At 66.0% G+C, this 111,071-nt stretch carries 107 protein-coding genes, 8 tRNA genes and 1 pseudogene (2 of these 116 cut by a window edge); 68 read left to right on the top strand and 48 right to left on the bottom strand.

Features of this window, described 5'->3' with window-relative positions:
- From pstC to AC1DKR_RS12700, 8 genes are all read right to left on the bottom strand, one after another.
- A protein-coding gene (pstC, locus tag AC1DKR_RS12735; RefSeq protein ID WP_025875378.1) for a phosphate ABC transporter permease subunit PstC crosses the window boundary here: on the bottom strand, window positions 1–126 show its 5' end (the start). The gene continues 843 nt to the left of window position 1, outside the view; the window shows 126 of its 969 coding nt (coding positions 1–126); the start codon lies at window positions 124–126; its stop codon lies beyond the left edge, outside the window.
- An 82-nt stretch (window positions 127–208) separates the two neighbouring features.
- Window positions 209–1,297, bottom strand: a complete 1,089-nt coding sequence (gene pstS / locus AC1DKR_RS12730) for a phosphate ABC transporter substrate-binding protein PstS (RefSeq protein ID WP_180164220.1) — start codon at window positions 1,295–1,297, stop codon at window positions 209–211.
- A 399-nt stretch (window positions 1,298–1,696) separates the two neighbouring features.
- Window positions 1,697–2,716, bottom strand: coding sequence for a phosphate ABC transporter substrate-binding protein PstS (gene pstS / locus AC1DKR_RS12725; protein ID WP_312109970.1), 1,020 nt, complete (start codon window positions 2,714–2,716; stop codon window positions 1,697–1,699).
- Window positions 2,717–2,852: 136 nt separating this feature from the next.
- Window positions 2,853–3,632 carry a PA3715 family protein gene (locus tag AC1DKR_RS12720; protein WP_478033144.1) on the bottom strand — a complete coding sequence of 260 codons (780 nt, stop codon included), beginning with the start codon at window positions 3,630–3,632 and terminating at the stop codon, window positions 2,853–2,855.
- Window positions 3,633–3,742: 110 nt separating this feature from the next.
- The gene (locus AC1DKR_RS12715; protein WP_093817784.1) at window positions 3,743–4,954 is read right to left on the bottom strand and encodes an OprO/OprP family phosphate-selective porin; all 1,212 of its coding nucleotides are present in this window, start codon (window positions 4,952–4,954) and stop codon (window positions 3,743–3,745) included.
- A 229-nt stretch (window positions 4,955–5,183) separates the two neighbouring features.
- Window positions 5,184–5,873, bottom strand: coding sequence for an endonuclease III (nth, locus tag AC1DKR_RS12710; RefSeq protein WP_312788073.1), 690 nt, complete (start codon window positions 5,871–5,873; stop codon window positions 5,184–5,186).
- Window positions 5,873–6,226: a hypothetical protein gene (locus AC1DKR_RS12705; protein WP_353100395.1), complete on the bottom strand. Its 354-nt coding sequence runs from the start codon at window positions 6,224–6,226 to the stop codon at window positions 5,873–5,875. Before AC1DKR_RS12705 ends, nth begins: the two co-directional genes overlap by 1 nt.
- A gap of 4 nt (window positions 6,227–6,230) precedes the next feature.
- Window positions 6,231–7,025, bottom strand: coding sequence for an enoyl-CoA hydratase/isomerase family protein (locus AC1DKR_RS12700; RefSeq protein WP_312400545.1), 795 nt, complete (start codon window positions 7,023–7,025; stop codon window positions 6,231–6,233).
- Between the two features lie 166 nt (window positions 7,026–7,191).
- Between AC1DKR_RS12700 and AC1DKR_RS12695 the strand changes: the two genes are divergently transcribed.
- The 3 genes from AC1DKR_RS12695 (at window position 7,192) to AC1DKR_RS12685 (ending at window position 9,722) form a co-directional block, all read left to right on the top strand.
- Entirely contained in the window at window positions 7,192–7,893 is a 702-nt protein-coding gene (locus AC1DKR_RS12695; protein WP_025875366.1) for an FKBP-type peptidyl-prolyl cis-trans isomerase N-terminal domain-containing protein, read from the top strand.
- A gap of 129 nt (window positions 7,894–8,022) precedes the next feature.
- The gene (locus AC1DKR_RS12690) at window positions 8,023–8,826 is read left to right on the top strand and encodes a CoA pyrophosphatase (protein ID WP_447944864.1); all 804 of its coding nucleotides are present in this window, start codon (window positions 8,023–8,025) and stop codon (window positions 8,824–8,826) included.
- A complete protein-coding gene (locus AC1DKR_RS12685; protein WP_428704118.1) occupies window positions 8,823–9,722 on the top strand; it encodes a sulfurtransferase in 900 nt (299 codons plus the stop codon). Before AC1DKR_RS12690 ends, AC1DKR_RS12685 begins: the two co-directional genes overlap by 4 nt.
- Window positions 9,723–10,031: 309 nt before the next feature.
- Here AC1DKR_RS12685 and AC1DKR_RS12680 read toward each other — a convergent pair whose 3' ends face one another.
- Complete coding sequence (locus tag AC1DKR_RS12680; protein WP_093817788.1) at window positions 10,032–10,598, bottom strand: N-acetylmuramoyl-L-alanine amidase; 567 nt, start codon at window positions 10,596–10,598, stop codon at window positions 10,032–10,034.
- 72 nt (window positions 10,599–10,670) lie between these two features.
- Between AC1DKR_RS12680 and AC1DKR_RS12675 the strand changes: the two genes are divergently transcribed.
- Complete coding sequence (locus tag AC1DKR_RS12675) at window positions 10,671–11,198, top strand: alpha/beta hydrolase (protein WP_025875362.1); 528 nt, start codon at window positions 10,671–10,673, stop codon at window positions 11,196–11,198.
- A 144-nt stretch (window positions 11,199–11,342) separates the two neighbouring features.
- Window positions 11,343–13,481, top strand: coding sequence for a bifunctional 23S rRNA (guanine(2069)-N(7))-methyltransferase RlmK/23S rRNA (guanine(2445)-N(2))-methyltransferase RlmL (gene rlmKL, locus AC1DKR_RS12670; RefSeq protein ID WP_478033131.1), 2,139 nt, complete (start codon window positions 11,343–11,345; stop codon window positions 13,479–13,481).
- Window positions 13,482–13,557: 76 nt separating this feature from the next.
- Here rlmKL and AC1DKR_RS12665 read toward each other — a convergent pair whose 3' ends face one another.
- The 7 genes from AC1DKR_RS12665 to aptA form a co-directional block, all read right to left on the bottom strand.
- A complete protein-coding gene (locus AC1DKR_RS12665) occupies window positions 13,558–13,887 on the bottom strand; it encodes a DUF3325 domain-containing protein (protein ID WP_312786056.1) in 330 nt (109 codons plus the stop codon).
- Entirely contained in the window at window positions 13,884–15,512 is a 1,629-nt protein-coding gene (locus tag AC1DKR_RS12660; protein WP_312786057.1) for a PepSY-associated TM helix domain-containing protein, read from the bottom strand. The genes AC1DKR_RS12665 and AC1DKR_RS12660 overlap by 4 nt, the downstream gene beginning before the upstream one ends.
- Complete coding sequence (locus AC1DKR_RS12655; RefSeq protein WP_312786058.1) at window positions 15,509–15,829, bottom strand: DUF3649 domain-containing protein; 321 nt, start codon at window positions 15,827–15,829, stop codon at window positions 15,509–15,511. Before AC1DKR_RS12655 ends, AC1DKR_RS12660 begins: the two co-directional genes overlap by 4 nt.
- A 106-nt stretch (window positions 15,830–15,935) precedes the next feature.
- Window positions 15,936–18,164, bottom strand: coding sequence for a TonB-dependent siderophore receptor (locus AC1DKR_RS12650; protein ID WP_312786059.1), 2,229 nt, complete (start codon window positions 18,162–18,164; stop codon window positions 15,936–15,938).
- A gap of 487 nt (window positions 18,165–18,651) precedes the next feature.
- Window positions 18,652–19,938, bottom strand: a complete 1,287-nt coding sequence (locus AC1DKR_RS12645; protein WP_312786060.1) for a DUF445 domain-containing protein — start codon at window positions 19,936–19,938, stop codon at window positions 18,652–18,654.
- Window positions 19,939–20,057: 119 nt separating this feature from the next.
- Window positions 20,058–20,942, bottom strand: coding sequence for a ParB N-terminal domain-containing protein (locus AC1DKR_RS12640; RefSeq protein ID WP_312786061.1), 885 nt, complete (start codon window positions 20,940–20,942; stop codon window positions 20,058–20,060).
- A 63-nt stretch (window positions 20,943–21,005) separates the two neighbouring features.
- Entirely contained in the window at window positions 21,006–22,358 is a 1,353-nt protein-coding gene (gene aptA / locus AC1DKR_RS12635; RefSeq protein WP_478033120.1) for an omega-aminotransferase AptA, read from the bottom strand.
- A 202-nt stretch (window positions 22,359–22,560) separates the two neighbouring features.
- Here aptA and AC1DKR_RS12630 point away from each other — a divergent pair, with 202 nt between their 5' ends.
- On the top strand, window positions 22,561–24,057 hold the full coding sequence (locus AC1DKR_RS12630) for an aldehyde dehydrogenase (RefSeq protein WP_478033118.1): 1,497 nt from the start codon (window positions 22,561–22,563) through the stop codon (window positions 24,055–24,057).
- Between the two features lie 6 nt (window positions 24,058–24,063).
- Here the strand turns inward: AC1DKR_RS12630 and AC1DKR_RS12625 are convergent, their stop codons facing one another.
- Window positions 24,064–24,717 carry a hypothetical protein gene (locus tag AC1DKR_RS12625; RefSeq protein WP_447944870.1) on the bottom strand — a complete coding sequence of 218 codons (654 nt, stop codon included), beginning with the start codon at window positions 24,715–24,717 and terminating at the stop codon, window positions 24,064–24,066.
- Window positions 24,718–24,864: 147 nt separating this feature from the next.
- Here AC1DKR_RS12625 and AC1DKR_RS12620 point away from each other — a divergent pair, with 147 nt between their 5' ends.
- On the top strand, window positions 24,865–26,145 hold the full coding sequence (locus AC1DKR_RS12620; protein ID WP_478033115.1) for an MFS transporter: 1,281 nt from the start codon (window positions 24,865–24,867) through the stop codon (window positions 26,143–26,145).
- Here AC1DKR_RS12620 and AC1DKR_RS12615 read toward each other — a convergent pair whose 3' ends face one another.
- Both AC1DKR_RS12615 and AC1DKR_RS12610 read right to left on the bottom strand, forming a co-directional pair.
- Window positions 26,146–26,607: a bacteriohemerythrin gene (locus tag AC1DKR_RS12615; protein WP_025875341.1), complete on the bottom strand. Its 462-nt coding sequence runs from the start codon at window positions 26,605–26,607 to the stop codon at window positions 26,146–26,148.
- Between the two features lie 85 nt (window positions 26,608–26,692).
- On the bottom strand, window positions 26,693–28,036 hold the full coding sequence (locus tag AC1DKR_RS12610) for a diguanylate cyclase (protein WP_223497215.1): 1,344 nt from the start codon (window positions 28,034–28,036) through the stop codon (window positions 26,693–26,695).
- 458 nt (window positions 28,037–28,494) lie between these two features.
- Here AC1DKR_RS12610 and AC1DKR_RS12605 point away from each other — a divergent pair, with 458 nt between their 5' ends.
- On the top strand, window positions 28,495–28,836 hold the full coding sequence (locus AC1DKR_RS12605) for a hypothetical protein (protein WP_223494686.1): 342 nt from the start codon (window positions 28,495–28,497) through the stop codon (window positions 28,834–28,836).
- A gap of 76 nt (window positions 28,837–28,912) precedes the next feature.
- On the opposite strand, the gene AC1DKR_RS12600 is transcribed toward AC1DKR_RS12605, so the two are convergent.
- The 3 genes from AC1DKR_RS12600 to AC1DKR_RS12590 all read right to left on the bottom strand — a co-directional run bounded on the left by AC1DKR_RS12600 (window position 28,913) and on the right by AC1DKR_RS12590 (window position 33,675).
- A complete protein-coding gene (locus AC1DKR_RS12600) occupies window positions 28,913–30,502 on the bottom strand; it encodes an MASE1 domain-containing protein (protein ID WP_223494688.1) in 1,590 nt (529 codons plus the stop codon).
- 192 nt (window positions 30,503–30,694) lie between these two features.
- Window positions 30,695–32,314, bottom strand: a complete 1,620-nt coding sequence (locus tag AC1DKR_RS12595) for an MASE1 domain-containing protein (RefSeq protein WP_088100396.1) — start codon at window positions 32,312–32,314, stop codon at window positions 30,695–30,697.
- Window positions 32,315–32,397: 83 nt separating this feature from the next.
- Window positions 32,398–33,675 (bottom strand): NAD(P)/FAD-dependent oxidoreductase, encoded by a 1,278-nt coding sequence (locus AC1DKR_RS12590; RefSeq protein WP_478033112.1) that lies wholly within the window; start codon window positions 33,673–33,675, stop codon window positions 32,398–32,400.
- A 161-nt stretch (window positions 33,676–33,836) separates the two neighbouring features.
- On the opposite strand from AC1DKR_RS12590, the gene AC1DKR_RS12585 reads away from it, so the two are divergent.
- From AC1DKR_RS12585 to AC1DKR_RS12575, 3 genes are all read left to right on the top strand, one after another.
- Window positions 33,837–34,598: a gamma-glutamyl-gamma-aminobutyrate hydrolase family protein gene (locus AC1DKR_RS12585; RefSeq protein WP_478033110.1), complete on the top strand. Its 762-nt coding sequence runs from the start codon at window positions 33,837–33,839 to the stop codon at window positions 34,596–34,598.
- Window positions 34,595–35,989: a glutamine synthetase family protein gene (locus tag AC1DKR_RS12580; protein WP_025875326.1), complete on the top strand. Its 1,395-nt coding sequence runs from the start codon at window positions 34,595–34,597 to the stop codon at window positions 35,987–35,989. Before AC1DKR_RS12585 ends, AC1DKR_RS12580 begins: the two co-directional genes overlap by 4 nt.
- Before the next feature lie 91 nt (window positions 35,990–36,080).
- Entirely contained in the window at window positions 36,081–37,190 is a 1,110-nt protein-coding gene (locus AC1DKR_RS12575; protein WP_033830748.1) for a polyamine ABC transporter substrate-binding protein, read from the top strand.
- Here AC1DKR_RS12575 and AC1DKR_RS12570 read toward each other — a convergent pair.
- Entirely contained in the window at window positions 37,187–38,839 is a 1,653-nt protein-coding gene (locus tag AC1DKR_RS12570; RefSeq protein ID WP_478033107.1) for a flavin-containing monooxygenase, read from the bottom strand. The two genes, AC1DKR_RS12575 and AC1DKR_RS12570, sit on opposite strands and share 4 nt — an antisense overlap.
- A 64-nt stretch (window positions 38,840–38,903) precedes the next feature.
- On the opposite strand from AC1DKR_RS12570, the gene AC1DKR_RS12565 reads away from it, so the two are divergent.
- The 4 genes and pseudogenes from AC1DKR_RS12565 to AC1DKR_RS12550 form a co-directional block, all read left to right on the top strand.
- On the top strand, window positions 38,904–40,040 hold the full coding sequence (locus AC1DKR_RS12565) for an ABC transporter ATP-binding protein (RefSeq protein ID WP_033830749.1): 1,137 nt from the start codon (window positions 38,904–38,906) through the stop codon (window positions 40,038–40,040).
- Window positions 40,037–40,969, top strand: coding sequence for an ABC transporter permease subunit (locus AC1DKR_RS12560; protein WP_478033105.1), 933 nt, complete (start codon window positions 40,037–40,039; stop codon window positions 40,967–40,969). The genes AC1DKR_RS12565 and AC1DKR_RS12560 overlap by 4 nt, the downstream gene beginning before the upstream one ends.
- Entirely contained in the window at window positions 40,966–41,808 is an 843-nt protein-coding gene (locus AC1DKR_RS12555; RefSeq protein WP_478033103.1) for an ABC transporter permease subunit, read from the top strand. The genes AC1DKR_RS12560 and AC1DKR_RS12555 overlap by 4 nt, the downstream gene beginning before the upstream one ends.
- A gap of 63 nt (window positions 41,809–41,871) precedes the next feature.
- Window positions 41,872–43,227 (top strand): annotated as a pseudogene (locus AC1DKR_RS12550) (NAD-dependent succinate-semialdehyde dehydrogenase); the annotation flags it as partial.
- A gap of 54 nt (window positions 43,228–43,281) precedes the next feature.
- On the opposite strand, the gene AC1DKR_RS12545 reads toward AC1DKR_RS12550, so the two are convergent.
- The 6 genes from AC1DKR_RS12545 to AC1DKR_RS12520 all read right to left on the bottom strand — a co-directional run bounded on the left by AC1DKR_RS12545 (window position 43,282) and on the right by AC1DKR_RS12520 (window position 48,644).
- Entirely contained in the window at window positions 43,282–44,310 is a 1,029-nt protein-coding gene (locus AC1DKR_RS12545; protein WP_051562385.1) for a magnesium and cobalt transport protein CorA, read from the bottom strand.
- 15 nt (window positions 44,311–44,325) lie between these two features.
- Complete coding sequence (locus AC1DKR_RS12540) at window positions 44,326–45,567, bottom strand: lipoprotein N-acyltransferase Lnb domain-containing protein (RefSeq protein ID WP_312109026.1); 1,242 nt, start codon at window positions 45,565–45,567, stop codon at window positions 44,326–44,328.
- Window positions 45,564–46,445 (bottom strand): HlyC/CorC family transporter, encoded by an 882-nt coding sequence (locus AC1DKR_RS12535; protein ID WP_032975685.1) that lies wholly within the window; start codon window positions 46,443–46,445, stop codon window positions 45,564–45,566. Before AC1DKR_RS12535 ends, AC1DKR_RS12540 begins: the two co-directional genes overlap by 4 nt.
- 64 nt (window positions 46,446–46,509) lie before the next feature.
- Window positions 46,510–47,058, bottom strand: coding sequence for a hypothetical protein (locus AC1DKR_RS12530; RefSeq protein ID WP_442243725.1), 549 nt, complete (start codon window positions 47,056–47,058; stop codon window positions 46,510–46,512).
- Window positions 47,059–47,175: 117 nt separating this feature from the next.
- Window positions 47,176–47,661, bottom strand: a complete 486-nt coding sequence (gene ybeY, locus AC1DKR_RS12525; protein WP_100464485.1) for an rRNA maturation RNase YbeY — start codon at window positions 47,659–47,661, stop codon at window positions 47,176–47,178.
- Window positions 47,658–48,644 (bottom strand): PhoH family protein, encoded by a 987-nt coding sequence (locus AC1DKR_RS12520; protein ID WP_025875300.1) that lies wholly within the window; start codon window positions 48,642–48,644, stop codon window positions 47,658–47,660. The genes ybeY and AC1DKR_RS12520 overlap by 4 nt, the downstream gene beginning before the upstream one ends.
- Before the next feature lie 364 nt (window positions 48,645–49,008).
- On the opposite strand from AC1DKR_RS12520, the gene AC1DKR_RS12515 reads away from it, so the two are divergent.
- The 3 genes from AC1DKR_RS12515 to AC1DKR_RS12505 are packed head-to-tail and all read left to right on the top strand — an operon-like array spanning window position 49,009 to window position 52,018.
- Window positions 49,009–49,965 carry an HlyD family secretion protein gene (locus AC1DKR_RS12515; RefSeq protein WP_394195737.1) on the top strand — a complete coding sequence of 319 codons (957 nt, stop codon included), beginning with the start codon at window positions 49,009–49,011 and terminating at the stop codon, window positions 49,963–49,965.
- Between the two features lie 20 nt (window positions 49,966–49,985).
- The gene (locus AC1DKR_RS12510) at window positions 49,986–50,909 is read left to right on the top strand and encodes an ABC transporter ATP-binding protein (protein WP_442243723.1); all 924 of its coding nucleotides are present in this window, start codon (window positions 49,986–49,988) and stop codon (window positions 50,907–50,909) included.
- Window positions 50,906–52,018: an ABC transporter permease gene (locus tag AC1DKR_RS12505; protein ID WP_080149299.1), complete on the top strand. Its 1,113-nt coding sequence runs from the start codon at window positions 50,906–50,908 to the stop codon at window positions 52,016–52,018. The genes AC1DKR_RS12510 and AC1DKR_RS12505 overlap by 4 nt, the downstream gene beginning before the upstream one ends.
- Before the next feature lie 99 nt (window positions 52,019–52,117).
- On the opposite strand, the gene miaB is transcribed toward AC1DKR_RS12505, so the two are convergent.
- Window positions 52,118–53,536 carry a tRNA (N6-isopentenyl adenosine(37)-C2)-methylthiotransferase MiaB gene (gene miaB / locus AC1DKR_RS12500; protein WP_223494703.1) on the bottom strand — a complete coding sequence of 473 codons (1,419 nt, stop codon included), beginning with the start codon at window positions 53,534–53,536 and terminating at the stop codon, window positions 52,118–52,120.
- 146 nt (window positions 53,537–53,682) lie between these two features.
- A complete protein-coding gene (locus AC1DKR_RS12495; protein WP_105163793.1) occupies window positions 53,683–54,303 on the bottom strand; it encodes a glutathione S-transferase family protein in 621 nt (206 codons plus the stop codon).
- A 79-nt stretch (window positions 54,304–54,382) separates the two neighbouring features.
- Between AC1DKR_RS12495 and AC1DKR_RS12490 the strand changes: the two genes are divergently transcribed.
- The 7 genes from AC1DKR_RS12490 to AC1DKR_RS12460 all read left to right on the top strand — a co-directional run bounded on the left by AC1DKR_RS12490 (window position 54,383) and on the right by AC1DKR_RS12460 (window position 60,498).
- Window positions 54,383–55,351, top strand: a complete 969-nt coding sequence (locus AC1DKR_RS12490) for a helix-turn-helix transcriptional regulator (protein WP_442243721.1) — start codon at window positions 54,383–54,385, stop codon at window positions 55,349–55,351.
- Window positions 55,352–55,397: 46 nt separating this feature from the next.
- Entirely contained in the window at window positions 55,398–56,336 is a 939-nt protein-coding gene (locus tag AC1DKR_RS12485) for a lytic transglycosylase domain-containing protein (RefSeq protein ID WP_442243720.1), read from the top strand.
- A gap of 230 nt (window positions 56,337–56,566) precedes the next feature.
- Window positions 56,567–57,187 (top strand): ubiquinol-cytochrome c reductase iron-sulfur subunit, encoded by a 621-nt coding sequence (gene petA / locus AC1DKR_RS12480; RefSeq protein ID WP_025875286.1) that lies wholly within the window; start codon window positions 56,567–56,569, stop codon window positions 57,185–57,187.
- Window positions 57,187–58,446 (top strand): cytochrome b, encoded by a 1,260-nt coding sequence (locus AC1DKR_RS12475; protein ID WP_025875284.1) that lies wholly within the window; start codon window positions 57,187–57,189, stop codon window positions 58,444–58,446. Before petA ends, AC1DKR_RS12475 begins: the two co-directional genes overlap by 1 nt.
- Window positions 58,439–59,188, top strand: a complete 750-nt coding sequence (locus AC1DKR_RS12470) for a cytochrome c1 (protein ID WP_442243719.1) — start codon at window positions 58,439–58,441, stop codon at window positions 59,186–59,188. The genes AC1DKR_RS12475 and AC1DKR_RS12470 overlap by 8 nt, the downstream gene beginning before the upstream one ends.
- Before the next feature lie 134 nt (window positions 59,189–59,322).
- On the top strand, window positions 59,323–59,958 hold the full coding sequence (locus AC1DKR_RS12465; RefSeq protein WP_089240017.1) for a glutathione S-transferase N-terminal domain-containing protein: 636 nt from the start codon (window positions 59,323–59,325) through the stop codon (window positions 59,956–59,958).
- Window positions 59,959–60,042: 84 nt separating this feature from the next.
- A complete protein-coding gene (locus AC1DKR_RS12460) occupies window positions 60,043–60,498 on the top strand; it encodes a ClpXP protease specificity-enhancing factor (protein WP_025875278.1) in 456 nt (151 codons plus the stop codon).
- A 38-nt stretch (window positions 60,499–60,536) separates the two neighbouring features.
- Here AC1DKR_RS12460 and AC1DKR_RS12455 read toward each other — a convergent pair whose 3' ends face one another.
- The 4 genes from AC1DKR_RS12455 to AC1DKR_RS12440 all read right to left on the bottom strand — a co-directional run bounded on the left by AC1DKR_RS12455 (window position 60,537) and on the right by AC1DKR_RS12440 (window position 63,167).
- Window positions 60,537–60,887, bottom strand: coding sequence for a DUF3301 domain-containing protein (locus AC1DKR_RS12455; RefSeq protein WP_025875275.1), 351 nt, complete (start codon window positions 60,885–60,887; stop codon window positions 60,537–60,539).
- Window positions 60,888–60,956: 69 nt separating this feature from the next.
- Window positions 60,957–61,937: a DUF2272 domain-containing protein gene (locus AC1DKR_RS12450; protein WP_312107884.1), complete on the bottom strand. Its 981-nt coding sequence runs from the start codon at window positions 61,935–61,937 to the stop codon at window positions 60,957–60,959.
- Window positions 61,938–62,049: 112 nt separating this feature from the next.
- On the bottom strand, window positions 62,050–62,901 hold the full coding sequence (nadC, locus tag AC1DKR_RS12445; protein ID WP_025875271.1) for a carboxylating nicotinate-nucleotide diphosphorylase: 852 nt from the start codon (window positions 62,899–62,901) through the stop codon (window positions 62,050–62,052).
- A complete protein-coding gene (locus AC1DKR_RS12440) occupies window positions 62,898–63,167 on the bottom strand; it encodes a Trm112 family protein (RefSeq protein ID WP_089240025.1) in 270 nt (89 codons plus the stop codon). The genes nadC and AC1DKR_RS12440 overlap by 4 nt, the downstream gene beginning before the upstream one ends.
- Before the next feature lie 58 nt (window positions 63,168–63,225).
- Here AC1DKR_RS12440 and purE point away from each other — a divergent pair, with 58 nt between their 5' ends.
- Together purE and AC1DKR_RS12430 are read left to right on the top strand one after the other, a co-directional pair.
- Entirely contained in the window at window positions 63,226–63,729 is a 504-nt protein-coding gene (gene purE, locus AC1DKR_RS12435) for a 5-(carboxyamino)imidazole ribonucleotide mutase (protein WP_005412808.1), read from the top strand.
- Window positions 63,726–64,874: a 5-(carboxyamino)imidazole ribonucleotide synthase gene (locus tag AC1DKR_RS12430; RefSeq protein ID WP_478033085.1), complete on the top strand. Its 1,149-nt coding sequence runs from the start codon at window positions 63,726–63,728 to the stop codon at window positions 64,872–64,874. Before purE ends, AC1DKR_RS12430 begins: the two co-directional genes overlap by 4 nt.
- Before the next feature lie 177 nt (window positions 64,875–65,051).
- On the opposite strand, the gene AC1DKR_RS12425 is transcribed toward AC1DKR_RS12430, so the two are convergent.
- Window positions 65,052–65,630 carry a superoxide dismutase gene (locus AC1DKR_RS12425; RefSeq protein WP_478033083.1) on the bottom strand — a complete coding sequence of 193 codons (579 nt, stop codon included), beginning with the start codon at window positions 65,628–65,630 and terminating at the stop codon, window positions 65,052–65,054.
- 119 nt (window positions 65,631–65,749) lie between these two features.
- Here AC1DKR_RS12425 and grxD point away from each other — a divergent pair, with 119 nt between their 5' ends.
- From grxD to AC1DKR_RS12370, 11 genes are all read left to right on the top strand, one after another.
- Entirely contained in the window at window positions 65,750–66,070 is a 321-nt protein-coding gene (gene grxD / locus AC1DKR_RS12420; protein ID WP_025875264.1) for a Grx4 family monothiol glutaredoxin, read from the top strand.
- Complete coding sequence (locus AC1DKR_RS12415; protein ID WP_478033081.1) at window positions 66,067–66,864, top strand: SDR family NAD(P)-dependent oxidoreductase; 798 nt, start codon at window positions 66,067–66,069, stop codon at window positions 66,862–66,864. Before grxD ends, AC1DKR_RS12415 begins: the two co-directional genes overlap by 4 nt.
- A gap of 208 nt (window positions 66,865–67,072) precedes the next feature.
- Window positions 67,073–70,285 carry a TonB-dependent receptor gene (locus AC1DKR_RS12410; protein WP_478033079.1) on the top strand — a complete coding sequence of 1,071 codons (3,213 nt, stop codon included), beginning with the start codon at window positions 67,073–67,075 and terminating at the stop codon, window positions 70,283–70,285.
- A gap of 251 nt (window positions 70,286–70,536) precedes the next feature.
- The gene (gene ppnN, locus AC1DKR_RS12405; RefSeq protein WP_223494715.1) at window positions 70,537–71,925 is read left to right on the top strand and encodes a nucleotide 5'-monophosphate nucleosidase PpnN; all 1,389 of its coding nucleotides are present in this window, start codon (window positions 70,537–70,539) and stop codon (window positions 71,923–71,925) included.
- Window positions 71,926–72,098: 173 nt separating this feature from the next.
- The gene (locus tag AC1DKR_RS12400; protein WP_312786243.1) at window positions 72,099–72,617 is read left to right on the top strand and encodes a GspH/FimT family pseudopilin; all 519 of its coding nucleotides are present in this window, start codon (window positions 72,099–72,101) and stop codon (window positions 72,615–72,617) included.
- Window positions 72,614–73,084, top strand: a complete 471-nt coding sequence (gene pilV / locus AC1DKR_RS12395) for a type IV pilus modification protein PilV (RefSeq protein WP_223494716.1) — start codon at window positions 72,614–72,616, stop codon at window positions 73,082–73,084. Before AC1DKR_RS12400 ends, pilV begins: the two co-directional genes overlap by 4 nt.
- Window positions 73,081–74,274: a PilW family protein gene (locus AC1DKR_RS12390; RefSeq protein ID WP_312786242.1), complete on the top strand. Its 1,194-nt coding sequence runs from the start codon at window positions 73,081–73,083 to the stop codon at window positions 74,272–74,274. The genes pilV and AC1DKR_RS12390 overlap by 4 nt, the downstream gene beginning before the upstream one ends.
- 7 nt (window positions 74,275–74,281) lie before the next feature.
- Window positions 74,282–74,773, top strand: a complete 492-nt coding sequence (locus AC1DKR_RS12385) for a pilus assembly PilX family protein (RefSeq protein ID WP_312786241.1) — start codon at window positions 74,282–74,284, stop codon at window positions 74,771–74,773.
- The gene (locus tag AC1DKR_RS12380; protein WP_478033075.1) at window positions 74,770–79,437 is read left to right on the top strand and encodes a pilus assembly protein; all 4,668 of its coding nucleotides are present in this window, start codon (window positions 74,770–74,772) and stop codon (window positions 79,435–79,437) included. The genes AC1DKR_RS12385 and AC1DKR_RS12380 overlap by 4 nt, the downstream gene beginning before the upstream one ends.
- 22 nt (window positions 79,438–79,459) lie before the next feature.
- Window positions 79,460–79,873: a type IV pilin protein gene (locus AC1DKR_RS12375; RefSeq protein WP_394195724.1), complete on the top strand. Its 414-nt coding sequence runs from the start codon at window positions 79,460–79,462 to the stop codon at window positions 79,871–79,873.
- Between the two features lie 51 nt (window positions 79,874–79,924).
- Window positions 79,925–80,001, top strand: a tRNA-Asn gene (locus tag AC1DKR_RS12370).
- Between the two features lie 62 nt (window positions 80,002–80,063).
- Here AC1DKR_RS12370 and AC1DKR_RS12365 read toward each other — a convergent pair.
- Window positions 80,064–80,651 carry a GspH/FimT family pseudopilin gene (locus AC1DKR_RS12365; RefSeq protein WP_312786239.1) on the bottom strand — a complete coding sequence of 196 codons (588 nt, stop codon included), beginning with the start codon at window positions 80,649–80,651 and terminating at the stop codon, window positions 80,064–80,066.
- 77 nt (window positions 80,652–80,728) lie between these two features.
- Here AC1DKR_RS12365 and uvrB point away from each other — a divergent pair, with 77 nt between their 5' ends.
- From uvrB to AC1DKR_RS12345, 4 genes are all read left to right on the top strand, one after another.
- Window positions 80,729–82,753 (top strand): excinuclease ABC subunit UvrB, encoded by a 2,025-nt coding sequence (gene uvrB / locus AC1DKR_RS12360; RefSeq protein WP_223494722.1) that lies wholly within the window; start codon window positions 80,729–80,731, stop codon window positions 82,751–82,753.
- A gap of 107 nt (window positions 82,754–82,860) precedes the next feature.
- Window positions 82,861–82,935 (top strand) — tRNA-Val (locus AC1DKR_RS12355).
- A 97-nt stretch (window positions 82,936–83,032) separates the two neighbouring features.
- Window positions 83,033–83,107, top strand: a tRNA-Val gene (locus AC1DKR_RS12350).
- Between the two features lie 155 nt (window positions 83,108–83,262).
- The gene (locus AC1DKR_RS12345; RefSeq protein WP_312786237.1) at window positions 83,263–83,517 is read left to right on the top strand and encodes a hypothetical protein; all 255 of its coding nucleotides are present in this window, start codon (window positions 83,263–83,265) and stop codon (window positions 83,515–83,517) included.
- A 278-nt stretch (window positions 83,518–83,795) separates the two neighbouring features.
- Here AC1DKR_RS12345 and AC1DKR_RS12340 read toward each other — a convergent pair whose 3' ends face one another.
- The 4 genes from AC1DKR_RS12340 to AC1DKR_RS12325 all read right to left on the bottom strand — a co-directional run bounded on the left by AC1DKR_RS12340 (window position 83,796) and on the right by AC1DKR_RS12325 (window position 85,057).
- Entirely contained in the window at window positions 83,796–83,993 is a 198-nt protein-coding gene (locus AC1DKR_RS12340) for a hypothetical protein (protein ID WP_025875237.1), read from the bottom strand.
- Between the two features lie 31 nt (window positions 83,994–84,024).
- Window positions 84,025–84,216, bottom strand: coding sequence for a hypothetical protein (locus tag AC1DKR_RS12335; protein ID WP_088100374.1), 192 nt, complete (start codon window positions 84,214–84,216; stop codon window positions 84,025–84,027).
- A gap of 65 nt (window positions 84,217–84,281) precedes the next feature.
- Window positions 84,282–84,476 (bottom strand): hypothetical protein, encoded by a 195-nt coding sequence (locus AC1DKR_RS12330; protein WP_312107835.1) that lies wholly within the window; start codon window positions 84,474–84,476, stop codon window positions 84,282–84,284.
- An 11-nt stretch (window positions 84,477–84,487) separates the two neighbouring features.
- Window positions 84,488–85,057: a TlpA family protein disulfide reductase gene (locus AC1DKR_RS12325; protein ID WP_312107834.1), complete on the bottom strand. Its 570-nt coding sequence runs from the start codon at window positions 85,055–85,057 to the stop codon at window positions 84,488–84,490.
- A 107-nt stretch (window positions 85,058–85,164) separates the two neighbouring features.
- On the opposite strand from AC1DKR_RS12325, the gene AC1DKR_RS12320 reads away from it, so the two are divergent.
- Window positions 85,165–85,305, top strand: a complete 141-nt coding sequence (locus tag AC1DKR_RS12320; protein WP_312786235.1) for a hypothetical protein — start codon at window positions 85,165–85,167, stop codon at window positions 85,303–85,305.
- Between the two features lie 8 nt (window positions 85,306–85,313).
- On the opposite strand, the gene AC1DKR_RS12315 is transcribed toward AC1DKR_RS12320, so the two are convergent.
- Together AC1DKR_RS12315 and AC1DKR_RS12310 are read right to left on the bottom strand one after the other, a co-directional pair.
- A complete protein-coding gene (locus AC1DKR_RS12315) occupies window positions 85,314–85,601 on the bottom strand; it encodes a hypothetical protein (protein WP_025875229.1) in 288 nt (95 codons plus the stop codon).
- A 39-nt stretch (window positions 85,602–85,640) separates the two neighbouring features.
- Window positions 85,641–86,408: a MipA/OmpV family protein gene (locus AC1DKR_RS12310; protein ID WP_312786234.1), complete on the bottom strand. Its 768-nt coding sequence runs from the start codon at window positions 86,406–86,408 to the stop codon at window positions 85,641–85,643.
- Between the two features lie 144 nt (window positions 86,409–86,552).
- Here AC1DKR_RS12310 and AC1DKR_RS12305 point away from each other — a divergent pair, with 144 nt between their 5' ends.
- From AC1DKR_RS12305 to AC1DKR_RS12235, 15 genes are all read left to right on the top strand, one after another.
- Window positions 86,553–87,224 carry a response regulator transcription factor gene (locus AC1DKR_RS12305; RefSeq protein WP_025875225.1) on the top strand — a complete coding sequence of 224 codons (672 nt, stop codon included), beginning with the start codon at window positions 86,553–86,555 and terminating at the stop codon, window positions 87,222–87,224.
- 1 nt (window position 87,225) lies between these two features.
- Window positions 87,226–88,569: a sensor histidine kinase gene (locus tag AC1DKR_RS12300; protein ID WP_428704139.1), complete on the top strand. Its 1,344-nt coding sequence runs from the start codon at window positions 87,226–87,228 to the stop codon at window positions 88,567–88,569.
- 70 nt (window positions 88,570–88,639) lie between these two features.
- Window positions 88,640–91,048, top strand: a complete 2,409-nt coding sequence (locus AC1DKR_RS12295; protein ID WP_447944896.1) for a DNA internalization-related competence protein ComEC/Rec2 — start codon at window positions 88,640–88,642, stop codon at window positions 91,046–91,048.
- Window positions 91,049–91,051: 3 nt separating this feature from the next.
- Entirely contained in the window at window positions 91,052–91,714 is a 663-nt protein-coding gene (locus tag AC1DKR_RS12290; RefSeq protein WP_108265380.1) for a MotA/TolQ/ExbB proton channel family protein, read from the top strand.
- Window positions 91,715–91,717: 3 nt separating this feature from the next.
- Window positions 91,718–92,140 carry an ExbD/TolR family protein gene (locus AC1DKR_RS12285; protein WP_025875217.1) on the top strand — a complete coding sequence of 141 codons (423 nt, stop codon included), beginning with the start codon at window positions 91,718–91,720 and terminating at the stop codon, window positions 92,138–92,140.
- On the top strand, window positions 92,137–93,885 hold the full coding sequence (gene msbA, locus AC1DKR_RS12280; RefSeq protein WP_089240069.1) for a lipid A export permease/ATP-binding protein MsbA: 1,749 nt from the start codon (window positions 92,137–92,139) through the stop codon (window positions 93,883–93,885). Before AC1DKR_RS12285 ends, msbA begins: the two co-directional genes overlap by 4 nt.
- A complete protein-coding gene (gene lpxK / locus AC1DKR_RS12275) occupies window positions 93,885–94,904 on the top strand; it encodes a tetraacyldisaccharide 4'-kinase (RefSeq protein WP_478033062.1) in 1,020 nt (339 codons plus the stop codon). Before msbA ends, lpxK begins: the two co-directional genes overlap by 1 nt.
- Window positions 94,905–94,979: 75 nt before the next feature.
- Entirely contained in the window at window positions 94,980–95,753 is a 774-nt protein-coding gene (gene kdsB, locus AC1DKR_RS12270) for a 3-deoxy-manno-octulosonate cytidylyltransferase (protein WP_363731055.1), read from the top strand.
- Window positions 95,750–96,238 (top strand): low molecular weight protein-tyrosine-phosphatase, encoded by a 489-nt coding sequence (locus AC1DKR_RS12265; RefSeq protein ID WP_363731058.1) that lies wholly within the window; start codon window positions 95,750–95,752, stop codon window positions 96,236–96,238. The genes kdsB and AC1DKR_RS12265 overlap by 4 nt, the downstream gene beginning before the upstream one ends.
- Window positions 96,235–97,647 (top strand): hypothetical protein, encoded by a 1,413-nt coding sequence (locus AC1DKR_RS12260; RefSeq protein ID WP_312786529.1) that lies wholly within the window; start codon window positions 96,235–96,237, stop codon window positions 97,645–97,647. Before AC1DKR_RS12265 ends, AC1DKR_RS12260 begins: the two co-directional genes overlap by 4 nt.
- Complete coding sequence (gene uvrC / locus AC1DKR_RS12255) at window positions 97,644–99,488, top strand: excinuclease ABC subunit UvrC (protein WP_312786530.1); 1,845 nt, start codon at window positions 97,644–97,646, stop codon at window positions 99,486–99,488. The genes AC1DKR_RS12260 and uvrC overlap by 4 nt, the downstream gene beginning before the upstream one ends.
- A gap of 17 nt (window positions 99,489–99,505) precedes the next feature.
- Window positions 99,506–100,132: a CDP-diacylglycerol--glycerol-3-phosphate 3-phosphatidyltransferase gene (gene pgsA, locus AC1DKR_RS12250; protein WP_025875200.1), complete on the top strand. Its 627-nt coding sequence runs from the start codon at window positions 99,506–99,508 to the stop codon at window positions 100,130–100,132.
- Between the two features lie 252 nt (window positions 100,133–100,384).
- A tRNA-Gly gene (locus AC1DKR_RS12245) sits at window positions 100,385–100,460 on the top strand.
- Window positions 100,461–100,598: 138 nt separating this feature from the next.
- Window positions 100,599–101,705 (top strand): NAD(P)/FAD-dependent oxidoreductase, encoded by a 1,107-nt coding sequence (locus AC1DKR_RS12240; protein WP_478033058.1) that lies wholly within the window; start codon window positions 100,599–100,601, stop codon window positions 101,703–101,705.
- 105 nt (window positions 101,706–101,810) lie between these two features.
- A tRNA-Gly gene (locus AC1DKR_RS12235) sits at window positions 101,811–101,886 on the top strand.
- 67 nt (window positions 101,887–101,953) lie between these two features.
- Here AC1DKR_RS12235 and AC1DKR_RS12230 read toward each other — a convergent pair.
- Entirely contained in the window at window positions 101,954–102,301 is a 348-nt protein-coding gene (locus AC1DKR_RS12230) for a hypothetical protein (protein WP_478033056.1), read from the bottom strand.
- Between the two features lie 161 nt (window positions 102,302–102,462).
- Here AC1DKR_RS12230 and AC1DKR_RS12225 point away from each other — a divergent pair, with 161 nt between their 5' ends.
- The 4 genes from AC1DKR_RS12225 to AC1DKR_RS12210 are packed head-to-tail and all read left to right on the top strand — an operon-like array spanning window position 102,463 to window position 106,742.
- Window positions 102,463–103,959 carry a TolC family protein gene (locus tag AC1DKR_RS12225; RefSeq protein ID WP_442243706.1) on the top strand — a complete coding sequence of 499 codons (1,497 nt, stop codon included), beginning with the start codon at window positions 102,463–102,465 and terminating at the stop codon, window positions 103,957–103,959.
- Window positions 103,956–105,095 (top strand): ABC transporter permease, encoded by a 1,140-nt coding sequence (locus tag AC1DKR_RS12220; protein WP_442243705.1) that lies wholly within the window; start codon window positions 103,956–103,958, stop codon window positions 105,093–105,095. Before AC1DKR_RS12225 ends, AC1DKR_RS12220 begins: the two co-directional genes overlap by 4 nt.
- A 10-nt stretch (window positions 105,096–105,105) precedes the next feature.
- Window positions 105,106–105,834: an ABC transporter ATP-binding protein gene (locus tag AC1DKR_RS12215; protein ID WP_025875189.1), complete on the top strand. Its 729-nt coding sequence runs from the start codon at window positions 105,106–105,108 to the stop codon at window positions 105,832–105,834.
- Window positions 105,831–106,742, top strand: a complete 912-nt coding sequence (locus tag AC1DKR_RS12210) for an HlyD family secretion protein (RefSeq protein ID WP_442243704.1) — start codon at window positions 105,831–105,833, stop codon at window positions 106,740–106,742. The genes AC1DKR_RS12215 and AC1DKR_RS12210 overlap by 4 nt, the downstream gene beginning before the upstream one ends.
- 12 nt (window positions 106,743–106,754) lie before the next feature.
- On the opposite strand, the gene AC1DKR_RS12205 is transcribed toward AC1DKR_RS12210, so the two are convergent.
- Entirely contained in the window at window positions 106,755–107,207 is a 453-nt protein-coding gene (locus AC1DKR_RS12205; protein WP_442243703.1) for a hypothetical protein, read from the bottom strand.
- A 74-nt stretch (window positions 107,208–107,281) separates the two neighbouring features.
- Between AC1DKR_RS12205 and AC1DKR_RS12200 the strand changes: the two genes are divergently transcribed.
- The 4 genes from AC1DKR_RS12200 to AC1DKR_RS12185 all read left to right on the top strand — a co-directional run bounded on the left by AC1DKR_RS12200 (window position 107,282) and on the right by AC1DKR_RS12185 (window position 108,426).
- A tRNA-Gly gene (locus AC1DKR_RS12200) sits at window positions 107,282–107,357 on the top strand.
- Between the two features lie 154 nt (window positions 107,358–107,511).
- Window positions 107,512–107,587: transfer RNA gene (locus tag AC1DKR_RS12195), tRNA-Gly, on the top strand.
- 66 nt (window positions 107,588–107,653) lie between these two features.
- Window positions 107,654–107,727: transfer RNA gene (locus AC1DKR_RS12190), tRNA-Cys, on the top strand.
- Window positions 107,728–107,916: 189 nt separating this feature from the next.
- Entirely contained in the window at window positions 107,917–108,426 is a 510-nt protein-coding gene (locus AC1DKR_RS12185; protein ID WP_442243702.1) for a DUF998 domain-containing protein, read from the top strand.
- 46 nt (window positions 108,427–108,472) lie between these two features.
- Here the strand turns inward: AC1DKR_RS12185 and AC1DKR_RS12180 are convergent, their stop codons facing one another.
- Window positions 108,473–109,114, bottom strand: a complete 642-nt coding sequence (locus AC1DKR_RS12180) for a flavin reductase family protein (protein ID WP_442243818.1) — start codon at window positions 109,112–109,114, stop codon at window positions 108,473–108,475.
- A gap of 105 nt (window positions 109,115–109,219) precedes the next feature.
- Here AC1DKR_RS12180 and AC1DKR_RS12175 point away from each other — a divergent pair, with 105 nt between their 5' ends.
- The gene (locus tag AC1DKR_RS12175) at window positions 109,220–109,924 is read left to right on the top strand and encodes an ArsR/SmtB family transcription factor (RefSeq protein WP_478033051.1); all 705 of its coding nucleotides are present in this window, start codon (window positions 109,220–109,222) and stop codon (window positions 109,922–109,924) included.
- 133 nt (window positions 109,925–110,057) lie between these two features.
- Complete coding sequence (locus AC1DKR_RS12170) at window positions 110,058–110,327, top strand: hypothetical protein (protein WP_089240177.1); 270 nt, start codon at window positions 110,058–110,060, stop codon at window positions 110,325–110,327.
- Window positions 110,328–110,433: 106 nt separating this feature from the next.
- Here AC1DKR_RS12170 and AC1DKR_RS12165 read toward each other — a convergent pair whose 3' ends face one another.
- Both AC1DKR_RS12165 and AC1DKR_RS12160 read right to left on the bottom strand, forming a co-directional pair.
- On the bottom strand, window positions 110,434–110,634 hold the full coding sequence (locus AC1DKR_RS12165; protein ID WP_223494741.1) for a hypothetical protein: 201 nt from the start codon (window positions 110,632–110,634) through the stop codon (window positions 110,434–110,436).
- A gap of 89 nt (window positions 110,635–110,723) precedes the next feature.
- Window positions 110,724–111,071 carry the 3' end of an alpha/beta hydrolase gene (locus AC1DKR_RS12160; protein WP_478033247.1) on the bottom strand. Its footprint extends 735 nt past the window's final position, so only the last 348 of its 1,083 coding nucleotides appear in the window; its start codon lies beyond the right edge, outside the window; its stop codon occupies window positions 110,724–110,726.

The raw sequence follows: 111,071 nt of genomic DNA, 5'->3' as shown, positions 1-111,071 counted from the left end.
GCAGGCCAGCGCGATCAGGACGAAGATGACGGTGCCGACCAGCACCCATCGGAACAGTTTGTCGTTGCGGGCATCACGCGTATCACGCGTGGACGGGGCGGCTACAGGCTGGGCGATGGCATTCATGGGGACGGCAGGGCCAGGAAGGGGCGGGGCAGCACGATGTGCAGGAGACGGTGCCCGCACGTGGCGGGCACCGTCGGGTCCATCACTTCAGTTCGGTCGCCCAGTAGGCTTCGATCTGCTTGACCAGCTCGGCCGGCAGCGGTACGTAGTGCAGTTCGTTGGCCTGGGTCTGGCCGCTTTCGAAGGCCCACTTGAAGAAGGCCAGCGCATCCTGGTTGCGCTTGGCATCCTTCGGCTTCTTCTGCATCAGCATGAAGTTGGTGGCGGTGATCGGCCACGCCTGCTCGCCCGGTGCGTTGGTGATGACCAGGTTGAAGTCCTTGGCGCTGGCCCAGTCGGCGCTGGCGGCAGCGGCAGCGAAGGTTTCAGCGTTCGGCTGCACCCAGGTGCCGGCGGCGTTCTGCAGCGAGGCGTAGGGCATCGCGTTCTGCAGGGCGTAGGCCAGTTCGACGTAGCCGATGGAACCCTTGATCTGCTTCACGTAGGAAGCAACGCCTTCATTGCCCTTGCCACCCACGCCGTCCGGCCACTGCACCGAGGTGCCTTCGCCGACCTTGCTCTTCCACTCCGGGCTGACCTTGGACAGGTAGTTGGAGAAGTTGAAGGTGGTGCCCGAACCATCCGAACGGTGGACGATGGTGATCTTGCCGTCCGGCAGGGTCACGCCCGGGTTGGCGGCGACGATGGCCGGGTCGTTCCAGGTCTTGACCTTGCCCAGGAAGATGTCGGCGAGCAGGGCGCCACTGAGGCGCAGCTTGCCGGCTTCCAGGCCGTCGATGTTGACCACCGGCACCACGCCGCCGATGGCCGACGGGAACTGGGCCAGGCCGGCCTGGGCCAGCTCATCGCTGCTCAGCGGCTTGTCGGACGAACCGAAATCGACGGTGCCGGCCTTGATCTGGGCGATGCCACCACCGGAACCGATCGACTGATAGTTGATCTTGGCGCCGGTGGCGGTGTTGTAGTCAGCCGACCACTTGGACACCAGCGGGAAGATGAAGGAGGCGCCAGCACCGGAGACCTCAGCGGTCACCTTGTCGCCGGCAGCGGCCGGAGCAGCGGCGCCGTCAGCGGCCGGCTGCTGAGCGGCCTGCTTGTCGCCACCGCAGGCAGACAAGCCCAGGGCGATGGCCAGGGAAAGGGCGGCAAGGCTGGCCGAGTGCAGTTTCATGGTCACTCCATAGCGGGGTAGAGCCGACGGTGTCGGCGGATGCGGCTATGAAATGATGTTTTTGTTACAGCCGTATGACGTCCATGACAGAGGTGTCCTGGATCACGTTCTGGCAAGGGTTTCGCGGGATTCACGGTTGGCCGCCGGGTCGGCTGACGACACCAACTGCGCTTCTGCGCGGTCCCCGGCGCGGCGGAGGGCCGGGCAGCCGTTGCCCCCGCTCCTGCCTTCCATGACCCATCGCCGCAACAACTCACCAACGGAAGCGCAGCGCCTTTCACGACCAACCCTGCAAAAAAGAAGAGCGCCGGACCCAGAAGGATCCAGCGCCCGGTGGGGCCGGCGGGGGAGAGAGGACCCGCCGGCCCCGTTCCTGCGGGGGAACGCCTTGCAACGAACTCAGTACTTCAGGTTCTGCGTCCAGTAGGTCTCGATCTGGCGCACCAGCGCGTCCGGCAGCGGCACGTAGTCCAGCTGCTTGGCCTGCGCATCGCCATTCTTGTAGACCCAGCGGAAGAACTCCTGCGTGGCCTTGGCGCCCGCCACGTTCTTCGGCTGCTTGCGCACCAGGATGAAGTTGGTGGCGGTGATCGGCCATGCATCAGCGCCCGGGGCGTTGGTCATCACCAGGTAGAAGTCACGGGCGTTGGCCCAGTCGGCGCTTGCCGCGGCGGCCGAGAACGAGGTGTCCGAAGGCTGCACGATCTTGCCGGCCGCGTTCTTCATCGCCGCGTAGGACATCTTGTTCTGCAGCGCGTAGGACAGTTCGACGTAGCCGATGCCGCCCTTGATCTGCTTCACGTAGGCAGCAACGCCTTCGTTGCCCTTGCCGCCGATGCCGGCCGGCCACTGTACCGAAGTGCCTTCACCGACCTTGCTCTTCCACTCCGGGCTGACCTTGGACAGGTAGTTGACGAAGTTGAAGGTGGTGCCCGAGCCGTCCGAACGATGAACGATCGTGATCTTGCCGCTGGGCAGGGTCAGGCCACTGTTGAGGGCGGCGATGGCCGGGTCGTTCCAGGTGGTGATCTTGCCCAGGAAAATGTTGGCCAGGGTCGGGCCGTCCAGCTTCAGCGCGCCGGGGGCGACGCCAGCAACGTTGATCACCGGCACCACGCCACCGATCACCGACGGGAACTGGGCCAGGCCGGCGGCAGCCAGCTCTTCCGGCTTCAGCGGCGCGTCGGACGAACCGAAGTCCACGGTCGCTGCCTTGATCTGGGCGATACCACCGCCGGAACCGATCGACTGGTAGTTGACCTTCTTGCCGGTAGCGGTGCTGTAGTCGGCCGACCACTTGGACATCACCGGGTAGATGAACGAGGCGCCCGCGCCGGTGACATCGGCGGCGTTGGCGGCGAACACGGACGACGCGGCCAGAATGGCGACGGCGGCGCGCGACTTGAAGGCGTGGATCACGGGAGAGACTCCTGGGGTGGTCGAGGGGCGGCTGCCCGACGTTTCGGTGCACATTCCATAACGGTTCCATGACACGCCCGCGTCTGTCATATGACGCGAACGTGACAGCCGTCATGGCGGTGCCCAAGCCCGCCCTTCAAAGCCCGCGCAGCGCCTCCGGAACGGCATAGCGACCGTCGCGGGGCTGCAGTGTCCAGCGCTGTACGGGTGCCGTCGTGTCGGTGGCATGGCAGTCATCACCGGCGGCGACGCTGATCGTATCGGTGCGTTTTTCGCGCACCACGATCGGCGCCAGGCCAGCGGCATTGGCACTGCCCATCTCCAGCGTGCGCTCGAAGCGGCTGAACTCGCCGGCGCACCGCGTATCCCATTCGCCGCGACTGCCGCTGACGGCCAGCGGGGCAAGCACCCGGCGCAGCTGCCGGCCCTCGCGTACGAACAACTGCAGCTCGGTCTGCGCGAACGGGTTGGGGCCTGAGCTGCCGCTGTAGTCCATGCGCACGCCGAACGCGCGGGTGGCCGGGTCCAGCTGCCAGCGTGCCGTATCCAGGCGCAGGCCGGTAAAACGCAGCGCATCACTGCTGACCGCGTCGGCCACGCGGGTCCAGGCCAGTGGCCTGCCACTGGCGGTATCGATCAGCAACAGGTCCAGGTCGCCGCCGCGCGCCTCTTCCGAGGCGGGGGCGGTCCATTGGGCGACGGCCAGCAGGGTCGTGCCGGGTTGTGCGGGCCACGCGCGGCAGGCCGTGCTGTCCGCATCGGTGAAACGTGCCGTGACCGGCAGCGCGCCGGCCGGCAACTGCCGATACGCGGCCTCGCGCACGGCATCCGCATCGTCACAGGCGAACGCAGTGGCGGGCAGGGCAGCGAGCAGGACACCGCAAAGCAGGCGGCGCAGGCGGAGCGAAGAAGGCATCCCGAAGGTCCTTGTCGACAGGGCAGGGCATCATCGCGCGGCCACCGCCTGCCCACAACGACGAAGGCACGGCCTGGGCCGTGCCTTCGTTCGAACGCGTGCTTCCGGTATTACCAGAAGAACTGCGCGCGGGCTTCCAGGATGTTCGGATCGTCGTTGACGAAGCCGCGGGCGGTCGAGCTGTACTTCTTGCTGTCGACCATCACGTAGTTGAGCATCAGCTTGAAGTTCGAGCGCCAGTACCAGTTCGCGCCGACGGTCCAGATGTCCATCTTGCCGCCGAGCACGCCATCGACGATCGGCGGACGGCCGGCCACCGGGTTGGCGGCGAGGTTGCCGTCGTTCAGATCCATGTGGTCATAACGCACGCCCAGCTGCCACTGGCCGCCAGCCGGGTTGTTCGGCAGGCCGGTGCCCGGGGTGCCGCCCTTGTAGCTCCAGCTCTCGCCGGTGACATTCCACACGCCGCTGACGTAGTAGCCATCGCTGGTGTAGTTGTCGTTGGCCAGGCGCTTGGCCTTGCTGGTGTAGTACTCGGCCTGGGCCTTGAACGGGCCCTGGAAGTACATCGCTTCAGCACCGATGGTGCTGACGCGGTCGGTGTCGACCAGGTTGCCGCTGTCGACCAGGCGCGCGGTGGCCAGGTCGGCGTTCGGACGGGCACGCACGCGCAGGGTGTCCGCGTCGGTGTCGTAGTCGACGTAGCTCAGGCCGAAGTGCAGGACCTGGCCCTTCTCGTTGATCGGGGCCCAGGTGCCACGTGCGCCGTAGCCGCTGCCGTGGGCCAGGTTGCGGGTCAGTTCGCGGCCGAAGGCGCTGGCGGTGACCGACCAGTTGTCCTGGCCGTAGCTGTAGGCACCGCCCAGGCGACGGGCGACGGCGTAGGTGTTGGTGACCGCAGCCTTGGAGATGAAGTCGTTGTTCTTGGTGCTGGACAGTTCTTCCAGGCTGTTGGGCTGCTTGAACTGGCCGACCTGGATGAAGTGGTTGGCGTTGCCCAGCAGCTTGTACTTCACGTTGGTGTCGAGGAACTTGTCGGCCTTGGCGTCGTAGCCGACCACCCATTCCACGTTGCCCGGGCCCTTGCCCTTCAGCACCAGCTCGGCGCGGCGCAGTTCGAATTCGCTGTTCTTGCCGTTGCCGGCGTCACCGCCGTTGAGGTCCACGACGTCATTGTCGTACCAGTTGCCGTCGGCCTGGACCAGGCCTTCGAAGGTGATTTCCGAACCGCCGATCACATCGATGGCGACTTCGGCGTGGGCGGCCGGCACGTACAGCGCAGCAGCCACGGCGATCGTCAGGAGCTGGTGATGCAGTTTCATGGAGAGGAGCCTTGCAGGCAGGTGGGAAGATGCGCGCAGGCTAAAACGTGAAGATTGCGTAAATGTGACAGTTCGCGCACGGCCGCGATCCGCCGCAGGCCCCGTCACGGCTGGGCCTGCCATTGAAACCGGTTACGTATGACGCGCGGATTGCGCCCCGGTTGCAGTAGATCCACGCCATGCGTGGATGGATTTTCCAGCCGATCCACGCCATGCGTGGATGGCGCGGTCACTCCGCGGGTGTCTTGTCCTTGTACCGGCACAGGTCGGCAATCACGCACCCCGGGCAATCCGGTTTGCGTGCTTTGCACACGTACCGGCCGTGCAGGATCAGCCAGTGGTGCGCGTCGAGCAGGAACTCGGCGGGAATCGCTTTGACCAGTCGATCTTCAACCTCGCGCACGTTCTTTCCGGGGGCAAGTCCAGTGCGGTTGGCGACACGGAAGATGTGCGTGTCCACCGCCATCACCGGTTCGCCGAATGCGGTGTTGAGCACCACGTTGGCGGTCTTGCGGCCGACACCGGGCAGTGCCTCCAGTGCGTCGCGATCGCGTGGCACTTCGCCACCGTGCTTCTCCAGAAGCAGCGCGCAGGTGGCGATCACGTTTTTCGCCTTGGCGTTGAACAGACCGATGGTGGCGATGTATTTCTTCAGTCCCTCTTCGCCCAGGGCGAGGATTTTCGCCGGCGTGTTGGCAACCGGGAACAGGCGACGGGTCGCCTTGTTGACGCCGACGTCGGTGGCCTGCGCGGACAGCGCGACCGCCACCAGCAGTTCGAACGGCGAGCTGTATTCCAGCTCGGTCTTCGGATGCGGGTTGAGTTCGCGCAGGCGGGTGAACATTTCCACCACGTCGGCGCGCGGCATCGTACCGCCGCGGCGCGCAGGCGCGCGCGCGGTCTTCTTCACGGTCGCCATTACTGCTCCTTGCCGGCGGCGCGGGCCTTGGCCCGGGCGAGGATGGCGGCCGCTGCTGCGGGCAGGGCGGGTTTGGCGTCAGGTGCCGGCGCGGGCGTCCGGCGTGCATCACGCTCGGCCTCGCGGCGGGCCAGGCGCACGGCACGTGCGCGGAAGCGTTCGCGCGCCGCCCATGCGCGCTGCAGCTGCAACTGCATCTGGCACAGGCGGTCGGGCAGGTCCGGATGATCGGGCAGCAGCCGCTCATCGCCAGTACGCACAACGTAGTCCATCAGCCCAGCCTGCAGCGCACCATCGGGATCGTCTGCCTGGACCCGGGCGAACAACAGCACGGGGTTGGGTCGGGATGCCATGGCGTCAGCGGTTCTGGAAGGCGGGGGGACGGCGCTGCAGGAAGGCGCTGGTGCCTTCGCGCATGTCCTCGGTGGCAAACAGCAGGCCGAACTGCGCACTTTCGTATTCCAGGCCGGCTTCCAGGCTGCATTCGCCGCCCACGTGCACCGCATCGAGCAGGCCGCGCAGCGCCAGCGGCGCCGACTGTGCCAGCTGCCGGGCCAGGGCCTGCACGCGGGCGTCGAGCTCGGCGGCGGGTACCACCTCGTTGACGATGCCCAGGGCCAGTGCGCGTGCGGCGTCGATCGGGGTGCCCAGCAGGCACAGTTCCAGCGTGGCCGCGCGACCACACAGGCGCAGCAGTCGCTGGCTGCCACCGAAGCCGGGAATCAGGCCGAGATTGATCTCCGGCTGGCCGACTTTGGCCGAATCGGCGGCGATGCGCAGATGGCAGGCCATGGCCAGTTCCAGCCCGCCGCCCAGCGCAAATCCGTTCACCCGGGCGATCACCGGCTTGGGCATGCGTTCGATGCGGCGCATCAGTGCCTGGCCGAGCAGGGAGAAATCACGTCCCTGAACCGCGCTCAAGGTGTTCATTTCCGCGATGTCGGCCCCGGCCACGAACGCCTTGGGGCCAGCCCCGGTCAGCACCACCACCCGTACCGCCGGGTCGGCGGCGGCGGCGCCAAACGCCTCGGCCAGGGCCTGCAGGGTGGCGGCATTGAGCGCGTTGAGCTTGTCCGGGCGTTGCACGGTAATGGTGCGGACGGCGCCATCATCGCTGACGTCGACCGGGTGGGGAGCGGGGGCCTCGACCACGGGAAACTCCTGGAACGTTAAAAAAAAGTGATATTGAACTCTGTAAACGCAGACAGGTCATAGCCTGCGTGGTGAGTAGCGGTTACACGTTGTGGCCGTTATCCTAACCCGTCGCCTCAGGGCGGCGCAGAACGTCCCTGAGTTACCACCCCTGGAGAACTGTTTGATGAAGTTGCGTTCTATCGCGGTCGCCGTCGCGGCCCTGGCCCTGACGGGCAATGCCTTCGCCCAGGACATCGCGTCCGAGAAGGGCAAGCTGAGCTACTACTTCGGTTACGACTACGGCAACAACCTGGCGGAGCTGACTGGTCGCGGTGAGCAGCTGGACATCAACTCGGTGGTGAAGGGTCTGCAGGACGCCTACGCCAAGAAGCAGCCGGCGATCACCGCCGAGCAGCTGAAGCCGGCTGTTGAAGCGTTCCAGAAGCGCGAGCAGGGCCGTGCCCAGGCCGCCAAGGCCGAGTACGAAAAGGCTGCTGCCGAAAACAAGACCAAGAGCGATCAGTTCATGGCGCAGAACAAGGCAAAGGCGGGCGTGCAGACCCTGCCGAGCGGCGTTCAGTACCGTGTGATCGAAGCCGGCAAGGGTGCCAAGCCGACCCAGGCCAGCACCGTGCAGCTGGAAGTGGCCGGTCCGTTCCCGTACGGCCAGCGCCCGACCGAAGCCCGCCCGGCCCAGCAGATTCCGTCGATCAAGGTCAGCGAAGTCGAAATGAAGGCCATGCGTGAGACCCTGCTGCAGATGCCGGCAGGCTCGAAGTGGGAAGTCTCGCTGCCGCCGGATCAGGCCTACGGCGCCGACCCGCGCACCCCGTTCCCGCCGAACGTGGCTGTGCAGTTCGAGATCAAGCTGATCAGCGTCAAGTAAGAAGAAACAGCGTCAACATCAACGCGCCGGTGAACCCACCGGCGCGTTTTTGTTTCTGCACCACGCTGCAGCCGTGCGGGGCCCATCCCAAATTCAGCCCATTCGCGCTACTGTTGACCGGTGCAAATAATGGAAGAAACGGCGCGTGCTGTCGCAAGCCCCTGCATCAACGTCTGCAAGCTGGATCGCAACCGGCTCTGCGCCGGGTGCGGGCGGCATATCGACGAAATCGCACGGTGGTCGTCGATGAGCGACGGCGAGCGCAGCCACATCCTGGAGCGTGTGCTGCCCCTGCGCCAACAGCTGCAGCAGTCGCTGCGAGGTTCGTTGGCCGATCATGAGCGGCTGCTGCGCGCGCTGCATCCGCTGGCCGAACCGCCGGCAGGCGACGGCTGGAACCGCAGTGAACTGGATGACCTGCTGCCCCCGGGCCCACCGGTCGAGGCGGCGGTGTTGGCTGGCATCGTGCCGCGCGCCAACGGCGCGCAGGTGATCCTGACCCGGCGTACCGAAACCCTGCGGCAACATGGTGGCCAGGTTGGCTTCCCCGGTGGCCGTACCGAGCCCGATGATCGCGATGCGCTGGCTGCCGCACTGCGCGAAAGCCAGGAAGAAATCGCGTTGGCGCCGACACAGGTGCAGGCACTGGGATATCTCGATCCGTTCGTGACCATCACCGGCTATCGCGTGACCCCGGTGGTGGCGGTGATCGATCCGGATTTCGTGGCGGTCCCGCAGCCCAGCGAAGTGGCCGAGGTGTTCGAAGTGCCGCTGGACTATCTGATGGCCGCCGACAACCTGCGCCAGGTCGAAATCAACCATCGCGGCCGCGTCCGCCATGTCCTTGAATATGGCTGGCCCGGCCAGCGCATCTGGGGCGCCACCGCGGCCATCCTGTACAACCTGCGTCGCCGCCTGGAGCAAGTGCAATGAAGCCGATCGACCCGCCGTGGACCACCCTTGTCGATGTTGCGACCCTGGCTGCGGCCTTGGGCGATGGGGTGCGCGTGGTCGATGCCCGCGCGACCGCAAGTACCGTGCGCGTGGTCGACGCGCGTGCATCGCTGGCCGACCCGCAGGCGGGCAATGGCCTTTACGCGCAGGGACACATTCCCGGCGCAGTGCATGCCGATCTCAACCGCGACCTGTCCGATCTGACGCGGGTGGGCCATGGCCGCCACCCGTTGCCCGACAGCGATGCGTTCGCCGCACGACTGGGGCAATGGGGCATCGGCACCGACACGCAGGTGGTGGTGTATGACGGCAGCGATGGCAGCATGGCCGCCGCGCGCCTGTGGTGGCTGCTGCGCCTGATCGGGCATGCGAACGTGGCCGTACTCGATGGCGGCATCGCCGCGTGGCAGGCCGCCGGCCAGCCGCTGGCGACCGGCAGCAGCGAGGTCACCGCGTTGCCCGCGTATCCGGGGCGCTTCGATAGCGGCCAGGTTGCCAGCGCGGACGAGATCGAATCACGCCTCAAGCACGCACCGGGCTGGCTGGTCGATGCCCGCGCGGGCGAGCGGTTCCGCGGTGAGGTGGAGCCGCTGGACCCGGTCGCCGGCCATGTACCGGGCGCGGTCAATCGCCCGTTTGCGTTGAACGTGCTGGACGGCCGCCTGCGCGATGCACAGGAACTGCGTGCCGAACTGCAGGGCGTGATCGGCAACCAGGACCCGCAACGCGTGGTGCTGATGTGCGGCTCGGGCGTGACCGCCTGCCATCTGCTGCTGGCGATGGAAAGCGCGGGCCTGTCCGGCGCACGCATCTACGCGGACTCATGGAGTGGCTGGGTCAGCGACAGCAGCCGCCCGGTCGCCACCGGCGCCTGAGCCGCGCGGGGTCGGATCCTTTTTCCAACGGGAAGCGGCTCTGACCCTATCGACCGTAAATCGGGGTCAGAGCCCGTTGCGTTGCAACGGGATCCGACCCCGGGTCGATCCGAAAGATCGCAGAGATCTGTCGAAGGCGGGGTGGGTSCGGKTGCGGGGGTGTCCGCGGCATGGATGCCGCGGCCAAGCCCCCACGGATGGGTTCACGGCGTCCCTCGCAACCGGACCCACCCCGCCATCCCACGGAATGCCAGCTTTCGACGTTGACGTTGACGTTGCCTCTGCGGGTGCAGGGCGCAGTCCTGCCCATCATCCCAACCCCTGCAACGGCACCTTCGCCAGCACCCGCGCCCACGGGAACAACGGGCCCGGATCACGCTTGCGCGCCACGGTCACCGCCGGGTCATCACTGGCCGGCACCTGCTCCAGGTCCAACTGGTCATGTCCGGCAATCCGCCGCAGCGACGGGTAACGAGCCACCAGTGCCTGCAGCAGCTGTTCCAGCGCCAGCAGCTGCGCTTCGGTGTACGGCTCGTCCATCGCCTGGTGGCGGCTGTCGAGCCAGTGCGGGTAGCGCCCCGAATTGACCAGTTCGATGCCCACGGTATCGGCATTCATGCCGCGCACGTGGTGGGCGATGCGCTCCGGCGCCACGTACTGCACCACGCTGCCGTCGCGGTCGATGTAGAAATGCCCGCTGTTGCCGGCGCCGCTGTCGTACAGCACGCGCTCGCCGTACTCCCGGGCGGTCGCCAGGTCGGGTAGTTCCGTGCAGTGGATCACCACCATTGCCAGGCTGGATGGATCGCGCAGTGGCAGGCGGTCGTGGTAGGGCAACGGCTGCAGCTGCAGGCCGGGCAGGAGCGGTTTGGGCATGCGGCGATGCTAGCATTGCCGGATGAAACTGCCTTCCCTTCTGCTGTCGATCCGCTCCGTGGGAGCGTACGCATGAGCCGCGGTCACTGCATCCTGTCCCACGGCTTCGAGAGCGGCCCGGAGGCGACCAAGGTCACCGCGCTGGCCGAAGTCGCCGAGCGACTGGGCTGGACCCATGAGCGCCCCGATTACACCGACCTGGACGCGATGAGCCAGGTGAGCCGCGTTGGCGATGTGCGCACCCGCCTGCAACGCCTGATCGAGCGCACGGCCGCTGCCGCTGCGCAGGGGCCGGTGGTGCTGGCCGGCTCCAGCTTGGGCGCCTACATCTCTGCCATTGCCTCGCTGCAGGTACCGGTGGCCGGCCTGTTCCTGATGGTGCCGCCCACCACCATGGGCCCGATGCCGGCGCTGGATGCCGCGCCGGTGCCGACCACGGTGGTGCAGGCCTGGCATGACGAGGTGGTGCCGGCCGCCGGGGTCATCGCCTGGGCGCAGGCGCGCTCGGCGCAGCTGCTGCTGGTGGACGATGGCCATCGCCTGGAACATCACGTGGAAGCCTCTGCGCAGGCCTTCGAGCGCCTGCTGCGGCAGCTGTGAAGCCCGGGCGCACAGCGCGCCCGCCCGCATTGACTACAATGGCAGCCCCGCCGCCCCCGGCGCGGGCCTGCCGGCCGTGTCCACGGCCCTCCCTTCCGAATGGCCCGGCCCCCTGCCGTGCCTGACCACCTGCGAACCGATCCCGTGAAATTTTTTGTCTCCTGCGCCAAGGGCCTGGAATACCTGCTTGCCGATGAGCTGTCGGCCCTGGGCCTGGAAAAGGCCACCGCCACCATCGCCGGCGTCAACGCCGATGGCGAACTGGAGCAGGCGCTGCGGATCGTGATGTGGTCGCGGCTGGCCAGCCGCGTGCTGTGGCCGATCGACGAATTCGAATGCCCGGACGAGCAGGCGCTGTACGACGGCGTGCGTGCGCTGCCGTGGCACGAACACATCAAGCCGGAGATGACCCTGGCGGTGGATGCGCATGTGTCCGGCGACAAGATCACCCATGCCCGTTTCGCCGCGCAGCGGATCAAGGACGCCATCGTCGACCGCATGCGTGACGAAGGCCTGGAGCGCCCTTCGGTCAATACCGATCTGCCGGACGTGCGCGTCAACCTGTCGCTGCGCAAGGGCCGCGCCTCGCTGTCGATCGACCTCGGCGGCGGCCCACTGCATCGCCGCGGCTGGCGCGGTGCGGCGCATGACGCGCCGTTGAAGGAAAACCTGGCTGCCGCGCTGCTGATGCGCGCGCAGTGGCCGCGCCTGCACGCTGCCGGTGGCGGCCTGCTGGACCCGATGTGCGGCAGCGGCACCCTGCTGATCGAAGGCGCGCTGATGGCGGCCGATGTCGCCCCCGGCCTGATGCGCCATGGCAGCCTGCCGCCGAGCCGCTGGCTGGGCTTCGACAAGGCCGCCTGGAAAACCATCCAGAGCGAGGCACGTGATCGCGAAGCGGCCGGCCTTGCCGTGCTGAAGCCGGTCATCCACGGCAGCGACATCGACCCGGTGGCGATCCAGGCCGCGCGCGAGAACGCCGAAGTTGCCGGCGTCGCCCATGCCATCCGCTTCACCCGCACCGATGTGGCTGACCTGCCCACCCCGGAGCAGGAGATCGGTGCGGTGGTCTGCAACCCGCCGTATGACGAGCGCCTGGCCGCCGATCCGGCGCTGTACCGCAAGCTGGGCAATGCCCTGCAGAAGGCCGTGCCGCAGTGGCGCGCCAGCCTGCTGTGCGGCAATGACGAACTGGCCTTCGCCACCGGCCTGCGTGCGGGCAAGAAGTACCAGATGTTCAATGGTGCGCTGGAATGCGCACTGATCGTCTGCGATCCGATCGCCGTGCCGGGCCGTGACCCGGCACAGGTGCGCGAGCTGAGCGAAGGCGCGCAGATGGTGGCCAACCGCCTGCGCAAGAACCTGAAGAAGTTCAAGAGCTGGCGCGCGCGCGAAGGCATCACCTGTTTCCGCGCCTACGATGCCGACCTGCCGGAATACGCAGCGGCCATCGACGTGTACGAGGAAGATGGCGGCCAGCGCCGCACGTTCCTGCATGTACAGGAATACGCTGCACCCGCTGCGATTCCCGAGAACGACGTGCGCCGCCGCCGCAATGAACTGCTGGCCGCTGCGCGCGAGGTGTTCGGCGTGCCGCCGGAACAGGTATCGATGAAATCGCGTGAACGTGGCAAGGGCGGCAGCAAGTACGGCCGTTTCGAGCAGCGCGATGAGTTCCTCGTGGTACGCGAGAACAACGCGCTGCTGCAGGTGAACCTGTTCGACTATCTCGATACCGGTCTGTTCCTCGACCATCGCCCGCTGCGCCGGCTGATGGCCGAGCAGGCGCGCGGCAAGCGCTTCCTCAACCTGTTCTGCTACACCGGCGTGGCCAGCGTGCAGGCGGCGGTGGCCGGTGCGGCCAGCACCACCAGCGTCGACCTGTCGGCCACCTACCTGCAGTGGTGCTACGACAACCTGGCCTTGAACGGGCAGGGCGGCAATCAGCACCTGCTGGTGCAGGCCGATGCGATGGCATGGCTGGAAGGTGATCGCGGCCAGTACGACGTGATCTTCTGCGACCCGCCGACGTTCTCCAACTCGGCCCGCGCCGAGGACTTCGACGTACAGCGCGAACAGGTGAAGATGCTGCGTGCGGCCGTCGCGCGACTGGCGCCGGGTGGCGTGCTGTACTTCTCCAACAACTTCCGCCGCTTCAAGCTGGAAGAGAACGCCATCGCCGAATTCGCCCAGTGCCGCGAGATCAGCGCCAGCACCATCGGCCCGGATTTCGAGCGCAACGCGCGCATCCATCGTGCGTGGGAGCTGAAGCGCCTGGCGTGACGCGTCGCCGGGCCATGCCCGGCGAGCGTGGGTCCGGTAGATCCACGCCATGCGTGGATGCGGCCCACCGCACGGGTTACAACAGCGCCACCACCAGCCCGATCACTGGCAACGCGATCGCCAGCGGCGCGATCCATTTCGGCCGGTAGGGGTACAGCGCGAACGCCAGCACGATTCCACCCAGGGTGAGCGCGCCGAGCCACAGCACCGGGCCCATCGCCCAGCCGTGGTCGACCACGCACAGTGCGAAAGCCACCGTCAGCAGTACCCAGCCCAGCACCCGCCATTGCGTACGCCGTACCGGTGATGCCGCGGATTTGCCGTGCAGTTCCTGCTGGTGCTTTTCCATCGCCAGCGACAGCGCGGTGAACGCTGTGAATGACAATCCCAGTACCAGCAGCATCATGCGCTGGCCTCCGCTTCCACTGCATCGGCCGGTGCCTTCGTCGCTGCAGCGGCCGCCGCACGCTTCTTCTTCTCGGCGGCAGTCAGCTGTGGCGTCCAGCGCTGCATGCGCCAGCCGCACAGGGCCAGCATGGCACCGAAGGCGATCATCGACAGGTCGAAACCGGCCAATGCCCAGTCACCGTTGAACAAGGTGACGCCCAGGTGCGCGTGGGTGGTCAATGCGTTGACCACCGGAATCAGCGCGAACGCGGCCGCGCCGATGTACAGCTGCCACGCCCACATCATCCGCTTGGGCCAGATGAAGGCCGCCAACAGCGAGGCGCCCCACGCGTAGAAGAACACGTTCGCTTCGGCGTTGGATCGCTCGGCCAGGCCCAGCGGCAGCAGGCGGTTGCCCCAGAAATAGGCGGCGAAGGCGATCGGCAGACCGGCCACGGCGCCGATGTTCAGTGCATCGACCAGGCGCAGGCCGAAGCCGGTGCGACCGCTCTTGGCGTGCTTCGGCCGCTCCTTCACCGCCCACAGCACCACGCCGCTGGCCACCATCAGGCAGCCGGTCAGACCGGACAGGAAGAACAACGCGCGCAGGCCCCAATCGGCAAAGCGGGCCAGGTGCAGGCCATACAGCACGCCACGGGTGGCGGTGGCGCCACCGGAAGGCGGCGTTTCCTGCAGCAGCGCGCCAGTGACCATGTCATAGCGCAGCGCCGGGGTATCGATGGACAGGCGTTTGCCATCGCGCTGGCGGATGTCGATCACCGCATTGGCGGCACCGGGATTGGCAACGCTGAAACCGGCGACCTCGGTGCCGTGCCAATGCGTGCGGGCGCTGTCCAGCAGCTGCCGCAGCGGCAGGGGGGCTGCCTTGCCTTCGGCGGGCGCGGTGACCTCGGGCAGGCCACCAAAGGCCTCCGCATAGAACGCATCCTGGTCGGTGCCGTAGGCCACGTTCACTCCCCACGGCAAGTACATGATCATCAACGTGACGATGCCGGTGTAGGTGATCATCGCGTGGTAAGGCAGGGCCATCACCGCGCTGACGTTGTGGAAGTCCAGCCAGGAACGCAGGCCCTTGTCCTTCCGGAAGGTGAAGAAGTCCTTGAAGATCTTCTTGTGGGTGATCACGCCGGTGATGATCGCCACCAGCATGAACATCGCGCAGAAGCCCACCAGGTACCGCGCCCACAGCACGGGAATGTAGTGCAGGTCGAAATGCAGGCGGTAGAAGAAGTCGCCGCCACGTGTCTCGCGTGCCTTGAGCTCGTTGCCGGTGTTCGGGTCCAGGGTGGCATCACCGAAGGCGCCGCGTCGGCCCTTGCTGGGGTCGGCCAGCTCGGCCGGCAATCGCCAGAACATCTGCATGGCCGGATTGCGTGGCTGCGGCAGGGTGACGAACCAGCTCTCGGCCTGCGGTGCGTTGGCCAGCAGGTAGTCGGCCGCGCGCTGCGCCGCTTCGTCGGTGCTGACAGTGCTGCGCGGCAGCTCCGGGCGCATCCAGCGGCTGATTTCCTCGCGGTAGTAGCTGGCGGTGCCGGCCATGAAGATCAGCAGCAGCAGCCAGCCGACCAGCAGGCCAGTCCAGGTATGCAGCCAGGCCATGGATTGGCGGAATCCATTCTTCATGCCCACGCTCCCAGCAGGCGCGAAATGCCTGCCAACAGCAGGGTGGGGGCGAGAATGCCGACCCAGGCACGCAGCGCACTGCGCGTGGCGAACGCCCACAGCGCGGCGCAGGCGGCTACCAGGATCGCCAGCAGCATGCCGGTCAGCACGGCCTGGCCGCGCGCGCCCGGCAGCGCCAGCGCACAGAACACCGTGGTCATCGAGGCAAGCGCGTAGCCGCCGAAGATGGCGGCAAGGGATCGGGACATTACGCCCCATCGCGGGTTGGCGAAGAAGGTGCTGAGGCGGGGGCTGGCGGTTGCGGGCGAGCGGTCCACGGCGGTCCTGCAGGTTGAATGAAAGAGGACCGGCGCACCGAAGCGCGCCGGGGTTGGCCATCCGTGGCCGGGGCCGGTCGCAGAACCGGCGCCATCCATCAGATCGTCAGAGCTTCCAGCGCAGTGTCATCATCACGTTGCGCGGTTCGCCCCAGTACACGCCGTCGTAGAAACCGACGCGGTTGTAGTACTTCTTGTCCAGCAGGTTGTTGACGTTCACCTGGGCGGTGAAGTTTTCGTTGAAGCGATAGCCGGCCGACAGGTTGAGCAGGTAGATATCACCCTGTTCGATCGCCACGCGGTCGCGCTTGCCGCTGACCAGGAAGTCCTCGCGCGGCTTGTTGCTCAGGCTCCAGATGCCGCTCTGCCAGGTCGCGCCGCCACCGATCCAGAAGCGGCCTTCGGCACCACCCGGGCGCCAGCTGGCGTTGAGGCGGAACAGATCGACCGGAACGGTGGTGTTCTGGCGAACGCCCAGCGCATTGCGGCTGACGGTGTGGGTGAACCCTGTAGACAGGTTCCAGTGCTCGCCCAGGCTGCCCTGCGCTTCGATTTCCCAGCCCTTCACCTTGTTGCCCTTGCCGGTGGAGCGGTAAGCACTGATGCCACCGGGCAGCGAGTTTTCCGGTACCGAATCATCGAGCTCGGCGACGTTGTCCTTCTCGCCCTTGAACACCGCGACCGAGGTGTTGAGCAGGCCATCGAAGAACTCGGCCTTGACCCCGGCTTCCCACATGTCACCGACGGCCGGTTCGAGGTAGTTGTTGGCCTTGTCGCGGTAGTTCTGTGGCTGGAAGATGTCGGTGTAGCTGACATAGCCGCTGAAGTAGCGGTTGAAGTCGTAGATGAAGCCGGCGTACGGGGTGAGTGAGTCATCCGGCTTGTAGCCGCCGCGGCGGGTGTCGGTCAAGCGGCCGGCGGCGTCATGGGTGTAGGTCCAGCTGCGCGTTTCCCAGCTGCCGTAACGGGCACCGAGCACGGCGGTCAGCGGCTCGGCCAGCTGCAGGCGCGCGGCCAGGTAAGCGGCACGCTGGCGCAGTTCGTCCTCCGAGGCGAGATAGCCCAAGCGGGTGACCTGCAGCGGCGCGACGTCGCCGTTCCAGCTGCGCCAGTCCGGCACGCGCTCGTAGCTGGCAGGGTAAGCGGCGGTTTCACTCGCAGGCACTTCGCCCTTGCGCACTGACTGGCCGAAACCGAACACCAGTTCGTGTTCACGGCCAAACAGCTGGAACGGACCACCGACGTTGAAGTCGAACACCTGCATGTCGCCGTTTTCACCGAAGCTGCCGACGAAGGCAGAGATGCCGCTGCCATCGGCACGCGGGTAACCGGACGCGCCGTACCAGACCGCGCCGTCGGTCTCGCGCTTGGAGCGGGTGTAGGCGAATTTCGCTGCCCAGCCATGGCCCAGCTGCTGTTCGAGGCGGGCGAACGCGCTCTTTTCGACGATCGGCCAGCTGCTCCAGCGCGCCGACAGGTTGGTCGAGCGCGGCAGGTTGGCCGGCTTGCCATCGGCACCCCAGTACGGCACCACGCCCCAGGTCACGCCGGTGGTACGCGGCGACTGGTACTCGTAGCCGGCTTCCAGCAGGGTGGTGTCGGTGATGTCGGCCTGCACGATGCCGTAGAAGACGTCCTTGTCCAGCTTGTAGACATCGCGGAACGAATCGCTCTGCTGCTTGGCCGCGACCACGCGGGCGCGGATGCGGCCATCCAGGGCGATGGGGCCGCCGAGGTCGGCTTCCAGGCGCTGGTTGCCCCAGCGGCCGAGCGTGAGGTTGGCGCTCATCTGGAACGTATCGGTGGGGCGTTTGCGGACGAAGTTGATGGTGCCCGATGGATCACCGGCACCGGTGGTCAGGCCGGTGGCGCCACGCACCACTTCGATGCGGTCGTAGATCACGCTGTCGGTGTTGGTCTTGATGTAGCCACCGAAGGTGTTGAGCATGCCATCGACCTGGAAGTTGGTGATGTTGTACCCGCGCGAAACGTAGTTGATGCGTTCGCTGTCGGTGACCGACACCGCCACGCCGGTGACCTGGCCCATCACATCGGACAGCGAGAACAGGCCCATGTCGTCCAGCCTTTGCCGGGTCACCACGGTCATCGACTGCGGCGTGTGACGCAGCGACAGGCCGAGCTTGGTCGCCGTGCTGGCCCGCTTGACGGTGTAGCTGTCGGCAATGTCGCCATCGGCAGTGACCTGGACGGTGTCCAGGGTGCGCGCAGACGGGTCGGCAGAACCTTCCTCAGCGTGTGCCAACGGTGCGATCAACAGTGCGGTCACGGCCAGGGCCAGAAGGGTTGGACGGGGAGTAATCAGGGGAGAAGCCATCGGTGCGATTCCATGCAGGACAAAAAACAGGCGATGGCAAACGCACCCATGGCAGCCATGCGCTCCGCGCACGTCACCCAGCGTGATTCCCATCGACGGTGCGACACCTGCGGCAGGCAGGTGACCCAGTGGTCGGGGGATGTACACGGGCGAAGGGGCGGGTGGGCGCGTGCTTCCGTGCCCCGCTTGGCTAAGCGCACAACCGATCACTAAATGATAGGCATTCGCATTTCGTTAAGCAAGTGTGACAGCCCCATTCGTCCCCGAACATGTGGATCCAGGCAGATCGAGGGAAACGGTCGAAGCCGGGGCGCTGTGGGTTTGCGGGGTGTGAGCCGCACGGATGCGGCGACCAAGCCCCCAGGGATGGGTTCACGGCGGCCCAGCAAACCCACAGCGCGCTGCCATCCCGCAGGAAACCAGCTGTGGCTGTTGCTCTGGCTCCGGCCTCTGCGGGTGCCGGGCGCAGCCCGGCCGGGAACCCATCTCAGAAACGGAACAGAACAGTCGCCGCATGCAGCAGCAGGCCGATCAGGCCGCCCACCAGGGTGCCGTTGAAGCGGATGAACTGCAGGTCGCGGCCCACGCTCAGCTCCAGCTGCTCGACCAGGTGGCGTTCGTCCCAACTCTTGACCGTCTGCGCGATATGGGTGGTGACGCCCTCGCGCAGGCGCCCGGTGAGGCGCTGTGCGCCTTCCAGCAGGTGCTGGTTCAATGCCTCGCGCAACGCCGGGTCCGATTGCAGGCTGTCGCCCAACGAAGCCAGGCTGCGCTGCAGATGACCGACCAGTGCCGAATCCTCACGCTGCAGATCGCCGCGCAGGCTGGCCTGTATGCGCGACCACAGGCCCTGCACGTAGTCCTGCAGGGCAGGGTGGTCGATCATTTCCTGCTTGAGCTGTTCGATGCGCTCGGTCAGTGCCGGGTCTTCGCGCAGGCGCTGCACGTAGTTACCCAGCCATTGTTCGTAGTCCTGGCGCAGCGGGTGCTGCGGCTCGGCCAGCACTTGCTGCAGTTCTTCCAGCACCGCCCGGGCCAGGCGTTCGGCAAGGTTGTCGCCGATCTCATCGATCGGCTTGATCCAGTTCACCGTGCTCGACAGCGTCGGCCATTCGCGCTGGATGTAGCGCACGATCAGCTGCGAGGCGCGTTCCTTCACTTCCGGTTGCTCCAACCAACGCCCCAGCCGCTGCAGGCCCTCGTCCAGCACGCGCTGGTGGCGGCCATCGGCGGTCAGCAGGCCCAGCAGTTCGCCGGCGGTGGCAGCTGCGTTCCACTGCCGCAGCTGCTGCACCACGAAGCTGTGCAGCTGCCGCCGCACCGCAGCTTCATCGAAGAAATCCAGCGCCTGCAGCGCCCAGCCACGGGCCATGTCGGCCAGCATCCGTGAACGCGCGGGATCGGCCAGCCAGCTGCCGAGGCGGCTGGCCGGGTCGAACACCTGCAACTTGGCCAGCAGCACCGTCGGTTCCAGGAACTGGTCGCGCACGAACAGGGCCAGGCTGTCGCCGATGCGTTCCTTGCTACGCGGAATGATCGCCGTATGCGGAATCGGCAGGCCCATCGGCCGCCGGAACAGGGCAACCACCGCAAACCAGTCGGCGAGCGCGCCAACCGCGGCGGCCTCGCAGAAAGCCGAGACCCAGGCCCAGATGCCACGCTCGCCCTGCCAGTGGCTGACCGCGAAACCGGCCAGCATCAGCAGCAGCAGGCCAAGGGCGAGGGTTTTCAGGCGCCGCAGTTGGGCGCGGCGCGGATCGATGGCAGACGTCATGCCCGAAGTCTACCCGCAGGCCGGTGAGTACCCGGTAGTGCCGGCCGCTGGCCGGCAACCCATGGACGTTGGAAGCACGTTGCAGCTGCCGGCCAGCGGCCGGCACTACCGGGGGATGCTCAGAGCGTTTCCAGCTGCCTGCGCAGGTGGGCCAGCTGTGCGCGCAGGGTGTCGTTCTCGCGGGTCAGGGCAACCACGCGGCGGCGCAGCGCCGGGGTATCCTCGCCAAGCTGCTCCAGCGCGGCCAGCACCTCGGCATCGCGGCTGGCGATCTCATCTTCGTTGGCCTCTTCGAAGTCCATTTCCGCCGACTCCGGTTCAGGCTTCGGCGCACGCGGCTTGCGCTTGGACTCACGCACGCGCTTTGCAGCCTGCTTTAGCTCATCCTTGCCACCGGCAGCCGCCGCGCGCTGCTCTTCTTCCGGCAGGTCGGCCACGGCGGCGGCGGCGCTGATCGAGATCATGCCGGCCTTCACCGCTTCCACCACCTCGGCCGCAGCCTGGGCGTGGATGCGCTCGATCATGCCCACCTGGCTGGTGCTCAGCTTGGCTTCGCGGGCCAGTTCGGCGCGGCTGATCTTCGGCGCCGGTTCCCACGGTGGGCTGTCTTCGCCGGCCTCGTCGGCAGGCTCGGCGGTGCCGTCGCTTTCGCGCTGCAGCTGCGCCTGTTCGACCTGCTTGCGCGCGGACAGGATGTCGCGCTTGCGCAGGGCTAGCACGCCGCGCTGGAAATCGGAAACGCTGCGCCGGCCCAGGTGCTGCTCGATCATCCACAGGTGCACGTCTTCCATGCTCTGGAAGCGGGTGTTCTGCACGGTGTTGAACGGCAGTCCATGCTTCTGGCAGATGCCGAAGCGGTTGTGTCCATCCACCAGTACGTCGCCCCACAGTACCAGCGCATCGCGGCAGCCTTCGGCGAGGATGCTGCGCTCCAGCGCCTCGTGTTCGTCGGCGGTGAGCGGGTCGATGTAGGCCTTGAGTTCTTCTTTGACGACGATGTTCATGGGCACGGCAACAGGCAGGAGCGGAACCGCCCATTGTACCTGCTCGCCAGCACCGCCCTGGCCTCAGGCGGTGGCCCGGATCATCTCGCTTAGGGTGCCGGTGATCTGGTCGATCTGTGCCTTGTCCACGATCAGCGGCGGTGACAGCGCGATGATGTCGCCGGTGCAGCGCACCAGCAGGCGCCCGTCGTGGAAGCAGCGGCGGAACACCTCGTAGCCGCGGCTGCCGGGGGCGTCCTTGCGCGGTGCCAGCTCCACCGCACCGACCAGGCCGAAGTTGCGGATGTCGACCACGTTCGGTAGACCCTGCAGGGCGTGCAGGCGCTCCTGCCAGTATTCGCCCAGTTCGATCGCGCGCTCGAACAACCGTTCCTCGGCGTAGATGTCCAGCGTGGCCAACGCCGCCGCGCAGGCCAAGGGGTGGCCCGAATAGGTATAGCCATGGAACAGCTCGATGACCTGTGGCGGACCCTGCATGAAGCTGGCATGCACGCTGTCGCCGACCAGCACGCCTCCCAGCGGCACCGCGCCGTTGCTGGCGCCCTTGGCGAAGGTCAACAGGTCCGGGGTGACCCCGAAACGCTGCGCGGCGAACGCCATGCCAACCCGGCCGAAGCCGGTGATGACCTCATCGAACACCAGCAGGATGCCGTGCTGGTCGCAGATCTCGCGCAGTCGTTGCAGATAGCCCGGCGCCGGCAGGATCACCCCGGCCGAGCCGGCGATGGGTTCAACGAACACCGCGGCAATGGTGGACGGATCGTGCAGGGCGATCAGCCGTTCCAGATCGTCGGCCAGCTCTGCGCCCTGGCGTGGCAGGCCCTTGCTGAACGCATTGCGTGACAGGTCCAGGGTATGCCGCAGGTAGTCCACGCTGCCGAGCTGCAGGCCAAACTGCCGGCGGTTGTTGGGCAGCCCGCCCAGTGCCATGCCGCCGAAGCCGACCCCGTGGTAGGCCTTCTCGCGGCTGATGAAGCGCGTGCGCTGTCCTTCGCCGCGCAGGCGGTGGTGGGCCAGCACGATCTTCATCGCTGAATCCACCGCCTCCGAACCCGAGCTGGTGAAGAACACGTGGTTCAACCCGGCCGGGGCCAGTGCCGCCAATCGCTGCGCCAGGGCGAAGGCCGGCGGCGAACCCATCTGGAAGGCCGGCGAGTAATCGAGGGTGGCGGCCTGCTCGGCGATCGCGTCGACGATGCGTCGGCGGGCATGCCCTGCATTGCAGCACCACAGGCCAGCGGTGCCATCGAGGATGGCGCGCCCATCCACGTCCTCGTAGTGCATGCCCTCGGCACGTACCAGCATGCGCGGCGCGCCCTTGTACTGGCGGTTGGCAGTGAACGGCATCCAGTACGCGTCCAGTGAATCGGGGCGCTGGGTGGCCAGGTCGTGCAGGTCGCTTGCAGGGGTTTTCATGCCGGCTCCGTCGGGTCCGATGGTTGCGACTCTAGCGCAGCCGCGTCACGGTTCCGCCGGCAGGCATGGCCCGGCGCTACCGTTCGGGCCTCGACCTTGTGGTAGCGCCGGGCCATGCCCGGCGAGAGCGCAGTGCGGTCGATCACGGTGGGGTCGCGGCCGCGCCGGTATAAACAAGGATCGTTGATTGCTGGAGCGACCCATGGCCGACTTCCCCGACCGCAGCCACTGGCAGGCCCTGCGTAGCCGCGTTGCGATTCCCGGTCAAGCGTTCATCGATGGCCGCTACGTGGATGCCGCCAGCGGCGCGCGCTTTGATTGCATCAGCCCGATCGACGGGCGTGTACTGGGTGCGGTGGCCGACTGTGATGCACAGGACGTCGAGCGTGCGGTGGCCTCGGCGCGCTGCGCGTTCGAGGCAGGCCACTGGTCGCAGGCCAGCCCCGCCCATCGCAAGCGCGTGCTGCTGGCGCTGGCCGCGCTGGTGGAGACGCACGCCGATGAGCTGGCCCTGCTGGAAACGCTGGACATGGGCAAGCCGATCCGCGATGCGCGTCGCATCGATCTTCCCGGCGTGGTGCGCTGCCTGACCTGGACCGCTGAAGCGGTGGACAAGCTGTACGGTGAAATCGCCCCCACCGGTCCGCGCGAGCTGGGCCTGGTCACGCGCGAGGCCGCAGGCGTGGTGGCGGCCATCGTGCCGTGGAATTTTCCGCTGCTGATGGCGTGCTGGAAGATCGCGCCGGCATTGGCGATGGGAAATTCAGTAGTGCTGAAACCCTCCGAGCGCTCGCCACTGAGTGCGTTGCGGCTGGCCGCACTGGCGGCCGAAGCGGGATTGCCGGACGGCGTGCTCAACGTGTTGCCCGGTCACGGCTCACGCGTGGGCGAGCCGCTGGCCCTGCACATGGACGTGGACGTGCTGGCCTTCACCGGCTCCACCGCTACCGGCGCCAGGCTGCTCGAATACGCGGGGCGCTCCAACCTCAAGCGGGTCTGGCTGGAATGCGGTGGCAAGAGCCCGCACGTGGTGTTCGCCGACGCGCCGGACCTGGATGCGGCCGCCAAGGGCGTGGCGCAGGGCATCTTCTTCAACCAGGGCGAAGTCTGCACCGCCGGTTCGCGGTTGCTGGTGCAGCGTTCGATCCGCGATGACTTCGTGCACCAGGTGATCGCCTACGGCCAACGCATGCAGCCCCGCCATCCGCTGGAGGCCGATGCACCGATGGGCGCGCTGGTCGATGCCGCGCACGTGGACAAGGTACTGGCCGACATCGCCCGGGCCGAAGCCGATGGCGCGCGCCTGCTGCTGGGCGGCCAGCGTGCCGAGGTGGAGGCGGGTGGTTGCTATGTGCAGCCGACGGTGTTCGACCAGGTACGCCCGGAACAGGCATTGGCTCGCGAGGAAGTGTTCGGCCCGGTGTTGGCGGTGCTCGGCTTCGATGACGAAGCCGAGGCCGTGCGCTTGGCCAACGACAGTCGCTATGGACTGGCCGCCGGCCTGTGGACGCGGGATCTTGGACGCGCCCATCGCGTAGCCCGCCAACTGCGCGCGGGCAGCGTGTGGGTGAACGGCTGGGATGGCGGTGACATGACGGCACCGTTCGGTGGCTACAAGCAGTCCGGCAACGGTCGTGACAAGTCGCTGCACGCCTTCGACAAGTACAGCGAGATCAAGGCCACCTGGATCCAGCTGTAGACCGCGCTACCGGCAGCTTGCACTGACCTGCAGCACCGCCTCGCGCAGCAACTGCCGGTCCACTTCCTCCACTGTGTTCTGGAAGTAATGCATGTCCTGCTGGCCCAGCGTACACGGGTCAACCATGTAGCCCGGTGGCCAGGTGCCGAGCATCTGGGCAACACCCTGCAGGATCTGCTCGGGCGTCATTTGCCGGTGGATCCGGAAAGGGGGGCGACGGGGCGCGAACGCCGCATGCACCTCACGGCGGCCGATCAGCTTTGCGGCCACACCCTCGGCAGTGATGCCATCGCCACCATCGATGCTGCCAGCCGGCAGCCTCAGATTCAGTGGTTGGTTGCGCGCAGCCGCGCTGCGTTGCCGATCGACATGCGCTGAGCGCTGCTCGGCCTGCGCAGTAGGAAGCGCGGGGGCGTGCCGAACCTGGTGCGGCGCAGCCGACGGCCGTGATGCATCGACAACCTGAGGGCTCATCGGCGGCGCTTCCGGCGGCAGCCAACGCAGGCTGATCCGCGAATTGTCGTGTGCGATCAAGGCGATGCGCCCCGCATGCAACAGCCACCACAGCATCAGCAGATGCACCAGCAGCACCGCCAGCCATGCAGCCAGGCGAGGCAGCAGCGGGGAATCGGAGCATGACTGCGGGGCGGCAGAACCCATCGGTGAAGCATCCATGCAGGGACCGATGGTGCAGCGTAGCGGCCCCCCGGAAAGAATTCGTTGGCGTCGGTGTCGCCTGAAACCATTGCCCCGGTGGGGCGGCCAAGCGTGGCAGAATCGGTCGATCCGCCGTTACCCGCCTTGCCGATGTCGACGATCACCGCTGCCGCGCCACCCGTGAATTCTCCCCGCCGTGTCCTGCTGGCCAGCCTGATCGGCACCACCATCGAGTTCTTCGACTTCTACATCTACGCCACCGCCGCAGTGCTGGTGTTCCCGCACCTGTTCTTCCCGGAAAGCAGCGACCAGGCCGCCTTGCTGCAGTCCCTGGCCACCTTCGCGGTGGCGTTCATCGCACGCCCGGTGGGCTCGGCGGTGTTTGGTCACTTCGGGGACCGTATCGGCCGCAAGGCCACCCTGGTGGCCGCGCTGCTGACCATGGGCCTGTCCACGGTCGCCATCGGCCTGCTGCCCACCCATGCGCAGATCGGCCTGTGGGCGCCGGCACTGCTGGCGCTGTGCCGCTTCGGCCAGGGCCTGGGCCTGGGCGGCGAATGGGGTGGGGCGGTGCTGCTGGCCACCGAGAATGCGCCGCCGGGCAAGCGCGCCTGGTACGGCATGTTCCCGCAGCTGGGTGCGCCGATCGGCTTCCTGCTGTCAGCCGGCATCTTTCTGCTGCTCGGTCGCTTTCTGGGCCAGGACGATTTCCTGCAATGGGGCTGGCGCATTCCGTTCGTTGCCAGCGCGCTGCTGGTCGGCCTTGGCCTGTGGGTGCGGCTGAACATCCACGAGACACCGGATTTCAAGCGCGCGCTGGAGCGCAAGGCGCCGGTGCGCCTGCCGATGTGGACGGTGCTGCGCGACCATCCGCTGCCGATGCTGCTGGGCACGCTGGGTGCGTTCGCCACCTTCGTGCTGTTCTACCTGATGACGGTATTCAGCCTCGGCCATGGCACCGCCGTGCTCGGCTACAGCCGCGAGCAGTTCCTGCTGATGCAGATGGTGGCGATGCTTTTCTTCGCCGCCGGCATTCCGCTGTCGGCACGCTACGGTGATCGCTGGGGAACGCGCCGCACGATGGCCATCGCCAGCCTGCTGATCATCGGCTTCGGTGTGCTGTTCGCGCCGCTGTTCCAGCCCGGCAGCCCGTGGCTGGTGCTGACGTTCCTGTGCCTGGGCCTGTTCCTGATGGGGCTGACCTACGGCCCCTGCGGCACCTTCCTGGCCGAGATCTACCCGGTGGAGGTGCGCTACACCGGTGCCTCGCTGTCGTTCAACCTGGCGGGCATTCTTGGGGCAGCCCCGGCACCGTACCTGGCCACCTGGCTGGCCGAGCGCTACGGGCTGGTCGCGGTCGGCTACTACCTGTGCCTGACCGCGGTGGTCACGTTGTGTGCGCTGCTGGCGCTGCAGCGCCGCCAGCGCTGATCAGCCGAAGAAGCGCTTGAGCGTGCGGCCCAGCCAGCCGCCGCTCTGGTGTTCGCGGGCAAACTGGTTCAGATGCTGCTTGACCTGTTCGGCATAGGCCTGGTCGTCGCCGCGGATGTGGTTGAACAACCAGCGCGAGAGCATGGTGCGCAGCTCGTCGCTGATGTCCTCACCGGCCTGGAAGCGCATGCGGTATTCCGATACCCGCTTGATGAAGACCTCATGCACGCGCTTGTGCGCGGCGCAGAACGGATAGCCCGCTTCTTCCATCAGCTCCTCTTCAAATGCGAAGTGGGACATGGTGTAGTCCACCACCTCGTCGATCACTTCGCCCACCGCCGCCCGCTGCAGGCTGGTCTGCGCCACGTGCAGGTGGTTGAGCATTTCGATGATGCGGCGGTGTTGTTGATCGATCACATCGATGCCGATGTTCAGATCGTCCTGCCAGACCAGTAGTGCCATCACCGGCTCCCCTTCATGCTGATGTCGGGGCCGACTGTAGAGGCGCCGCCCACGGGCGGCGTTGATCTGGATCAAGGCATGCCTGTCAGGACAGCGCAGCCTCGCGCGGGCGCAGCGGACTGGCCACCGTGGTGCAGCTGACCCGGTTGCGGCCTCCGGCCTTGGCCAGGTACAGCTGGCGATCGGCCTCGGAAATCAGCCGGTGCAGCGCATCACGCTGCGGACGCAGGCAGCACAGGCCGATGCTGACCGTCATGCGCAGCGTGGCACTGCCGATGTCCACTTCCAGCGCGGCGATGCGCTGGCGCAGCTCCTCGAAATAGAGCAGAGCTTCGTCCTGTTCCATGTCCGGCACCAGCAGGCAGAATTCCTCGCCGCCGAAGCGCGCGATCAGGTCCTGGCTTCGCGCGTGGTCGCCGACAGCACGGGCGACCGCGCGCAGTGCATCGTCACCGGCCTCATGGCCGTGGGTGTCGTTGATGTGCTTGAAATGATCGATGTCGATCATCGCCACCGCCACGCACTGGCCGTGCAGCTGCAGTTGCGGCAGCTGGCGCTGGCTCTGTTCCAGGAAGCAGCGGCGGTTGGGCAGGCCGGTGAGGAAATCGCGGGTGGCGAGGTCCTGCAGCGTGCCGATCAATTCCAGCTGGTCCACATTCTGCGAGACGCGGCAGAAGAACTCTTCGCGCGAGAAGGGTTTGCGCAGGAAGTCATTGGCGCCGTTCTTCAGGAAGCGCGGAATCAGCGACGCATCGGTATTGCCGGAAATGCCGATCACCGCCACCTTGTCGCGCGAGCGCAGGGTGCGCAGGCGGCGGGTGAACTCCACGCCCTGCATGCCCGGCATCTCCTGGTCGACCACGGCCAGGCGGATCGCCGGGTGCGCCTCGATCGCCGCCAGGCCTTCATTGCCATCGGCCGCCTCGTACACCTCGTGACCGTACATGCGCAGCAGGGCGGCGGCATAGCCGCGTGCGGACGGCGAGTCGTCCACCACCAGCGCGGCGATGCGCCGGTTGCGTTCCAGACGCTGCACCAGCCAGACCAGATAGTCGATGCTGCCCGGAGTGTTCTTCAGCACGTAATCGATGATCTGCTGCTGCAGCACGCGCTTGCGCAGGTCCTCGTCGTACACACCGCTGACCACCACGGTCGGCAGGTTGCGCTTGAGGAAGAACTCGACCACCGCGTCGCGGTCGCCATCGGCCAGCACCAGCCCGGTCAGCACCAGGAACCAGCCGCCTTCTTCACTGAGCAGGCGATCGGCTTCGGCCAGCGAGCTGGCCACCACCACCGGCAGCTCCAGGCGCTGTTCGATGGCTTCGCGCAGCATGCCGGTGAAGGCACGGGAATTTTCCACCAGCAGGATGCGCTGCGGCAGCGGATCGGCCAGGTCGCCATCGACAGCGGCCTGCGGCAGGACGGGCATGATGCGGTGGCTCACGTGGGAGGGCTCGGCACCGATAGCGGCGGTTTCAGGTGCAACTTTAACGGAAGGAGGAAGACCTTCTGTGCGCCAACGTTCATGGGACCACCGCACCTTTGCGATGGGCGGACAGAATGTCGCCCTTTCGGAAAGGGGTATCCGACGTTGCGCTGCGAAGTTTGTTGCCGTAAATGGCCCTTCATGGCGCGCCCAGCGGCGCATGGGTATGCTGGCAGCGCCCTTTTTGTCCATTGCGGGGTGGACTATTTCATCCGGTCATGCGGGGCATCGCATTATCTGATCGTGGTCAGGCTTCAGTTGCCTGGACGCTGCCCATTATTTCAACCATGGAGATGCCTGTGAGATTTTCCCGATTTTCGATCGTGGCTTCTGCCGCTGCCTTGCTTGCTGCGCCTGGACTTGCCTTGGCCTGCTGCCCGAGTGGAGGCAATGGTGTCCAGATGGCGCAGGCCGGATTGGGCGAGGCTCAGCCTGCTGCCGTCAACCTGAGTGCCGATCCGGCTTGGTCCGTGTACGCATTCGAGCGCGATGGAGTCGCGTATTACCAGGTCAATGATCTTGCAGGCCAGGTGGTGCTGATCATCGCCAACATCGATTCGACATTCTGGACATTGCCGGCCGGAAAGGCGCCGGTCCGCACCTCGCTGCCCTCAAGGCAACTGCCCTTGCCGCAGAATAGCCGCCGACGCACTGTTTTCCAGGGACCAGACTTCTCGCTTGTCGTCCACGGCGAAGGCCGCGACGCAATCTGGTCCGTCGAGTCCGCCAGCGGCGGCAAGTAATTCGCCCTGATGCTGGACTGGGTCAGCACCCTGCAGCGGTTGTCCGCTGCGGGGCTGGCCGGGGCGCATGCCCCTCTCAGTGTCGGGCGGATGTCTCGCTGGAATAGCTCAAATCTCGAGGCGGAGCAAGCCAGGGGCTGTCGAGAGGCGTGTCCCGCATCATGATCCTGATACGGTTGGTTCGGCATTGCACCGCGCCGGAGTAGGCATTTGCCCTGGCCGAGAGCCGCTCGATGGCCAGCCCCTGCGTGGCCGGCGTCAAGGTACTGTGCCGATCAAGCAGGGCCACGGTGAACACGATTCCCAGCTGGCCTCCGGATCGCCCGCAACGGGCGCGGATCAGGATCTGGCCTTTTTCTTCCTCCAGCAGCAACAACACCGCTTCGGCAAGCAGGCGATAGGCGGCCAACTGCAGCCCCATGCTCAGCTGGCAGGGATCGCCCGCAAGCAGCGGGCGGACCAGCCGATGGCTGGAATCCCAGGCCTCGCGCAGGCCGCCGGCCTGCAATGCGACATACAGCCCGGCGTGCTCGAGCTCGGTGGGGTATACCCTGCTGGTCAGTTCGCGGAACTGTTGCGAACGTGATGAGAAGGTTCGCAGCAGATCCGTAGCGGGTCCTTCGTGGCCGTTGGCCCTCAGCAGATGCGCCGTTTCTCCGAGCGCCGCTTCGATATCGTCGGCAATCCGACGCAGCCCCAAGGCCCGTTCCCGAAGATCCCGTTCGTTGGCGAGGTGCGCCGAACGTGAAAACGCAATCGCCTGGGAGACCTCCATCGCGGGGCGGGCCTGCTGGTGGTAGTGATGGGTGATGCGCGAGCCCAGCGCGAGCAGTGCAGTACTGGTGATTGCAATGATCTGCTGGGTGAAGAACGTAGTCTGGTCGAACGAGCTTGGAAGGCCGGTGGTTGGCATAGTCACGCTCAGCATGAGGTTCATGAGCGGGACACCGACTGCCGCGCCGCGCCAGCCATGCATGCAGGTGAGAGCGATCACAGGCAGCACCAGCAGCAACTGCAGAAGGGCGCGTGCCATGGGATCGTGGGCACCTACCAGTGCGATGAGCGCACCCAATACACATAGGGAACACAGCGCGGCTAGCGTTGGTGGAAGTCTCCAGACGCTCCAGTCATAGCCGCTGCGGCGACGCATCCACAGCAGTGCCAGCGGCGCGACCGTGAGGATGGCGATGTAGTCGCCGAGCACGAACAGTGCCGCATTGGAGTAGAACGGCATGCTGGGCGGGGCGGGCCAAAGCAGGTGGGACAGGCCGAGCTTCAAGGCACTGGCCACCAACGCGGCCGATGCTGCCACCGACAGCAGCCATCCTTCAGTTGTGGCCTCCATCGCCTTGCGATGGAGGTGGATGATCAATGCAACGGCCGGCATCAGGCAGGCGGAGGCGAGAATCACCCAGCCCAGGCCATAGGCTTCGATCATCGGATAGCGCATCTGGGCAAAGTAGGCGTACTCGCCCAGGATGAGGTACGGCCAGAGGCGGGGTGGGCACAGCAACAGCGCTGCAACGCGGATGCCGGCTGGCAGGAAGAACTGGTCAACCGACAGCCGCCATGTGGCCCAGCAGGTGATCGCGTACAGGGCAGCAAGCGCAATACCGACCGGTCGGATGCGGAAGCTCAGTTCAAACCCACTCTTCAACCAGTTCAAGCGCAAGCCTCCCTTGCTCGTCGCACGCTATCGCGATCCTGTCGATACATGAACAACTCCCTTACCGGACAGTATCGGGAGAACTGGAAAGGCGCAATCTCCGCTTCAGCTCATGGCGCTCGAAATGGGGCGCGCAGATGAAATGCCGGACAATGAAAGTCACGGCTGGTTTGTGATGTGCATCGCACTTTGCTATTCGTGATGCGCGGCTGGCGGCGGTTGCTGGAATGGATCGACTCCACTCGCGCGCCGTTCATCACGAACGGAGATCACGCCTCCGGGCGGGATATCGATCGATTCTTCCAGCAAGATCCTTATCCGATTCCGACCGCAGTGCAGCGAGCCGCCATAGGCCAGTATGCGTCCGGCCAGCTGCTCGGCTGCCTGGTCCATGGTCGATCGTGCCAGAACATGCCTGCGGTCTATCATCGACGCAAGCAGAACAATGCCACGGCGGTCGCGGTGAACGCCACAACGTCCGCGCACGATGAGCTGGCCGGTTTCGCCTCCAAGCAGGATTGAAACCGCCTCAACAATGGAGCGGTAAGCCGCCAGTTGGAGGCCGGAACTGAGTCTGCACGGATCGCCACTCAATCGAGGCTGGCAGACGCGGTGGGTACTGTTCCAGTTTTCGCGCACTCCGCCTGCCTGCAGGGCAACATACAGCCCCAGCCTTTCCAGCGCAGCCGGGTAGATCATGCTCGCCTGTGCACGGAACAGACGCGAATGCACTTCAGACGTGTGTTTGAGGCTATGCGCCACTGCGTGGTGGCCTTGGGCATGGAGCCAGTTCACCATCTCATTGAGGGACAGGTCCAGTCCGTCGCCCAGACGGCGTAGGTGAGCGGCGCGTTCGCGTAGGTCCATCTCGCTGGATGCATGCGTTCGCCGGGCGAGAAGCAGGGTGTTCCTTCCATCTTCTTCACGCAGCCGGTGCTGATTCTGGAAGTGCGTTATGCGGGCGCCCAACAGCAGAAGAGCCACACTGGCGATGGCCATGGCCTGCTGGGTGGCGAACGTTGCAGCATCGAAGGCTTCGGGCTCGACCTTCGGGGTCGTCAGTCCGATGATGAGATTCACCATCGCTACGCCGATCGCGGCGCCACGCCAGCCCAGCAGGCAGGTCAAGGCGATGGCAGGAATGGGCAGGAGCAGCAGCATTTGCAGGGAACCCGAGGCCGCCATGGTGGCGGGTGATACGGGCGTTGCGTGCATCCCCACCAAGAGCGTGACTGCCAACGAGGCGGCGGTGAGCGCGACGGCCTGGGGGGGCCAGGGTTCTTCCCTGCGCCGGATCCACAGCAGCGCCAGTGGAGCGAGCACCAGGATGCCGATGAAGTCGCCCAGCGCGTAGCGCACGGCGCTCGTCAGGAAAGAGGTCTCGCGCAACGGCGGCCACAGCAGGTGGGAGATGCACAGGTTGAGCAGGCTCACCACCATGGCACAGCTCATCGCGATGGAGATGATGCCAACGATCGTGGTGCGCTCCAGCAGTTTCCGGTGCAGACGGATGATCAGCATCGCAGCAGGCATCAGGAACACTGAGGCGAAGATCACCCAAGTGAGGCCGTATTTGCCGAGAAGCGGAATGCGCAACTGCGCGAAATACGCATACTCACCCAGCAACAGATAGGGCCACAGCCGTGGCGGGCACAGCAGCAACGCTGCCACGCGCACGCCCGCTGGCAGGTAGAACTGGTCCAGCGAGAACTTGCGGGTACCCCAGCATGCCAGCGCATAAAGCACTGCCAGGGCCAGCCCTTCGGGGCGGAGCCGTATGCGTACCAACAGCCCCTCAGTCCACCATCGCATCCAGGTACTCCGCTGCGTCTGCGTAGATTATGCGAACAAAGCGCAGGTGTGGATCAAGTGGCTGAAGTGCGGCGGGCGCGGTTTCACCACAACGCATCCCGCAGCTTGTACCAGGACATGGCCGCCACCAGCAGCGGCATGCGCAGCAGGCGTCCGCCGGGGAAGGGGCCATGGCGCAGGCGCTGGAACACGTCCAGCCGCTCGCTCTGGCCAACGATGGCTTCGGCGATCACTTCACCGGCCAGCCCGGCCGCTGCCACGCCGTGGCCGGAGAAGCCCTGCGCGAAGTACACATTCCCATCCAGCCGGCCCCAGTGCGGGGCACGGTTGCGGGTGATGTCCACATAACCGCCCCAGACTTGCTGCAGCGGGATGTCGGCCAGTTGCGGGAACACCTCGTGCATGCGCCGCTGCATCACCCGGTGCAGGCCCGGCGGCGGCAGCGCGGAATAGCTGGCGCGGCCACCAAACAGCAGGCGGTGGTCATGGCTGAGCCGGAAATAGTCCAGCGCCCAGGCCGTATCGGAGACCGCCATGTTGTTGCCGATCAGGGCACGGGCGCGCTCGGCCCCCAGCGGTGCGCTGGCGCCGATATACGTACCGACCGGCATGATGCGCCGCTCGAGCTCAGGCACCAGCCCCTGCAGCAGGGCGTTGCCGGCCACCAACAGCTGCGGCGCGCGCACGCTGCCGTGGTCGGTATGCAGCACCGCATGTGCGCCGCGTTGAATGCGCGTCACCGGCGATTGTTCGTGGATGACCACCCCGGCTGCGCGCGCGGCATCGGCCAGCCCGCGGGCGTAGGCCAGCGGATGCAGGTGGGCGCTGAGCGGGTCGAACATCGCCGCGCGGTAGCGCGGACTGTCCAGTTGACCACGCAGGGTATCGCGCTCCCACCACTGCATCGGGTAATCGTAATGTCGCTGCAGGTGTTCGCAGTTGGCGCGCAGGTCGCGCTCGTGGCGAGCGCGGATGGCAACGCTGGCGTGGCCCTCCACCCAATGGCACTCGATGCCATGCTGGTCGATGCGCGCGCGCATCCCCTGTACCGCCTCGCGGGACCAGTCGAAGAGGCGGCGCGCATCCTCGCGGCCGAGCTGGCGTTCCAGCTCGTCCACTTCGCAGCCGTAGCCGACCAGCGCCTGGCCACCATTGCGGCCCGAGGCTCCCCAGCCGATCCGCTGCGCTTCCAGCACCACCACCCGCTGGCCGCGCAGGGCCAGTTCCAGTGCGGCGGTGAGGCCGGTATAGCCGGCGCCCAGTATCGCCACATCGGCATGCAGTTCACCGCGCAACGGCGGCAATGCGGGCGGTTCGGGCAGGCTGCTGGCGTACCAGCTGGGCGGGAAGGCGGCGCTCACCGGCGGCCTCGCAGAAGCGGGAAAGGGCGTCGGAGCGGAGGAGGACGGTCGGGCTTCACACCGATAGTTTGGCCCAAGCCGGGCGCCCGTGGTGTGAGGGCAGCGGCTTGCCGATGCCGATGCCGGGCGCGTACCTTGATGCCACGCCAAGGAGTTTCCCCATGCGCCGCCTGCCCTGGGTGGGCCTGCCCACCGACAGCACCGTGCTCGGCCATCATCGTTTCGCGGTGGCCGGGGAAAAATATGTGCGCGCGTTGGTTGACGCTGCGCAGGCAACACCGCTGGTGCTGCCGAGTCTGCAGCCGCCGCTGCCGGCGCGCGATTGGCTGCAGGGCCTGGATGGCCTGCTGCTGACCGGCGCGGTCAGCAACATCGAGCCGCAGCATTACGAAGGGGGCCGCACCTGGAACGGCAACCGGCATGACCCGGCGCGCGACGCCACTGCGTTCGCGCTGCTGCGCGAGGCACTGGCGATGGATCTACCCGTGCTGGCGATCTGCCGCGGATTCCAGGAATTGAATGTGGCGCTCGGTGGCACGCTGCATCCGCAGGTGCATGCAGTGCCTGGCCTGGCCGACCATCGCGAAGACCCGCAGGCGCCGGTGGAGGTGCAGTATGGTCCGGCCCATGCGATCACCTTGGCCGATAGGGGGTGGCTGGCGCAGTGGTGTGCCGCCGATCGGGTGCAGGTCAACTCAGTGCACGGGCAGGGCATCGCGCAGGTGGCCGAAGGCCTGCAGATCGAGGCCTGGGCCGACGATGGCCTGGTCGAAGCAGCCCGCAGCCCGCGCCATCGATTCGTGCTCGGCGTACAGTGGCACCCGGAGTGGCGTGTCATGCAGACGCCGTTCTATCACGCTATTTTCCGTGCGTTCGGCCAAGCTTGCCGGCAGCACCAACAGAATCGACTGGAATCCCAATGAGTTCCCGAACGCGCCCGCGCAAGACGGCCACGCCCCCGCCCCCGCAGGAAAGCAGCCTGCTGCGCTGGCTGAAGGAGCGGCGCATCACCGAGGTCGAGTGCCTGGTTCCGGACATCACCGGCAATGCGCGGGGCAAGATCATCCCGGCCGACAAGTTTTCGCATGACTACGGTACGCGGCTGCCCGAAGGCATCTTCGCGACCACCGTCACCGGTGAATTTCCGGACGATTACTACGACCTGACCTCGCCGTCGGACTCGGACATGATCCTGCGCCCCGACCCGGACACCGTGCGCATGGTGCCGTGGGCGACCGACCCGACCGCGCAGGTCATCCACGACTGCTACACCAAGAACGGCGAGCCGCATGAGCTGGCGCCGCGCAACGTGCTGCGCCGGGTGCTGGATGCGTACACCGAGCTCGGCCTGCGGCCGGTGGTCGCGCCCGAGCTGGAATTCTTCCTGGTGCAGAAGAACACCGATCCCGATTTCCCGCTGCTGCCCCCCGCTGGCCGCTCCGGTCGCCCGGAAACGGCGCGGCAGTCGTACTCGATCGACGCGGTCAACGAGTTCGATCCGATCCTCGACCTGATGTACGACTACTGCGATGCGATGAAGCTGGACGTGGATACGCTGATCCACGAATCCGGCGCGGCGCAGCTGGAGGTCAACTTCACCCACGCCAATGCGATGGATCTGGCCGACCAGGTGTTCCTGTTCAAGCGCACCATGCGCGAATCGGCGATGCGCCATGGGGTGTATGCCACCTTCCTGGCCAAGCCGATGGAGAACGAGCCGGGCAGTGCGATGCACATCCATCAGAGCCTGCTGCGCATCAGCGATGGCCAGAACGTGTTCACCGGCGAGCACGGTGGTGAGGATTTCAGTCCGCTGTTCGCTCATTACCTGGCCGGCCTGCAGAAATATGTGCCGATGGCCATGGCGTTCTTCGCGCCGAACGTGAATTCCTACCGGCGCCTGGTGTTCGGTGAGGTCTCGCCGAGCAACGTGCACTGGGGCTTCGACAACCGCACCTGCGGCCTGCGGGTGCCGCTGGATACGCCGGAGAACATGCGGGTGGAAAGCCGCTTTGCCGGCTCCGATGCCAACCCTTACCTGGCGATGGCCGCGACCCTGGCCTGCGGGCTGCTCGGCATCCGCGAGCGCCTGGCGCCGGATGCGCCGGTGACCGGCAGCGCCAAGGAGCTGGGCTACGACCTGCCGCGTTCGCTGGGTGAAGCGCTGGATGGGCTGGAGCAGTGCAGTGAGCTGCAGGCGTTGCTCGGCGAGCGCTTCTGCCGCGCCTACACCTCGGTCAAGCGCAAGGAATACGAGACCTTCTTCCGCGTGATCAGTTCGTGGGAGCGCGAGTTCCTGCTGCTGAACGTGTGAAGGCCGCGAATAGAAAAATCCGTCGCCGGGGGGTAGGCTGGCACCCGTCGCCGGCCCGGCCGGCCCCCCTTTCCGCATTCTGGAGCACCCGATGAAGCTGCGTATCCTCACGCTCGGCCTGGCCTCCGCCATGCTTTCCGCCTGTGGCGGCGGCAACGGCGGCGGACAGGACAGCCAGGTCCTGAACGTCTACAACTACAGCGACTACATCGCCGAAGACACCATCCCCAACTTCGAGAAGCAGAGCGGGATCAAGGTCACCTACGATGTGTTCGACAGTGACGAGATGGTCGAGACCAAGCTGCTGGCCGGCAACAGCGGCTACGACGTGGTGGTGCCGACGCTGAACTTCTTCGGCCGGCAGATCCAGGCCGGCGTGTTCCTGCCGCTGGACAAGTCGAAGATCCCGAACCTGGCCAACCTCGACCCGGCGGTGATGAAGCGCATCGCCACACAGGATCCGGGCAACCAGTACGGTGTGCCGTACATGATCGGCACCACCGGCATCGGCTACAACGTGGACATGCTGAAGGAGCGTTTCGGTGGCAGCGCCGACATCGCCAACAGCTGGGACCTGGTGTTCAAGCCGGAAAACATCAGCAAGATGAAGGACTGCGGCGTGACCATCCTGGACACGCCGGCGGACATGATTCCGATCGCGCTGCACTACCTGGGCCTGGATCCGCACAGCGGCGATCCGGCCGACCTGCAGAAGGCGGCGGACCTGCTGAAGTCGATCCGCCCGTACGTGCAGAACTTCCACTCCTCGCAGTACGTGGGCTCGCTGGCCAACGGCGGCACCTGCCTGGTGGTGGGCTGGTCGGGTGACATCATCCAGGCCCGTGATCGTGCAGCCGAGGCCAGCAATGGCGTGCACGTGGCCTATTCGATCCCGAAGGAAGGCGCGCCGCAGTGGTTCGACATGCTGGCCATCCCGAAGGATGCCAAGCATCCGGAAGCGGCCTACGCGTTCATCAACTATCTGCTGGAACCGAAGGTGGCCGCGGCCAACACCAACTTCATCCACTACGGCAACCCGGTGCCGACCGCGACCCCGCTGGTGGACGAGGCGATCCGCACCGACCCGACGATCTACCCGCCGGCCGACGTGGCCGCGAAGATGTTCACCTATTCGATCAACACGCCGGAGACCGACAAGCTCTACACCCGGCTGTGGACCGAGGTGAAGACCGGTCGCTAAGCGTTTCCGGTAGCGCCGGGCCTTGCCCGGCAGCTGCCTTGCCCTGCGCCGGAGCCGGTACTGCCGGCCCGGCCAAGGTGCCGCAGGATGGCGGGCAACAGGTCGCGCGCATCGCGACCGCCGTTGCACAGGAATGATGAGCTCATCCGCTGCAGGTTGTGCATGCCGATGAAGAACAGCCCGGGCTGCGGGGAGACGCCGAACTCGCCGAGCGGATAACCGTGTTCGTCCAGCACGCCATCCACATGCAGCCACGGCCATTCGGCGACGAAGCCAGTGGCGAGGACAACCGAGCGGATGCCGGCAGCGTTCAGATCCAGTTCGCGCGGCGAGGCGTCCGGCTCCCAGTGCAGGTACACCTCTTCTGGAATGTAGCGGGCATCATCGGTGCGCGGTTCGGGCCGCGTGGCGTAGTACCCGCTTGCCAGTGAATCGAGATAGGCGTACTCGGCCCGCGTTGCTTCGACCGCAGTGCGCAGCTGTGGGCGGACATCGGCGAAGCGGGCGATGTCCGCGTCGAAGCCCTGCAGGCGGCCCAGCAGTGTGATGCCCTCGCGATGCATCGACAGCAGGCTGATCGAGCTGCCCAGGCCTGCGCGTCCCTTGCCGGAAATCAGCGGGAACTCTGCGGTCCGGGCCTTGCGCAGCGCGTCCGGCTCCCCGGCGAGCACCCCGGCCGATTCACTCACATGCTGGTGGATGCGTCCGGCCATGTCCCACCAGGTCATCGAATCCTTGCCGCGCAGCCGGCGCGTATGCGAATGGCGCTCGGCCAGCGACCAATACACGTTGCGGCCGCTGGCGCGGAGATCCTGGGCGATCTGCGCGCCGGACTGGCCGCCGCCGATGACCAGCACCGCGCCGTCGGGAAGCTGCCGGGAATTGCGGTAGTTGCTGGAGTGCAGTACCGCCAGCGCCGGCCCGGGCGCAAAGGGGACACGGGGCATCCGGGGACGGCCGTATTCGCCGGTGGCCACGACCACCGCAGCGGCCTGGATCGGCCCGCGGCTGGATTCGATGGCGTAGCCGCCCGCCTTGGGCGTGACACGCAGGACCGCGCAGCCTTCGTGGATCGGCAGTGACCTTTCGCTGGCGTAGTCGCAGAGCCGCTGGATCACTTCCGGTGCGGCCATGAAGCCCTCCGGGTCGTCGCCCGCATAGGCGTGGCCATGCAGGGCCATCGTCGCGTTGGCGGTGTTGGTCTGGAAGGAATCCCAGCGCCGCCGCCAGCTGGCGCCCACGGTTTCCGCCTCCAGTACGCGATGCGCGACGCCGGCCTCCTGCAGGACCGCGCTGAGTGACAGCCCGGCCTGGCCGGCGCCGATGATGGCCACCTCCAGCCGATCAGCTGACGAGGGCTGGGGGGCGGGTGGGGCGAAGACAGAAGTGTCTGCGGATGTCACGCGTGTTCGTCCATGGTCGGCCTCGATCCTGGGGATTGCGACGGGGTAGTGGCGGGCGATCAAGGCTCCCGGTTCTGAAAAGCGTTGCAGATTCGGCGCGGCACCCGCAGGCCAAGGCGGAAACACCAGGCAACGGCCACGCAGGGGGCGCGTGTTGCGCCTGGAGTGCGCCATTTGCGGGCCAAACCCGACACCGGTCCGGTACTCCAGGACGGCCAGCGGCGCCTTCCCGCCCGCCGTCGTCATATCCCCATCGGCCCCCGGCCGGTAGAATGGCGGCCGCTGTCCACCGCCCGCTCCCGGAGCCCCCATGCCCGTTGAAGCCCAGCCGGAAGCCGCCGTCGTCGAAGCGACCGGTGTGCCCGGCTATCTCTCCATTCGTGATCTGCGCAAGGAATTCGATGGCTTCGTCGCCGTCGACGACGTCAACCTGGACGTCCGCAAGGGCGAGATATTCGCGCTGCTCGGTGGCTCTGGCAGCGGCAAGTCGACCCTGCTGCGCTGCCTGGGCGGCTTCGAGACACCCACCAAGGGCAGCATCACCGTCGATGGCCAGCGGATGGATGCGCTGCCGCCGTACCAGCGGCCGGTCAACATGATGTTCCAGTCCTATGCGCTGTTCCCGCACATGACCGTGGAGCAGAACATCGCCTTCGGCCTGAAGCAGGACGGACTCGCCCGCGAGACCATCGCCAAGCGCGTGGGCGAGATGCTCGACCTGGTGCAGATGGGACATCTTGGCAAGCGCAAGCCGCACCAGCTGTCGGGCGGCCAGCAGCAGCGCGTAGCGCTCGCGCGGTCGCTGGCCAAGGGGCCCAAGCTGCTGCTGCTGGACGAACCGATGGGCGCGCTGGACAAGAAGCTGCGCTCGCAGATGCAGCTGGAGCTGGTCAGCATCATCGAGTCGTCGGGCGTGACCTGCGTGATGGTCACCCACGACCAGGAAGAGGCGATGACCATGGCCACCCGCATCGCGGTGATGGACGCCGGCTGGATCCAACAGGTCGGCAAGCCGGACGAGGTCTACGAGCAGCCGGCCAACCGCTTCGTCGCCGAGTTCATCGGCTCGGTCAACCTGTTCGACGGGGTGATCGACGAGGACCTGCCCGAATACGTGACCGTGCGTTCGCCGCTGTTCCCGGCGCCGGTCTACATCGCCCACGGCATCACCTGCTATGAAGGGCAGCCGGTCGCGTTCGCGCTGCGCCCGGAGAAGGTGATGATCGGCAAGGATGAGCCGGAAGGGCACACCAACAAGGCGCAGGGCGTGATCGAGGACATTGCCTACTTCGGCAGCCATTCGGTCTACCACGTGCGCCTGCCCAGCGGCGCCAAGGTGCTGGCCAACTTCGCCAACTCGCAGCGCTGGGCCAGCGATGGCCTGACCTGGGGTGACGAGGTGTGGGTGCACTGGCGCGACAACGACGGCGTGGTGCTGACCTCATGAGCGCCGCCGGCCTGAAGCGCTGGCTGCCGGGGCTGCGTGCCACGGTGATCGGCATTCCGTACCTGTGGCTGCTGCTGTTCTTCGCCGTGCCGTTCCTGATCGTGCTGATGATCAGTTTCTCGCACAGCCGGGTCGGCTCGCCCCCGTACACCTGGCTGCTGCAGTACGTCGATGGCGGGCTCTCGCTCAAGCTCAACCTCGAGAACTACCTGGCGCTGTTCCGTGATTCGATCTATGCGCAGGCGTTCCTGAGCTCGATCAAGATCGCCGCGATCTCGACCTTCCTCACCCTGCTGATCGGCTATCCGATGGCCTATGCCATCGCCCGCCTGTCGCCGGCCGCGCGCAACGTGGCGATGATGCTGGTGGTGCTGCCGTCCTGGACCTCGTTCCTGATCCGCGTCTACGCGTGGAAAGCGATCCTGGACCGCAACGGCCTGCTCGACCAGTTCCTGCAGTACACCAGCCTGCAGTCGCTGATGACCTCGATGGGCCTGCCGAAACTGCAGCTGATCGACACCCCGACCGCGGCCTACATCGGCATCGTGTACTGCTATCTGCCGTTCATGGTGCTGCCGCTGTACGCCAACCTGGTCAAGCATGACCACCGTCTGCTGGAAGCAGCCTACGACCTCGGCGCCAAGCCGTGGCAGGCATTCCTGCGCATCACCCTGCCGCTGTCGAAGGCGGGCATCATCGCCGGCTGCATGCTGGTGATGATTCCGGCGATCGGCGAATTCGTGATCCCGGAAATGCTGGGTGGCTCGGAAACCCTGATGGTCGGTCGCCAGCTGTGGAACGAGTTCTTCAACAACCGCAACTGGCCGGGCGCCTCGGCGATGGCGGCGGCGATGATCCTGTTGCTGCTGGTGCCGATCCTGCTGTTCAACCGATCCCAGCAGCGGTTGCTGGAAGGGAAGCAGGCATGAGCCCGCGTTCTGCCAAGGGCCTGGGCCTGGGCGTGCTGCTGCTCGGCTTCGCTTTCCTGTACCTGCCGATCCTGCTGTTGATGTTCTATTCGTTCAACAGCTCACGGTTGGCCATGGTCTGGGCCGGGTTCTCCACCCGTGCCTACAGCGACCTGTTTGCCGACCGGGCGCTGATGGATGCGATGTGGACCAGCCTGGTGGTCGCGTTCTGGACCGCCTGTACCGCCACAGTGCTCGGCACGCTGGCGGCAATGGTGATGACCCGCTTCAAGCGTTTCCGCGGCAAGCCGTTCTTCGGTGCGCTGGTGACCGCGCCGCTGGTGATGCCGGACGTGATCCTCGGCTTCTCGCTGATGGCGCTGCTGGCCTCGATGGGCGCGATTCCGGGCTTCCCGGCGCGTGGCCTGGCCACCATCTGGATCGCCCACGTCACCTTCACCCTGTGCTTCGTCACCGTGGTGGTGTCCTCGCGCCTGCAGGAGATGGACCTGTCGCTGGAAGAAGCGGCGATGGATCTCGGCGCGAGCCGGCTGACCGTGTTCACCCGCATCACCCTGCCGATCATCGCCCCGGCGCTGGTGGCCGGTTGGCTGCTGGCGTTCACCCTGTCGCTGGATGACGTGGTGGTGGCCAGCTTTGTTGCCACGCCGGGCTCGACCACGCTGCCGATGAAGGTGTTCGCCTCGGTACGCATGGGCATCAGCCCGAAGATCAATGCGCTCGCCACGCTGCTGGTATCGGCAGTGTCCATTGCTGCGTTGATCGGCTGGTACATCAATGCGCGTGCGGAGAAGCGACGCCAGCGCGACCTGCAGCTGGCACGCCAGGACAACGGCTGAGCCGGCAACATCCGGCTCACGGCGGCCGGCGCACAATGGGGGTCTACCTGATGGAGACCCCCCATGACCGTCGAGATCATCAACCCGGCCACCGGCCAGGTGACCTACCGCCATGAGCTGATGGATGCCGCCGCCATCGAGCAGCGCCTGCAGGCCGCAGCCGAGGCGTTCCCACGCTGGGCCGAGCGCTCGCTGCAGGATCGTGGGGCGATCCTCAAGCAGATTGCCGGCCAGCTGCGTGCGCGCCGCGATGACCTGCAGCAGGCCATGACCAGCGAGATGGGCAAGCTGAAGGCCGAGGCCCTGGCCGAAGTGGAGAAGTGCGCGACCACCTGTGAGTTCTATGCCGACCATGCCGCCGACTATCTGAAGCCGCAGCTGATCGATACCGAGGCCCAGCGCAGCTACGTGCGCTATGAACCAATCGGCTGCGTTTTCGCGGTCATGCCGTGGAATTTCCCGATCTGGCAGGTGTTCCGCTTCCTGGCCCCGGCATTCATGGCCGGCAACGTGGCGCTGCTCAAGCATGCCAGCAACGTGCCGCAGTGCGCCGACCTGATCCTGGCGGTGTGCCGCGATGGTGGCCTGCCGGACGGTGTGTTCGACGTGCTGCACATCGACAACGACCAGGCTGCCGACGTACTGCGCGATGCACGGGTGAAGGCAGTCACCCTGACCGGCAGCGAGAGGGCAGGGCGCTCCATCGCGTCCAACGCTGGCAGCCAGTTGAAGAAGTCGGTGATGGAGCTGGGCGGCAGCGACGCCTTCGTGGTGCTCGATGATGCCGACCTGGACAAGGCGGTTGCCGCCGCGGTGAAGTCGCGCTTCGACAACAGTGGCCAGACCTGCATTGCCGCCAAGCGCTTCATTGTGGTTGAAGCGGTGGCCGATGAATTCACCCGGCGCTTCGTCGAAGCTGCAGGCGAGCGTCAGTACGGCGACCCGAACGAGCGCGGCACCACGCTGGCACCGATGGCCCGTGCCGACCTGCGCGACGAACTGCACAAGCAGGTGCAGGCCAGCGTCGCCAAAGGCGCGCGGGTGCTGATCGGCGGCGAACCGATCGCCGGTTCGCATGCGGGCTACCCGGCCAGCGTGCTCGACCAGGTGGGGCCGGGCATGCCGGCCTATGACGAAGAACTGTTCGGGCCGGTCGCTGCGGTCATCCGGGTCAAGGATGAAGCCGAGGCACTGCGCGTGGCCAACGACACCCGCTTCGGCCTCGGCGGCAGCGTGTGGACGCGCGACCCGGTGCGTGGCGAGTCCTTCGCCCAGCGCATGGAATGCGGCGCGGCCTTCGTCAACGCCATCGTCAAGAGCGATGCACGGTTGCCGTTCGGCGGCAGCAAGGAATCAGGTTTCGGCCGTGAACTGGCCGACCACGGCATCCATGAGTTCATGAACATCAAGACCATCTACGACTCGATCCTCTCTGGATGCATCATGAGGTTGCCGGCCAGCGGCCGGCACTACCTACAACCACTTCACCCGCTTGAACAGCCGGTACAGGCCAACGCAGATGCCACCGACAGCGACGATCATCAGCGGGTAGGCCCATGGCTGGTTCAATTCCGGCATGTGGCTAAAATTCATGCCATACCAGCTGGTGATCAGCGTCGGTGCGGCCAGCAGCGCGGCCCAGGCACCCAGCCGCTTCACTGTCTCACCCTGGGCCAGCGTCACCAGTGACAGGTTCACGCTCAGGGCCGTGCCCAGCATCTCGCGCAGCGTGTCGATGACATCGCTGATGCGTACCGCATGGTCGTGCACGTCGCGGATATACAGCTTCACTTCGTCCGGGAACAGCTCGCCCTGGTAGCGGCGCAGCTGTGCCAGTACATCCTGCAGTGGCGCCACCGCCATCCGCATCTTGTTCAACTCGCGCTTGAGCTCGTACAGGCGCACCACCGTGCTGCGTTTGTAGCTGTCGGCGAAGATGTCCTTCTCCAGCAGTTCCAGGGTGTCGCGGAAGCGGTTGGTGATGGGCAGGTAATTGTCGACCACGAAGTCGGCCACGGCGTACAGGCAGTACGACGGGCCCATCTTCAGCAGCTGTGGTTCGCGCTCCACGCGCGCACGCACCGGTGCGTACGAGAGCGAGGCGCCATGGCGAACGGTCACCAGGAACCGTGGGCCGAGGAAGGCGTGGGTCTCGCCGTACTGGATGCGCTCGTCAACCATCTGCGCGGTGGTCACCACCACGAACAACGAGTTGCCGTAGGCCTCCACCTTGGGGCGCTGGTGCGCGTTGCGCGCATCTTCGACGGCCAGGTCGTGCAGGCAGAATTCTTCCTGCAGCTTCAGCAGTACATCTTCGTTCGGATCGTACAGGCCGACCCAGACGAAACCATTGTTGCTGGCGATGACATCGCTGATGGCATCCAGACTGATGTCGTGGCGTTTGCCGTCGTCATCGTAGTGGACGCAGTTGATGACGCAGGTGGGATTGGCTGCGGCGGAGGCGGCAGCAGCAGGGGCGGGCAGTGAGGCGGGCAATGACATGCCCGCCATCGTGCGTCAGTGCTGCGTTTCCGACAAGTGAGGACGGCGCCCCAGCACCCAGGCCAGCGCCGCGTGGACCGGCAGCAGCAGTACGATCCACTGCACGTTGTACTGCGCCTGCAGGCTCAGCCAGTGCAGCACCAGGGCAGCCACGGCCTGCACCGCCACCAGCCACAGGACGATCCTGAACATGCGGCCAGGCACGCGCCGTCGCAGCAGGCTGATCGCCCCCGGCAACAGCAGTACGCACAGCGGCGACAGCAGCAGCAGGTTGCGGTTGGCCCAGGCAGCGTAGTGCGTGCTGAAACCCCACAGGAACACCAGCAGGCCACCGGCGATCGTGCACAGCAGCCACAGCGGCAAGGCCAGGCCGGCCAGCAGGCGCGTACGCCTGCGCAGCGCCAGCACGCCCACCGCAATCACCAGGCCACACAGCAGCCACGGCCACCAGCGGCGCGCGAACTCCTTGGGTTCGGGATCGATGCGGTGCGGCAGCAGTTCCTGCTCGGACTGCACCAGCGGGCGGCCGTCGCTGTTGCGGGCTTGCCGCAGGGCATCGGCCAGGCGCATCGGCACGAAGGCTTCCTGCCAGCGCGACAGCGGCTGGTCGGCAAACGGACCCAGGCCGATATCGAAGCCCAGCCACATCCACGGGGCCGGCGACGCCAGGCGCACCGACTCGCTGCGATAGGTGTTGCCACGCGAACGGCCCGACAGCTGTGAATGCAGCCCGCCGCCCAGTGCCTTGTCCAGCGTGTCGCGCACCATCGTCGCGCAGTTGGCGGTGTAGTAATCGTAGTGGTAGCGCGCGTTTTCCGGCTTGGCCCGTTCGGCCAGGTCGGCGGCCAGCGAGCGCGCCTGGTCAGGCGTGATATCCAGCCACTGCACGCTGGCACCGCGGCCGGTCTCGTCGTAGTACGACAGGTCCTGCTGCAGCGGCAGCGCCACCAGGTAATACATCATGTCGCCACGCACGAAGCGGCCGATGAAATCCTGTTCGGACGGATCGAAGTAGCCGAAGTTGTACGAGATCGCCTCGCCGCTCACTGGGTCCAGCACGACGATGGCATCGTGGCCGAAGCGTTCGAAGAACACGGTGCCGGGCTGCATGGTGACCACACCGACGCGCGGGGCAGGGGCATCGCTGGCCGTCGAAACGGTCGGCGCCGCCGCCTGCGCGAACGCAGCCAGGGGCAGGGCCGTGGCCAGCAGGCACAACGCCAGCCACAGGGTCAGGATCAGGCCACGGTGCTTCAAGCGTCGTCCTGCGCGTCCGGTGCCAGCACCGTTACATGGAATGCCTGGACCCGGCGCGCATCGGCGCGGGCTACGCGGAACATGAAGCGGTCCAGCGCCAGTTCGTCACCGACTTCCGGCAGATGGCCCACCGCTTCGGTTACCAGGCCACCGATGGTGTCGTAGTCCTCATCGGAGAAGGTGGCACCGAAGCGCTCGTTGAAATCGCCGATCGGCGTCAGTGCATCCACCACGTACTGGCCATCAGCCTGGATGGCGATCTGCGCGGAGAAATCCTCGGCCTCGTCATGCTCGTCGTCGATCTCGCCGACGATCTGCTCCAGCACGTCCTCGATGGTGACCAGGCCGGCGACACCGCCGTACTCGTCCACCACGATCGCCATGTGGTTGCGCGACAGGCGGAATTCCTTCAGCAGTACGTTGAGCTTCTTCGCTTCCGGAATCAGCACCGCCGGGCGCAGCAGTTCACGCACGTTGCCCGGACCGTTGTCGGCAACCACGCCACGCAGCAGGTCCTTGGCCAGCAACACGCCAAGGATGTCGTCCTTGTTTTCGCCATGCACCGGGAAGCGCGAATGGCCGGACTCGACCACCTGCTTCATCAGCTCCAGGAAGGGCGCCTCGACCGGCAGCGAGACCATCTGCGAACGCGAGATCATCACGTCGCCCACGGTCAGCTCGGCCACCGAAATGGCACCTTCCATCATCTTCAGGGTATCGGCGGCGATCAACCCTTCTTCCTGCGCGGTGTGCAGGACAGCGACCAGCTCGTCGCGGGTGTGGGGTTCGCCGGAAAAAGCAGACGTCAGGCGTTCAAGCCAGCCGCGCTTCTTTTCACTGTGCTCCACGAAGGAGCTACTACTGTCGTCTTCTGACATCTCTGGAAAAAAGGCACCCGGCAGGCCGGGCGATGACCCAAGTCTAGCAGGATGTGGGGGCCTGTCAGTGACCGTCGGCCGCCGGGGCGGTGGCGGCCGGGCCCTCGTCCTCGGCCGGCAGGTCCAGGCTGTAGGTGCAGCCGGCCAGGGTCCTTCCGGGGTGGCTGGCGACGGTGGATACGCTGAGGATGATCGACTCGATCTGCGCCTCCCCGGTCTTCGGGTCGGTCACATCGCGGCTGACCAGCTCGCGCCCGGCCATGAACTTGCCGTCCTGGTCGTAGCCGATCTCCAGGGCCAGCTGCTTGGCCAACGGCCGCGGGTCGGCCTGGTCGAGTACGGCCATGACGCTGGCGCCGGCCACGGCCACACGCTCGGCCTGCTGGCCGAACACGGTGATCGGGCTGGCCAGCCGGTACTCGCTCATGAACTGGTTGCCCTGCGGCAGCGGCTGCAGGCCGTGGGCCACGGCCTTCAGCGGATCGGCCAGCAGCGGTGCCAGCGCGGCGTGCTCGGCCACGCCCTGGCGGCATTCGATCAGGGCAGGCAGGTCCGGCGCGGCGGAAGCGGTGGAGGCAACGAGCAGCAGGGGCAGGGCAGTACGCAGCAGCACAGGCGAGGTTCCGTGGTAGAGCCGAGCCCATGCTCGGCTGCATTCTGGTCGGTTCTGCGGGGCGCATGGCCCACTGCGCCCGAGCATGGGCTCGATCACGCAGGGGCTGGCCAGGTTTCAGCGCTCGCCCGCGTACGGGTCGTCGATGCCGAGCTCGGCCAGGATTTCGCGCTCCAGCTGTTCCATCGCCTCGGCTTCCTTGTCGTCCTCGTGGTCCCAGCCGAGCAGGTGCAGCACGCCGTGTACGGTCAGGTGCGCGTAGTGGGCGTTGAGCACTTTGCCCTGCTCGTCGGCTTCACGCGCCACCACCGGTGCGCAGATCACCAGGTCGCCCAGCAGCGGGAACTTGACGCCCTTGGGCAGGCCCTCCGGCACGTCGGCCGGGAAGCTCAGCACGTTGGTGGCGTAGTCCTTGCCCCGGTAGTGCCGGTTCAACGACTGGCCTTCCTTGCTGTCGACCACGCGGATGGCCAGGTCGGCCTCGCGGATCCGGCCCTTCAGCGCAGCCGCCACCCACTTGCGGAAGCTGACGGCAGAGGGCAGCCCGGCGCGGGGCAGGGCGTAGCTGACGGCGACATCCAGTCGTACGGGACCACGGGTCATGGAGTCGCTCCAGGTTGGATCTCATGCAGGTCGCGGCGGTCGTAGGCACTGACGATCCGCGCCACCAGCGGGTGGCGGACCACGTCGCGGGCTTCGAAGAAGGTGAAGCTGACGCCCTCCACGTCGCGCAGCACGTCGATCGCATCGCGCAGACCGGACTTCACATGCTTGGGCAGGTCGGTCTGGGTCAGGTCGCCGGTGACCACGGCGGTGGAACCGAAGCCCAGGCGGGTCAGGAACATCTTCATCTGTTCGATGGTGGTGTTCTGCGCTTCGTCCAGGATCACGAACGCATCGTTGAGCGTGCGGCCGCGCATGTAGGCCAGCGGCGCGATCTCGATGACGTTCTTTTCCAGCAGCTTGAGCACCTTTTCCACGCCCAGCATTTCATACAGGGCGTCGTACAGTGGGCGCAGGTACGGGTCGACCTTCTGGCTCAGGTCGCCGGGCAGGAAGCCCAGCTTCTCGCCGGCCTCGACCGCCGGACGCACCAGGATCAGGCGCTGTACGCGCGATTCGTTCAGTGCTTCCACCGCGCTGGCCACGGCCAGGAATGTCTTGCCGGTACCGGCCGGGCCGATGCCGAAGTTGATGTCGTGGCTGACGATCTGGTGCAGGTAGCGGCTCTGGTTGGAACCCCGGCCGCGCACGGTTCCGCGCTTGACCTTGATCGCCACGTCCTGCGCTTCGTAGGAGCGGTCGGCGATCTGTTCGATGTTGGCCGCGTTCAGCCGCAGGTGAATGGCGTGGTTGTCGAAGGTGGTCTCGGCGGCTTCTTCGTACAGCGCCTCGATCAGTTTCTGCGCCTCGGCGCTGGCCTCGGCCGGGCCGCTGATGCGGAACACGAAGCCGCGGTTGGCGATTTCCACGCCAAGCTTCAGTTCGATCTGGCGAAGGTGGCCGTCGAACGGGCCGCACAGGTTGGCCAGCTGCGCGTTGTCTTCCGGCGACAGGGTGAAGTCTCGATGCTCGATGCTTTTCATTGCTTGGGGTGGGGCGGGGTCGCCGTCCACCGCGATGGAGTCAGGGACGACAAGGGTAACGCGCAAGTCGGCATGACGACAGTTCTCCACACCGGGTGTGGACCGGCGCCGAAGAAACCTGTGGATAGACCTTCGCAGGGCTTGTGCCACAAGGAAGATGATGCCGTGGTGAAAATTGTGCCAGTGCCTGCAGGGTTTTCCACATGCGGTGTGGACGGTGTTGCCACGAACCTGTGGATAGGTGGCAGCGAGCCTTGCGGCAGTGGCGTTGGCAGCGGCTGATCAATTATTGGCCAGCGCTGATCTGGATCATTGCGGGTGCACAGGGAGCATGGCACCGTGGCGCCATCGCAGGAGGTGGCGCATGGCCGTGGGCACGTGGGTGCGCAGGATGGGGTTGCTGGGCAGCTGCCTGCTGGCGGGGTGCGGCGAAGCACCACCAGCAGCACTGGGTACGCTTGAATGGGACCGGATCAGCGTGCCCGCACCGGCGGCTGAAGTGATCAGTACCGTTGACGTGCGCGAGGGGCAGGCGGTCAAGGCGGGCGCGCTGCTGATGCGCCTGGACCCTGTCCGTGGCGCAGCCCAGCTCGACGCCGCACAGGCCGAAACGGCCCGCGCGCAGGCACAGCTCGAGGAACTGCAGGTGGGACCGCGTCCGGAGCAGATCGCCCAGGCGCAGGCACAGCTCACCGCGCTGCGCGCGCAGGCGGCGGAAGCCACCGCGTACTACCGCCGGGTGCAACCGCTGGCCCGCCAGCGGCTGGTTGCGGCCGCCGACCTCGACCGGGCGCGAGCGGCCGCCGACAACGCCGTGGCCAGCGTGCGCGCTGCCGAACAGGTGTGGCTGGAGCTGCAGCGCGGCAACCGTCGTGAGGACATCGCCCAGGGCCAGGCTACCTCCAGGGCGACACAGGCACAGGAGGTCGTGCAGGCCGTCAACCTGCAGAAACTGCAGCTGCGCGCGCCACGCGATGGCGTGGTTGATGCGTTGCCCTACAGGCAAGGCGACCAGGCACCGATCGGTGCGCCGTTGGTGGTGATGCTGGTGGGCGAACGGCCGTATGCGCGTGTGTACCTGCCGCAGCCATTGCGCCTGCAGGTGAAAGTAGGGCAGGCGGTGCAGGTGCAGCTGGACGGCGCGAATACCGTATTGAAAGGGCATGTGCGGTCGATCCGCAGTGAACCCTCCTTTACCCCCTATTACGCGTTGACCGGTGATGACGTCTCGCGGCTGAGCTACCTGGCCGAGATCGAGATCGACGACAGTGCCGACATGCAGGCGCTGCCTGCCGGGCTGCCGGTGCAGGTGCGTTTCTGAATCCGGTCGATGGCATCGCCGTGCGCGCGCAGGGCCTGAGCCGCCGTTTCGGCGACCTGCTGGCGGTGGACAACGTCGATCTGCAGGTGCCGCGTGGGCAGGTATACGGCTTCCTCGGCCCCAACGGCTCGGGCAAGTCGACCACCATCCGCATGCTGTGCGGGCTGCTTGAGCCGAGCGCGGGCGAGATCGACGTGCTGGGCCTGGCGATCCCGGCGCAGGCCGAAGCGTTGCGCCGCCGCATCGGCTACATGACCCAGCGCTTTTCGTTGTACGAAGATCTGTCAGTGCGGGAGAACCTGGAATTCCTTGCCGCCATCCAGGATCTGCCACGCGCGCAGGCGCGGCAACGGGTCGATGCGCTGCTGCTGCAGTATCGCCTGCAGGACCGCCAGGTGCAGTTGGCCGGCACCCTCAGTGGTGGGCAGAAGCAGCGGCTGGCGCTGGCCGGTGCGGTGATCCATGCGCCGGAACTGCTGTTCCTGGATGAGCCGACCAGTGCGGTCGATCCCGAGTCGCGTCGCGATTTCTGGGAGGCGCTGTTCGAACTCGCCGATGCCGGCACCACGGTGCTGGTGTCCACCCACTACATGGACGAGGCCGAACGCTGCCACCGGCTGGCGATCCTTGATCGCGGTGCCCTGGTAGCCGATGGCACGCCGGCCGAACTGTGCGCGCAGCTGCAGGGTCGCACCCTGGCCGTCACCACCGCGCAACCCCGGCAGGCCAGCCGCGCGCTGGCGGCGCTGCCGGGCGTGCTCAGCGTGGCGCAGATCGGCACCGAGCTGCGTGTGCTGTGCAGCGAGGGCGCGGCCGATACCGCCGTGCTGGCGCAGGCCCTTGCCACCGCCGATCCGCAGGCCAGCATCGAACCGGTGGCGCCCAACCTGGAAGACGTCTTCGTTTCCGCTACCCGTGGCCGCGGCCGGGAGCCGGCGGCATGAGCCTGCGACGGCTGTGGGCGATCATGCTCAAGGAGCTGCGCCAGCTGCGCCGCGACCGGATCACCCTGGCGATGATCATCGGCATCCCGGTGATGCAGCTGCTGCTGTTCGGCTATGCGATCAACCTCAACCTGCGGCACCTGGATGCCGGCATCGCCGACCAGGCCAACAGTGCGGCTTCTCGCGCGCTGGTGCAGGACATGGTCGCCACCGGTGTGATTGCCCCGCGCGCACAGGCCTATACGCCCGACCAGCTGATGGAGGCGTTGCGACGGGGCCGGATCAGCGTGGGTATCGTGATTCCCGCCGATTTCGAACGACGCCGCTACGAAGGCCGCGAAGCGGTGCAGGTACTGGTCGATGGCAGCGACACGGTGGTGCAGAGTGCGGCGATCCAGTTGGCGCAGGTGCCGCTGGACACGCGGCCGACCAGCAACACGCGGCCGCTACGCGAAGGCAGCATCGCCAGCGGGCCGGTGAGTGTCATCAGCTTCTATAACCCGCAACGACGGTCAGCGGTGAACATCGTGCCCGGCCTGATCGGAGTGATCCTGACCATGACCCTGGTGATGTTCACTGCAGTGGCGGTGGTACGCGAGCGCGAACGCGGCAACATGGAGCTGCTGATCGCCACGCCGGTATCGCGCAGCGAACTGATGGTCGGCAAGGTACTGCCATACGCAGCGATCGGTCTGCTGCAGACCACCCTGGTGCTGCTGCTGGGCACGTGGTTGTTCGAGGTCCCGATCCGCGGCAGCCTGCTGGATGTCTATCTGGCCGCCGTGCTGCTGGTGCTGGCCAACCTGGCGCTGGGCCTGTTGATTTCAACCCGGGCGCGTTCGCAGTTCCAGGCCATGCAGATGACCCTGTTCCTGTTCCTGCCCTCCATCCTGCTGTCGGGCTTCATGTTCCCGTTCGCTGGCATGCCCCGGCCGGTGCAGTGGCTGGCTGAAGTATTGCCGCTGACCCATTTCCTGCGCCTGGTACGCGGCATCATGCTGCGCGGGGCTTCGCTGTGGGAGCTGTGGCCGGACGCGCTGGCGCTGCTGGTGTTCATCGTGGCGATGATGACCCTGGCCATCCTGCGCTTCCGCAAACGCCTGGATTGAAGCACGCCGACCAACGGTCGGCATCCACCCCGGTAGGTGCCGACCGCTGGTCGGCACACCTCAATTCCTCGGTGGGTGCCGACCGTTGGTCGGCACACCCTATTCCGTCACGACGCGCCCGCGCAGCGAGTTGGTCATCGCTTCCGTGATCACCACGTCCACGAACTGGCCGATCAGGCGCGGGTGCGCCGGGAAGTTCACCGAACGCATGTTCTCGGTCTTGCCGGTCAGTTCGTTCGGGTTCTTGCGCGAAGGGCCTTCCACCAGCACGGTCTGTACGCTGCCGACCATCTTTTCGGAGATCTGCGCGGCATGCGCGTTGATTCGTTCCTGCAGCCGCGACAGGCGCGCATGCTTTTCCGCGTCGCTGATCGTGTCTTCCAGGTCTGCAGCCGGCGTGCCCGGGCGACGCGAATAGATGAAGGAGAAGCTGTGGTCGAAGCCGATATCCTCGATCAGCTTCATGGTCTTCTCGAAATCAGCATCCGTCTCGCCGGGGAAACCGACGATGAAGTCCGAACTGATCGAGATGTCCGGGCGCACCGCACGCAGCTTGCGGATCTTCGATTTGAATTCCAGAGCGGTGTAACCGCGTTTCATCGCCGACAGCACGCGGTCGCTGCCAGCCTGCACCGGCAGGTGCAGGAAGTTGGCCAACTGCGGTACATCGCGGAACGCGTCGATCAACGAATCGCTGAACTCCAGCGGGTGCGAGGTGGTGAAGCGGATGCGACCGATGCCGTCGATCTCGGCGATGGTGCGGATCAGCAGGCCCAGGTCGGCGAGCTCGCCATCACCATAGGGGCCACGGTAGGCGTTGACGTTCTGGCCGAGCAGATTGATCTCGCGCACGCCCTGTGCCGCAAGTTGTGCCACTTCCACCACCACGTCTTCGAACGGGCGGCTGACTTCGGTGCCACGCGTGTAGGGCACCACGCAGAACGAACAGTACTTGGAGCAGCCCTCCATGATCGACACGAATGCCGATGCGCCATCAGCACGCGGTTCGGGCATGCGATCGAACTTCTCGATTTCCGGGAAGCTGATGTCCACCTGCGGGCGCTGCTGCTCGCGACGGGCGCGGATCAGTTCCGGCAGGCGATGCAGTGTCTGCGGGCCGAACACCAGGTCGACGAACGGCGCACGCTTGATGATCGCCTCGCCTTCCTGCGACGCCACGCAACCGCCAACGCCGATGATGACCTCGCGGCCCTGGTTCTTCAGGCTCTTCCAGATGCCCAGCTGGCTGAACACCTTCTCCTGCGCCTTTTCGCGGATCGAGCAGGTGTTGACCAGGATGACGTCGGCGTCTTCCGGGCGATCGGTCAGTTCCAGGCCATCGCTGGCGGCGAGCACGTCGGCCATCTTGGCCGAGTCGTACTCGTTCATCTGGCAACCGTGGGTCTTGATGTACAGCTTGCCTTTCACCTGGTCGGGCTTGCGCGGACCAGAGGGCAGGGCAACGAGCGGGGTACCGCCCGGCGTGGCGGGCGGAAAGACGTCTGGCGTCCCGGTCATGGCGCTTAATCCATTCGGGTGGCGGGAAAGGGGGCGATTCTACCCGCATCCCGCCCCGCTCGCCCTGCGCTCGCGCGGCGCCATGGTCCCGCGCCACCCGCATCCCGCCCCGTTTGGTAGCGCCGGGCCGTGCCCGGCGAGTGCCCTTACGCCGCGATCAGCTCCGCATCGATCTGCCGCGAACGATCAAACGCGGTCATCGCGCTCATCCGTTCGATGTAGGCGGCCGTCGCCGGTGCTGGCTGCACCAGGCCGAACGCACTGGTCCAGGCCAGCGCATTGCCCCACAGCACGTCGGCCGCACTCATCACCTCGCCCAGCAGGTACGGTCCCTGCGCGAGCTGTGCTTCGATCACCTGCAGCACCGTATCGGCATCGTTGTAGGGCGACATCGCATGCGGCGGAGGATCGCGGCGCATCGCCCGGTCGATCATCGCCGGCTCGAAACAGGCGCCATAGAAGGCCATCCAGCGCAGGTAAGGGCCGCGCAGGGCGTCGCCGATCGGCGGCGCCAGCCCTGCTTCCGGGTACAGGTCGGCCAGGTACAGATAGATCGCCACCTGCTCGGTCACCAGGGCGCCGTTGTGGACGATGGCCGGCACCTTGCCCATCGGGTTGATCGCCAGGTAGGCCGGGGCCAGGTTGGCGCCAGCCTTCAGGTCCAGCACCTGCATGCGGTAGTCGGCGCCCAGCGCTTCGAGCAGGGCGACAGCGCCGCTCGAGCGTGAACGGGCGGCGTGGTAGAGGGTGATCTGGCGTGACGTCATGGCATTGCTCCCTGCAGGTGGTGGTGAAGTGGGGTCATGCTGGGGCACAATTGCGGACGACTTCTGTCCGCGATCTCTCATGCGCCATACCGCCCATCGCCTGCTTCGCCTGATTTCCCTGCTGCAGGCCCGCCGTCACTGGTCCGGCGCCGAGCTGGCCGAGCGCATGGGCGTGGACCGGCGCAGCATCCGCCGCGATGTCGAGCGCCTGCGCGAGCTGGGATACCCGGTGCAGGCCTCGGCAGGCGTAGGCGGGGGCTATCGGCTGGGTGCGGGTGCGCCGGTGCTGCCGATGCTGCTGGATGAGGAGGAGGCCACCACACTGGCGATTGCCCTGCGCGCGGCGTCGGCCACGGTCTCCGGCATCGACGACACGGCACGGGGCCTGCTGTCCAAGCTCGACCCGCTGGTGCCGGCGCGTCGCCGCCAGCAGGCCGGCGAAGTGCATGCCGCCACTGCGACCCTGTCTGACCTGCCGTCCACCGACGCGCGCCTGCTCGGGCAGCTGGCCCAGCATTGCCGGCAGGCCGCGCGGCTGGCCTTCGAATACCGCAGCGCGCAGGACGCGGTGACGCAACGGGAAGTCGAGGCCCAGCACCTGGTCAACTACGGACGGCGCTGGTATCTGCTGGCCTGGGACCTGGGGCGGCAGGATTGGCGCACGCTGCGCGTGGACCGGATGGGCGCAGTGCGTCCGCTGCCAGAGCCCGGCCTGCATCGGCGCACTCCGGCGCCGCCGGATGTGATGGTGCGTCAGGCGGTCAGCCAGGCGCCGTTCGCGCTGCAGGCCGTCCTGCGCCTGGCCGGCAGCGAAGCGGAGCTGACCGGGCGCATTCCACCCTGGTGCGGCGTGCTGGAGGCCGACGGACCAGCGCATTGCCTGTTGCGGATGGGCGCGGAAAGCCGCGGCATGATGCTGGCCCAGATCCTCAGCCTGGATCGCCTGCCGGTGGCGGTGTGGACCATGCCGGCCGAGCTGCGCGAGGAGCTGGCCCAGCGCCTGACCGGGCTCGGCCAGGTCCTGGCCGTGCCCGCCGTCACGGTCTGAGCCGGCGCCCTTGGCAAGCTGCAGCGAAGCTGGGACACTCGCGGCCATGAAGGGGAGACTGGGGATAACGGCGATCATCATCGCTGCGCTGACCGCTGCGCCGGCCAGCGCCGGTACCCTGTACAAGTGCCTCGGCGCCGACGGTGTCACCAGCTATGTCAGCAAGCGGGTGGCCGGTGCCCAATGCAGCACCATCAGCTACACCCGCAGCGCGGGCAGGGCGGTGCGCGCTGCGGTCGCCACGCCGGTGCCAACCCCGCTACCAGCACCTGCGGCACCTGCTGCAGTGGTGGCCAACGCCGAGCGTAATCCGGTCGCGGTCGCCGCCGCTGCGGCCAGTCCTGCTGTCGCAGCGACCCCGGCACCCGCAGCGGCCGCTACGCCGGCCAGTCCGCGCGGCGGCAGGATGGTCAGCGGACAGGTCTATTCGTACATGCAGGACGGGGTGCGCCACTACACCAGCGCACGCCCGACCCAGGTCGCCAACCTCGGCCCGGTGCGGACGATCCGCTACAGCTTCATGGAGCGCTGCTACGCCTGCGGGGTCAATCCGCGCGTCGATTTCGGCAGCGTGCGCCTGAACACCACGGCCTTCCAGAGCGAGATCACCTCGGCCGCACGCGAATTCGGGGTGGAAGAGGCCGTGGTACGCGCGATCATCCATGCCGAGTCGGCCTACAACCCGACCGCACTCAGCCGTGCCGGCGCCCAGGGCCTGATGCAGCTGATGCCGCCCACCGCCGCGCGCTTCGGCGTCAGCGATTCCTACGACGCGGGGCAGAACATCCGTGGCGGTGTGCAGTATCTGGCGTGGCTGTTGAAGCGTTTCAATGGAGACCTGACCCTGGCCGCTGCCGGCTACAACGCGGGCGAGGGCGCGGTCGATCGCCATCGCGGCGTGCCTCCCTACAGCGAGACCCAGTATTACGTGCGCCGGGTCGGCCAGCTGGCCGAGCGCTATCGCACGGTGCTGAGCAAGCAGTAGGTGCCGATCGTTGGTCGGCCCACCGTTAACAGGTAGGTGTCGACTGTCAGTCGCACACCTTTGAACAGGTAGTGCCGGCCGCTGGCCGGCAACCCCGCAAACTATGTTGTTGCAATGCGTTGTGTGGCGCGCAACGGTTCCGCTACACTCGACCGAGATTCAATGCGGCTCTGGCCCCCACCGGAACCGCTGGCAGCCTTAAAGCTACCTAATCAATATCGGAGTGCCGGATGGCCAACGATGGGGTACACGATCCAGTCAACACCGGACGTCGGCGTTTTCTTACTGCCACCACAGCCGTGGTGGGCGCCGTCGGCGTCGGATTCACCGCAGTTCCCTTCATCAAATCCTGGAACCCCAGTGCCCGCGCCAAGCTTGCCGGCGCACCGGTGGTGGCCGACATCAGCGCCCTGCAGGAAGGCCAACGCCTGATCGTGGAATGGCGTGGCCAGCCGATCTGGATCGTCAAACGGTCCAAGGCGATCCTTGACGCGCTGCATGGGCTGGATGGCCGCTTGAAGGACCCCGAGTCCGGCGAGAAGGACCAGCAGCCGGAGTACGTGCTCAAGCAGAACCCGGAGCTGCGCTCGATCAAGCCCGAGATCTCGGTGCTGGTCGGTCTCTGCACGCACCTGGGCTGTTCGCCGGAAATGGTCGGTGAAATCCGCCCCGAGCCCTACGACCCCCAATGGAAGGGGGGCTATTTCTGCCCCTGCCACAAGTCGCGCTTCGACATGTCCGGCCGCGTCTTCAAGGACGTGCCCGCACCCATCAACCTGAAGGTGCCCGCGCACCACTACCAGGACGACAACACCATCATCATCGGTGTCGATCCGCAGGGGGCTGCCTGATGTCCAACATCCTCAGCCGTACCGCCACCGGCGTGGCCGACTGGGTCAATGCCCGCGCGCCGGGGTTGATGCCGATCTATCGCAAGCACGTCAGTGAGTACTACGCGCCGAAGAACTTCAACATCTGGTACTACTTCGGCTCGCTGGCGCTGCTGGTGCTGGTCAACCAGATCGTCACCGGCATCTTCCTGACCATGCACTACAAGACGAATGCCGCCGAAGCATTCGCCTCCATCGAATACATCATGCGTGACGTGGAGTGGGGCTGGCTGATCCGCTACATGCACTCCACCGGTGCCTCGCTGTTCTTCATCGTGGTCTACCTGCACATGTTCCGCGGGCTGCTGTATGGCAGCTACCAGAAGCCACGCGAACTGGTGTGGATCCTGGGCATGCTGATCTACCTGGTGTTGATGGCCGAAGCCTTCATGGGCTACGTGCTGCCGTGGGGCCAGATGTCGTTCTGGGGCGCCAAGGTGATCATCTCGCTGTTCGGCGCCATTCCGGTGATCGGCAACGGCCTGACCGAATGGATCATGGGCGATTACCTGCCCAGCGACGCCACGCTCAACCGCTTCTTCGCACTGCACGTGATCGCGCTGCCGCTGGTCCTGCTGCTGCTGGTGGTGCTGCACCTGGGCGCGCTGCATGAAGTGGGATCGAACAATCCTGATGGCGTGGAGATCAAGAAGGGGCCGAAGGGCAACCGCTGGTCACCGAACGCGCCGACCGACGGCATTCCGTTCCATCCCTACTACACGCTCAAGGACGGCGTCGGCGCGGGCTTCCTGCTGATCATCGCGGCCTTCATCATCTTCTTCGCACCGGCCTTCGGTGGCCTGTTCCTGGAACACGACAACTTCACCGAAGCCAATCGCCTGGTCACCCCCGAGCACATCAAGCCGGTCTGGTACTACACGCCGTACTACGCGATGTTGCGGGTGGTGCCGAACAAGCTGGGTGGCGTGATCGTGATGTTCTCGGCCATCGCCATCCTGTTCCTGGTGCCCTGGCTGGACCGGGCCAAGGTCAAGTCCTACCGCTACCGCGGCTGGCTGTCGCGCGGCCTGCTGGGCATGTTCGTGGTGTGCTTTGCGTGGCTGATGGTGATCGGTTCCGGTCCTGGTACCGATGCGCACGAGACCTATGTCGGGCGGGTGCTGACCTTCCTGTACTTCGCCTTCTTCATCACCATGCCGATATGGACAAGGCTGGACAAGACCAAGCCGGTACCGGAAAGGGTGACCACGCATGACTGAGCGCTGGATGGTCCGGCTGGCCCTGGCGGCCGCCCTGATGCTGGGCAGTACCCTGGCCATGGCTGCCGAGGGCGGCACCAAGCTCCTGCAGGCCGGCAACGACCTGGGTGACCGGGCGTCGCTGCAGCGCGGCGCCCAGTTGTACATGAACTACTGCAGTGGCTGTCATGCACTGAAGTACCTGCGCTATTCGCGGATGGGCGATGACCTGGGGCTGAGCGAGGAAGAGGTGATGAACAACCTCAACTTCACCGGCTCGGCGATCGGCGATCCGGTGCCGGTGGCGATGCCCAAGGAGCAGGCCGAAAAGTGGTTCGGCAAGATGCCGCCGGACTTGAGCCTGATTTCCCGGGTGCGCGGCAGCGACTGGATCTACACCTACCTGAAGTCTTTCTACCTGGACAGCAGCCGCCCGCTGGGCTGGAACAACGCGCTGTTTGCCAACGCATCCATGCCCAATCCGTTGTGGGAGATGCAGGGCCTGCAGCATGCGGTGCATGGCAAGGCCGAAGCGCCGGGCATGGATCCGCCGGTGACGGGCCTGCGCATCGAAAGCCCGGGCTCGGTCGATGCGGCACAGTACGACCAGACCGTGCGCGACATCACCAACTTCCTTGAATACGCCGGCGAGCCGGCCGCGCTGAAGCGGCAGCAGCTCGGTGTCTGGGTGATCCTGTTCCTGGCCCTGCTGACCTTCCTGGTGTACCTGTTGAAGAAGGAATACTGGAAGGACGTGCACTGATCCAGGGCCGGCCATCGCAACGGGCCTATTGGCTTTTGTGATGGTCGGTTGCACACTCGGGGAGGAGTCGACCGTCAGCACGGTGCTGGCGGCGCCGATGCGGCAGGCGGTCTCCTGTCGTAGGAGAGCCTTTGATGGCGGCGAGCGTACGCATGCGCAATACACTGACGCTGTTTTCCTCGAACGACGATGTACTGTGCCACCGTGTGCGCCTGGTGCTGGCGGCCAAGGGCGTGAGTTTCGACTTCGTACCGGTGGATCCACAGAACCCGCCGGAAGATCTGATCGATCTCAATCCGTACCACTCGGTGCCGACCCTGGTCGAGCGCGAGCTGGTGCTGTATGCCGCGTCGGTGGTCAGCGAGTATCTGGACGAGCGCTATCCGCATCCGCCGCTGATGCCGGTTGATCCGCTGTCGCGCGCTCGCATCCGCCTGGCCATGCTGCGTATCGAGCACGACTGGGTGCCGCAGGTGCAGGCGATCCAGCTGGGCAACAAGACCCAGGCCGAGGCAGGGCGCAAGCGGCTGAAGGAACTGTTGACGGCATCGCTGCCGTTGTTCAAGGCCAGCAAGTTCTTCCTCAACCCGGAAATGAGCCTGGCCGACTGCGCGATGGCGCCGATCATCTGGCGCCTGCAGTCGCTGGATGTGCCGTTGCCGAAGGACAGCAAGGCGATCGAGGACTACGGCAACCGTATCTTCCGCCACCCCGGTTTCGTCCGCAGCCTGACCGATCAGGAAAAGAAACTGCGCGATCTGCCGGGCTGATCCGCCATCCGCTTTCCCGTCTGCACGCCGACCGGCGTGCAGGCGATCCGCCCCGGCCGGGGCGTCGGGCGCTACACTTCACGCATGACCGAAGACTTCTTCCACATGACCAGCCACCGACCGTACCTGTTGCGGGCACTGGTGGAATGGATCAATGACAACCAGCTGACGCCGCACATCCTGGTCGACGCCGGCGTTCCCGGCGTGCAGGTTCCGCCTTCAGCCATCAAGGATGGCCGGGTGGTGCTCAACATCGCCGAACGCGCGGTGGTACGGCTGGTGATCGACAACGAGTCGGTGAGCTTCTCGGCGCGCTTCTCCGGCACCAGCTATCCGGTGCAGGTGCCGATCAGCGCCGTACTGGCGGTATATGCCCGCGAAACCGGGCAGGGCATGGCGCTGCCGGATGACATTCCCGGTGGCGAGCCGGCGCCGGCCAGTGATGAGCTGCTGCACGACGATGAGCAGACGCCGCCGGACGACACGCCGCCCGCTGGTCCGCCGCCGAAAGGCCGTCCGACCCTGCGCGTGGTCAAGTAATGGTGGGGGCCGACCGTTGGTCGGCACACCTTTAGCCCCTACACATCCTCGGCCTCTTCGTTGTCCGCACGGATCTGGCTGATCCGTGCCGCGCCCGGGCCGGTGAAGGAAACCAGCTGATCGCCGCGCAGCACCATGCGGCCGACATGGCGATCGATGCCGTCGTAGGAATACTCGAACTTGAAGGTGCGTTCGAAGCCGAGGCGTCCGTCTTCCCCGCGCGACAGGCGCAGGCCCGTGGCGTGCACGGCCTGGTCCAGCCACTGCACATCGGCGGCACGGCAGGCGTTGCGGCCCAGTTCGATCGCACGTTCGGCGGCCGAACGCGCTGCGTTCCAGAAGAAGTAGACGATACCGCCGGCAATCAGCAGGAACAGCAGGGTGGGCATGGCGTCAGCCGTCAGGTGTCGATCCGCCAAAGATGGCGACGAATGGCGACCGGATCAAGCGGCATCTGCTCAGCGATTGCTGCCAGGCTCCGTTGCCGGCTGCAGCGGCAACGGTGTCGGCGCAGCGGGTATCACCGGCGGAAGCGGTGCGACCCGCGGCGCAGTGGCATTCAACTGCAGCAGCGCGGCCCAATCCTGCCGGTTGAAGCTGCATTCGTCCTCACGGCCCGGCGTGCAGGTCGGGTCGATGCCGGTGGTATCGCGCTCGCGCGGCGGCGGTAGCTTGATCGTGCCGGTGCGATCCAGTTGCAGCAGGCGCATCGCCACGGTGTTCATGACATTGCCGCCCACCAGGTAAAGCGTCTGGTCGCCACCGAGGTTGGCCGCCACCACCACTTCGCAATGCGACTTCCAATGGCCGACCGAGCCGTTGCCCAGGGCCTGCACCAATCCGCTGTAACTGAGCGTGCTGCTGCGGTCGCGCAGGAAGCACAGCAGATCGCCCGGCGCAGGCTTGGCGGTGGCCGGGTCCACCAGGCGGTAGGGCACGCCGGAAGGGCCTGCCTGGTAGGCGGCGCGGATGTAGTCGATATGGCGTGGGGAAGTATTGAAGCCGGGTACGCCGGCACGCACCATCACCCAGGAAATGAAGGCCGCCGACCACGGATTGTCGATCAGGAAGGCGCGGCAATCGCTGTCGGTGTAACGCGTGCCCAGCGGTGCCAGGCAGCTGCTGGCGCCGGGCTGGCTGCCCAGCGCGTTGAGCGTGCCGCTTTCGCGCCAGTAGCTGGTGACCCGTTGCCAGGCGATCAGGCCGTTGTCGGCCAGATGATCGCCTTCGGCCTCGGTGACACTGAGACTGGCGGCGCGGCCGTCACGGTCGATGAAGGGGCGATACCAGAGCCGATGCTCGTTGCAGGCGGTGTTGCGGATGGCGATCGCCAATGGGCTCAGGCCGAAACGAGGTGGAACATCGCAGGCTTCGACAGCGGCAGCCGAGAAGGGCGTCGCTGCCAGCAGCAGGCAGGCAGGCAAGAGCATCCGGCGCATGCGCGGCTCCTGTGGGGGATGGCCGCAGCGTCGCAGCGCCGTTGTGAACGCCGGGTGTGAGAACGGTAGTGCCGGCCGCTGGCCGGCAACATCACGATCCGCGAATCCACCCTCAACCCGGTGGCGGACCCAGTTTCAACGACAGGTCGATTGCCTGCACGTGCTTGGTCAGGCCGCCGATGGAAATGCAGTCCACGCCATCTTCGGCGATCGAGCGCAGGCCGCCGAGGCCGACGCTGCCGGACACCTCCAGTGGAATGCGGCCTTCGGTGATGCGTACCGCTTCGCGCCGCAGTTCCGGGCTGAAGTCGTCCAGCAGGATGCGTTCACAGCCGGCTTCCAGCGCCTGCCGCAGCTGTTCCAGGTCCTCGACCTCGACCACCAGCGGCAGCTGTGGCCATTGCTGGCGGGCGGCCGACACAGCCGCAGCCAGTGAACCGGCCGCGCGGATGTGGTTCTCCTTCAGCATCACCGTGTCGTACAGGCCGAAGCGATGGTTGTCGCCGCCGCCGCACCGCACCGCGTACTTCTGCGCCAGACGCAGGCCGGGCAGGGTCTTGCGGGTATCAAGGATGCGAGTGCCCGTACCTTCCACCGCAGCCACGTAGCGGGCAGTGGTGGTCGCTGTGCCGGACAGGGTCTGCAGGAAATTCAACGAGGTGCGTTCGGCGCTGACCAGACTGCGGCTGCGCCCATGCAGCAGGGCCAGCACGGTGCCAGCGCTGACGCTGTCGCCTTCGGCCACCCGCCACTCGATCTGCACGTCCGCATCGAGTGCGCGGTGGGTGGCATCGAACCACGGACGGCCCGCGATCACCGCATCCTGCTTGCACAGCAGGTAGGCACTGTCGGGCTGGTCGGGCAGCAGGGCGGCGGTGACGTCGCCACTGCCCAGGTCCTCGGCCAACGCGCGGGCGACATCGGCCGCGACGACGGCTGGATCCGGCGTCGGCAGCGCGCTCATGCGGTCGGGAAGTCGGCGATCTGTGCGGTCGGGATGGCTTCTTCGGCCAACAGCACCGGAATGCCGTCGTCGACGCGGAATACCTGCTTGCGGTCGCGGGTGACCAGGGCTTCGCGCAGCGGCTGCGCCAGCGGGTTGCCATCGGCGCGGTTGACGGTACCGGCGGCGATCGCCCGGTTGAGGGCTTCCAGGCCCTTGCCATCCAGCAGGGACAGGGGCTGGCGGGTATCGGGCGATACCAGCAGGTCGAGCAGCTTGCGATCCATGGTTCTTCGTCTTGCGTGGAAGATGGCTAGAATACGTCTTTAAGGCAGGTGACGGCCAATGACCCCCAACCCGATCGCGCCGCTTGTCGGCATCGTCATGGGTTCCCGCTCCGACTGGGAAACCATGCAGCACGCCGCCCAGAAGCTTGAAGCTCTGGGTGTTCCGTTCGAAGTGAAGGTGGTGTCCGCCCATCGGACGCCGGATGTGTTGTTCAGTTACGCCGAGCAGGCGGGTCCGCGTGGCCTGCGCGCGATCATCGCCGGTGCCGGCGGTGCTGCGCACCTGCCGGGCATGATCGCGGCCAAGACCGCGGTGCCGGTGCTGGGCGTGCCGGTACAGTCCAAGGCCCTCAACGGCATGGATTCGCTGCTGTCGATCGTGCAGATGCCCGCCGGCATCCCGGTCGCCACCTTCGCCATCGGCAATGCCGGCGCGTCCAATGCCGCGCTGTTCGCTGCGGCGATGCTGGCCAGCGACCAGCCGGCGATCGGCCAGGCGCTCGACGCGTTCCGCGCACGCCAGACCGAAGATGTGATGGCCCACGACGATCCGCGCCAATGAGCCTGACCGTCGGCATCCTCGGCGGCGGTCAGCTCGCCCGCATGATGGTCCTGGCCGGTGCGCCGCTGGGACTGCGCTTCGAACTGTATGATCCGGCCGCCGACGCCTGTAGTGGCCCGCTGGCGCCGCTCACCGTCGGCGCCTTCGATGATCGGCAGGCCCTGGCGGACTTCGCTGCCAAAGTCGACGTGGTTACCTTCGATTTCGAGAACGTGCCAGCTGACAGCGCGCAGTGGCTGGCCGACCGTGTGCCGGTCTACCCGCCGCCGTCCGCGCTGGCCGTGGCCCAGGACCGGTTGAGCGAGAAGACCCTGTTCCAGCAGTTGGGTATTCCGCTGCCGGCGTTCGCCGATATCCGCAGCCGCGACGAGCTGGCTGCCAAGGCCGCCGAATTCGGCCTGCCGTGCATCCTCAAGACCCGCCGCTTGGGCTACGACGGCAAGGGTCAGTTCCGCCTGCGCAGCGAAGCGGATATCGAGGCGGCATGGCAGGCGCTGGGTGCGCAGGTCGAGCGCACCGGCCTGATCCTCGAGGGCTTCGTCGCCTTCCAGCGTGAAGTCAGCGTGGTGGCCGTGCGCGGCCGCGATGGCAGCTTCCGGGCCTGGCCGGTCACCGGCAACTGGCATGTCGACGGTGTGTTGTCGGCAAGCGTGGCACCCGCGGTGCTGTCCGCTGCCGAGCACGAAGCGGCGATCGGCTATGCCCATCGTGTCGCCGAACACCTGCAGTACGTGGGTGTGTTCGCATTGGAGCTGTTCTGCCGCGACGGTGAACTGCTGGCCAACGAGATGGCACCACGCGTGCACAACTCGGGTCATTGGACCATCGAAGGCAGCGAAACCTCCCAGTTCGAGAACCACCTGCGCGCGGTACTCGGCCTGCCGCTGGGCAGCACCCGCATGCTTGGCCATGCCTGCATGCTGAACTGGCTGGGGGCGATGCCTGACCCGACGCCGGTCCTGCAGCAGGCCAGCGGCCATTGGCACGATTACGGCAAGGAATCACGTGACGGCCGCAAGGTGGGGCATGCCACCCTGCGTGATGATGATGCCGATGCACTGGCCGATGCGCTGGAGCAGGTAGGCCTGGAGCTCGACCGCCAGGCCCAGGTGGCCCCGGCCGTGCACGCGCTGCGCAACCGCTGAGCGAAGGCGTGCCGACCGCTCGCCGGCCGGCGCCGCTGTCCCGGTAATGCCGGCCGCTGGCCGGCAGACGTCGCTGATGCTGGTAGTGCCGGCCGCTGGCCCGCAACGCCCACCACCCACCACGGCCTGGCGTGATGCCGGTAGCGCCGGGCCATGCCCGGCGGATGTCCGTCCGTATCAGCGCAGCTGGTTCTCGGCGAACTCCCAGTTCACCAGTTGCCAGAATGCTTCCAGATAACGCGCACGATCATTCTGGTAGTCGGTGTAGTACGCGTGCTCCCAGACATCGCAGCAAAGCAGCGGCGTGCTGTCGCCGGTCAATGGCGTACCCGCATTGCGCGTGGCCTGCAGGCCGAGCTGCCCACCCGGGTGCTGTACCAGCCACACCCAGCCGGAGCCGAACAGGCCAAGCGCGGTCCGGTTGAACTCTTCGCGCAGACGCTGGCCGTCGCCGAACTGGCGTTTGACCAGCTCGCCCAGACGGCCCTGCGGTTCGCCACCGCCGCGTGGGCGCAGGCATTGCCAGTAGAAGCCGTGGTTCCAGGCCTGGGCGGCGGCATCGAACAGTGCGCCCTGGGCGTGGTGGACGATGTCCTCCAGCGTGGCTTCTTCCCATTCGGTGCCGACAATGGCGGCATTGACCGCGTCGACGTAGGCGCGATGGTGGCGGCCGTGATGCAGTTCCACGGTCTGTGCCGACAGGTGCGGCTGCAGGGACGAGGGCAGGTAGGGCAGTGCGGGCAATTCGACGGGCATGGACAGGTTCGTGGCCAGGGGGCGGCGGCAGCCGGTACCATCGGCTTACAATGGGGACTACCGTGGGCAGTCTAGCCGACCATCACGGTTGGTTTGTCCGGCGAAGCAAGGAGTGAGGTGTGGCGGTAATGCAGCAAATCCAGGCCGAGGTGGATCGTTACCCGCTCGTGCTGTTCATGAAGGGCACCCCGCAATACCCCATGTGCGGCTATTCCAGCCGTGCCGTGCAGGCCTTGATGGCCGCGGGCGCCGTTGCGCTGCGCACGGTCAATGTTCTGGAAGAGCCCGAGATCCGCGCCAACCTGCCGCGCTTCTCCAATCTGCCCACCTTCCCGCAGCTGTTCATCAACGGTGAGTTGATCGGCGGCTGCGACATCGTCATGGAACTGTTCGAAGCCGGCGAGCTCAAGCGCATCGTCGAAGAGGCTGCGCAGGGATGAGCGCCTGGCCATCGACGTCACCGGCAGACGGGGCGCTCGATGGCCGCCCTTTGCAGGATCGCGTGGTGCTCGTTGCTGGCGCCGGTGGTGGGCTGGGGAGTGCCGCGGCTGTGGCTGCCGCCGAGGCGGGAGCGACCGTGGTCCTGCTGGGGCGCAAGCCACGCCGGCTGGACCGGGTCTACGCCCAGGTGCAGGCGGTGGGGCCGGAACCCCTGTTGTACCCGTTGGACCTGGAAGGTGCAGGTCCCGACGATTATGCCGAACTGGCCCAGGCCGTGGCACAGGAGCTGGGACGTCTTGATGGCCTGCTGATCTGTGCAGCGCACTTTCCCGGCCTGACCCCGTTCGAGCTGGCCGACCCGGCCAGTTTCGCCCGTGCCGTGCACGTCACCCTGACCGCTCCGGCCTGGCTGGCCCAGGCCTGCCTGCCGTTGCTGCGCGAGCGTGAAGACGCGGCTCTGGTATTCACCGTGGATGCTCCTGAGCGGGTGGGGCAGGCTTACTGGGGCGGCTATGGTGCCGCCCAGCATGGTCTGCGCGGGCTGATCGGCAGCCTGCATGACGAGCTGGCCCGAAGCCCGGTGCGGGTAAGTGGTCTTTACCCCGGCCCCTTGCGTACCGCCCTGCGGGCGCGGGCCTATTCGATCGACCAGGACCCGGCCGCACGTGGCCCGGAGGCGGCCGCTGCTGCGGCCGTGACCCTGTTGTCCGCCGCTGGACAGGCGTGGCGCGGGCAGGTGCTCGATGCGGGCAATCCGCCATCGAAGAGTGAAGACGTTAGTAAAGCGGAATGAAGATTCCGTCACGATAGCGTTGCGATCCGGTGCCGTTTGTCGCACAACCGTCACATTGAAAGCGTAGCGTGTTAATCTAGTGTTAACCGTTGCGGCAGCTGCCGTTCACGGTAGGGAACCCCAGATAAATGTCCGAACAGCCGCCCGCAAGGCTGCTTGGATGCGCTTTTTTTCCGCCATCGCCAACTCGCATCGAGGCTACCGAACAATGACTCACCCATTCCGGATGTCCAAGCTCACCCTTGGTCTCGTGGCTGCGCTCGCCGCCGCTCCCGCCTTCGCCCAGAGCACCTCTGCCGGTGTCGGCGGCCAGGTCGTGTCCCGCGCCGGCCAGCCCGTCGCCGGTGCTGAAGTCACCATCACCCACACCGAGTCGGGCACCGTTTCGCGTGCCACCACCGATGCGGCGGGTCGTTACAACGCGCGCGGCCTGCGCGTGGGTGGTCCGTACTCGATCACCATCACCAAGCCGGGTGAAGGCACCAAGACCGAAGATGGCGTCTATCTGGGCGTGAATCAGACCGGCACCATCAATGCCACCCTGGCCGGCGACCTCGCCGCGACCAACCTGGACACCGTGCAGGTCACCGCTGTCGGCGGCGGCTCGGAAGTGTTCAGCGCCACCAAGATGGGTTCGGGCACCAACATCAGCCAGCAGCAGATCGAAGTTGCGCCGTCCATCGGCGGCAACATTCAGGATCTGATGCGTCTGGATCCGCGCGTGACCTTCATCGATCGCGCCTCGGGCTCGATCTCGGCCGGCGGCCAGAACCCGCGCTTCAACTCGATCAGCATCGACGGCGTCTCGGCCAGCGATACCTTCGGCCTGGAAGGCAACAACATGCCGACCCGCCGCCAGCCGGTCGCGATGGAAGCCATCGAAGCGCTGGACATCAACCTGTCCAACTACGACGTCAGCATCGCTGCTGCCGCCGGCGCCACCGTCAACGCGGTGACCAAGTCGGGTACCAATGAATTCCACGGTTCGGTGTACGGCACCTACCGTGACGGCGACTGGTTCGGCGACAACCCGGAAGGCCAGCCGTTCAATGGCTTCACCAAGGAAAAGACCTACGGCATGACCGTCGGTGGTCCGATCGTCAAGGACAAGCTGTTCTTCTTCGCCAACTACGAGAAGTTCGAGCAGTCCGCCCCGGGCGCCGATCTCAGCACCACCCCGCTGGGCAAGGCCAATGGCCAGTTCACCCTGGCTGACGTGACCCGTGCGCAGCAGATCGCGCAGGGCTACGGCATCGACGCCGGTGGGATCGAAAGCAACGGCGACACTTCGATGGAAGAGTACGCGCTGAAGCTGGACTGGAACATCAGCGACAACCACCGCGCCAACATCCGCTACAGCAAGATCGACCAGAGCAAGCTGCGCATCAACGGCATGACCACGAGCTCGGCCTCGCTGAACTCGTACTGGTACCAGCACAACAAGACCAATGAGAGCTACGTCGCCCAGCTGTTCAGCGACTGGACCGACAACTTCTCGACCGAGTTCAAGGCCTCCTACCGCGAGTTCTCGGCGATCCGTGCAGTCAATACCAACGCTCCGAGCGTGCGCATCTATTTCGATGGCACCACCGCTGCGCCGTCGGGTGACTCGCTGTACCTCGGTACCGAAGTCAACTCGCAGGACAACATCCTGACCACCAAGGCGTGGAACTACTACGGTGCAGGTACCCTGACCCTGGGTAATCACGACGTCAAGTTCGGTGCCTCGTACGACACCAACGACATCTACAACTATTACGGCGCCAACTCGTGGGGTGCCTACACCTTCTACGGCCTGGATAATTTCGCTGCCGGCCGTTGGAGCACCTACGACTACGCCCCGGAGCGTACCCCGGGTTCGATCGCTGCTGACTACAAGTACAGCAACCTGGCGCTGTTCGTGCAGGACACCTGGTATGTCAACAGCAACCTGACCCTGACCATGGGCCTGCGTGCCGACCGTCCGGACACCAGCCCGAACCCGACCTACAACGCTGCTGCGTCGACCTTCTTCGGCTACAACAACAGCAAGGTCTTCGAAAGCAAGTTCCTGGTGCAGCCGCGCTTCGGCTTCAACTACACCTTCGACACCGAGCGTCCGACCCAGCTGCGCGGTGGCGTCGGCCTGTTCCAGGGCGATTCCCCGCAGGTGTGGCTGAGCAACAGCTACTCGGCGACCGGTTTCAACACCACCGTCTACAGCTTGCGCTCCAATGCCTACAATGCTGGGCTGAAGTTCAACGGCGACAAGGACAGCCAGCCGGTACCGACCGGCCCGGGCTCGACCCAGCAGAATGTCAACTTCGTCGGCAATGACTTCAAGCTGCCGTCGATCTACAAGGCCAACCTGGCCTTCGACCATGAAACCCCGTGGTACGGCATCGTGGCTTCGGCCGAGCTGCTGGTCACCAAAGTCAAGGACGGTCTGTTCTACCAGAACCTGAACCTCGGCCCGGTGCAGTATCAGGGTCCGGACGGCCGTGACATGTACTACGCGCAGAACAAGGTCGGTGCGTGGGCCAACGGCGACGCGCGCGTGCAGCGCAACACCGCCTACAACAACGTCTACCTGATCAACAACACCGACAAGGGCCGCACTTCGCAGTTCACCGCGTCGCTGTCCAAGCCGTGGAGCGACACCAGCGACTGGTCCTGGAACATCGGCTACACCTATACCGATGCCACCGAAGTCGGCTCGCTGACCAGCTCCACCGCCAGTTCGGGCTGGAACTACCAGTACGCCTTCGACGCCAACAGCCCGGTCGAGAACACCTCGCGCTACCAGATCCGCGACCGCCTGTCGGGCGCGCTGAACTGGAAGCACAAGTTCTTCGGTGACTACGAGACCAAGATCGGCCTGGTGTACGAAGGCCGCAGCGGCCGTCCGTACAGCTACGTGTACGCCAACGACGCCAATGGCGACGGCCGTTCGGCCAACGACCTGTTCTACGTGCCGAAGGGCCCGGGCGATGTGCTGTTCGGCAACCTGGCTGCCAATGGCCAGTTCACTGCCAACGCGCAGATGGAGAAGGACTTCTTCACCTGGCTGGCCGCCAATCCTGACCTGGCAAAGTACGCCGGCAGCGCAGCTCCGGCCAACGGCTTCCGCAGCGGCTGGATCAATACCTTCGACATCCGTATCAGCCAGCAGCTGCCGGGCTTCATGAAGGGTCACAAGTCGGAGATCTGGCTGGATATCCAGAACGTCGGCAACATGATCAACAAGGACTGGGGCAATATCTACGACTACGGCTTCTTCGCCGACAGCCGCGTTGCCACCCTGCAGGGCATGTACCAGGGCAAGTACGTGTACAACTACCGCGGTGCGGATACCCCGACCGTCGCCAACGCCGACGCCGATGGCTTCGACGTGGGTGTGTCGCAGTGGTCGCTGCAGCTGGGCTTCCGCTACCAGTTCTGATGAACTGACGTAGTTGCTGCATACGGAAACGGCCGGGGAAACCCGGCCGTTTTCCGTTCAGGCGAAAGTCCTTGCAGGGGGCAGGGCATCGGCGTAGCATCCGGACACGTGCGCGGCGCAGATGCCGCCGAAGCGGTCCCGGAGCGGCGAACGCGGGACGCACCTATCCAACGGTCGGGCTTCCCGGCCGTTTTGCTTTTTAAGGGGGCGGCAGTACAGTCGGACACCTTAAAGGAAGCAGAAAAGTGGATATGACAACGAATGAAAAGGCAGCGCGGACGCTGCCGGTGCAGGACGCGCGGATCTACCCGCGTGGTGGCCTGGATGTGCTGTCGCGGGCCGAGGTTGCGCGCCTGCGCGACGCCTCCAGTGGTGGCATGCACGAGCTGCTGCGCCGCTGCGCGCTGGCCGTGCTGACCAGTGGCAGTGCCTCCGATGATCCGCGCGCCGCGCGCGATCTTTACCCCGATTTTGACATCCAGGTCGCACAGCAGGATCGCGGCGTGCGCATCGACCTGGCTAATGCGCCGGCGATGGCGTTCGTCGATGGCGAGATCATCCGCGGCGTGGCCGAGCTGCTGTTCGCGGTGGTCCGCGACCTGGCCTACATGGCCATCGAGATGGGCCCGGCCTACGCGGCCGAGCTGGAGTCGTCCGAGGGCATCACCAATGCGGTGTTCGGGCTGCTGCGCAATGCGCGCATCCTCAATCCGGGTGATCCGAACCTGGTGGTCTGCTGGGGCGGCCACTCGATCTCGCGCGATGAATACCTGTATACCAAGCAGGTCGGTTACGAGCTGGGCCTGCGCGGCCTGGACATCTGCACCGGCTGCGGCCCGGGCGCGATGAAGGGCCCGATGAAGGGCGCCACGATCGCCCACGCCAAGCAGCGCCGGACCGTGACGCGCTACATCGGCCTGACCGAGCCGGGCATCATCGCCGCCGAGTCGCCGAACCCGATCGTCAACCACCTGGTGATCATGCCGGACATCGAGAAGCGCCTCGAAGCCTTCGTCCGCATCGGCCACGGCATCATCGTGTTCGCCGGCGGCGTGGGTACCGCCGAGGAGATCCTGTACCTGCTGGGCATCCTGCTGCGTGAGGAGAACAAGGACCTGCCGTTCCCGCTGATCCTGACCGGTCCGACCGTGGCCGCGCCGTATTTCGAGCAGATCGACCGCTTCATCCGCCTGACCCTGGGCGACGCTGCGGCCGAGCGCTACGAAATCGTCATTGGCGACCCGGTGGCGGTGGCCAAGAAGATGTCGGCCGGCATCAAGCGCGTGCGTGAACATCGCCTTGCGCAGAAGGATTCGTTCTTCTTCAACTGGTCCATCGAGATTCCGTGGGAGTACCAGCAGCCGTTCGTGCCGACCCACGAAGCGATGGCTGCGCTGGACCTGCATCACGGGCGTGCGCCACACGCGCTGGCGGCTGACCTGCGCCGGGCGTTCTCGGGCATCGTCGCCGGCAATGTGAAGGAAGACGGCATGCGCCGCATCGAGGAGTTCGGGCCGTTCCAGATCCATGGCGACCCCGACATGATGCAGGCCCTGGACGGGCTGCTGCGCGCCTTCGTCGAGCAGCGCCGGATGAAGATCTCCGGCGAGTACCAGCCCTGCTACCAGGTGCTGGCGTAAGCCTGGGGAGGGCGGCTGGGCGGCGCGGCGGGGGCCGTGCCGGATCGTCCGGGGGAGGGCGGGACGTCAAGCCTTTGACGCCCGTCGCCCGGATCTGACCGTTCATCCTGCCGCCGCTTGCTGGCGGCAGGCCGGTGCGCCATCGTGGCCACCAACACGCTGGGGAGCGTCCAATGTCATCGCGCCGGTCCAAGGGCTTCACGCTTGTCGAACTGATGGTCACGATTGCCGTGCTGGCGATCCTGAGCACCATTGCCTATCCCAGCTTTCAGGGCACGATTCGCTCCAACCGGATGGCCACCACCAGCAACGAGTTGATTGCTGCGCTTGCGTTGGCGCGCTCGGAAGCCATTCGCGGTACGCATGGTGGCGGGGTCTGTGCTTCCACGGCGGGCACCAGCTGCGATGGCAAGTCCTGGACGGATGGCTGGATGGTCTGGAACGACGCCAATGGCAATGGCAGCTTCGATACCGGCGAGGCCGTGCTGCGCTATGCAGAGGCCCGGACGAAGATGCAGGGCGTCAGCGACCAGGCCCTTACCATCGCATTCGACCCCCGTGGCCGCAGCCGTGCCGTGACCGCGCAGGACATCACATTGCGTCCGGCCGATTGCGGCAGCCAACCGCTGCAGCGGCGGTTGTCCATCTCGCTTACCGGGCAGACCCGCCTGCAGAAGGAGGCCTGCAAGTGACACGCGCCGCTTACCAACGTCGTCGGTTTTCCGGACGCACGCAACAGGGTTTCACCCTGATCGAAGTGCTGATCGCAATCCTTGTGCTGGGCTTCGGCCTGCTGGGCTTCGCCCTGCTGCAGACGATGAATGTCCGCTACGTGCAGAGTGCGAATTTCCGCACGCAGGCCACCAATCTCAGCTACGAACTGCTGGATCAGATCCGCGCCAACCGTGTTGCCGCGCCGGTGTACGTGGGTGATTACACCGCAACGACCACCAAGTGTGCGCCGCCAACCGGGGCGGCCATCGCCAAGGACACCTACATGACCGACTGGCGCTGCCGCCTGGGTAAATCGCTGGGTGCGGAGAGCAAAGCCTCGGTCACCCGCAATGGCAATCAGTATTCGGTCCAGGTCACGTGGGGCGACGAACGCTGGAAGGCGGATGCGGTCGACACCACCTTCACCGCGAGTACTCGCCTGTGAGCCGCGCCAGCTTCTCTGCCCGGCGCATGCAGGGCCTGTCGCTGATCGAGCTGATGATCTCGCTGGTCATCGGCCTGATCATCCTGTTGGCGGTGGTGCAGGTGTTCTCCGCCTCGCGCACCGCCTATCAGCTGTCCGAAGGTCTTGCCCGCGTGCAGGAAAACAGCCGTTTCGCGATGGATACGCTGCAGCGTGAGATCCGCATGGCTGGACATTTCGGCTGCACCAACGACCAAGCGCACACGCTGGAGTCGTTGTCCACACTGCAGTCCACCCTGGATGGCGCGGCCAACCCTGGCCTCGACTTCATGCGTTCCATCCAAGGCTACGAGGCCACCGGCACCGAGCCTGGCAAGACACTCACGCTGGCAGCGACACCAGCGACGGGGGGAACCGCCTATACCCCGGCATTGCCGACGGCGATCTCCAGCGCGTTGACCAACCGGGTCGACGGCAGCGACATCATTGCGCTGCGCTACCTGATGCCTGACGGCGTTCCGATCACCGCCATCGGCGGCACCATCGAAAAACCGGTGTACACCTTTGAAGCCGCGCGTTGGTCGGTGCTGCGCAGCGGCGTGACCAATCCGGGTCTTTTCGGTGTTGCCGATTGTGGTTCTGCCACGGTCTTCCAGGCCAGTGCAGTCAACGCAACGACTGGCACCATCACTTTCGATACCGTGAAGTTGAACGGCTCGCGCACTTTCAGCAATGGTTACATGCTTGGTCAGGCGATGCTGTATCGCGCTGAAAGCGCCGTCTACTACGTGGGTTACGACGCGACGACCAAGCAGAGCTCGCTGTACCGCGTGCGCTTTGGTGCGGCCCCCAACGGCGATCTGGTTGCGTCCAGCCCGGAAGCGATGGTGGAGGGTGTAGAGAATCTGCAACTGCTTTACGGCCAGGACCGTAGTCTGGGCGCCCGGCCTTCGGGTTACATCGATCGTCAGGGTACGGCGAAGGCCGTGCAGGAGTCGCTGCCCAGCGACATCGGCCTGGCCTGGCGACGTGTCGGCGTCGTCCAGGTGGGCCTGCTGGTCTCCAGTCCGGATCCGGCAGCAGCCCGTCAGGCAGACTCCAACGCCGCGCTGGTATCCATGGGGGTGACCTATACCGCCCCTACCGATGGACGCATGCGTGCCGTCTACCAGACCACCGTCGCACTGCGTAACCGCCTGTTCGGCAACTGAGGTCATCATGCGCTCATACCGATTCCGGCCCGTCGCTCCCCGTCGCCAACGCGGCGCGGTGCTCTACGTGGCCCTCATCATGCTCATTCTGTTGGCGTTGATCGGCATCGCGGGCATGCAGGTCACCAGCATGCAGGAGCGCATGGCCTCCAATTACCTGCGTACGAACCTGGCGTTCCAGAACGCTGAGTCGAGTGCACGCCAGGTCGAGACCGGCATCGAAACCGCGCTGGATGGCGCCAACGTCTTCCTCGCTGATCAAGAAGAGTGCAGCCCGACCTACGACCCGTTGACCTGGGCCAACGCGATCACCAAGACCGCGGCCAGCTACACCCGACGCATCGACAAATGCTCTTCGGGCAATACCGGTTCCAGCATCAAGACCGGCAAGCGGGCCAACGAAGAAACCGGAAACACCTACCAGGTCACGGCCTTGGCCAGTGATGCCCCCACCGACGCCTCTGCCAGTGCCGTCATCGACACGGTCTTCATCCCATGAACAACGAACGTCGTTTCCTTCGCCTCCGTCCTGCCACCTGGCTGCGCGCCGGGGCCGGGGTTGCCGTGTTGGCCGGGCTGGCCGCGCTGATTCTTCCGTTGCAGGCGGCGCTCGGCGACTACGACATCGCCCAGGAGCCGCTGTACACCAAGCAGAGCCAGCCACCGCTGATGATGATGGTGATGTCGCGCGATGAGCAGCTGTTCAACAAGGCCTACAGCGACTACAGCGACATCGGTGGCGGGCCGGGCGGTGAACCGGATGGCATCCTCGATACCACGTATCTGGATGCATTCGAATACGGTGGCTACTTCGATTCCAAGCTGTGCTATGGCTACGCCAGCGGCGTATTCAAGGCGTCCGCTGCCGCAGGCGGTGCCAACGGCCACAGCTGCAGCAGCGCCTGGTCGGGCAACTTCCTCAACTGGGTGACGATGAGCCGCCTGGACGTGATGCGTGGTGTGCTCTATGGCGGCCAGCGTTCGGAAGATACGAAGGACAAGACCGTCATCGAGCGCGCGCAGATCCCCAGTGATCTACATGCCTGGGTCAAGGTCTACAGCGGCAGCGACATCGGCAGTTTCACGCCACTTTCCGGCACGCAGTCGTTCTGCAATGCGACCATCGCCGCCAATGGTGCGCCGTTGATGCGTGTTGCTTCTGGCAACTGGTCCGAGTGGGCGTCCACTGCATCCTACCAGTGCGGCGTCAATCGCTCCGGCGAGGGCAGCGCGGACACGCCGCGTTCGACAGTTGACTACACCGTGCGTGCGGAAGTCTGCGGCTCGACCAATGCAGCCCTGCGCGAAGGCTACTGTCGCAAGTACAACGATGGCGCCACCGATCGCTACAAGCCGGCTGGCGTGCTGCAGACCTATGGCGAAAGCGGGCGCCTGCGCTTTGGCCTGATCAGTGGCACGTATTCCAGCCCGCGCGATGGCGGCGTCCTGCGTCGCAACATCGGCAAGATCGCCGGCAATGGCACCACGTTCTGTGCCGCCGGCGATGAGATCAACCTGTCTACGGGCCAGTTCTGCAACGCGCTGGCCAGTGCTTCTGAAGGCATCATCAATACCATCTCCAACTTCCGCATTGATCAATGGAACTGGAGCAGCAACTGGAACGACTGCAACACCTACGGCATCCTCAATCGTCAGGACCAGGGAGGCAATGGCAACCTGGCCGACCCGGGTACCAGTGGCCAGAAGTGCAGTGCCTGGGGTAATCCGCTGGCGGAGATGTACGCCGAAGCACTTCGCTACGTGGGGGGCGGCGCCAAGATCTACGGGGACAGTGGCGACCTCAGCGGCCTGCCAACCAGCGTGGCCTGGAAGGATCCCTATCGCCTGCCCGCCGACGGTGGCAACTCCTACTGCGCGACCTGCAGCATCCTGGTCCTGTCTTCGGGCCTGCCCTCGTTCGACAGCGACAACATCGGCTCGGTGACCAATCTGGCCGCCGCCACCACGGCTACCGATGCGATCGGCGCTGCCGAAGGCATCGCCGGCAACACGTACATGATCGGCCGCATCGGCGACACCCCCAAGGGGACTTCGCTGAACACCCATGAAGATATCTGCCAAGGCCGGACCATAACCAGCCTGAGCAAGGCGCGCGGCATATGCCCGGATATCCCGTCGATGGAAGGCAGCTACATGATGGCCGGCCTGGCCAAGGCGGCTGCCGAGACCGATATGCGCCCGGGCGTGCAGAGCAAACCGTCCTCTTACAAGCTGACAGCGACGACTTATACCGTTGCGATGGCCGAAAATCTGCCGCAGTTCGAAATTGCAGTGGGTGGGCGCAAGATCGGCCTGGCCCCGCTTTGCCAAGCCAACGATTCCGGCGGCGCAACGCAGACCACCAAAGGCTGGCGCAGCTGCTTCCTGGGCTCGGTTGGCATCGGCACCAAGGTGGCAAACAGCACGGGCGGTAACCTCGTCTACGGCCGCACCTATCGCTCCGATGCCCAGGCCGGCAGTTTCTCGCTGGTCTGGGAGGATTCGCTGTGGGGCAACGACCATGACAATGACGTCGTGGCAATGTTGAGCTACTGCGTGGGCGCAGCCTGCAACGACACGGGTGCCTTCAACAACATCTGCTGGCGGGCCGATGCGAAAGTGAGCAACAGCGCGGTGGGCAATACCCGGTTGTGCAACTACACCCGCAACAGCAATGATGACTGGATCGGGACAACGTTGGTCAATGACGTCGCCGCTGATGAAGTGCTGATCCGTATCGAAAACCTGTCTGCCTATGCCGGCAACGCGATGCTGACGGGCTATACGATCACCGGTTCCAATGCATCAAACGCCGTGCAGCGCCTCGCGTTGCGCCCGGGTAATTCCAACGGCTCCGTGCTGAGCACCACCAACAACTTCCCCAACAACTGGCAGAAGCCGGTGGTCATCAAGTACAAGGCATCGACCACTGCTGCTGGCCAGCTGGAAAGCCCGCTTTGGTACGCAGCGAAGTACGGTGTCCCTGCGGGTGGCAAGGCGTGGGACAGCAAGAAAAAGGGTGTGCCGGACAACTACTTCCTGGCTCGCAACCCGACCAAGCTGAAGCAGGCGCTGGAAGAAATCTTCGACAGTGCGGCTGAAGGCGATGCGCCGGTCGGTGGCAGCGGCTCGGGCGCGCGCATCAGCACCGGTTCGTTCACGGTAGCGTCCCATTTCCGCGTGCCCTCCGGCAGCAACGACTGGACCGGTGATGTCATCGCCACACGGGTGACCAGTACCGGTGCCGACGGTGCAGAGCTGTGGCGGGCATCGAGCAAGCTCGCTTCATCAACCCGGCGCATCTACATGGCAACGGCGCCCACCTCCACCGATTCGGCCAAGGACACGGTTACCGCTGCGAAGGTGGCAGAGTTCACTTCGGCCAACGTACCCGGTGCCGATGACAACGCAAAGGCTGCGACCCTCGGCCTGGTCACGCGTCCGGACTGGTACACCGGCAAGACCTCGGCCAATTTGGTCAGCTACCTGCGTGGTGCTGCCATCAGTGGTTTCCGCACGCGCACCTCGCCGCTGGGCGATATCGTCAACTCGGGTACCGAGGTCGTTTCCAACCGTGATGACTTCGGTTACGGCTACTGGAGTGTCCAGGCGGCTCCATGGAAGAAGACGCTGGGCGCGGCGTACGCCACGTATCTCAAGGCAAAGCGGGCGAGTAGTGGCCCGCCGACGATGATCTATGTCGGTGCCAACGACGGCATGCTGCATGGTTTCAATGGTTCGGACACTGCCGCAGCCGGGAACGAGGAGCTGGCATTCATTCCGTCGGCGTCGCTGCAGCACATCGCTGAACTGGCCAACCCCAAGTACGGTCACCGCTACTACGTGGATGGTCCGCTGACATCGTCGGACGTGTACGACGGAAGCAATTGGCGCACTGTGCTGGTGGGTACCACCGGTGGTGGTGGCTCGTCGGTGGCGCCCAGTGGTGGCAAGGCCAGCAACGGATCGGTGTTCGCGCTGGACGTAGGCAATCCGACCGGCTTCGGTGCCAGCAACGTGCTGTGGGAAGTGTCGGGAAAGACCGAGTCGGATCTGGGCTTCGTACTTGGCAAGCCGGTGGTGGTTCCGGTATCGGGCACCACGGCTGGCGGCCAGCCACGTTTCGTGGCGCTGTTCGGCAACGGCGTCAATTCCACCAGCGGCAAGCCGGTGCTGTTCGTGGTCGACATCGCCACGGGCAAGGTGCTGCGCAGGATCTCCCCGACCGGTGCGGCCTACGCCAACCGCAACGGGCTGATCAACGTGGCCACGGTGGCGCTGAAGAACAACGACGGCATCACTGATACGGTTTACAGCGGCGACATGCAGGGCAACCTGTGGAAGTTCGACCTGTCCGATACCAACCCGGCCAACTGGGGGGTGGCATTGGGAGGGGCGCCTTTGTTCACCGCTGTGCGCAACAGCAAACCGCAGCCGATCATGGGCGGCATCGAAGTCACTCGTGGTCCCAGCGGTGGGGTCAGCCTGTTCTTCGGCACCGGCCAGTATTTTGCGGCCGATGACAATGCAGTCAGCAGTTCCTCGCCGGTGCAGAGCCTGTACGGCGTGTGGGACAACCTGCAGACGGCGGCTGGCGGGCGCGCCAACCTGGTGCAGCAGAACATCATCACCACTACGGCCACCGATGGCTACTCGGCGCGTGCCGTCAGCAGCACCAGTTTCGTATACGGCACCGTTCGCGGCTGGTATGTGGATCTGGTGGTGAACAGCAGCATCGAAGGTGAGCGCTTCGTGGGCAACCCGAACGTACAGGGCGGCACGGTGTACTTCACCACCTATGTTCCAGGTACCGCCATCTGCGGCAGCGGGGGCGGTGTGAACTGGATGTATGGCCTGAACCTGTTGTCCGGCGGTGGGTCAATGAGTGGGTTGAGCTCGACCATCGGCGGCACCTCGATCTGTACCGGCGACTGTGCGGCCGTGGCCCTGACCAAGGGCGGAGATCTGGGGCAGGGGCCGCCGGTGACCGGTACCAACATGTTCGTGCCCAAGCTGGCGTCGTGCGACCCTGCGACCTCCAGCTGTACGGTCGACAAGCTGCTGGAAGCCGAGGCCTGCACGTTCGTGCTGCGCAGCCCGGGTGCCGATCCGCTGTACAAGCCGCGTGCGTGTGGTCGCCAGTCGTGGCGGCAGATCCGTTGATGATGCAGTTCGAGGACATTGAATGAACGCCTTTACCCTCCGCCGCAACGCCCGCGGATTCACCCTGATCGAGCTGATGATCACGGTCGCCGTGATCGCGATCCTCGCCGCCGTCGCCATTCCGTCCTACAGCGAGCACGTACGCAAATCCCGGCGTGCACAGGCGAAGGCCGATCTGGTGGAGCTGGCACAGCAGCTGGAGCGCTTCCATACCGTGCAGAACACGTACAGTGGGATGACTCTGCCGTTCACCGTCTCGCCCCGCGATGGCAAGTCGTACTACACGCTGTCGCTGTCTGGTGCGGCGACGTCATCGGCGTTCACGCTGCAGGCGGTGCCGGGGACTGGCCAGGACAAGGACAAGTGCGGCACCCTGACCCTGGACCAGGCGGGGCGCAAGACGCCCACCGAGGCCAAGGTGGCGGGTTGCTGGTAAGAGACGAAGGTGTTGCAAGCCTCGCAATGAGCGTCTAGAATGCGCCTCCCCGCCCGAATAGCTCAGCCGGTTAGAGCACTTGACTGTTAATCAGGGGGTCGTTGGTTCGAGTCCAACTTCGGGCGCCAGATTCGAAAAAGCCGCGAGAAATCGCGGCTTTTTTCGTTCTTCGATCCGCCATCGGCCGCGTTCAGCAAGGCTTTTCAGATCGTGGCCGCTCGCTGCGTACGCGTCCGCCGACGTTGACGATCACCCTGCTGTGCTCTTTCCCGTCCACGCAGAGCACCAGCGACTGATTGGTGCCGGCATTGCGGCCATCCGGCAGGAACTGCACGTGTCGCCGATGTTGGCTGGATTCCATCCGCACAGGCGGCGGTATGCGATCCCGCACATGGATGACGGCGGCGGCAGTCGCGGCTGCCCATGGCGAGGGTTCCGTCCGTACCAGCCACCCTTGGCTCCATGCGTTGCTGCAGTTGACACCATCGGCCGACCCGCAGACCGTCACTCTTCGGCGCTGGGTGATGGCTGTATTGCGCGCCAGTACCAGGCTGCTGGTCAGTTCGGCACGCAGTGATTCCGCTTGCAGGTGGCGGAGCGTGCGCTGCCAAGGTCCCCAGGCCAGGGCCAGGAGCACCGACAGCACCATCAGCACGCTCACCAGTTCCAGCAGGTGAAGGCCGCGTGCCAACCGCGCAGGGTGGGGGAGGTGTGTGGCCGCAGTCATGGCCACAGGTTGGCTGCAGGTCTTGACTGCCACCATCAGCCAGACCCCCATCTTTGAGGCAGGCTTCCCCTCAGCCGACCGTCACCGGACGCCCCGTATACTCACCTTCCCCGAGACCTGGCAACACCATGAGCGACAGTTTTCAACTTGTCTCGCCGTATTCGCCGGCGGGAGACCAGCCCAACGCCATCGCCAAGCTGACCAGCAATTTCGAAGCCGGCGTCGCCAAGCAGACCCTGCTGGGCGTGACCGGCTCGGGCAAGACCTACACCATTGCCAACGTCATCCAGCAGATCCAGAAGCCGACGCTGATCATGGCGCCGAACAAGACCCTGGCCGCGCAGTTGTATGGCGAGTTCAAGGCGTTCTTCCCGCACAACGCGGTGGAGTATTTCGTCAGCTATTACGACTACTACCAGCCGGAAGCCTACGTGCCGTCGTCGGACACCTTCATCGAGAAGGACAGTTCGATCAACGAGCACATCGAACAGATGCGGCTGGCGGCGACCAAGACCCTGCTGTCGCGACCGGATGCGATCGTGGTGGCGACCGTGTCGGCCATCTACGGCCTGGGCGCACCGGAAGACTACCTGTCGCTGCGCCTGATCCTGTCCAAGGGCGAGCGCATCGACCAGCGCGACCTGATCAATCACCTGACCCAGCTGCAGTACACGCGCAACGAATACGAGCTGCAGCGCGGTACCTTCCGCGTGCGTGGTGAAGTGATCGATGTGTTCCCGGCAGAATCGGACAGTGAGGCTCTGCGCATCGAACTGTTCGATGGCGAGGTGGAAAAGATCACGATGTTCGATCCGCTCACCGGTGAGACCATGCGCAACCTGATGCGCTTCACGGTGTACCCGAAGACCCACTATGCGACCACGCGTGAACGGGTGCTGGCAGCGGTGGAGACCATCAAGGTCGAGCTGAAGGAACGGTTGGAGCAGTTGTACGCGCAGAACAAGCTGGTCGAGGCGCAGCGCCTGGCCCAGCGCACCCAGTTCGACCTGGAAATGATGGCCGAAGTGGGCTTCTGCAACGGCATCGAGAACTACTCGCGGCACTTGACCGGAAAGAACGCGGGCGAGCCACCGCCGACCCTGTTCGATTACCTGCCGGCCGATGCGTTGCTGGTGATCGACGAATCGCACGTGACCATTCCGCAGATCGGCGCCATGTTCAAGGGTGACCGTTCGCGCAAGGAGACCCTGGTGGAGTTCGGCTTCCGCCTGCCATCGGCGTTGGACAACCGTCCGCTGCGCTTCGAGGAGTGGGAGGCGCGCTGCCCGCGCAGCATCTATGTGTCGGCGACACCGGGTCCGTATGAATTCCGCGAGGCCGGAGAGGACATGGCCGAGCTGGTGGTGCGCCCGACCGGGCTGATCGACCCCGTGGTGGAGATCCGCCCGGTCGGCACCCAGGTCGATGACCTGATGAGCGAGGCCAACGAGCGGATCAAGGCCGGTGACCGCGTGCTGGTCACCACCCTGACCAAGCGCATGGCCGAAAACCTCACCGAGTACCTGACCGAGCACGGCATCCGCGTGCGCTACCTGCACTCGGACATCGATACCGTTGAACGCGTGGAGATCATCCGTGACTTGCGTCTGGGCAAGTTCGATGTGCTGGTCGGCATCAACCTGCTGCGCGAGGGCCTGGACATGCCGGAGGTCTCGTTGGTGGCGATTCTGGATGCGGACAAGGAGGGCTTCCTGCGCTCGACCGGCTCGTTGATCCAGACCATCGGCCGTGCGGCGCGCAACGTGCGCGGCAAGGCCATCCTGTACGCGGACAAGATCACCCGTTCGATGCAGGCAGCGATCGATGAGACCGACCGCCGCCGCACCAAGCAGGTCGAGTACAACCTGGAGCACGGCATCACTCCGCGCTCCGTGGCGCGGCCGATCGTCGACGTGCTGGAGGGCGCACGCTCGGACGCTGCCGAGAAGGAGTCCCGCAAGGGCAAGGGCAAAGGCCGTTCCGGGGTGGCAGAGGACACGGTCGACTACCGTTCGCTCAGTCCCGCGCAGCTGGCCGCTCGCCTCAAGGCCCTGGAGCAGCGGATGTACCAGCATGCCAAGGACCTGGAATTCGAAGATGCCGCCCGGGTCCGCGACCAGATCAGGCAGCTGAAGGAAGCCAGCCTGGGCTGAACGCGGTAAAACGGCTTTTCTTCACAAAAGTATTGCGCTTGCCGGTCGCCATCCGTAATATACGCGGCCTGCACCGACGCAATCGCGGCGCTGCAGAAGCAACAAACGGGCGGTTAGCTCAGCGGTAGAGCACTACCTTGACATGGTAGGGGTCACAGGTTCGAACCCTGTACCGCCCACCACGAAGTCCCCCAGAGGGCTGTCGTGAGCATGAAAAGCCCGGCCCTGGCGCCGGGTTTTTACGTAGAAGCACCAGCCTGCGGGCTGCACGGAATATTTGGGCGGTTAGCTCAGCGGTAGAGCACTACCTTGACATGGTAGGGGTCACAGGTTCGAACCCTGTACCGCCCACCACCGGTTCCCGGCATGGCCGGAGCAGCGGTGGACACGATGAAAGCCGGCCTTGGGCCGGTTTTTTTGTGCCTGCGATCCGCGCTCGTTTCAGCCTGGCCGGCTTGCTGCCAGCGTCAACCGCGTTGCTCGACACTGGCGCTGCGCTGCAGCTGCCAATGACCATCTACGCGCTGCCACAGTTGCATGAGGCCCCGGCTATGCACTTGCCCGCGCTGTCCCCCAGGCTCTCCACGCTGCACGCGACCATGGGCCACCTGAAGCACGCGATCCGCACTCAGGCGCAGGATCTGTACGCTCTGGCGCTCCGTCTGCCCGCGCGTGGCGGGCTCGCGAGCGGCGCGTTGGGCATCGGCCTGCAGGATCTGCAAGCGCAGCGAATCGTGTCCGGTGCCGGCGTCGCGGTTGCATAGACCGGCCATCAACAGCAGCAAGGCAAGCATCGGCATGGCACGGTGCTCCGGAGAAGGGAGTCCAGCGTTGCACCGTGGCCTGCGCTGTGAAATCGGCATGCGACGAAGACCGGAAAAGCGCGTGCCAAGTGCCGTCTGCAAGGATGAATCCGGGCCGCAAAAAAAACGGCCGCCCAATCGGACGGCCTGTTGCAACGCCCAGTGCAGACGGAGCGCGTCATCCATGCAGGAACTGTGGCCGGGAAGCCGAAGTCAGGTCCTGCGCTGGATGGGGTGGATCAGGGAACCTGGCAGCAGACGCGTCCGCCGCTCCAGCGGCCGTTGCCGCCGTAAGGACAGCCCGGCGTGTACTCACAGCCCGGTGCGAACCCGGCCTTGGCCGGGGTGGTCGCGAAGGCCTGCGCGGCACCGAATGACATGGCGGCCACCACGACGAGGCCGGCAATGGACGAGAACAGCTTCTTCTTTCCGATCATCTGTATCTCCTTTGCAGAGCTTCGAGGCGGGTTACATGGGGTCGCAGCAGACCAGCAGGCCGTGGGAACCTGCATTGCCGTACGGGCAGCTCGGATGTTCCTTGCAGCCCGGCGCGAAGCCGGTCTTCACCGGCGTGGCGAAGGCCTGTGCGGCACCGAATGACATGGCGGCCACCACGACGAGGCCGGCAATGGACGAGAACAGCTTCTTCTTTCCGATCATGTGTATCTCCTTGCAGTGGCGATGGAACATGAAGTCACCGCTTGCGGGGCGGTGTCGAAGCGGGATCAGTTGGCGACGCAGCAGATGCGCGTGCCGCCGGCGCGGCCATTGCCGCCGAACATGCACCCTGGGGTATCCACGCACCCTGGTGCGAAGCCAGTCTTCAGCGGCGTGGCGAAGGCCTGTGCGGCACCGAATGACATTGCAGCAACGATGACGATACCGGCGACGGACGAGAACAGCGTTTTCTTCCCGATCATGTGTATCTCCTTCAGTTGGTGTGGCTTCCCGGATTCATTGCCTTGGCGACGGCCTGTACCGTCTCTGTGTCGAGCTGGCCGACATGCTTGTAGGCGACGCTGCCATCCGCGGCGAGCACCATCAGCATCGGTGTCAGCGTGGCGCGATAGCGTTTGGAGACTTCGCCCTGATCGTCGACGGCGATAGGGAACGCCAGCGCGTGCTTGCCGGCGTACTCGGCAAGCTGGTCGTACGGTGGCAGGCCGACGCCCACCAGCTCGGCACTGCCTCGCGCAGCCGCGATCTGCTGCAGTTGTGGCAACGAGGCCAGGCAGTAACGGCAGGCGGTAGAGAAGAAGTAGAGGATCTGCGGCACGGCGCGTGCGCCGCCGATATCGACATGGGCCTGCTGCGTCGTCCGCAGCGTCAACAGTTCAGGTCGGGTGCCGGTTGCAAGGCCATGCGCATCCAGCTGGGTCTGCTGCAGCTGTGCCGCCATCTGTTCATTGACCTGCCGCAACTGGCGGTTCTGCCAGGAAAGCATGATGACCAGTGCGGCCAGCAGCAGGGCGAATACAGGAAACAGTGCACGCTTGAGCATCGATCATCCTTGAACGCCGCGTTGCATCGACCATACCGGAAACAGTAACAGGACTGTCAAGCTTTTGTATCATCGGTGACGCAGTTCCCAAATTTCAGGACGCCACCATGAGTGACCATGCTCCCGTTTCCCGGCCTAACCCGATCATCGAACTGCTGTTCGGCGGCAACATGCTGGAAGGCACCTTCAAGGCCGTGATCTGGGTCGCACTGCTGTCTGGGGTGCTGGCCTGGACAACCTGCCGCTGACGGAATGCTCAGGCGGCGGTGAAGGCCTGCCGCAGGCTGCGCAGCGTTGCCTGCCGATACTCGGCTGCACACGGCTCACCCATCTCCAGTTCCTGCAGGCGCAGACCGACCAAGGTCATCGACAGCGCATATCCGCGCGCAGCATCGGCAGCGCGTGACAGGCCAAGTGCACGTCGGGTCAAAGCGTCCACATGATCCATGTCCGGCAGCAGGCCCAGGTAGGCGCGCTCGGCGCTGTCCAGATCCGGCGCGCGCAGGATCGCGTTGGCATCGGCGGTGGGGGTGACGGCGGCCATGCGGGATCCTTGTTGTCCGTGCGGCGGATGCAGGTTCGGTCAGAACGCGCGCATCAGTGAGATGAAAGCGGATGTCTGGCTGCTGCGCCGTGCCATCGGGCTGTCCTCGACGGCATCACCGAACCACTGGTTGGCGACGACGCCGGTAGCGCGCCATTTCGTACCCAGCGGCGTGCTGACCGCGATCTGCAGGCTCGGCGAGGTGGCACTGCCGGGCTTGTAGGCCGCCAGCCCGGAGCGCAGCGCTTCCTCGTCGCTGATGCCGTAGTAGTAGTCGAGCAGGCGGGCGCTGGAATGCACCACGCCCACGCGCGGCACCCAGGTGAAGCGACCGGCCTGGATCGGATAGCTGTAATGCAGGCTTGATTCAATACCGCCGCCATGCCCGCTCACTTCGCGCTTCACGCTGGCCGCCACCGCGCCCCAGTCGGCGCTGTAGTCGGCATTGATGCCGACCATCGCCGACATCTGCCGGCTGTGCAGGCGGCGCAGCTGCGGATCGTTCACGTCGTCGGTCTTGAAGCGCAACGTGTAGGGCGTCGCCACCGCCGACAGGCGCAGGCCGTCGGCCTTGTAGAGGTTCATGCCAAGCGAACCGGGGCTGGCGAAGAAGCGCTTGCCCTGCCAAGACAGCGCCGGCAGCACCAGCGGCTTGTCGTCATAGTGTGCGTAGGCGCCAGTGGTCGCGCCGAAGGTGATGCCGGCCTGTACCCCCGGAGCCTGTTCCTGCGCGGTGGCCAGCAGCGGCGTGGAGAGAGCGACGGTGCACAGCAGGGGGCGCAGCAGGGCGGGGGACAGTGAGGTCATCGAAGTAGTGCGTTGCAGGGATGGCGATGCATGCTGCGCGCGCAACATTGTCGGAACATTGCGCAGGCGCAATCTGCTGGCATCGCCGCCACCTGCACGCCGAAGGCACTATGATCGGCACCGTTTCCGGTTGCCGAGCCCCTGATGCGTATTCTCCTGGTCGAAGATGACCCCGATCTCTCGCGAGCCCTGCAGTCCGGGCTTGAGCGCCAGGGTGTGGTCGCCGACGTGGTCGGCAGCCTGGCCGAGGCTGCGCTCGCCCTGCGTGAGCCGGTGCATCAGCTGATGCTGCTCGATCGGCAGCTGCCGGATGGTGATGGCGTGGGCTTCGTGGCGACTGCCCGTGCCCTGCGGCCGAACCTGGCGGTGATCATGCTCACCGCCAAGGGGGGCCTGTCAGACAAGGTGGAGGGGCTGGATGTCGGTGCCGATGACTACCTGGTCAAGCCGGTGGCGATCGAAGAGCTGATGGCGCGCATCCGCGCCGTATCGCGTCGACCGTCGGCAATGGTGACCCCCCGGTTGCGGCTGGGCCGGCTGGAGTTTGATTTCGAATCGCTGCAGGCACAGGTGGATGGCCAGCCGGTCGCACTGCCGCGGCGGCAGGTGCTGGTGCTGCAGGCCCTGGCGATGCGGCAGGGGCGCACGGTCACCCGCAGCGCGCTGGAAGCGGCGGTGTACGGATTCGATGATGAGATCCAGTCCAATGCGCTCGATGCGCATATTTCAAAGCTGCGCAAGGCGCTGCAGCAGGCTGGGGCAGGCGTGGAGATCCACGTGATCCGTGGCGTCGGTTACCTGCTGGCGGAGGCCTGAGATGGCACGACCGATCCGTTCGATCACCCTTGGACTGGCGTGGCGGCTGTTCCTGGCGCAGGCCTTCACGGTGTTGTTCGCCGTCGTCGCGCTGATCCTGACCTGGGGCGACAAGGACACCTGGGGCATGGACATGTTCATGGCCGAGAGCGCAGCCAATGCGGTGCACAGCGAAGGCGGCCGGCTGGTGCTGGACGAAGCGCGCTGGCAGAAGCTCGATGCGCATGCTGGTGGCAACCTGTGGTTTGCCGCGGTCGACGATCGCGGTGTATGGCTGCAGCGCGGCACGCTGCCTGCCATCCACGCGCCGCTGCTGGCCCGCCTGCCGACACTGGGCGCCACCGAGCTGGGGTCGCTGGTACCGCCGTACCTGGACGTGGCCCGGGTGATGATCCGCAACGAAGACGGCCGCCGCATCACGGTGATGGTGGGCGGGGCGCCGAAGGGCGGCCTGCTGGATGGCGCATTGATGGTGCTGCGGTTGATCGGCCTGTGGTTCTTCCTGCCGTTGATCGTGGTCACGCTGCTGGTGATGCCGACAGTGATCCACCGCGCCATGCGTGGCGTGCGCCGGTCCGCGCAGCAGGCCAAGGAACTTGATATCGGCCAGCCCGGTGCGCGCCTGGACGCGCAGCTGGTGTCTACCGAGGTGGCGCCTCTGGTTGAAGCGTTCAACGATGCGATCGACAAGGTGCAGCAGGGCTACGCAGCACGCGACAAGTTCCTGGCCGATGCCGCGCATGAACTGCGGGTGCCGATTGCGGTGGTGCAGGCGCGCTTGTCGCAGTTGCCGCAGGGAGAGTTGAAATCGCAGCTGCTGACCGATGTCGCCCGCCTCGGCAACGTCGCCGAGCACCTGCTCGACCTGCAGCGCCTGGACCGGAACGTCGCAGCGTTGCAGCGGCTGGACCTGGCGCATGTCGTGCGCGAAGCGGCCGCGGACCTCGCTCCGCTGGTCGTGGGTGCCGGCTATGGCTTCGAAGTGGATGCGCCGGAAACGCCGGTATGGATCCATGGTGATGGCCTGGCCCTGGGCCGGGTGATCGCCAACCTGGTGCACAACGCCATCGTCCACGGCGGCGGACGCGGCACCATCTGCGTGCGTCTGGACCGACAGGGCCTGCTGGAGGTCAGCGATCAAGGCGCCGGTGTGCCGGTCGGTGACCGCGAAGCGATCTTCGAGCCGTTCCACCGCCTGCGTGCCGCCGGCAGCGGCAGCGGCCTGGGCCTGCATCTGGTCAAGGAAATCGTGCAGCACCACGGGGGCACGGTGAGCGTGGGCGAGGCTGTCGGAGGCGGCGCCAGTTTCCGGGTCAACTTCCACCGCGGCAGCGTGCGTCGTTAGTCGGGCGCTGACAAAACCGCAGGGAGTTGCCTGATGGTTGCGTGAGGCCCTACCACGGCACGCTGTGTCGATGGCTGCCGATCGGACCTTGTCGCCGCTGCTGGGCCCCGCGTGCGCCGCCGCTCTGGTCACCGGTGCCTTGGCCTGCGTGCTGTTGCCGGTGTTGCCGCCGCTGTGGCTGTCTGTTCTGGCGGCCGCCGTGGCGGCGTTGGGCTGGGTGCTGCGCTGGCGCGGGCGCGCGGCGGCTGCGCTGCTGTTCGGCTTGGCCTGGACGTCCTGCCATGGGCATTGGGCATTGCAGGCGCAGCTGCCGGCCGGTGCTGCTGCCCAGGATGTGCTGGTCCGGGGGCAGGTCGTCGACCTGCCGAAGCAAGCGCCTGGATACACCCGGTTCGAATTCCGGGTCGATGCGTCCGATGCGACGCCGATGCTGCGTGGAAAGCGGCTGCAGGTGTTCTGGCACGCGCCCCGGCGCGGGCCGGTCGACGCCGGGGCTGATCAGAGACATCGCCTGCACGCCGGCGCGGACTGGCAGTTGTCGCTGCGCGTGCGGCCGCCACGCTCGCGTATCAATCCAGGGGGCTTCGATGGCGAACGGCATGCGTTGCTGCACGGGCTGGCAGCGAGTGGCAACGTGCGTGATGCCAGCACCACGAGGCAGCTGCGTCCCGCGCACGGCCTGCCCGCTTGGCGCGAGCGCACCAGTGCGGCCATCGCCACGCAGATCGCACACCCCTCGGCACGGTTCATCCAGGCCTTGGCGCTGGGCGATACGCGTGGCCTGTCCGATATCGACTGGGCGCAGCTGCGCGCGCTGGGCCTGACCCACCTGATCGCCATTTCCGGCTTCCATGTCGGTCTGGTGGCGGGCTTCGCCGCATTGCTGTGTTCTGTTCTCTGGCGGTCCTGGCCGGGGCTTGCCGGGTTCTGGCCACGACCACAGGCGGCGGCCTGCGCGGCGGCGGTGGCAGCGGCCGGATATGCCGTTGTCGCAGGCAGCGAGCTGCCGACTGTGCGCACCGCGTTGATGATCGCGGTGGTGGCCCTGGCACGCGTCGTCCGCCGTCCGGTGACAGTGGCACAGGGCTTGGCGCTGGCCGCGCTGGCGATGTTGCTGCCGGCACCGCTGTCGGTGCTGTCTGCGGGCTTCTGGCTCAGTTTCGGCGGCGTCCTGTGGTTGTTGTGGTGCCTGCCGCAGGGGCGGCCGAAGGGGGGCACCGCGATGCTGCGCGGCGCGCTGGCAGGACAGGGGGTGGCCAGCGTCGCTCTGCTGCCGCTGGCAGTGGCGCTGTTTGGCGGGACCGCGCGGCTGGGGCCGCTGGTGAATCTGCCGGTGATTCCGCTGTGGAGCCTGCTGGTAGTGCCTTTGGCCCTGCTGGGAACCGCTCTGGAGGCCTTGCTTAGTGGGGCAGGGCAGTGGCCTTGGCGCGCGGCAGCTTGGGTGTTCGATGGCAGTTGGCAGCTGATGCAGCCGTTGGCCGAGCACCCGCAGGCGATGTGGTGGCTGGCGCAGGGGCCAGCCTGGGCGGTGCCGGCGGCGTTGCTGGGGGTGTTCTGGTGGTTGTTGCCGCGTGGTGCCGGTGCGGTGCTTGCCGGGTCATTGCTGTGCCTGCCATTGCTGTGGCCGGCACGGTCGGTGCCGCAGCAGGGCGAGTTGGAACTGGTGGTGCACGATGTCGGCCAGGGCGCGGCTGTGCTCCTGCGAACCGCCCACCACGCACTCTGGTACGACGTCGGCCCGCCGGCGGGTAGCGGAGGCGAGGAGCGGATACTGCTGCCGACGTTGCGGGCGTTGGGGCAGGTGCCGCCGGCACGGGTGATGATCAGTCACGACCACCTGGACCACAGCGGCAACCTCGCCGCGTTGCGCCGACAACTGCCGGGCCTGGACGTACTGGCGCCACAGGGCAGTGCGATTGCCACTGCCCGCACCTGCCAACAGGGACTGCGCTGGCAATGGGATGGGGTCGATTTTCAGGTGCTGCATCCGCCCGCTTTGCCTGCAGCTCCGGCGAAGGGCGTCGACAACGAGGCCAGTTGCGTGCTGCGGGTCGCCGGCGCGCACGGGGTGGTGCTGCTGCCCGGTGACATCGGCCGGCCCGGCGAGCAGGCGCTGCTGGCGGGCGCTGCCGCGGCGCTGCGTGCTGACGTGGTGCTGGTGCCCCATCACGGCAGTGGCGGCAGCTCCACCCCCGGCTGGGTGAAGGCGGTGGCGCCACGGTTGGCGCTGGTCTCGGCCGGGCACCAGAACCGCTTTGGACACCCGAAGCGTGACGTGGTGCAGCGCTGGCAGGCGGCCGGCGCCGAAGTGCTGTCCACCGCCGAGTCCGGCGCGATCCGCGTATGGCTTGGCGCACAAGGCCTGCAGCTGCGTGAACAGCGTATCCACGCAGCCCGGTGGTGGGATGCCGCTGGGCGGGCACGGTCGGCTGCTATCCTATCGCCGATCGAACAAGCGGCCGTTGGGCCGGAGGGTTGAAACGTGTGGGAACTGGTCAAGGCCGGTGGCTGGCCGATGGTGCCGCTGCTGCTGTTGGGCGTACTGGCTTTGGCGATCGTCCTGGAGCGTTTCTGGTCCCTGCGGCGTAACGAGGTACTGCCGCCTGGCCTGGGCCAGGAAGTGCGCAACTGGGCTGCGCGCGGCAAGCTCGACCCGGCGCACCTGCAGACCCTGCGTGCCAATTCGCCGTTGGGCGCCCTGCTGGCCGCGGCACTGGAAGCGCGCAATCGCCCGCGCGACCAGATCCGCGAGCGCATCGAAGACACCGGTCGCCACCTGGTGCACCGCATGGAGCGTTTTCTCAACGCGCTGGGCACCATCGCCTCGGCCGGCCCGTTGCTGGGCCTGCTCGGCACCGTGGTCGGCATGATCCAGATGTTCCTGGGCATCCTCGATCACGGCGTGGGTGACGTGAACCAGCTTGCAGGCGGTATCGGCAAGGCGCTGGTATGCACCGCCACCGGCATGATCGTGGCGATCCCGGCGCTGATGTTCCACCGTTTCTTCAAGGGCCGCATCCACGGCTACGTGGTGGAGATGGAGCAGGAAGCCAGCGCATTGCTGGATACGCTGGATGGCCGGCCCGGGGTGATGACCCCGGCACCCGCCACGCGCGCGTCCTCCGCCGCTACGGCAAAGGCCTGATCGATGCGTATCGGCAACGACCGGTCCCAGGATGAGCCGCATATCGACCTGGTGCCGCTGATCGACGTCATCCTGGTGCTGATCATCTTCTTCGTGGTCACCACCACCTTCGATGCGCGTTCGACCCTGCAGGTGCAGCTGCCGACCGCCAGCCAGCAGCAGACCAACGAGCCGCCGCGCTCGCTGAGCGTGCTGATCAACGCTGACGGCCGCTACTTCGTCAACGATCAGGAAGTGCTGCGCAGCGACGTCGAGTCGGTCAAGCAGACCATTGCGGCTGTCGCCGGCAGCGACCGCGAACAGACCGTGCTGCTGCGTGCCGACGCGCGCACTCCCTACCAGGCCGTGGTCACCGCGCAGGACGCGCTGGGCCAGCTCGGATTCCGTCGTATCGCCATTGCAACAGCGCCAGAGGTGCGTCCATGAGTTCCCATCACGCGCCAGTGTGGCCGATCTACAAACGTCTGCTGGGCTATACCCGCACCTACTGGGTGTTCATGATCGGCGCGGTCATCGCGATGGTGGTCGAAGCCCTGGCCGGCTATCACTTCACCAAGCTGATGGAGCCGTTGGTCAACCGGGGCTTCGTCAACCCTGAGCCGCGCATGGCGGTGATCCTGCCGCTGACCATCCTCGGCCTGTTCCTGATGCGCAGCGTGGCGACCTGGGTCAGCGACTACACGCTGGCCAAGACCGGCCGCAGCGTGGTCCGCGACCTTCGCGAACAGGTACTGCAGAAGTACCTGCACCTGCCGTCCTCGCACTTCGACGCCGAAGCGACGCCGGTGATGGTCAGTCGCCTGAACTTCGATACCGAACAGGTCACCCAGGCAAGCGCCGACGCGCTCAAGACCGTAGTCGCCGATACCCTCACCATTATCGCCATGCTGGCGGTGATGCTGCAGATGAGCGTCAAGGTGACGCTGGCGATGCTGGTGGTGGTGCCGCTGATCGGCGTGATCGTCTCCTACGTGGGCAAGCGCTACCGGCGCATCAGCCGCGGCATCCAGGACGGTATGGGCACCATGGCGCAGACCGCTGAGCAGTCGCTGGCGGCGCAGCAGGAAGTGAAGGTGCACGGCACCCAGCAGCACGAGATCTCGCGCTACTCGCGCCTGGCCAACCGCATGCTGGCACTGAACATGAAGGTGGAAGTGACCCGCGCGGCCGCCTCCAGCGTGGTCCAGTTCCTGGCGGCGCTGGCGCTGGCGGTGATCGTGTGGGTGTCCACCCGCGAGGCGCTGGCCGGCAAGCTCAATGCAGGCCAGTTCATGGGCCTGATGACCTCGATGATGGCCATCATTCCGTCGCTGCGCCGGCTGACCAGCGTGCAGACCTCGATCTCACGCGGCGTGGCCGCTGCCGAGCGCCTGTTCAGCATCATCGACATGCCGGTCGAGCGCGACGACGGCAAGCACGCGGTACAGCGCGTACGCGGCGAGCTGGCCTTCGAGCACGTCATGCTGCGTTACCGTGAAGACAGCGGCATCGCCCTGGACGACATCAGCTTCGTTGCCAGGCCGGGTACGGTCACCGCCATCGTCGGTCGTTCCGGCAGCGGCAAGACCAGCCTGATCCGGCTGGTCCCACGCTTCTACGAACCCAACGGGGGTCGCATCCTGCTCGACGGCGTCGCTCTGGATGACTACCCGTTGGCCGACCTGCGCAGGCAGGTGGCCATCGTCGGCCAGAAGGTGATGCTGTTCGACGACACGATTGCGGCCAACATCGCCTACGGCATGGATGCAACCGACGAGCAGATCCGCGCGGCGGCCGAAGCGGCCAATGCCTGGGAGTTCATTGCACGCATGCCGCAGCAGCTGCAGACACCGGTGGGTGAGAACGGCGCGCTGTTGTCCGGCGGCCAGCGCCAGCGCCTGGCGATCGCCCGCGCGATCCTGCGCGACGCGCCGATCCTGATCCTGGACGAGGCCACCGCGGCGCTGGACAACGAATCCGAGCGCCTGGTGCAGGATGCGCTGCAGCGTTTGATGCCCGAGCGCACCACGCTGGTGATCGCGCACCGCTTGTCGACCATCGAGCATGCCGACCAGGTGCTGGTGATGGACCATGGCCGCATCGTTGAACGCGGGACCCACCAGGAGCTGCTGTCAATGGGTGGCCTGTACCAGCACCTGCACAACATGCAGTTCCGCGAAAGGCAGGACTGATGGCGGGCAAAGGTACCCAGACCCCGCCGTACTGGTATGACGGCAGCCCGGTTCCCTGGCCGATGCGATTGCTGGCACCGCTGTACGCGGGCGTCACCGCGTTGCGTCGGCGCCTGTACCGGCGTGGCTGGCGCAAGCGCCATGCGCTGGCGGTGCCGGTCATCGTGGTCGGCAACATCACCGCCGGCGGCACCGGCAAGACGCCTCTGACCATCGCCCTGGTCGAGCGCCTGCGGGCAGCCGGTTGGAAGCCCGGTGTGGCCAGTCGCGGCTATGGCCGCGAAGACGCCGAAAAGGCACGTTGGGTGGAAGCCGATACGCCGACCGCCCTCGGTGGCGACGAGCCGGTGCTGATCGCCTGGAAAACCGGCGTGCCGGTGCGCGTGGACAGTGATCGCGTGGCGGCGGGCAAGGCGTTGATCGCCGCCGGCTGTGACGTGATCGTCTGCGATGATGGCCTGCAGCACTACCGGCTGGCGCGCGACATCGAGATCGAGGTGGTCGATGCCCAGCGTCGCTATGGCAATGGCCGCATGATTCCAGCCGGCCCGCTGCGCGAGCCGGTCAGTCGCGCCGCCGAATGCGATTTCCGCGTGGTCAACCTCGGCCAAGCGGATGAAACGACGGCTGCCCAGGCCTGCGGCTTCGGCCAATGGCCGATGGCCCTGCACATCGACAGCGCACAACCGCTGACCGGTGGACGGGCGCGTCCCCTTTCGTACTTCGCCGGCCAGCGCGTGCATGCCGTGGCCGGCATCGCCCATCCGCAACGCTTCTTCGACATGCTGCGTGCGCGTGCGATCGGCGTGGTGCCGCATGCCTTTGCCGACCATCACGCTTATCAGCCGCAGGATCTGTCCTTTGGCAGCCAGTTGCCGGTGCTGATGACCGAAAAGGATGCCGTGAAGTGCCGCGCGTTCGGCAACGACTGGCATTACGCCGTGCCGCTGCGTGCCGAGATGCCTGCTGCTTTCTGGATCGCGTTGACCGATCGCCTGGACAAGCTGCGACCGAACTGAGGGGCCGTGCGGCGCTTGCAAATGCACGCCGCCGGCCGCATTCCTGCTGTATCGCGCCTGCCGAGTACCGCCCGCATGACCGACTTCGTTGTTGCCATCCCGGCCCGCTATGCCGCTTCGCGGCTGCCAGGCAAGCCGCTGCGCCTGCTGGGCGGAGAGCCCATGGTGCTGCATGTGGCCCGCCGCGCGCTGCAGGCCGGCGCAGGTGAGGTATGGGTCGCGACCGACGACCAGCGCATTGCCGACGCATTGTCCGGCCTGGGGGAAGTGAAGGTAGCGATGACCGCAGCTTCGCATGCCTCTGGCACCGATCGCCTGGCCGAGTGCGCACGCATCGCCGGCTGGGCGGACGACACTGTAGTGGTCAACCTGCAGGGCGATGAGCCGTTCGCACCGGCCGCCGGCATTCGCGCTGTGGCTGCGGCACTGGTGGAGGGCAGCGCACCGATGTCGACCTTGGCCACGCCGGTCGAGGATGCGCACACGCTGTTCGACCCGAACGTGGTCAAGCTGGTGCGCAACGTGCGCAACGAGGCCATGTACTTCAGCCGTGCACCGATTGCCTGGCATCGCGATGGCTTCGCCCGCAGCCGCGAGATCCTGCCCGAGGGCCACCAGTGGCTGCGCCACATCGGCATATACGGCTACCGTGCCGGCTTCCTGCAGCAGTTCGCCTCGATGCCCCCGGGCGCGTTGGAACAAGTGGAATCGCTGGAGCAGCTGCGCGTGCTGGAAGCGGGCTACCCGATCGCCGTTGCAATCTCGCCCGAACCCTTCCCGCCGGGCATCGACACCCCTGAAGACCTGCAGCGCGCCGAAACGCTGCTGCAGGCGATGGCCGCGCGATGAGGCTGCTGGTCGTCTGCCTCGGCAACATATGCCGCTCGCCGATGGCCGAAGGCGCGCTGCGCGCCCGCCTGGATGCCTCGGCGCTGGCCGGGCGGGTGCAGGTCGATTCGGCCGGTACCGGCGACTGGCATGTGGGCCAGCCACCCGACCGGCGTGCGATTGCGTGCGCGGCCGGGCATGGCGTGGACCTTGGCAGCCTCCGCGCGCGGCAACTGCAGCGGCAGGACTTCGACGCCTTCGACTGGATCCTGTGCGCCGACGAAGCCAATCTGCGTGATGCCGCTCGCCTTGCTACCGCCACCCAGCGCGAGCGCCTGGCGCTGTACCTGCCGTGGTCGGGCGGGCAGGGCGAACGTGCGATTCCCGATCCCTATACCGGCGGCAGTGATCATTTCGAACAGGTCTGGTCGCTGGTCGATGCTGCTGCCGAACGCACAGTGGCACGCCTGTTGCATCACGCCCACTCCGGCATAATCGGGCCATGAACATCCAGCCCGTCCCGGACCTGCCCGAGTTCGCCGCTTGGCTCAATGCCGCGCCCTGCACCCTGACCGAACTGCGTGGCCGGCCGGTCGCGCTGTTGTTCGTCAATGCCGCGTCCGCATGGAGCGCGCAACGGCTGGCCGAGTTCAGCCAGTGGCTGTCACGCCACCCCGGCAAGCTGCAACCCTTGGTGCTGCAGGTGCCACGCTTCGATTTCGAGCGTGACGCCAGTGCTGCATTGAAACTGCTGCGTCGGCAGGGCCTGACCATGCCGGTGCTGCTCGATGCCGATTGGGATGGCTGGCGCCGCTTCGGCGTGACCGCCTGGCCGACCATGGTGTTGCTGGACGCGCAGGGCCGCGAACAGCAGCGCTTGATCGGCCAGGGTGCGCCCGGCGAGCTGGAGCGGGCCCTGAACGTCCTCTGCGAGGGGGCGCCGTCGGCGCCTTCGCGCGGCGGCAGTGAACTGCACCCCGAACCGCGCCAGGCGCTGCGGTTCCCGATGGGTCTGGCGGTGAGCCAGGAACGGCTGTACATCGCTGACAGTGGCCGCCACCGCATTCTCGAATGCAGTCACGGTGGCCGCGTGCTGCGTCAGTTCGGTCTGGGCACCGCCGACTTCATGGACGGCAACCTCGCCGAAGCCGCCTTCCACCGGCCGCAGGCGCTGGCGCTGGAGCGTGAGTCGCTGTACGTGGCCGACACCGGCAACCATGCCGTGCGCCGCATCAATCTGCTGACCGGCCTGGTCGATACGCTGTGTGGCAACGGCCGTCCGGGCGCCCCCGTGGAAGGGCCGGTGGCGCAGCCACGGCAGGTGTCGCTGGATCATCCGGTGGGCCTGGCCATCGCCGAAAACCAGCTGCACATCGCCATGGCCGGCGACAACCGCATCTGGAGCTACCACCTCGGCCAGCGCAGCCTGCAGTGGCGCGCCGGCAGCGGCGCCATCGACGAGCGCGACGGCAGTGGCCATCTGGCTGCGTTCGCCCAGCCCACTGCCGTGGCCGTGGTCCAGCAGGTGCTGTACGTGGCCGACGCGCTGGGTTCATCGATCCGTTCATTGCAGCTGCGAGGCGATCTGGTGCAGACCCTGGTCGGACAGGGCACCTGGCGCTTCGGTGAAGATGACGGCCCGCGCGCGCAGGCCAGCCTGCAGTTCCCGCAGGCGATCGCGTTGAGCCCGGATGCCCCGTTGTTGTGGATCGCCGATACTGGCAATGGCCGCCTGCGCACGTTGCGCCTGGGTGGCGGCGAACTGACCACCCAGCCCTTGCCGCGGCGCCTGCATGGCCCGGCCGGCCTGGCCGTCGGTGCCGGCGCGGTGTGGATCGCCGAAACAGATTCCCACTCCGTACTGCGCCTGGACCCTGACAGCGGCGTGCTCAGCGAAGTGCCGATCAGCGAATGACCGTTGTTCCTGTCCCGACCTTCGATGGCAAGGCATTCGCGGCCCAGCTGAGTACCGCCCCGGGCGTGTACCGCATGTACGCGGCCGACGACACGCTGTTGTACGTCGGCAAGGCCCGCGCGCTGCGCAACCGCGTGGGCAGCTATTTCAACGGCAGTCCGAAGAACGCGCGCATCATGTCGATGCTCTCGCAGATCGTGCGCATGGACGTGACCGTGACGCGCTCGGAAGCCGAAGCGCTGCTGCTGGAAAACCAGCTGATCAAGTCGCTGTCGCCGCGCTACAACGTGTCCCTGCGCGACGACAAGACCTATCCGCATGTGCTGCTGACCCGCGAAGACTGGCCGCGCATCGCCCTGCATCGTGGTCCGCGTGCCATTCCCGGACGCTATTTCGGGCCGTATCCCGGCGTCACCGCAGTGCGCGAGACGCTGAACCTGATGCACAAGCTGTTCAAGCTGCGCAGCTGCGAAGACAGCGTGTTCCGCAACCGCTCGCGGCCCTGCCTGCAATATCAGATCGGACGCTGCAGCGCGCCGTGCGTGGAACTGGTGCCAGCAGCGGACTACGCCGAGTCGGTGCGCCGGGCGGCGATGTTCCTGGAAGGCAAGAGCGATGAGCTGACCCGCGAGCTGGGCGAGCAGATGCAGGCCGCCAGCGAAGCGCTGGAATTCGAGCAGGCCGCGCGCCTACGCGACCTGATCACATCGTTGCGCAGCATGCAGACCCGCCAGTACGTGGACGGCCGCGCGGCCGACCTGGACGTGCTGGCGGTGGCCATGCAGGGCTCGCAGGCCTGCGTGATGCTGCTGGCGTTCCGTGATGGCCGCAACCTGGGCACCCGCCCGTTCTTTCCCCGCACCAACGGCGAGGAAAGCCCGGATGAAGTGCTGGCGGCCTTTGTTTCGCAGTACTACATCGAATTCGAGCCTCCGCGCGAGATCCTGCTCGACCGCGAAATTCCCGATGCCGATCTGATCGGTTCTGCGCTGTCGGCCTCGGCCGAGCGCAAGGTGCAGTTGAAATGGAACGTCCGCGGCGAGCGCGCCGGCTACCTGGAACTGGCCAGCCGCAACGCGCAGTTGACCCTGGCGACCGAGATCAACAGCCGCACCGCGCAGCACGCGCGCAGCGAAGCGCTGCGGGTGATGCTGGGGCTGGCCGAACCGGTGAAGCGGGTGGAGTGCTTCGATATCAGCCACACCATGGGCGAAGCCACCGTGGCCTCCTGCGTGGTGTTCGATGCTTCCGGCCCGGTGCGCGCGCAGTACCGCCGTTTCAACATCAGTGGCATCGAGCCGGGCGATGATTACGCCGCGATGCGCCAGGCGATCGACCGCCGCTTCCGCCGCGCGGTGGAGGAGCAGGGCGTCCTGCCGGATGTGCTGCTGATCGACGGTGGCGCCGGCCAGCTGGCCCAGGCCCAGGCAGCGTTGGCCGATCTGGGCGTGGAAGACGTGCTGCTGGTGGGGGTGGCCAAAGGCGTGGAACGCCGTGCCGGCCACGAAGCACTGGTGATGCCCGATGGCCGCGAACTGCGCCCGGGTGCGGCCGATCCCGCCCTGCAGTTCATCCAGCAGGTGCGCGATGAAGCCCACCGCTTCGCCATCACCGGCCATCGCGGGCGCCGGCAGAAGGCCCGGATGACCAGCAAGCTGGAAGACATCCCCGGCATCGGGCCGCGACGGCGCGCCAGCCTGCTGAAGCATTTTGGCGGTCTGGTCGGCCTGAAAGCGGCCGGAGAAGCGGAAATTGCCAAGGTGGAAGGCATCAATGACGCCCTCGCAGCGCGCATCTACGCTAACCTGCACGGGTTGGCCGCGCCGGATCCGGCCGAGTAGAGAGAGAATAAAGCAGCATGACGTTGACCCTGCCCACCTGGCTGACCCTGTTGCGGATCGTGATGATCCCGGTGCTGGTGCTGGTGTTCTACCTGCCCTACACCTGGACCAACTTCGCATCGGCGGCGATCTTCGGCCTGGCCGCGATCACCGACTGGCTCGATGGCTGGATCGCGCGCCGTTACGGCCTGGAGTCGGCGTTCGGCGCGTTCCTCGACCCGGTCGCGGACAAGCTGATGGTTGCGGTGGCACTGTTCCTGATCGTGCAGGGTCATCCGACCCCGTGGATGGCGTTCTGGGCGGCGGTGATCGTCGGCCGCGAGATCGCGGTGTCTGCACTGCGCGAGTGGATGGCCGAACTCGGCCAGCGCGCCAAGGTGCGGGTGGCGATGATCGGCAAGGTCAAGACCACCGCGCAGATGGTCGCGCTGCTGTGCCTGCTGTATTCGGTGGCGCCGAACGTGCCGGTCGACGACATCTGGATGGGCCCGCCGGTATTCCATATCGGTGACTGGACCCTGGCCATTGCCGCAGTGCTGACCCTGTGGTCGGGCCTGCAGTACCTGCACGCCGCCTGGCCCAGCCTGCGTGACGACGAGCGCGCCGCGCGCGAGCGTTCGCGGCAGAAGAAGCTGGGCAACTGAGCACCGGGGTCGGATCCCTTTCCGTAGGAAAGGGCTCTGACCCCATCGTTGCCCTCATCCACGCATGGCGTGGATCTACTGGGCATACGTTCTACGCAGGATGCCTCATCCACGCATGGCGTGGATCTACGGGAATGTGGGTTTGCGGTAGATCCACGCCATGCGTGGATACGCCATGTCGGCCACTCCCGCAAATCCCTGAAAAAAAGCGCTTGACGCAATCCTTGGAATAGGTAGAATTTCGCCTCCCAAGCGGGAATAGCTCAGTTGGTAGAGCGCAACCTTGCCAAGGTTGAGGTCGCGAGTTCGAGTCTCGTTTCCCGCTCCAGATTCAAGAAAAACGCTCCCGAAAGGGGGCGTTTTTCGTTTGGCCGGAGCGGCTTCATCCCCACTTCACCGCCACTCCATCGCCTCACCATGTGCCGATCCCACGCTGTACTCCCGGATCCAGCAAGGTGATGCCGCGATGCCTCACACTCTCCCTGCCAACGACTACGACGTGGTCATCGTCGGCGCCAGCTTCGCCGGTGCCGCCTGCGCACTTGCCGCCGTCCAATACGGCCTGCGCGTCTGCGTGCTCGAGCGCAAGGCCGACCCTGGCGAACGCCTGCATACCACCGGCATCGTGGTGAAGGAGGCCATGGAGCACACCTGGCTGGGGCGCATGCCCGAACACCTTGTGCAGCGCGTAGCGCGCGTGCGCCTGTATGCCCCAAACCTGCACAACGTGCTGCTGACCGCACCGGGCTACTACTTCCTCACCACCGATACACCGAACCTGATGCGCTGGCTGGCCAGCGAACTGCGTGCCAATGGCGTGGACCTGCGGCTGCAGCAGTCGTTCACCGACGCCTGCCGCGACGGCGACGCGTGGCAGGTTGAAGGGGTGGGGCGCACGGCCTATCTGGTCGGCGCTGATGGCGCACGATCACGTGTTGCCCAGCGTACCGGCCTGGGCCAGGTGCGCGACAATCTGTATGGCGTCGAGCGCGAGTTTGCCGGCGTGCAGCTGCCGGAAGGCGATGCCTTGCACTGCTTTGTCAGCCGCCGGTTCGCACCCGGCTACATCGGCTGGGCCGCGCAGAACCCCACCGGCGTGCAGGTGGGATTGGCGCTGCGGCATGATCCCGCACATGCACGCGCGCCGGATATCGAGGGTTTCCTTGAACACGTGCGCGACGTTGTGGGACTTCCGCACTCGGCCCAGGTTGCCGGCACCCGCGCGGGCCTGGTGCCCTGCGGGTTGCCGGATGGCCCGATCACCGCGCCGGGCGTGATCCTGACCGGTGATGCGGCAGGTGTCGTCTCGCCGCTGTCGGCCGGCGGCATCCACTCGTCATGGCGGCATGGCTGGGCGGTCGGTGATGCGATCGGGTTGCACCGGCGCGGCAAGGGGCCGGCCGCAGAGCAGGTGGCGCGTCAGGCGGCCCCCACCTTTCACCGCAAGCGCGTGCTGCGCTGGGCAATGGACCACCTGCAGCGGGACTGGCCGGTGGATGCGCTGCTGCGCACCGGCCCGATGCGCCGGCTGGCCGAGCAGATCTACTTCCATCGGCGGGGCGTGCGGATGTGATCCTGAAGCTGAACGCTGCTTCATGAGGGGGAAGCAGAATCCTGTTGACGCCGTGCAGCAATCCCGACACAATAGCGCTCCTTCGACGCAGGTCGAACGGAATCTGCGGGAATAGCTCAGTTGGTAGAGCGCAACCTTGCCAAGGTTGAGGTCGCGAGTTCGAGTCTCGTTTCCCGCTCCAGATTCAGAAAAACGCTCCCGCAAGGGGGCGTTTTTCGTTTGCGCACCGGCAAGGGATTGCGATTGCGCTAGCGCGGGCTGCCTCGGCCCGCACCGCACCAGGTTCGCACGTCCGCACGATCGAAGCCGGCGCAGGCGTTCTTCCGCGTGATGTACAGATACGGGGCGTCGGCCTGGTAGGTGAAGTGGTAGTAATAGGTCCGGTCCTGGCCGTACAACCAGTAGCTCGACGAGCCCTTGTTGATCACGTAGGGCTCGAAGGAAAAGATCGACGACTGCGCGGGGATGAAGTTGCTGCGGTCCATCAGCAGCATGGCCGCGTTCGACGCCAACGGAGTGGTCAGGCAGATCGCCGTCGTGCCCACGATGAGCACGGTCGCGAAGATGCCGAGCGTGCGGCGAAGGGCGGATTTCAAGCGTATTGCCTGCCAGTGGAAGCGTTCAGGACAATGTGCCGCAGCACCCGCGGACAGTCCAGCGTTCAGCTTGGCGGCGCCGATGAAAGGCTGTGGAAAGGCCGAGGGTTCGCAATGCATGCACCGCACACGCGCTGTAACGCACCTCCGACCGATTCTCCATGTCCACTCCACAATCGCGGCGTAGCCTCCTCGGCTTCTCTCTCCACGAAGGCGGGCGGGTGGCCAGTCCCATCACTTTCCCGGCAGCGTTCGCGCAACGGTATGCCGTCGTCCCACGCATCGTCCTGGGTACCGGGGCGCTGCTGACCAGCATGATGCTGGTGGGCTGCGTGTCGGTGCCGGTTCCCGATCTGCCTGATCGCGTACCAGCAGTCTGGAATCAGCCCGCGCTAGGGCAGGGCGTAGCGGTCGACGCGCGGCAGTGGTGGAAGGTGCTGGCCGATGCGCGCTTGAACGCGCTGGTGGAAGAGGCCGTCGCCGGCAATCTGGACCTGCGCCAGGCCACCCTGCGGTTGCAGGCGGTACGCCTGGTGTCGGGCACCTCCGATGCGCGCTTCCGTCCGGAAATCTCCGCCAGTGCCAAGCAGGTGCAGGACGCCGCCGCGGTCGACACGTATTTCCACGCCGGCGTCGAAGCGATCTGGGATCTTGGCCTGTTTGGCGCAGCGGAGAGTGCCCGTCTAAGCGCGCAGGCGGCCAACGGAAATGCCGAAGCGCTACGCGATGCGGCGCAGGTGGCGGTCATCGCTGATGTGGTGCGCAGCTACCTGGATCTTTCCGTCGCGCAGGCGCAGGTGGATCTGCTGGGCAGGCAGCAGGCCGTTGACGCACGTGGCGAGCAACTGGGCCTGGTGCGGCAGCGCCTGCATCTGGACGAGCCTGGTGAACTGGATCGCCTGCGCGCGCGGCGGGCGGCCACGCGCGCGGCCATTGCACAGGCGAATGAAAACGCGGGCAACGCCGCGCGCGCGTTGGCGCTGCTGCTGGGTCGCGATGGTCCGGATCCGGCCTGGAATGCCTACCGCACGCCACCGCAGTTGAGCGCCTTCACCCTGCAGCAGGTGCCGGCCGATCTGCTGCGCCATCGCCCGCAGATCCTGCTGGCCGAGGCCGATGTGCTGCAGGCTGCCGCCGAAAAGGGCAGTGCGCGCGCGTCGATGTTCCCGAAACTGAGCCTGGGCGGTTCCATCCTGTACGCCTACAACCTGACCCAGAACGCTCGCTCCAACTCTGATTCCAGCCCATCGATCGGTCCCTACATCGATATCCCTCTGTGGGATTGGGGCCAACGTCGCGCGCGCTATCAATCCGACGACAAGCAGCTGGATGCAGCCTTGCTGGGGTATCGCAAGGCAGTGCTGCAGGGCGTGGCGGAAGTGGAGGGTGCACTGGGCAGCCTGGCCCGCGAGGACAGCAGCATCCAGTCGCTGCAGGTGGCCGACGAAGCTGCCCGGCAGCAGGTCGCACGACAGGCCCGGCAGGTGCAGCTTGGTCTTTCCAGTGAGTTCGACGGGCTGGAAACCCAGCGTGCCGCGCTGTCCGCGCAGGCCGACCTGATCGGCGCGCAGTGTGCTCGCGTACTTGCATTCGCGTCGCTCTATCGCGCAGTGGGTGGGGCCCCCTTGCCGGCCGAGCCTGAAGGCGACGCGCAATGATCGCGCTTGCCCGCAAGACCCTGGTTTACGAGTGGCGGCGTTTCCTGCCGGTGGTGCTGGCCATGTGTTTCGCCGGCGTGCTGCTGATCGTGCAGGCGGCGCTGGTACTGGGCATCTTCGGCACCGCCGCGATCTACGTGAAGGCATCCAGCGCCGATGTCTGGGCGGGCTTTGCCGGCACGCAGAGCGTGAACTACGGTCATGCGATCAGTGCCGATGTAGAGAATCGCCTGCGGATGGACCCGGATGTCACCCGCGTCGAACCCTACGAGTGGGTCGATGGCGAGTGGCGCTCCAGCGCACAGGGTGCCGGCAACGTGTCGGTGTATCTGTCTGGCATCTCCACGGCAGGCGACGCGATGATGTTCTCGCGCATCCTGTCGCCCGATCTGCGTGCCCGGTTGCGCGAACCCGGTGCAGTGATCGTCGACAGCGCGGACCTGGATACGCTGGGCGTCGATCTGCACCGCAACCGCGCGTGGATCAATGGCAAGGCCGTGCGTGTGGTTGCCGCGCAACCCGGCCTGCGTGGCCTTGGCGGCGTCAACGTGCTGGCGTCTTTGGATACCGCGCGTGCCATCGCCGGAACCGATCCACATGAAGGCAGCACCTATTTCGTGGCGGGCACGCGCTCACCGGAGCTGGCCGCGCGCGTGCGCGACCGTCTCAGTGCATCGACGGGCCGCGCCACGCCCGTCGAGTTCTGGACAGCGCCGGAGTTCGCCAGTCGTTCGCAGCAGTACTGGCTGTTCGATACCGGCGCCGGCATCGCAGTGCTGTTCATGGCGGTCATCGTCTGCTTCGTCGGCGCGGTGATCACCAACCAGTCATTTGCGGCGGTGGTGGCCGGGTCGGTACGCGAGTACGCCACCCTCAATGCGCTCGGCGCAGGCCGCTACGCGCTGGCCCGCGTTGTGTTCGAACAGGCCCTGCTGATCGGTGGTGTCGGCATGCTGCTGGCCGCAGCCTTCAGCACGGTGGTGCTGCTGGCCGCGCAGACCCAGCGCGTACCGGTACAGCTCACGCCGATGGTGGTCCTTGGCTGCGTGGCGCTGGTCGCGGTGATGGCCATGCTGTCGAGCATCATGGCGGTGCGCAGCGTCGTCCGTTCCGATCCATCGCTGCTGTTGCGTTGAGGGGCCACCGATGACGAATGCTCCCATCGCGATCCCGACCCTGCGTGCCGACGCACTCGAAAAGGGCTTCGTGTCCGGCGATGTGCATGTGCCCGTGCTGCGTGGCCTGTCGTTGGACATCTATCCCGGCGAATTGACCTTGGTATCGGGCCCCTCGGGCTGCGGCAAGAGCACGCTGCTGTCGCTGATGTCCGGGCTCTCAACGCCTGATGGCGGTCGCGTGCATGCGCTTGGCCAGGACGTCAGCCACATGACCCGCAGCGAGGTGGAGCGCTTCCGCCTGCACCACGTCGGTTTCGTATTCCAGGGCTTCAACCTGTTCCCGGCGCTGACGGCGCTGGAGCAGGTGCAGCTGCCGTTGGGCTATCGCGGCATGCGCAACCGCGACAGCGAGCCGTTGGCGCGGCAGGCGCTGGACGAGGTCGGCCTTTCGCACCGCAGCCACATGCGCCCGGCACAGCTGTCCGGCGGCGAGAAACAGCGCGTAGCCGTTGCCCGTGCGTTCGCCAAGTCACCCACGCTGATCTTTGCCGACGAACCCACCAGCGCATTGGATGCCGAGAACGGCCAGCGCGTGATCGACATCCTGCACCGTTATGCACGCGCGCATCAGGCCACGGTGTTGTGTGTAAGCCACGATCCACGCCTGATCCGCCATGCGGATCGGGTGATCGCCATGGAAGACGGCACGGTCCGCGATGACCGCCGCCAGAACGAAACCGTAGAGCCCAGCCCATGACCAGAATGCCGCCGTTGTTCTCCCTCAGCTTCTCCTTGGGCGCGGCATTGCTGCTGGGTGCCTGCAGCAAGGATGCACCCGTACCCGCGCAGCCGACCGCTGCCACGTCCGCCAGCGCGGACAACGTCGCCGTCGCGCCTGGCATCATCGATGTGGAAGGCGGGCTGATTGCACTGGTACCAGCGATGGATGGTTCGGTCAGCACCGCGCCGGTGAAGGAAGGAGCGGTGGTGCGCAAGGGCGACGTCCTGCTCACCCTGGATGGCGCACTGCTTGAACAGGAGGTGGGCATGGCCAACGCCGATCTCGCGCTGGCCACCGATCGGCTGAAGGGCAGCCAGGCGCAACTGCGCGAACTGGAGCGCAACGCCACCCGCCTCGCCACCGGCGCCAGTGAAGGCGTGTCGTCCAACCAGCAGGCCGACGCAGCCAGGCAGCAGCTGGCAGGTGTGCGCGCCGATGTGGATGTGGCCGGAGCGCAGGTCGACATGGCCCAGCACAAGTTGGAGCACGCCAGGCTCAAGCTGCGACAGATGTCGCTGACCGCGCCGGACGCCGGCACCGTCGTCGGCCAGGTGCCGGGCGTGGGTGCGTTCGTGCAGGCCGGCAAGCCGGCGATGTCACTGTTGCCGGCGCGACCGTTGCAGGTGCGTGCCGAGCTGAGTGCGGCCTACGCCGATGCCGTGCAGGTTGGCATGCGTGCGACGGTGGTGATCGATAGCGATGGCGCAGAGGGCAAGCCATTGCCGGTGGCACGCGTGGTCCGCATCAGCCCGGTGTTCGCGCAGGCACGATTGCCCGAAGACGCAGGGCGCGGCGTGGCCAAGGTGGTGGAGTGCGTGCTGGAATTCGACAGCGCCGCCAAGGCGCGCGTCGGCCAGCATGTGCGGGTGGAATTCCACAGGTAGGGGCGTGCTTCGCTAGGGGCGTGCGCGTCGGGTCTGTTTCCCGGTCAACGCCCGCCACGCACTGGCCAGCGACACCACGCACAGCGCCAGCAGCACAGCCAGGTCGATCAGCAGCAGGCACAACAGATGCATGCCCTGCACCGGTGCCTGGTGCAGGGCAGCGGCCAGCCACGGGAACGACCAGGCCAGCAGCAACACCAGGGCGATCAGCAGCCGCAGCCACAGGCGCCCTGGTTTCCAGGGACGCACGATCAGCACGGTGACGACCAGTTCCGCTCCAGCCAGTACAGCGAACTGGACGACCGCGCCGGTGGGGTAGGGCAGGGTGGCGTCTTCGAAGTGGCGCAGCATCCAGTAGTCCGGGGTGAAGCCCGCATTGATCAGTGCAGCGATCACCGCAAGCCAGGCCAGGGCGACAAGGCTCCAGCACAGGCGGGCAAAACGAGCTCTCGTGGGCGGGTTCATCGGTGCTGCGGACTGTTGACGGCGTGAAGGAATTTGGACACAATAGCGCTCCTTCGACGCAGGTCGGAGAATCTGCGGGAATAGCTCAGTTGGTAGAGCGCAACCTTGCCAAGGTTGAGGTCGCGAGTTCGAGTCTCGTTTCCCGCTCCAGATTGCACAGGGCCCCGGTTGGGGCCTTGTTTTTCTCCCGCCACGGCAAGGCGGGGCACGTTGAGCTACAAGGCTCTTCGCGCAGTCAGAAAAGTGAAAACTGTTGTGAAATGGCTGGTGTGTGTCCCGGGCTTCCGGTACCATGACGGCTTATGCGGGAATAGCTCAGTTGGTAGAGCGCAACCTTGCCAAGGTTGAGGTCGCGAGTTCGAGTCTCGTTTCCCGCTCCATGTTCCGACAGGCCCCATCGCGGGGTTTTGTCATGTCAGGGGCGTCGTTCCTGATCGCAGTACGTTGGCCTCATGGCAGAGTGGCTATGCACCGGATTGCAAATCCGTTTACAGCGGTTCGATTCCGCTTGAGGCCTCCAATTGAAAAGCCCTGATTCCGGTCAGGGCTTTTTCTTTGTGCGTCCCCCTGGCGCCAGCAGGGGTACCAAACTGCACATGCGACCCCGGGGGACCGGCTGCTAACGTCGCCGCACTCCTCTTCAGCGGTGGTGACTGCAGTGCGGAATCTGGCGATCCAGCAGGCGGTATACGTTCCCCTCGGTGCCATGATGGCGCTGATCGCTTTTGCTTTCACCGTGCCCGGCTACCACCCGCTCTCCCAGCATCTCAGCGAGCTGGGCCTGATGCCGGGGCTGCCAGCCAAGGCGGTGCAGGTCGGCGCGGTGGTCAGTGGCTCGGCCATCATCGTCTTCAGCCTTGCATTGCTCGCACAAAGCCGCCGTTTCGCGCTCACTGTGCTCACCTCCATCCTGTTCGGCGTGTCCATGGTCAGCAATGGCGTCTTCACCACGGGCAGCCCGCTGCATGGCCTCTATGGCATCGGCATCTTCTCGATCCTGACCCCGCTGCTGTTCCTGGCTGAGCTGGGCCCTGCTGCGTCGACGCGGATGGCCTGGATTGCGCGTGCCATCTCGCTGCTGGGGATGGCCTATCTGTGGCTGATGCTTTCCGGATTCGACCCGGAGCCCTATCGCGGCCTCACACAGCGCATCGCGCTGCTGCCGGCGTTCGGCTGGTACACCTTCGCCGCGCTGGAGCTGCGTCGATCCCGCGTCTGAATCAGGGGCTTCTTCTACTTCTTGTCGGCGGCGCGCAGCCAAGGGTTCAGGCAGGCAATGGCAAAGGATCGTCAGCGCGGAAATTGCGCGCCACCGGCGTGGTGGTGCCCACATAGTGACGGAACAGATAAATCAACGGTGCCCAGCGCTGCACGTCGATGTGGTGGGTGCCGGCAACAGTGATCGCCTCGTGCGCATGCACCCGGCAGATCCGTCCTTCGACGATCATGAAGCCCTGATCCTGGGTTCCGCTGGGCCGGTGCGAGGCGAGCAGCGCGACCTCCACCTGCAACGGGCATTCGGCAATCGCCGGCGGGGCCACCTGCACCGAGTCGACGCGGCTGAAGCCGCCCAGTGCGAACTTGTCAGGCACATGCACGTACCCCATGGCGCGCTTCGACTCCGGCACGGGGGTACGAGCGGTGGCGCGGGCGATGGCTTCAACCTGCGCCGCCTGCGTGGCATCTGCGAAGTTCAGTACGCATTCGCCGCGTGTCAGAAGGTTGCTGCAGCCTTGGCCCTGTTCGCCGATGCCGAGCACCACGCGGTCGCCCAGCGCCCAGAATGATGAAAGCGGACTGATGTTCGCACTGCCGTCTTCATTCAACGTAGTCATCAGCACTACCGGTGTTCCCGGGTAGAGCACCGAGGGGGTGATGCAGCGGCGTTGGAAGTCTTCCGGTGGCATGCCTGAGCTCGTGGGGTGCGGGCGATGACTGTGCCCTGTGCAGGGGCGCGCATGCTTCGATCCGGGTCGAACGATGCGCGGAAAGCGGCATGCCACAATGCGGCCATGGTCCAGACGTCCCGCTCCTTCATCCATGTCGGCACGCTGGTCGGTGACCATGCACGCGCGGCCATGCTGTTGACGTTGATGGATGGTCGGGCGCATACGGCGTCCGAACTGGCTGGCGTGGCTGGCATCTCGCCGCAGACGGCAAGCAGTCATCTACGGCGGTTGCTCGACGGCGGCATCCTGGCCGTGGAGGTACAGGGACGCCACCGCTATCACCGGATTGCCTCGACCGAGGTCGCCGACATGCTGGAAGGCATTCTGCGTTTCAGCGATCAACGGCCACCGCTTTCTCCACGAACCGTACGGGTCGATACCGGCTTCCGCCGGGCGCGCACCTGCTACCGGCACCTGGCGGGCGAATACGCCGTCGCCATCTGTGACCACCTGCTGAGCACCGGAGCGATTACCGCGGCGGCAGACCACTGGCAGATGACGGCTCATGGCGCTGACGTCCTGCGCGCCGTGGGGCAGCCGCTGGAAGAATTGATCGCGCGATCACCACATGTGAAGCCCGAGCGATACTGCCGCAGCTGCCTGGACTGTACCGAGCGGCGCCCGCACATGGCAGGCATGGTCGGCGAAGCACTTCTGGAGAGTTTCCTGCAGAACCACTGGCTGCGTCGCCTCGAGGGGCGGCGCGACCTGCAGGTGACACCCGACGGGCAGAAGGCATTCCGCAGGCTGTTCGACGTACATGCCTGAGGCCCGCTCCGCGCCGCTGACAGTCTCAGTCGGCCACGACATTGCGACGGGGTATGGTCGAGTTCTGGTCTTCGGGAGCAGCAATGGCAGGCAAGGACATGAGGGGCCGCACGCACGATGCGGCTGGCCGGCAATGAGCAGATCCACCGCAGATGTGCGCTGGCTTACATTCCGGCTGAAGAACGGGCAGTCCATCGGCCCCGATCAACTGAAGGACGGCTGGGTCCTCGCCTCGGAGAGCCGTCATTGTGACGTGCGCCGCGAGCGCATCGAGGGCGCAGGCGTGGTCTATGCGCTGTATGGCCCGCCCGACCTTCCGTCTCCCCGGCGCGCTGAGTTACGCATGCGCGACTTCCTCATGCGCTCCGGCTATACCTTCACCATGGGTACGCTCGGCCACTGATGCGGTCGGTCATTGCTACGCCTGGATTTGCCGCCGATGCGGACGGCATCGACAACGTCGGAAGGCGCGGACCGGCTCCCAAGCTGGAAGCCGGCCGGTGTGCAGGTCAGGGCGACGGGCAATCCATTTCCCTGCAGAGGCGATACTCGAGGTCGCACTGTGCAGAAGTGGGGCCACCGGGATTATGGGTGGCGCGAAGGCACTGCTGATACTTCAGGTCGCAGAATTCGCAGGTGCCGGCAGCGAACGCGAAACCTGAGACTGCTACGGCAAGGAACATCATGGTCTTCAAGGTCGTCTTGATCATCACATCAGTCCTTTGTTTGCCCTTCAATGGGCGAGGCCACAATAGCAGTCGTTGCCCGGCATGCCTGGTGCGGTGCCGCAAGTTACGGATCAGGACGAAATTTTTGCCGCGTTCAATGCCTCGACGACCTGTGAATCCGTAAAGCCGCAGTGGCCTTCGCCAATCGCTGGCAACACGCGCGGCAATGGCGTGGCGCCAGCGTGCTCGGCCAGCTGCGGATACACCGCCTGCATGCGCGGCACGATGCTCGGGTCGTTGTTGTTGAACTGGATCACCAGCGGTCGCTTGAGCGCGCCGGTCAACGCCAGCTTTTCGCGCACGTATCGCTGTGCCGGCGCAGCAGGTGCCAGCCGCTGCACGCCCGCGTTGAACGCCTTGTCGTCACCGAATCCGCGGTAGACGGTCGTAACGTTGCCGACCGGCATGCCGCCGGCGCG

Source organism: Stenotrophomonas sp. 01N47 (genome assembly GCF_056399165.1).
The sequence above is the reverse complement of the archived record's forward strand: the minus strand, read 5'-3'. Positions and strand labels throughout refer to the sequence as shown.

Excerpts from the sequence above, each read along its gene's own strand:
- AC1DKR_RS12365 (WP_312786239.1), bottom strand. The coding sequence starts at position 80,651 with ATGGGGGTCTGGCTGATGGTGGCAGTCAAGACCTGCAGCCAACCTGTG.
- uvrC (WP_312786530.1), top strand. The coding sequence starts at position 97,644 with ATGACCGTTGTTCCTGTCCCGACCTTCGATGGCAAGGCATTCGCGGCC.
- AC1DKR_RS12325 (WP_312107834.1), bottom strand. The coding sequence starts at position 85,057 with ATGCTCAAGCGTGCACTGTTTCCTGTATTCGCCCTGCTGCTGGCCGCA.
- petA (WP_025875286.1), top strand. The coding sequence starts at position 56,567 with ATGGCCAACGATGGGGTACACGATCCAGTCAACACCGGACGTCGGCGT.
- AC1DKR_RS12210 (WP_442243704.1), top strand. The coding sequence starts at position 105,831 with ATGACCAGAATGCCGCCGTTGTTCTCCCTCAGCTTCTCCTTGGGCGCG.
- AC1DKR_RS12610 (WP_223497215.1), bottom strand. The coding sequence starts at position 28,036 with ATGCCCGTCCTGCCGCAGGCCGCTGTCGATGGCGACCTGGCCGATCCG.
- AC1DKR_RS12285 (WP_025875217.1), top strand. The coding sequence starts at position 91,718 with ATGCGTATCGGCAACGACCGGTCCCAGGATGAGCCGCATATCGACCTG.
- AC1DKR_RS12475 (WP_025875284.1), top strand. The coding sequence starts at position 57,187 with ATGTCCAACATCCTCAGCCGTACCGCCACCGGCGTGGCCGACTGGGTC.
- kdsB (WP_363731055.1), top strand. The coding sequence starts at position 94,980 with ATGACCGACTTCGTTGTTGCCATCCCGGCCCGCTATGCCGCTTCGCGG.
- AC1DKR_RS12220 (WP_442243705.1), top strand. The coding sequence starts at position 103,956 with ATGATCGCGCTTGCCCGCAAGACCCTGGTTTACGAGTGGCGGCGTTTC.
- AC1DKR_RS12295 (WP_447944896.1), top strand. The coding sequence starts at position 88,640 with ATGGCTGCCGATCGGACCTTGTCGCCGCTGCTGGGCCCCGCGTGCGCC.
- AC1DKR_RS12260 (WP_312786529.1), top strand. The coding sequence starts at position 96,235 with ATGAACATCCAGCCCGTCCCGGACCTGCCCGAGTTCGCCGCTTGGCTC.
- AC1DKR_RS12640 (WP_312786061.1), bottom strand. The coding sequence starts at position 20,942 with ATGAACATCGTCGTCAAAGAAGAACTCAAGGCCTACATCGACCCGCTC.
- pstS (WP_180164220.1), bottom strand. The coding sequence starts at position 1,297 with ATGAAACTGCACTCGGCCAGCCTTGCCGCCCTTTCCCTGGCCATCGCC.
- AC1DKR_RS12575 (WP_033830748.1), top strand. The coding sequence starts at position 36,081 with ATGAAGCTGCGTATCCTCACGCTCGGCCTGGCCTCCGCCATGCTTTCC.
- AC1DKR_RS12455 (WP_025875275.1), bottom strand. The coding sequence starts at position 60,887 with ATGCCCACCCTGCTGTTCCTGCTGATTGCCGGCGGTATCGTCTACTTC.
- ybeY (WP_100464485.1), bottom strand. The coding sequence starts at position 47,661 with ATGACCCGTGGTCCCGTACGACTGGATGTCGCCGTCAGCTACGCCCTG.
- AC1DKR_RS12695 (WP_025875366.1), top strand. The coding sequence starts at position 7,192 with ATGAAGTTGCGTTCTATCGCGGTCGCCGTCGCGGCCCTGGCCCTGACG.
- AC1DKR_RS12650 (WP_312786059.1), bottom strand. The coding sequence starts at position 18,164 with ATGGCTTCTCCCCTGATTACTCCCCGTCCAACCCTTCTGGCCCTGGCC.
- AC1DKR_RS12330 (WP_312107835.1), bottom strand. The coding sequence starts at position 84,476 with ATGATCGGGAAGAAAACGCTGTTCTCGTCCGTCGCCGGTATCGTCATC.
- AC1DKR_RS12615 (WP_025875341.1), bottom strand. The coding sequence starts at position 26,607 with ATGGCACTACTGGTCTGGCAGGACGATCTGAACATCGGCATCGATGTG.
- AC1DKR_RS12305 (WP_025875225.1), top strand. The coding sequence starts at position 86,553 with ATGCGTATTCTCCTGGTCGAAGATGACCCCGATCTCTCGCGAGCCCTG.
- AC1DKR_RS12375 (WP_394195724.1), top strand. The coding sequence starts at position 79,460 with ATGAACGCCTTTACCCTCCGCCGCAACGCCCGCGGATTCACCCTGATC.
- AC1DKR_RS12300 (WP_428704139.1), top strand. The coding sequence starts at position 87,226 with ATGGCACGACCGATCCGTTCGATCACCCTTGGACTGGCGTGGCGGCTG.
- purE (WP_005412808.1), top strand. The coding sequence starts at position 63,226 with ATGACCCCCAACCCGATCGCGCCGCTTGTCGGCATCGTCATGGGTTCC.
- AC1DKR_RS12335 (WP_088100374.1), bottom strand. The coding sequence starts at position 84,216 with ATGATCGGAAAGAAGAAGCTGTTCTCGTCCATTGCCGGCCTCGTCGTG.
- AC1DKR_RS12560 (WP_478033105.1), top strand. The coding sequence starts at position 40,037 with ATGAGCGCCGCCGGCCTGAAGCGCTGGCTGCCGGGGCTGCGTGCCACG.
- AC1DKR_RS12310 (WP_312786234.1), bottom strand. The coding sequence starts at position 86,408 with ATGACCTCACTGTCCCCCGCCCTGCTGCGCCCCCTGCTGTGCACCGTC.
- AC1DKR_RS12620 (WP_478033115.1), top strand. The coding sequence starts at position 24,865 with ATGTCGACGATCACCGCTGCCGCGCCACCCGTGAATTCTCCCCGCCGT.
- AC1DKR_RS12240 (WP_478033058.1), top strand. The coding sequence starts at position 100,599 with ATGCCTCACACTCTCCCTGCCAACGACTACGACGTGGTCATCGTCGGC.
- AC1DKR_RS12400 (WP_312786243.1), top strand. The coding sequence starts at position 72,099 with ATGTCATCGCGCCGGTCCAAGGGCTTCACGCTTGTCGAACTGATGGTC.
- AC1DKR_RS12685 (WP_428704118.1), top strand. The coding sequence starts at position 8,823 with ATGAAGCCGATCGACCCGCCGTGGACCACCCTTGTCGATGTTGCGACC.
- AC1DKR_RS12490 (WP_442243721.1), top strand. The coding sequence starts at position 54,383 with ATGCGCCATACCGCCCATCGCCTGCTTCGCCTGATTTCCCTGCTGCAG.
- AC1DKR_RS12680 (WP_093817788.1), bottom strand. The coding sequence starts at position 10,598 with ATGCCCAAACCGCTCCTGCCCGGCCTGCAGCTGCAGCCGTTGCCCTAC.
- aptA (WP_478033120.1), bottom strand. The coding sequence starts at position 22,358 with ATGAAAACCCCTGCAAGCGACCTGCACGACCTGGCCACCCAGCGCCCC.
- AC1DKR_RS12415 (WP_478033081.1), top strand. The coding sequence starts at position 66,067 with ATGAGCGCCTGGCCATCGACGTCACCGGCAGACGGGGCGCTCGATGGC.
- AC1DKR_RS12320 (WP_312786235.1), top strand. The coding sequence starts at position 85,165 with ATGAGTGACCATGCTCCCGTTTCCCGGCCTAACCCGATCATCGAACTG.
- AC1DKR_RS12485 (WP_442243720.1), top strand. The coding sequence starts at position 55,398 with ATGAAGGGGAGACTGGGGATAACGGCGATCATCATCGCTGCGCTGACC.
- AC1DKR_RS12175 (WP_478033051.1), top strand. The coding sequence starts at position 109,220 with ATGGTCCAGACGTCCCGCTCCTTCATCCATGTCGGCACGCTGGTCGGT.
- AC1DKR_RS12720 (WP_478033144.1), bottom strand. The coding sequence starts at position 3,632 with ATGCCTTCTTCGCTCCGCCTGCGCCGCCTGCTTTGCGGTGTCCTGCTC.
- AC1DKR_RS12185 (WP_442243702.1), top strand. The coding sequence starts at position 107,917 with ATGGCGCTGATCGCTTTTGCTTTCACCGTGCCCGGCTACCACCCGCTC.
- AC1DKR_RS12345 (WP_312786237.1), top strand. The coding sequence starts at position 83,263 with ATGACCATCTACGCGCTGCCACAGTTGCATGAGGCCCCGGCTATGCAC.
- AC1DKR_RS12460 (WP_025875278.1), top strand. The coding sequence starts at position 60,043 with ATGACCGAAGACTTCTTCCACATGACCAGCCACCGACCGTACCTGTTG.
- AC1DKR_RS12675 (WP_025875362.1), top strand. The coding sequence starts at position 10,671 with ATGAGCCGCGGTCACTGCATCCTGTCCCACGGCTTCGAGAGCGGCCCG.
- AC1DKR_RS12265 (WP_363731058.1), top strand. The coding sequence starts at position 95,750 with ATGAGGCTGCTGGTCGTCTGCCTCGGCAACATATGCCGCTCGCCGATG.
- AC1DKR_RS12380 (WP_478033075.1), top strand. The coding sequence starts at position 74,770 with ATGAACAACGAACGTCGTTTCCTTCGCCTCCGTCCTGCCACCTGGCTG.
- AC1DKR_RS12580 (WP_025875326.1), top strand. The coding sequence starts at position 34,595 with ATGAGTTCCCGAACGCGCCCGCGCAAGACGGCCACGCCCCCGCCCCCG.
- AC1DKR_RS12450 (WP_312107884.1), bottom strand. The coding sequence starts at position 61,937 with ATGCGCCGGATGCTCTTGCCTGCCTGCCTGCTGCTGGCAGCGACGCCC.
- msbA (WP_089240069.1), top strand. The coding sequence starts at position 92,137 with ATGAGTTCCCATCACGCGCCAGTGTGGCCGATCTACAAACGTCTGCTG.
- AC1DKR_RS12425 (WP_478033083.1), bottom strand. The coding sequence starts at position 65,630 with ATGCCCGTCGAATTGCCCGCACTGCCCTACCTGCCCTCGTCCCTGCAG.
- AC1DKR_RS12495 (WP_105163793.1), bottom strand. The coding sequence starts at position 54,303 with ATGACGTCACGCCAGATCACCCTCTACCACGCCGCCCGTTCACGCTCG.
- AC1DKR_RS12465 (WP_089240017.1), top strand. The coding sequence starts at position 59,323 with ATGGCGGCGAGCGTACGCATGCGCAATACACTGACGCTGTTTTCCTCG.
- AC1DKR_RS12595 (WP_088100396.1), bottom strand. The coding sequence starts at position 32,314 with ATGCGATGGTGGACTGAGGGGCTGTTGGTACGCATACGGCTCCGCCCC.
- AC1DKR_RS12170 (WP_089240177.1), top strand. The coding sequence starts at position 110,058 with ATGAGCAGATCCACCGCAGATGTGCGCTGGCTTACATTCCGGCTGAAG.
- miaB (WP_223494703.1), bottom strand. The coding sequence starts at position 53,536 with ATGACCGGGACGCCAGACGTCTTTCCGCCCGCCACGCCGGGCGGTACC.
- ppnN (WP_223494715.1), top strand. The coding sequence starts at position 70,537 with ATGACAACGAATGAAAAGGCAGCGCGGACGCTGCCGGTGCAGGACGCG.
- AC1DKR_RS12165 (WP_223494741.1), bottom strand. The coding sequence starts at position 110,634 with ATGATCAAGACGACCTTGAAGACCATGATGTTCCTTGCCGTAGCAGTC.
- AC1DKR_RS12630 (WP_478033118.1), top strand. The coding sequence starts at position 22,561 with ATGGCCGACTTCCCCGACCGCAGCCACTGGCAGGCCCTGCGTAGCCGC.
- AC1DKR_RS12410 (WP_478033079.1), top strand. The coding sequence starts at position 67,073 with ATGACTCACCCATTCCGGATGTCCAAGCTCACCCTTGGTCTCGTGGCT.
- AC1DKR_RS12505 (WP_080149299.1), top strand. The coding sequence starts at position 50,906 with ATGAGCCTGCGACGGCTGTGGGCGATCATGCTCAAGGAGCTGCGCCAG.
- AC1DKR_RS12645 (WP_312786060.1), bottom strand. The coding sequence starts at position 19,938 with ATGACGTCTGCCATCGATCCGCGCCGCGCCCAACTGCGGCGCCTGAAA.
- pgsA (WP_025875200.1), top strand. The coding sequence starts at position 99,506 with ATGACGTTGACCCTGCCCACCTGGCTGACCCTGTTGCGGATCGTGATG.
- AC1DKR_RS12315 (WP_025875229.1), bottom strand. The coding sequence starts at position 85,601 with ATGGCCGCCGTCACCCCCACCGCCGATGCCAACGCGATCCTGCGCGCG.
- AC1DKR_RS12430 (WP_478033085.1), top strand. The coding sequence starts at position 63,726 with ATGAGCCTGACCGTCGGCATCCTCGGCGGCGGTCAGCTCGCCCGCATG.
- AC1DKR_RS12180 (WP_442243818.1), bottom strand. The coding sequence starts at position 109,114 with ATGCCACCGGAAGACTTCCAACGCCGCTGCATCACCCCCTCGGTGCTC.
- AC1DKR_RS12660 (WP_312786057.1), bottom strand. The coding sequence starts at position 15,512 with ATGAAGAATGGATTCCGCCAATCCATGGCCTGGCTGCATACCTGGACT.
- nadC (WP_025875271.1), bottom strand. The coding sequence starts at position 62,901 with ATGAGCGCGCTGCCGACGCCGGATCCAGCCGTCGTCGCGGCCGATGTC.
- AC1DKR_RS12440 (WP_089240025.1), bottom strand. The coding sequence starts at position 63,167 with ATGGATCGCAAGCTGCTCGACCTGCTGGTATCGCCCGATACCCGCCAG.
- AC1DKR_RS12625 (WP_447944870.1), bottom strand. The coding sequence starts at position 24,717 with ATGGGTTCTGCCGCCCCGCAGTCATGCTCCGATTCCCCGCTGCTGCCT.
- AC1DKR_RS12585 (WP_478033110.1), top strand. The coding sequence starts at position 33,837 with ATGCGCCGCCTGCCCTGGGTGGGCCTGCCCACCGACAGCACCGTGCTC.
- AC1DKR_RS12385 (WP_312786241.1), top strand. The coding sequence starts at position 74,282 with ATGCGCTCATACCGATTCCGGCCCGTCGCTCCCCGTCGCCAACGCGGC.
- AC1DKR_RS12545 (WP_051562385.1), bottom strand. The coding sequence starts at position 44,310 with ATGTCATTGCCCGCCTCACTGCCCGCCCCTGCTGCTGCCGCCTCCGCC.
- AC1DKR_RS12225 (WP_442243706.1), top strand. The coding sequence starts at position 102,463 with ATGTCCACTCCACAATCGCGGCGTAGCCTCCTCGGCTTCTCTCTCCAC.
- nth (WP_312788073.1), bottom strand. The coding sequence starts at position 5,873 with ATGGCGACCGTGAAGAAGACCGCGCGCGCGCCTGCGCGCCGCGGCGGT.
- AC1DKR_RS12515 (WP_394195737.1), top strand. The coding sequence starts at position 49,009 with ATGGCCGTGGGCACGTGGGTGCGCAGGATGGGGTTGCTGGGCAGCTGC.
- AC1DKR_RS12665 (WP_312786056.1), bottom strand. The coding sequence starts at position 13,887 with ATGATGCTGCTGGTACTGGGATTGTCATTCACAGCGTTCACCGCGCTG.
- AC1DKR_RS12340 (WP_025875237.1), bottom strand. The coding sequence starts at position 83,993 with ATGATCGGAAAGAAGAAGCTGTTCTCGTCCATTGCCGGCCTCGTCGTG.
- AC1DKR_RS12470 (WP_442243719.1), top strand. The coding sequence starts at position 58,439 with ATGACTGAGCGCTGGATGGTCCGGCTGGCCCTGGCGGCCGCCCTGATG.
- AC1DKR_RS12690 (WP_447944864.1), top strand. The coding sequence starts at position 8,023 with ATGGAAGAAACGGCGCGTGCTGTCGCAAGCCCCTGCATCAACGTCTGC.
- AC1DKR_RS12570 (WP_478033107.1), bottom strand. The coding sequence starts at position 38,839 with ATGACGACGGCGGGCGGGAAGGCGCCGCTGGCCGTCCTGGAGTACCGG.
- AC1DKR_RS12705 (WP_353100395.1), bottom strand. The coding sequence starts at position 6,226 with ATGGCATCCCGACCCAACCCCGTGCTGTTGTTCGCCCGGGTCCAGGCA.
- lpxK (WP_478033062.1), top strand. The coding sequence starts at position 93,885 with ATGGCGGGCAAAGGTACCCAGACCCCGCCGTACTGGTATGACGGCAGC.
- AC1DKR_RS12555 (WP_478033103.1), top strand. The coding sequence starts at position 40,966 with ATGAGCCCGCGTTCTGCCAAGGGCCTGGGCCTGGGCGTGCTGCTGCTC.
- AC1DKR_RS12535 (WP_032975685.1), bottom strand. The coding sequence starts at position 46,445 with ATGTCAGAAGACGACAGTAGTAGCTCCTTCGTGGAGCACAGTGAAAAG.
- AC1DKR_RS12520 (WP_025875300.1), bottom strand. The coding sequence starts at position 48,644 with ATGAAAAGCATCGAGCATCGAGACTTCACCCTGTCGCCGGAAGACAAC.
- AC1DKR_RS12715 (WP_093817784.1), bottom strand. The coding sequence starts at position 4,954 with ATGAAACTGCATCACCAGCTCCTGACGATCGCCGTGGCTGCTGCGCTG.
- AC1DKR_RS12205 (WP_442243703.1), bottom strand. The coding sequence starts at position 107,207 with ATGAACCCGCCCACGAGAGCTCGTTTTGCCCGCCTGTGCTGGAGCCTT.
- AC1DKR_RS12605 (WP_223494686.1), top strand. The coding sequence starts at position 28,495 with ATGGCGCAGGCCGGATTGGGCGAGGCTCAGCCTGCTGCCGTCAACCTG.
- AC1DKR_RS12215 (WP_025875189.1), top strand. The coding sequence starts at position 105,106 with ATGACGAATGCTCCCATCGCGATCCCGACCCTGCGTGCCGACGCACTC.
- uvrB (WP_223494722.1), top strand. The coding sequence starts at position 80,729 with ATGAGCGACAGTTTTCAACTTGTCTCGCCGTATTCGCCGGCGGGAGAC.
- AC1DKR_RS12565 (WP_033830749.1), top strand. The coding sequence starts at position 38,904 with ATGCCCGTTGAAGCCCAGCCGGAAGCCGCCGTCGTCGAAGCGACCGGT.